At 56.7% G+C, this 115,343-nt stretch carries 98 protein-coding genes, 6 tRNA genes and 1 pseudogene (2 of these 105 cut by a window edge); 31 read left to right on the forward strand and 74 right to left on the reverse strand.

Annotated features, from left to right (window positions below; all coding sequences use genetic code 11):
* On the forward strand, nt 1–784 hold the 3' portion of the coding sequence (locus DIT71_RS10170) for a polysaccharide deacetylase family protein (protein ID WP_227538055.1). Its footprint begins 248 nt before the window's first position; the window shows 784 of its 1,032 coding nt (coding positions 249–1,032); the start codon falls outside the window, past its left edge; its stop codon occupies nt 782–784.
* A 27-nt stretch (nt 785–811) separates the two neighbouring features.
* Here the strand turns inward: DIT71_RS10170 and DIT71_RS10175 are convergent, their stop codons facing one another.
* Nucleotides 812–2,275, reverse strand: coding sequence for an SLC13 family permease (locus DIT71_RS10175; protein ID WP_114613110.1), 1,464 nt, complete (start codon nt 2,273–2,275; stop codon nt 812–814).
* Nucleotides 2,276–2,295: 20 nt separating this feature from the next.
* Complete coding sequence (locus DIT71_RS10180) at nt 2,296–2,616, reverse strand: TraR/DksA family transcriptional regulator (protein ID WP_114613111.1); 321 nt, start codon at nt 2,614–2,616, stop codon at nt 2,296–2,298.
* Nucleotides 2,617–2,887: 271 nt separating this feature from the next.
* On the opposite strand from DIT71_RS10180, the gene DIT71_RS10185 reads away from it, so the two are divergent.
* Complete coding sequence (locus DIT71_RS10185; RefSeq protein ID WP_114613112.1) at nt 2,888–4,252, forward strand: sodium:solute symporter family transporter; 1,365 nt, start codon at nt 2,888–2,890, stop codon at nt 4,250–4,252.
* 136 nt (nt 4,253–4,388) lie between these two features.
* Nucleotides 4,389–5,642 (forward strand): substrate-binding protein, encoded by a 1,254-nt coding sequence (locus DIT71_RS10190; RefSeq protein ID WP_114613113.1) that lies wholly within the window; start codon nt 4,389–4,391, stop codon nt 5,640–5,642.
* A 7-nt stretch (nt 5,643–5,649) separates the two neighbouring features.
* Here DIT71_RS10190 and tpiA read toward each other — a convergent pair whose 3' ends face one another.
* From tpiA to glpK, 9 genes are all read right to left on the reverse strand, one after another.
* On the reverse strand, nt 5,650–6,441 hold the full coding sequence (gene tpiA, locus DIT71_RS10195) for a triose-phosphate isomerase (RefSeq protein ID WP_114613114.1): 792 nt from the start codon (nt 6,439–6,441) through the stop codon (nt 5,650–5,652).
* A 33-nt stretch (nt 6,442–6,474) separates the two neighbouring features.
* Nucleotides 6,475–7,776 carry a phosphopyruvate hydratase gene (gene eno, locus DIT71_RS10200; protein ID WP_114613322.1) on the reverse strand — a complete coding sequence of 434 codons (1,302 nt, stop codon included), beginning with the start codon at nt 7,774–7,776 and terminating at the stop codon, nt 6,475–6,477.
* A gap of 356 nt (nt 7,777–8,132) precedes the next feature.
* On the reverse strand, nt 8,133–9,860 hold the full coding sequence (locus DIT71_RS10205) for an ABC transporter substrate-binding protein (RefSeq protein WP_114613115.1): 1,728 nt from the start codon (nt 9,858–9,860) through the stop codon (nt 8,133–8,135).
* 58 nt (nt 9,861–9,918) lie between these two features.
* Nucleotides 9,919–10,191 carry a DUF2160 domain-containing protein gene (locus tag DIT71_RS10210; RefSeq protein ID WP_114613116.1) on the reverse strand — a complete coding sequence of 91 codons (273 nt, stop codon included), beginning with the start codon at nt 10,189–10,191 and terminating at the stop codon, nt 9,919–9,921.
* 11 nt (nt 10,192–10,202) lie between these two features.
* Nucleotides 10,203–10,958: a carbohydrate ABC transporter permease gene (locus tag DIT71_RS10215; protein ID WP_114613323.1), complete on the reverse strand. Its 756-nt coding sequence runs from the start codon at nt 10,956–10,958 to the stop codon at nt 10,203–10,205.
* Nucleotides 10,959–11,013: 55 nt separating this feature from the next.
* Nucleotides 11,014–11,892 (reverse strand): carbohydrate ABC transporter permease, encoded by an 879-nt coding sequence (locus DIT71_RS10220; RefSeq protein ID WP_114613117.1) that lies wholly within the window; start codon nt 11,890–11,892, stop codon nt 11,014–11,016.
* Nucleotides 11,885–12,988: an ABC transporter ATP-binding protein gene (locus DIT71_RS10225; protein ID WP_114613118.1), complete on the reverse strand. Its 1,104-nt coding sequence runs from the start codon at nt 12,986–12,988 to the stop codon at nt 11,885–11,887. The genes DIT71_RS10220 and DIT71_RS10225 overlap by 8 nt, the downstream gene beginning before the upstream one ends.
* A gap of 1 nt (nt 12,989) precedes the next feature.
* Nucleotides 12,990–14,078, reverse strand: a complete 1,089-nt coding sequence (locus DIT71_RS10230) for an ABC transporter ATP-binding protein (protein WP_114613119.1) — start codon at nt 14,076–14,078, stop codon at nt 12,990–12,992.
* A gap of 404 nt (nt 14,079–14,482) precedes the next feature.
* Complete coding sequence (glpK, locus tag DIT71_RS10235) at nt 14,483–15,979, reverse strand: glycerol kinase GlpK (protein ID WP_114613120.1); 1,497 nt, start codon at nt 15,977–15,979, stop codon at nt 14,483–14,485.
* 206 nt (nt 15,980–16,185) lie between these two features.
* On the opposite strand from glpK, the gene DIT71_RS10240 reads away from it, so the two are divergent.
* Complete coding sequence (locus DIT71_RS10240; protein ID WP_114613121.1) at nt 16,186–16,944, forward strand: DeoR/GlpR family transcriptional regulator; 759 nt, start codon at nt 16,186–16,188, stop codon at nt 16,942–16,944.
* A 201-nt stretch (nt 16,945–17,145) separates the two neighbouring features.
* Nucleotides 17,146–18,675: a glycerol-3-phosphate dehydrogenase gene (glpD, locus tag DIT71_RS10245; RefSeq protein WP_114613122.1), complete on the forward strand. Its 1,530-nt coding sequence runs from the start codon at nt 17,146–17,148 to the stop codon at nt 18,673–18,675.
* A 161-nt stretch (nt 18,676–18,836) separates the two neighbouring features.
* On the opposite strand, the gene DIT71_RS10250 is transcribed toward glpD, so the two are convergent.
* Together DIT71_RS10250 and DIT71_RS10255 are read right to left on the reverse strand one after the other, a co-directional pair.
* A complete protein-coding gene (locus tag DIT71_RS10250) occupies nt 18,837–19,988 on the reverse strand; it encodes a porin (RefSeq protein ID WP_114613123.1) in 1,152 nt (383 codons plus the stop codon).
* 348 nt (nt 19,989–20,336) lie between these two features.
* Nucleotides 20,337–20,936, reverse strand: coding sequence for a uracil-DNA glycosylase family protein (locus DIT71_RS10255; protein WP_114613124.1), 600 nt, complete (start codon nt 20,934–20,936; stop codon nt 20,337–20,339).
* 146 nt (nt 20,937–21,082) lie between these two features.
* Here DIT71_RS10255 and DIT71_RS10260 point away from each other — a divergent pair, with 146 nt between their 5' ends.
* Nucleotides 21,083–21,817 (forward strand): nitroreductase family protein, encoded by a 735-nt coding sequence (locus DIT71_RS10260; protein WP_114613125.1) that lies wholly within the window; start codon nt 21,083–21,085, stop codon nt 21,815–21,817.
* Nucleotides 21,818–21,864: 47 nt separating this feature from the next.
* On the opposite strand, the gene DIT71_RS10265 is transcribed toward DIT71_RS10260, so the two are convergent.
* Both DIT71_RS10265 and edd read right to left on the reverse strand, forming a co-directional pair.
* Complete coding sequence (locus DIT71_RS10265) at nt 21,865–22,830, reverse strand: glucokinase (RefSeq protein ID WP_114613126.1); 966 nt, start codon at nt 22,828–22,830, stop codon at nt 21,865–21,867.
* Nucleotides 22,827–24,647: a phosphogluconate dehydratase gene (gene edd, locus DIT71_RS10270; RefSeq protein ID WP_114613127.1), complete on the reverse strand. Its 1,821-nt coding sequence runs from the start codon at nt 24,645–24,647 to the stop codon at nt 22,827–22,829. Before edd ends, DIT71_RS10265 begins: the two co-directional genes overlap by 4 nt.
* A 169-nt stretch (nt 24,648–24,816) precedes the next feature.
* Here edd and gap point away from each other — a divergent pair, with 169 nt between their 5' ends.
* Both gap and pyk read left to right on the forward strand, forming a co-directional pair.
* On the forward strand, nt 24,817–25,824 hold the full coding sequence (gene gap, locus DIT71_RS10275; protein ID WP_114613128.1) for a type I glyceraldehyde-3-phosphate dehydrogenase: 1,008 nt from the start codon (nt 24,817–24,819) through the stop codon (nt 25,822–25,824).
* 72 nt (nt 25,825–25,896) lie between these two features.
* Entirely contained in the window at nt 25,897–27,345 is a 1,449-nt protein-coding gene (gene pyk, locus DIT71_RS10280) for a pyruvate kinase (protein WP_114613129.1), read from the forward strand.
* Nucleotides 27,346–27,416: 71 nt separating this feature from the next.
* Here the strand turns inward: pyk and DIT71_RS10285 are convergent, their stop codons facing one another.
* Genes DIT71_RS10285 through zwf form a run of 3 tightly spaced genes read right to left on the reverse strand, consistent with a single transcriptional unit; the run spans nt 27,417 to nt 30,285 of the window.
* The gene (locus DIT71_RS10285; protein WP_114613130.1) at nt 27,417–28,064 is read right to left on the reverse strand and encodes a bifunctional 4-hydroxy-2-oxoglutarate aldolase/2-dehydro-3-deoxy-phosphogluconate aldolase; all 648 of its coding nucleotides are present in this window, start codon (nt 28,062–28,064) and stop codon (nt 27,417–27,419) included.
* A 39-nt stretch (nt 28,065–28,103) separates the two neighbouring features.
* Nucleotides 28,104–28,823 carry a 6-phosphogluconolactonase gene (pgl, locus tag DIT71_RS10290; RefSeq protein ID WP_227538056.1) on the reverse strand — a complete coding sequence of 240 codons (720 nt, stop codon included), beginning with the start codon at nt 28,821–28,823 and terminating at the stop codon, nt 28,104–28,106.
* Nucleotides 28,810–30,285, reverse strand: a complete 1,476-nt coding sequence (gene zwf / locus DIT71_RS10295) for a glucose-6-phosphate dehydrogenase (protein ID WP_114613131.1) — start codon at nt 30,283–30,285, stop codon at nt 28,810–28,812. The genes pgl and zwf overlap by 14 nt, the downstream gene beginning before the upstream one ends.
* A gap of 216 nt (nt 30,286–30,501) precedes the next feature.
* On the opposite strand from zwf, the gene DIT71_RS10300 reads away from it, so the two are divergent.
* Entirely contained in the window at nt 30,502–31,371 is an 870-nt protein-coding gene (locus DIT71_RS10300) for a MurR/RpiR family transcriptional regulator (RefSeq protein WP_114613132.1), read from the forward strand.
* Nucleotides 31,372–31,496: 125 nt separating this feature from the next.
* Here DIT71_RS10300 and DIT71_RS10305 read toward each other — a convergent pair whose 3' ends face one another.
* The 10 genes from DIT71_RS10305 to DIT71_RS10350 all read right to left on the reverse strand — a co-directional run bounded on the left by DIT71_RS10305 (nt 31,497) and on the right by DIT71_RS10350 (nt 40,833).
* Nucleotides 31,497–33,350, reverse strand: a complete 1,854-nt coding sequence (locus DIT71_RS10305; protein WP_114613133.1) for a SurA N-terminal domain-containing protein — start codon at nt 33,348–33,350, stop codon at nt 31,497–31,499.
* A 171-nt stretch (nt 33,351–33,521) separates the two neighbouring features.
* Entirely contained in the window at nt 33,522–33,794 is a 273-nt protein-coding gene (locus tag DIT71_RS10310; RefSeq protein WP_027832426.1) for an HU family DNA-binding protein, read from the reverse strand.
* 238 nt (nt 33,795–34,032) lie between these two features.
* Entirely contained in the window at nt 34,033–36,450 is a 2,418-nt protein-coding gene (lon, locus tag DIT71_RS10315) for an endopeptidase La (RefSeq protein ID WP_114613134.1), read from the reverse strand.
* Between the two features lie 157 nt (nt 36,451–36,607).
* On the reverse strand, nt 36,608–37,891 hold the full coding sequence (gene clpX, locus DIT71_RS10320; RefSeq protein ID WP_114613135.1) for an ATP-dependent Clp protease ATP-binding subunit ClpX: 1,284 nt from the start codon (nt 37,889–37,891) through the stop codon (nt 36,608–36,610).
* A gap of 77 nt (nt 37,892–37,968) precedes the next feature.
* Nucleotides 37,969–38,604 (reverse strand): ATP-dependent Clp endopeptidase proteolytic subunit ClpP, encoded by a 636-nt coding sequence (gene clpP, locus DIT71_RS10325; protein ID WP_114613136.1) that lies wholly within the window; start codon nt 38,602–38,604, stop codon nt 37,969–37,971.
* Nucleotides 38,605–38,787: 183 nt separating this feature from the next.
* Nucleotides 38,788–40,095 carry a trigger factor gene (gene tig, locus DIT71_RS10330; RefSeq protein ID WP_114613137.1) on the reverse strand — a complete coding sequence of 436 codons (1,308 nt, stop codon included), beginning with the start codon at nt 40,093–40,095 and terminating at the stop codon, nt 38,788–38,790.
* 213 nt (nt 40,096–40,308) lie between these two features.
* Nucleotides 40,309–40,393: transfer RNA gene (locus DIT71_RS10335), tRNA-Leu, on the reverse strand.
* A gap of 85 nt (nt 40,394–40,478) precedes the next feature.
* Nucleotides 40,479–40,554, reverse strand: a tRNA-His gene (locus tag DIT71_RS10340).
* Between the two features lie 92 nt (nt 40,555–40,646).
* Nucleotides 40,647–40,723 (reverse strand) — tRNA-Arg (locus DIT71_RS10345).
* Between the two features lie 33 nt (nt 40,724–40,756).
* Nucleotides 40,757–40,833, reverse strand: a tRNA-Pro gene (locus tag DIT71_RS10350).
* Between the two features lie 164 nt (nt 40,834–40,997).
* On the opposite strand from DIT71_RS10350, the gene folD reads away from it, so the two are divergent.
* The gene (folD, locus tag DIT71_RS10355) at nt 40,998–41,855 is read left to right on the forward strand and encodes a bifunctional methylenetetrahydrofolate dehydrogenase/methenyltetrahydrofolate cyclohydrolase FolD (protein ID WP_114613138.1); all 858 of its coding nucleotides are present in this window, start codon (nt 40,998–41,000) and stop codon (nt 41,853–41,855) included.
* Between the two features lie 113 nt (nt 41,856–41,968).
* Here folD and DIT71_RS10360 read toward each other — a convergent pair whose 3' ends face one another.
* The 3 genes from DIT71_RS10360 to DIT71_RS10370 all read right to left on the reverse strand — a co-directional run bounded on the left by DIT71_RS10360 (nt 41,969) and on the right by DIT71_RS10370 (nt 47,438).
* Nucleotides 41,969–44,149 (reverse strand): malate synthase G, encoded by a 2,181-nt coding sequence (locus DIT71_RS10360; RefSeq protein ID WP_114613139.1) that lies wholly within the window; start codon nt 44,147–44,149, stop codon nt 41,969–41,971.
* Between the two features lie 143 nt (nt 44,150–44,292).
* Nucleotides 44,293–45,675 carry a cysteine--tRNA ligase gene (cysS, locus tag DIT71_RS10365; RefSeq protein ID WP_114613325.1) on the reverse strand — a complete coding sequence of 461 codons (1,383 nt, stop codon included), beginning with the start codon at nt 45,673–45,675 and terminating at the stop codon, nt 44,293–44,295.
* 86 nt (nt 45,676–45,761) lie between these two features.
* On the reverse strand, nt 45,762–47,438 hold the full coding sequence (locus DIT71_RS10370) for a glutamine--tRNA ligase/YqeY domain fusion protein (protein ID WP_114613140.1): 1,677 nt from the start codon (nt 47,436–47,438) through the stop codon (nt 45,762–45,764).
* A 138-nt stretch (nt 47,439–47,576) separates the two neighbouring features.
* On the opposite strand from DIT71_RS10370, the gene DIT71_RS10375 reads away from it, so the two are divergent.
* Both DIT71_RS10375 and lpxH read left to right on the forward strand, forming a co-directional pair.
* Nucleotides 47,577–48,086 carry a peptidylprolyl isomerase gene (locus DIT71_RS10375; RefSeq protein WP_114613141.1) on the forward strand — a complete coding sequence of 170 codons (510 nt, stop codon included), beginning with the start codon at nt 47,577–47,579 and terminating at the stop codon, nt 48,084–48,086.
* A complete protein-coding gene (gene lpxH, locus DIT71_RS10380) occupies nt 48,083–48,808 on the forward strand; it encodes a UDP-2,3-diacylglucosamine diphosphatase (protein WP_114613142.1) in 726 nt (241 codons plus the stop codon). The genes DIT71_RS10375 and lpxH overlap by 4 nt, the downstream gene beginning before the upstream one ends.
* A 41-nt stretch (nt 48,809–48,849) precedes the next feature.
* On the opposite strand, the gene DIT71_RS10385 is transcribed toward lpxH, so the two are convergent.
* The 5 genes from DIT71_RS10385 to DIT71_RS10405 form a co-directional block, all read right to left on the reverse strand.
* Complete coding sequence (locus DIT71_RS10385; RefSeq protein ID WP_199490995.1) at nt 48,850–49,560, reverse strand: amino acid ABC transporter ATP-binding protein; 711 nt, start codon at nt 49,558–49,560, stop codon at nt 48,850–48,852.
* A 98-nt stretch (nt 49,561–49,658) separates the two neighbouring features.
* Nucleotides 49,659–50,744: an amino acid ABC transporter permease gene (locus DIT71_RS10390; RefSeq protein WP_114613143.1), complete on the reverse strand. Its 1,086-nt coding sequence runs from the start codon at nt 50,742–50,744 to the stop codon at nt 49,659–49,661.
* Nucleotides 50,744–51,931 (reverse strand): amino acid ABC transporter permease, encoded by a 1,188-nt coding sequence (locus DIT71_RS10395; RefSeq protein ID WP_114613144.1) that lies wholly within the window; start codon nt 51,929–51,931, stop codon nt 50,744–50,746. Before DIT71_RS10395 ends, DIT71_RS10390 begins: the two co-directional genes overlap by 1 nt.
* Nucleotides 51,932–52,023: 92 nt before the next feature.
* Nucleotides 52,024–53,049 (reverse strand): amino acid ABC transporter substrate-binding protein, encoded by a 1,026-nt coding sequence (locus DIT71_RS10400; RefSeq protein WP_114613145.1) that lies wholly within the window; start codon nt 53,047–53,049, stop codon nt 52,024–52,026.
* A 281-nt stretch (nt 53,050–53,330) separates the two neighbouring features.
* A complete protein-coding gene (locus DIT71_RS10405; RefSeq protein ID WP_114613146.1) occupies nt 53,331–54,176 on the reverse strand; it encodes a hypothetical protein in 846 nt (281 codons plus the stop codon).
* A 74-nt stretch (nt 54,177–54,250) separates the two neighbouring features.
* Here DIT71_RS10405 and DIT71_RS10410 point away from each other — a divergent pair, with 74 nt between their 5' ends.
* The gene (locus DIT71_RS10410) at nt 54,251–56,947 is read left to right on the forward strand and encodes a mechanosensitive ion channel domain-containing protein (RefSeq protein WP_227538057.1); all 2,697 of its coding nucleotides are present in this window, start codon (nt 54,251–54,253) and stop codon (nt 56,945–56,947) included.
* A gap of 12 nt (nt 56,948–56,959) precedes the next feature.
* On the opposite strand, the gene DIT71_RS10415 is transcribed toward DIT71_RS10410, so the two are convergent.
* Nucleotides 56,960–58,060, reverse strand: coding sequence for a hypothetical protein (locus tag DIT71_RS10415; protein WP_227538058.1), 1,101 nt, complete (start codon nt 58,058–58,060; stop codon nt 56,960–56,962).
* Between the two features lie 38 nt (nt 58,061–58,098).
* The gene (locus DIT71_RS10420; protein WP_114613147.1) at nt 58,099–58,869 is read right to left on the reverse strand and encodes a ferredoxin--NADP reductase; all 771 of its coding nucleotides are present in this window, start codon (nt 58,867–58,869) and stop codon (nt 58,099–58,101) included.
* Between the two features lie 118 nt (nt 58,870–58,987).
* Here DIT71_RS10420 and DIT71_RS10425 point away from each other — a divergent pair, with 118 nt between their 5' ends.
* Nucleotides 58,988–59,893, forward strand: a complete 906-nt coding sequence (locus DIT71_RS10425; protein ID WP_114613148.1) for a LysR family transcriptional regulator — start codon at nt 58,988–58,990, stop codon at nt 59,891–59,893.
* Between the two features lie 3 nt (nt 59,894–59,896).
* Here DIT71_RS10425 and miaE read toward each other — a convergent pair whose 3' ends face one another.
* On the reverse strand, nt 59,897–60,499 hold the full coding sequence (miaE, locus tag DIT71_RS10430; protein WP_114613149.1) for a tRNA-(ms[2]io[6]A)-hydroxylase: 603 nt from the start codon (nt 60,497–60,499) through the stop codon (nt 59,897–59,899).
* 194 nt (nt 60,500–60,693) lie between these two features.
* On the opposite strand from miaE, the gene DIT71_RS10435 reads away from it, so the two are divergent.
* Entirely contained in the window at nt 60,694–63,288 is a 2,595-nt protein-coding gene (locus tag DIT71_RS10435) for a bifunctional aconitate hydratase 2/2-methylisocitrate dehydratase (RefSeq protein ID WP_114613329.1), read from the forward strand.
* Nucleotides 63,289–63,574: 286 nt separating this feature from the next.
* On the opposite strand, the gene putP is transcribed toward DIT71_RS10435, so the two are convergent.
* The 13 genes from putP to DIT71_RS10500 form a co-directional block, all read right to left on the reverse strand.
* Entirely contained in the window at nt 63,575–65,065 is a 1,491-nt protein-coding gene (gene putP, locus DIT71_RS10440; protein WP_114613150.1) for a sodium/proline symporter PutP, read from the reverse strand.
* Nucleotides 65,066–65,276: 211 nt separating this feature from the next.
* Complete coding sequence (putA, locus tag DIT71_RS10445; RefSeq protein WP_114613151.1) at nt 65,277–68,453, reverse strand: bifunctional proline dehydrogenase/L-glutamate gamma-semialdehyde dehydrogenase PutA; 3,177 nt, start codon at nt 68,451–68,453, stop codon at nt 65,277–65,279.
* Nucleotides 68,454–68,656: 203 nt separating this feature from the next.
* Nucleotides 68,657–69,436, reverse strand: coding sequence for an AraC family transcriptional regulator (locus DIT71_RS10450; RefSeq protein WP_114613152.1), 780 nt, complete (start codon nt 69,434–69,436; stop codon nt 68,657–68,659).
* 67 nt (nt 69,437–69,503) lie between these two features.
* Complete coding sequence (gene tmk, locus DIT71_RS10455; RefSeq protein ID WP_114613153.1) at nt 69,504–70,136, reverse strand: dTMP kinase; 633 nt, start codon at nt 70,134–70,136, stop codon at nt 69,504–69,506.
* Nucleotides 70,133–71,218 carry an endolytic transglycosylase MltG gene (gene mltG, locus DIT71_RS10460; protein WP_114613154.1) on the reverse strand — a complete coding sequence of 362 codons (1,086 nt, stop codon included), beginning with the start codon at nt 71,216–71,218 and terminating at the stop codon, nt 70,133–70,135. The genes tmk and mltG overlap by 4 nt, the downstream gene beginning before the upstream one ends.
* A 5-nt stretch (nt 71,219–71,223) precedes the next feature.
* Nucleotides 71,224–72,042, reverse strand: a complete 819-nt coding sequence (gene pabC / locus DIT71_RS10465; protein ID WP_114613155.1) for an aminodeoxychorismate lyase — start codon at nt 72,040–72,042, stop codon at nt 71,224–71,226.
* An 8-nt stretch (nt 72,043–72,050) separates the two neighbouring features.
* The gene (gene fabF / locus DIT71_RS10470) at nt 72,051–73,298 is read right to left on the reverse strand and encodes a beta-ketoacyl-ACP synthase II (RefSeq protein WP_114613156.1); all 1,248 of its coding nucleotides are present in this window, start codon (nt 73,296–73,298) and stop codon (nt 72,051–72,053) included.
* 118 nt (nt 73,299–73,416) lie between these two features.
* Entirely contained in the window at nt 73,417–73,650 is a 234-nt protein-coding gene (gene acpP, locus DIT71_RS10475; protein WP_007154069.1) for an acyl carrier protein, read from the reverse strand.
* A gap of 134 nt (nt 73,651–73,784) precedes the next feature.
* Nucleotides 73,785–74,528: a 3-oxoacyl-ACP reductase FabG gene (gene fabG, locus DIT71_RS10480; RefSeq protein ID WP_114613157.1), complete on the reverse strand. Its 744-nt coding sequence runs from the start codon at nt 74,526–74,528 to the stop codon at nt 73,785–73,787.
* Nucleotides 74,529–74,537: 9 nt separating this feature from the next.
* On the reverse strand, nt 74,538–75,479 hold the full coding sequence (fabD, locus tag DIT71_RS10485; RefSeq protein ID WP_114613158.1) for an ACP S-malonyltransferase: 942 nt from the start codon (nt 75,477–75,479) through the stop codon (nt 74,538–74,540).
* A gap of 129 nt (nt 75,480–75,608) precedes the next feature.
* On the reverse strand, nt 75,609–76,610 hold the full coding sequence (plsX, locus tag DIT71_RS10490; protein WP_114613159.1) for a phosphate acyltransferase PlsX: 1,002 nt from the start codon (nt 76,608–76,610) through the stop codon (nt 75,609–75,611).
* Nucleotides 76,611–76,652: 42 nt separating this feature from the next.
* The gene (rpmF, locus tag DIT71_RS10495) at nt 76,653–76,832 is read right to left on the reverse strand and encodes a 50S ribosomal protein L32 (protein WP_041333767.1); all 180 of its coding nucleotides are present in this window, start codon (nt 76,830–76,832) and stop codon (nt 76,653–76,655) included.
* A gap of 73 nt (nt 76,833–76,905) precedes the next feature.
* Nucleotides 76,906–77,457 carry a YceD family protein gene (locus tag DIT71_RS10500; RefSeq protein ID WP_114613160.1) on the reverse strand — a complete coding sequence of 184 codons (552 nt, stop codon included), beginning with the start codon at nt 77,455–77,457 and terminating at the stop codon, nt 76,906–76,908.
* Nucleotides 77,458–77,610: 153 nt separating this feature from the next.
* Here DIT71_RS10500 and DIT71_RS10505 point away from each other — a divergent pair, with 153 nt between their 5' ends.
* Nucleotides 77,611–78,234, forward strand: coding sequence for a Maf family protein (locus DIT71_RS10505; protein ID WP_114613161.1), 624 nt, complete (start codon nt 77,611–77,613; stop codon nt 78,232–78,234).
* Here the strand turns inward: DIT71_RS10505 and DIT71_RS10510 are convergent.
* The 3 genes from DIT71_RS10510 to rluC are packed head-to-tail and all read right to left on the reverse strand — an operon-like array spanning nt 78,214 to nt 80,944.
* On the reverse strand, nt 78,214–79,266 hold the full coding sequence (locus DIT71_RS10510) for a S49 family peptidase (protein WP_114613162.1): 1,053 nt from the start codon (nt 79,264–79,266) through the stop codon (nt 78,214–78,216). The two genes, DIT71_RS10505 and DIT71_RS10510, sit on opposite strands and share 21 nt — an antisense overlap.
* A 25-nt stretch (nt 79,267–79,291) precedes the next feature.
* Nucleotides 79,292–79,939, reverse strand: coding sequence for an HAD family hydrolase (locus tag DIT71_RS10515; protein WP_114613163.1), 648 nt, complete (start codon nt 79,937–79,939; stop codon nt 79,292–79,294).
* A gap of 51 nt (nt 79,940–79,990) precedes the next feature.
* Nucleotides 79,991–80,944, reverse strand: coding sequence for a 23S rRNA pseudouridine(955/2504/2580) synthase RluC (rluC, locus tag DIT71_RS10520; protein ID WP_199490996.1), 954 nt, complete (start codon nt 80,942–80,944; stop codon nt 79,991–79,993).
* Between the two features lie 692 nt (nt 80,945–81,636).
* Between rluC and rne the strand changes: the two genes are divergently transcribed.
* Complete coding sequence (gene rne, locus DIT71_RS10525; RefSeq protein WP_114613165.1) at nt 81,637–84,906, forward strand: ribonuclease E; 3,270 nt, start codon at nt 81,637–81,639, stop codon at nt 84,904–84,906.
* Nucleotides 84,907–84,909: 3 nt separating this feature from the next.
* Nucleotides 84,910–85,449 (forward strand): YecA/YgfB family protein, encoded by a 540-nt coding sequence (locus DIT71_RS10530; protein WP_114613166.1) that lies wholly within the window; start codon nt 84,910–84,912, stop codon nt 85,447–85,449.
* On the opposite strand, the gene DIT71_RS10535 is transcribed toward DIT71_RS10530, so the two are convergent.
* The gene (locus tag DIT71_RS10535; RefSeq protein WP_114613167.1) at nt 85,446–86,324 is read right to left on the reverse strand and encodes a PHP domain-containing protein; all 879 of its coding nucleotides are present in this window, start codon (nt 86,322–86,324) and stop codon (nt 85,446–85,448) included. The genes DIT71_RS10530 and DIT71_RS10535 overlap by 4 nt on opposite strands.
* Before the next feature lie 85 nt (nt 86,325–86,409).
* Between DIT71_RS10535 and DIT71_RS10540 the strand changes: the two genes are divergently transcribed.
* From DIT71_RS10540 to DIT71_RS10550, 3 genes are all read left to right on the forward strand, one after another.
* Nucleotides 86,410–86,709 carry a YciI family protein gene (locus DIT71_RS10540; RefSeq protein WP_114613168.1) on the forward strand — a complete coding sequence of 100 codons (300 nt, stop codon included), beginning with the start codon at nt 86,410–86,412 and terminating at the stop codon, nt 86,707–86,709.
* A gap of 124 nt (nt 86,710–86,833) precedes the next feature.
* The gene (locus DIT71_RS10545) at nt 86,834–87,505 is read left to right on the forward strand and encodes a TIGR04211 family SH3 domain-containing protein (protein WP_114613169.1); all 672 of its coding nucleotides are present in this window, start codon (nt 86,834–86,836) and stop codon (nt 87,503–87,505) included.
* A 64-nt stretch (nt 87,506–87,569) separates the two neighbouring features.
* Nucleotides 87,570–87,860: a PilZ domain-containing protein gene (locus tag DIT71_RS10550; protein WP_114613330.1), complete on the forward strand. Its 291-nt coding sequence runs from the start codon at nt 87,570–87,572 to the stop codon at nt 87,858–87,860.
* A gap of 66 nt (nt 87,861–87,926) precedes the next feature.
* Here the strand turns inward: DIT71_RS10550 and rraA are convergent, their stop codons facing one another.
* Nucleotides 87,927–88,409, reverse strand: a complete 483-nt coding sequence (gene rraA / locus DIT71_RS10555) for a ribonuclease E activity regulator RraA (RefSeq protein WP_114613170.1) — start codon at nt 88,407–88,409, stop codon at nt 87,927–87,929.
* A gap of 27 nt (nt 88,410–88,436) precedes the next feature.
* Nucleotides 88,437–90,809, reverse strand: a complete 2,373-nt coding sequence (gene ppsA / locus DIT71_RS10560) for a phosphoenolpyruvate synthase (protein ID WP_114613171.1) — start codon at nt 90,807–90,809, stop codon at nt 88,437–88,439.
* A 184-nt stretch (nt 90,810–90,993) separates the two neighbouring features.
* On the opposite strand from ppsA, the gene ppsR reads away from it, so the two are divergent.
* Complete coding sequence (gene ppsR / locus DIT71_RS10565; protein ID WP_114613172.1) at nt 90,994–91,809, forward strand: posphoenolpyruvate synthetase regulatory kinase/phosphorylase PpsR; 816 nt, start codon at nt 90,994–90,996, stop codon at nt 91,807–91,809.
* A gap of 72 nt (nt 91,810–91,881) precedes the next feature.
* On the opposite strand, the gene DIT71_RS10570 is transcribed toward ppsR, so the two are convergent.
* Complete coding sequence (locus DIT71_RS10570) at nt 91,882–94,806, reverse strand: insulinase family protein (RefSeq protein ID WP_114613173.1); 2,925 nt, start codon at nt 94,804–94,806, stop codon at nt 91,882–91,884.
* Between the two features lie 98 nt (nt 94,807–94,904).
* Between DIT71_RS10570 and DIT71_RS10575 the strand changes: the two genes are divergently transcribed.
* Nucleotides 94,905–95,411, forward strand: coding sequence for a hypothetical protein (locus DIT71_RS10575; protein ID WP_227538059.1), 507 nt, complete (start codon nt 94,905–94,907; stop codon nt 95,409–95,411).
* A gap of 14 nt (nt 95,412–95,425) precedes the next feature.
* Here DIT71_RS10575 and DIT71_RS10580 read toward each other — a convergent pair whose 3' ends face one another.
* Nucleotides 95,426–96,040 (reverse strand): nucleotidyltransferase family protein, encoded by a 615-nt coding sequence (locus DIT71_RS10580; RefSeq protein ID WP_227538060.1) that lies wholly within the window; start codon nt 96,038–96,040, stop codon nt 95,426–95,428.
* Nucleotides 96,041–96,147: 107 nt separating this feature from the next.
* Between DIT71_RS10580 and DIT71_RS10585 the strand changes: the two genes are divergently transcribed.
* Nucleotides 96,148–96,999, forward strand: a complete 852-nt coding sequence (locus tag DIT71_RS10585) for a 6-pyruvoyl trahydropterin synthase family protein (RefSeq protein ID WP_114613174.1) — start codon at nt 96,148–96,150, stop codon at nt 96,997–96,999.
* Between the two features lie 80 nt (nt 97,000–97,079).
* Here the strand turns inward: DIT71_RS10585 and DIT71_RS10590 are convergent.
* The 3 genes from DIT71_RS10590 to gltX all read right to left on the reverse strand — a co-directional run bounded on the left by DIT71_RS10590 (nt 97,080) and on the right by gltX (nt 98,835).
* Nucleotides 97,080–97,155, reverse strand: a tRNA-Glu gene (locus tag DIT71_RS10590).
* A 7-nt stretch (nt 97,156–97,162) separates the two neighbouring features.
* Nucleotides 97,163–97,238: transfer RNA gene (locus DIT71_RS10595), tRNA-Ala, on the reverse strand.
* Between the two features lie 112 nt (nt 97,239–97,350).
* Complete coding sequence (gene gltX / locus DIT71_RS10600; RefSeq protein WP_114613175.1) at nt 97,351–98,835, reverse strand: glutamate--tRNA ligase; 1,485 nt, start codon at nt 98,833–98,835, stop codon at nt 97,351–97,353.
* A gap of 162 nt (nt 98,836–98,997) precedes the next feature.
* Between gltX and DIT71_RS10605 the strand changes: the two genes are divergently transcribed.
* On the forward strand, nt 98,998–99,951 hold the full coding sequence (locus tag DIT71_RS10605; protein WP_114613176.1) for a zinc ABC transporter substrate-binding protein: 954 nt from the start codon (nt 98,998–99,000) through the stop codon (nt 99,949–99,951).
* On the opposite strand, the gene DIT71_RS10610 is transcribed toward DIT71_RS10605, so the two are convergent.
* Entirely contained in the window at nt 99,934–100,848 is a 915-nt protein-coding gene (locus DIT71_RS10610; RefSeq protein ID WP_114613177.1) for an AEC family transporter, read from the reverse strand. The two genes, DIT71_RS10605 and DIT71_RS10610, sit on opposite strands and share 18 nt — an antisense overlap.
* A 6-nt stretch (nt 100,849–100,854) precedes the next feature.
* Nucleotides 100,855–101,670: an SDR family oxidoreductase gene (locus DIT71_RS10615; RefSeq protein ID WP_114613178.1), complete on the reverse strand. Its 816-nt coding sequence runs from the start codon at nt 101,668–101,670 to the stop codon at nt 100,855–100,857.
* Between the two features lie 166 nt (nt 101,671–101,836).
* Between DIT71_RS10615 and dusA the strand changes: the two genes are divergently transcribed.
* A complete protein-coding gene (gene dusA / locus DIT71_RS10620; protein WP_114613333.1) occupies nt 101,837–102,895 on the forward strand; it encodes a tRNA dihydrouridine(20/20a) synthase DusA in 1,059 nt (352 codons plus the stop codon).
* A gap of 147 nt (nt 102,896–103,042) precedes the next feature.
* Here dusA and DIT71_RS10625 read toward each other — a convergent pair.
* Nucleotides 103,043–103,967: pseudogene (locus tag DIT71_RS10625) on the reverse strand (IS1595 family transposase).
* A gap of 95 nt (nt 103,968–104,062) precedes the next feature.
* On the opposite strand from DIT71_RS10625, the gene DIT71_RS10630 reads away from it, so the two are divergent.
* The 5 genes from DIT71_RS10630 (at nt 104,063) to DIT71_RS10650 (ending at nt 108,642) form a co-directional block, all read left to right on the forward strand.
* Nucleotides 104,063–105,142 carry an RNA-guided endonuclease InsQ/TnpB family protein gene (locus DIT71_RS10630; RefSeq protein ID WP_114613179.1) on the forward strand — a complete coding sequence of 360 codons (1,080 nt, stop codon included), beginning with the start codon at nt 104,063–104,065 and terminating at the stop codon, nt 105,140–105,142.
* 109 nt (nt 105,143–105,251) lie between these two features.
* Nucleotides 105,252–106,217: a transaldolase gene (gene tal / locus DIT71_RS10635; RefSeq protein WP_114613180.1), complete on the forward strand. Its 966-nt coding sequence runs from the start codon at nt 105,252–105,254 to the stop codon at nt 106,215–106,217.
* A 33-nt stretch (nt 106,218–106,250) separates the two neighbouring features.
* Nucleotides 106,251–106,697, forward strand: a complete 447-nt coding sequence (locus DIT71_RS10640; protein ID WP_114613181.1) for a tellurite resistance TerB family protein — start codon at nt 106,251–106,253, stop codon at nt 106,695–106,697.
* 17 nt (nt 106,698–106,714) lie between these two features.
* The gene (locus tag DIT71_RS10645; protein ID WP_114613182.1) at nt 106,715–107,842 is read left to right on the forward strand and encodes a 3-deoxy-7-phosphoheptulonate synthase; all 1,128 of its coding nucleotides are present in this window, start codon (nt 106,715–106,717) and stop codon (nt 107,840–107,842) included.
* A complete protein-coding gene (locus DIT71_RS10650) occupies nt 107,839–108,642 on the forward strand; it encodes a glycerophosphodiester phosphodiesterase (RefSeq protein WP_114613183.1) in 804 nt (267 codons plus the stop codon). The genes DIT71_RS10645 and DIT71_RS10650 overlap by 4 nt, the downstream gene beginning before the upstream one ends.
* Here the strand turns inward: DIT71_RS10650 and sthA are convergent.
* The 8 genes from sthA to DIT71_RS10690 all read right to left on the reverse strand — a co-directional run.
* Entirely contained in the window at nt 108,616–110,007 is a 1,392-nt protein-coding gene (gene sthA / locus DIT71_RS10655) for a Si-specific NAD(P)(+) transhydrogenase (protein WP_114613184.1), read from the reverse strand. The genes DIT71_RS10650 and sthA overlap by 27 nt on opposite strands.
* A gap of 121 nt (nt 110,008–110,128) precedes the next feature.
* Entirely contained in the window at nt 110,129–110,377 is a 249-nt protein-coding gene (gene nqrM, locus DIT71_RS10660) for a (Na+)-NQR maturation NqrM (protein ID WP_114613185.1), read from the reverse strand.
* Between the two features lie 14 nt (nt 110,378–110,391).
* On the reverse strand, nt 110,392–111,429 hold the full coding sequence (locus DIT71_RS10665) for an FAD:protein FMN transferase (protein ID WP_227538061.1): 1,038 nt from the start codon (nt 111,427–111,429) through the stop codon (nt 110,392–110,394).
* A 21-nt stretch (nt 111,430–111,450) separates the two neighbouring features.
* The gene (gene nqrF / locus DIT71_RS10670; RefSeq protein WP_114613187.1) at nt 111,451–112,677 is read right to left on the reverse strand and encodes an NADH:ubiquinone reductase (Na(+)-transporting) subunit F; all 1,227 of its coding nucleotides are present in this window, start codon (nt 112,675–112,677) and stop codon (nt 111,451–111,453) included.
* 37 nt (nt 112,678–112,714) lie between these two features.
* Nucleotides 112,715–113,323 carry an NADH:ubiquinone reductase (Na(+)-transporting) subunit E gene (nqrE, locus tag DIT71_RS10675; RefSeq protein WP_114613188.1) on the reverse strand — a complete coding sequence of 203 codons (609 nt, stop codon included), beginning with the start codon at nt 113,321–113,323 and terminating at the stop codon, nt 112,715–112,717.
* Nucleotides 113,323–113,988 carry an NADH:ubiquinone reductase (Na(+)-transporting) subunit D gene (locus DIT71_RS10680; RefSeq protein WP_114613189.1) on the reverse strand — a complete coding sequence of 222 codons (666 nt, stop codon included), beginning with the start codon at nt 113,986–113,988 and terminating at the stop codon, nt 113,323–113,325. The genes nqrE and DIT71_RS10680 overlap by 1 nt, the downstream gene beginning before the upstream one ends.
* Nucleotides 113,989–113,990: 2 nt before the next feature.
* On the reverse strand, nt 113,991–114,794 hold the full coding sequence (locus tag DIT71_RS10685; RefSeq protein ID WP_114613190.1) for a Na(+)-translocating NADH-quinone reductase subunit C: 804 nt from the start codon (nt 114,792–114,794) through the stop codon (nt 113,991–113,993).
* Nucleotides 114,787–115,343: the final stretch of an NADH:ubiquinone reductase (Na(+)-transporting) subunit B gene (locus DIT71_RS10690; RefSeq protein ID WP_114613191.1), read on the reverse strand. Its footprint extends 649 nt past the window's final position; 557 of the gene's 1,206 nt are visible here — the last part of the coding sequence; its start codon lies off the right edge, out of view; it ends in the stop codon at nt 114,787–114,789. The genes DIT71_RS10685 and DIT71_RS10690 overlap by 8 nt, the downstream gene beginning before the upstream one ends.

Raw genomic sequence — 115,343 nt, forward strand, 5'->3', positions numbered from 1 at the left:
GATTGCCCTTACTTTTGACGACGCCTACGAATCTGTCTATTCCAATGCAGCGGCAGAACTGGAGAAGCGGGGCTACCCCTATACCATCTTCGTTAATACCGATGCCATTGGCAGCCAAGGCTATATGACCTGGGATCAGCTGGAGGAAGTGCTTGGCAGGAGCGGTGTTACGGTTGCCAACCACAGCCAGGATCACGGCCACCTGGCAAGGCGCCCCGACGAGAGCAGGAGTGACTGGGCACAACGGGTGGAAAGCAGTCTGGATCTGGCTCAGCAGGCCCTGGCAGACAGGCTTGGCACCGACGTCCCGATGTTTGCCTATCCCTATGGGGAATTTGACGAGGCGCTGGAGGGCAAGGTAGAGGCCCGTGGATGGCTGGGATATGGCCAGCAGTCAGGCGCAATTGGTGCCACTTCCGACTCGACTCGGCTGCCCCGCTTTCCCATGGCGAACGCCTACGGGCAACTCAACAGCCTGGAGAACAAACTACGCAGTAAAGCACTGCCGGTGGATGCCAGCAAACTGCCCGACGGCGTTATTGATGAGAATCCCCCGACACTGTCGTTCACTGTGCCCGATTCCATAAGCGTAGACCGCCTGTCCTGTTTTGCCTCCGGCCAGGGTCGTGTGGATTTCGAGGTTTCCGGCGACCAAGTCACTGTGAAAGCCCCTGACAGTTTCAGCAGCCGCCGTTTCCGCTACAACTGCACGCATCCGGCTCCCGACGGCAGCTATTACTGGCTTTCGCAACAGTGGTTGGACCTGAGCAGACCTGAAGACTAGTGCCCTGCCCGGCCAATTCGGCCCCGCTCAGATCGTGAACACGAAACCCAGCAGCAGATAGCTCAGCGCCGTGACCACAACGATACCGAGAAGATTCAGCGCGAAACCTGCGCTGATCATGTCCTGAATTCGCATGTGGCCGCTGGAGAAAACGATGGCGTTGGGTGGTGTCGCTACCGGCATCATGAAGGCACAACTTGCCGCAATGGCTGCAGGCACTGTCAGCAACAGCACTGACATCTCCTGGGACATGGCCAGCGCCCCCAGCAACGGCAGGAACGCCGCCGCGGTAGCGGTATTGCTGGTTACCTCCGTGAGGAAGATGATGACGCCCACTACCAGGGCAACCATCACCAGGACCGGCAGGTTGCCAGCGACCGACAAACTCTCGGCGATCCATTCCGCCAGGCCTGAACTACTGATTACGCCTGCCATGGCGAGGCCACCACCAAACAACAGCAAGACGCCCCAAGGAATGCCCTGTGCGGTCTCCCAGTCGAGCACGAACAGCCGCTCTTTCAGGTTGACAGGGATCAGGAACATGGCGATGGCCGCCGCAATGGCAATGCCGGTGTCGCTCAACCAGGGCATTGGCCCATCTGATAACAACGGCCTGAAAATCCAGGCGGCAGCAGTCACCACGAATACCAGTGCTACCAGCTTCTCCGCTTTCTGCAGAGGTCCAAGAGCCTTCAGCTCGTCCCGTATCAGGTCACCGCTGCCGGCCTGGTTGTCCAGTCCGAAATCCCTGCGCGTCAGCCACCACCAGGTCAATGCCAGCATGACCAGTGATACCGGCACTCCCAGCAGCATCCACTGGGCAAAACCAACCGATATACCCTGATTTTCACTGAGATAGGCTGCCAGTAATGCGTTGGGAGGGGTCCCGATCAGGGTAGCAATACCCCCGACGCTGGCCGAGTAGGCAATGGCCAGAAGCAACGCTGTAGCATAACGGCGGACGCCTTCCTTGTTGGAGGAGTCCATCATCGCAATGACCGACAGGCCAATGGGCAGCATCATGATCGAGGTGGCCGTATTACTGACCCACATGCTCAAGAACGCCGTGGCAATCATGAAGCCCGCGATCTGGCGGCGCGGCTTGTCACCCACGCCTCTGAGGGTCAACAGGGCGATACGGCGGTGCAGGTTCCATCGCTGCATCGCCAGCCCCAGTGTGAAGCCACCAAGAAACAGAAAGATGATGGGGTTGGCGTAAGGCGTTGTCGCATCCTTGATACCACCCAGCCCGAGTGCCGGTATCAGCACAATGGGAATCAGTGCCGTTGCGGGAATGGGGATCGCTTCTGTGGACCACCAGGTGGCCATCAACAGCATCAGCCCGAGTGCTGCCCAAGCCTCTGCCACCATCCCCTCCGGTGCCGGCAAAACCAGTGTCATGAGCAAAAACAGAGGCCCGAGAATCAGCCCGATGACCCTGCTTTTTGGTAGTCCCTCCGCTTTATTGTCGGAGCTGGTGCCTGCTGACATGGAATTTCCCTTCTAGCGGATCATTGTTCTGCGCATTCGACACACAAGGTGGTGTAGGGCAGCACCTGCAAGCGTCGCGGATCTATCTCATTCCCGCAGCGTTCGCATTCGCCCCCCCGGCCATTTGCCAGCCGTTCCAGGGCACGCTCTATCTGGGCGAGTTCACGACGGGTTTCGGTTTCCAGGGAATCCACTACTTCGTCGTTCTGGGTCTGGACTGCCTGCTCTTCAGAGTCCTTTTCCAGGGCTCCACCCTCCCGATGCTGATGGGCCTCGTACTTTGCCAACCGCGCCTTCAGATCAGCGCGCAGGGTTTCAAGTTCCGACTTGCGATTACTCATAACGACCTCCTGTGGGGGGATGTCCCCGGATTAATACTGCCTACAGTAAACCATAAGCCTGACAGGCATTTGACGCTTGTCAAAATTGCCTGATCTGAACCGGTCAAGAACAACCGCAAGGCCACGCTCCAAAAAAATCGGATACACAGCGTCAAAGCACCCCAGACGAACGTGACATTGTCCGCCATGCCTGACTCGACGCACCAGCTTATCGCGGCGTTGCCCGGAATATGTCAATATTCCCGACTCTACGAACGGCGGAGTTTCCATCATGCTTTACACCACCGTAGCCGCCCTGGCGGCTGCCCTGATCCTCTTTACCTGGCTCGGACTGCGCGCGCGGCTGGCCGATGGTGGGCTTGACGACTATGTGACCGCCCGGAACAGTCAGGGCGCCCGGGCTCTGGGACTGTCTTTCCTGGCCTCCGGCATGGGTGGCTGGATACTGTTTGCGCCCCCGGAAGTCGGCGCCCTGGTAGGGCCGGTCGCCCTGGCCGGTTATGCGCTGGGAGCGGCCCTGCCCTTTATCGTATTTGCTTTCTGTGGCCCTGCGATACGCCGCTACCTGCCCCAGGGGCGCAGTATCGGTGAGTTTGCCCAGGCCTGCTACGGGAACGCAGTTCGCCGCTACGTGTCGTTGATCTCCGTGCTTTACATGTTGTGTTTTGTGACAGCGGAGCTGACCGCCATCGGTGCCATCACCTCGATGCTTTCGGGAGTCAACGGCAATGTGGCGGTGTTGGGCGTGGCCATTGCCACGCTGATTTACACCGCCTGGGGTGGCCTGCGGGCCAGTATCGTCACCGACCAGTGGCAGGCCTTTCTGCTCATTGGCCTTTTGGGAATCGTCGGCTTTGTGGCCATGGAGCGGCTACCCGAACTGGACGCCGCCAATGCGCCGTCAGCACCGGTTGGTGGCGCCCTCGGCGTTGCCCTGACGCTGGTTATCGCGGTCACCGCGGCCAACCTGTTTCATCAGGGCTACTGGCAGCGACTATGGTCCGCACGGGACACCTCCGCATTGCGCCGGGGCGCGCTGTTCGGTGGGGTAATCACCATTGCCGTAGTTGCCGTGGTTGGTGCCCTGGGCATCGCCGCCGCCATGAGCGGGGCGGATCTGGGGTCACCACCCATTCCTTTCTTTGCCCTGCTTTCTGATGCTCCGGCCTGGCTGACCATTCCCGCCCTGGTGCTGGCGCTGACGCTGGTAGCCTCATCAGTGGACACGCTGCAAAATGCCCTGGCGTCCCTGGCGGTCACCGAAAAACAGGGACTGTCCATCGTTTCGGCACGATGGATCACGGTCATCCTGATGATCCCCGTGGTGATTGTCTCGTTGCAGGGTGTCTCGGTGCTGAGACTGTTCCTGATTGCCGACCTGCTCTGTGCAACGGCGGTGATACCGGTATTGATGGGCCTCTGGAAGCGAATGACCACGACCGCGGCGGTCCTCGGTGGCCTTGCTGGCCTGGCCGGCGCCATTATTCCCGGATGGGTTACCGGTGGCAGCCTGATGGCCGGATTGGAGGCCGCGAGTTTTCCGGGAGGTATCCCGACTCTGCTGCCGTTTGCAGGGGCGCTTATCGGCTCTACCACCGTCAGCCTGGTGCTTGCTCTGGCTGCCAGAGCCCGCTAACAAAACATTACACAACCTTCCACCTTAGTACGATTGTTGCTGCGGCAGACTCCCGCGACACTGCTTCTGCCTTTTTCAAAAAAATAATATCAGGGGCCCGTACTTCCGGCCCGGCGTGACCACGGAGCCTTCGCCGATGCACTGCAAGAAGCTTTTTGTCTCTCTCCTGTTAACCCTGCTGGCAATCGCTCCAGTGGCCGCGGAAACCCTCAAGATAGGGCTGAACTACCCACAGACCGGGCGCTACAAGGATCAGGGCCTGCAACAACGGCTGGGGGCGTTTCTCGCGGTTGATGAGATCAACAGTGCCGGCGGCATTCTGGGCCGCGATGTAGAACTGGTTATACGAAACACCTCAGGCGAGCCGGACAAAGGTGCCAGAAACACGGCTGAACTGATCGATCGCGAGGGTGTGCAGATGGTTTTCGGGGGCGTTTCCAGCGCTGTTGCCATCTCCTCCGGGCGAGCGGCAAGGGACCGGGACAGGATCTATTTCGGAACCCTGACCTACTCCAATGCCACCACCGGTGCGGCCGGCCACAACCACATGTTCCGGGAACCCTACAATGCCTGGATGACGGCCAAGGTACTGAGCCAGTATCTCAATACCCAACACTCCGATGACGAATATTTCTACATTACAGCCGACTACACCTGGGGCTGGTCAGTGGAGGAATCGGTCCGGAAGTTCACCAATACCAGTGACACGGATGCTCACCAGGGGGTCAAAACACCCTTCCCCCGCGCCCTGATTACTGATTTCCGTAAGGCCCTGGAGGAAGCGGAAAAAAGCGATGCCAAAGTGCTGATGATGGTGCTGTTCGGAGACGACATGGTGCGGGCGCTGAACGTCGCTTACGAAATGGGGCTGACCAAAAAAATGCAGGTTGTCATTCCCAACCTCACACTCGGCATGGCTCGCCAGGTGGGTCCTACGATTATGGGAGGGATTATCGGTGGGTCACCCTGGGTATGGAGTGTGCCCTACCAGTATGATTATCCACGAGGCAAGGCATTTGTTGAAGCCTTCTCCGGCCGCTATGAAATGCGTCCTTCCACGGCGGCAGCGTCCGCTTACAGCATTGTCTATCAGTACAAGGATGCCGTTGAGCGCGCAGGTACCACCAACACCAGTCAGGTTATCCGCGCCCTGGAAGGGCACAGATACAGCTTGCTGAAAGATGAGCAGTACTGGCGGGAGTTTGACCACCAGAACGTGCAGACCGTCTATGTAGTGCGGGTTAAACCAAGGAACAACGTCATGGCTGATGACTATTCGAGTGACTATTTCGAGATCATCGACTCCATGGCCGGAGACGAAGCCGCCCAGACGCGGGCGGAGTGGGAGGCCCGTCGAAAGGCGGCAGGCCAGCCACTCACCCTTCAGTGAGCGGCAGTCAAAGCACGCAGTCGCTGTCTGTCTCAGCGGTGGTGACTGCAAGCGCACTGGCAATGTCAGCAAACTCATCTGCCTGCAGAGAAGCTCCGCCAATAAGACCACCATCGACGTCCGGTAACTGGAAAAGTTCCGCCGCGTTGCCCGCTTTGACACTTCCGCCATAAACAATGCGCAGTGCCTCTCCCCCACCGGCCTCCTGGAACTCAAGGAACTGACGGACAGCACGGTGGGTTTCGGAAACCTGCGCGGGGCTCGCTGTCCTGCCGGTGCCAATGGCCCAGACCGGTTCGTAGGCAATGATGCCGTCCCGCAGGCCCGCCATTCCGTTTTCGTCGATGACCGTCTGCAGCTGCATCTCGATAGCCGCCATGGCCCGGCCCTGCTCCCGCTCCTCGAGGGTTTCCCCCACACACAGAATCGGCGTCATACCGGCAGAACGTACCTGCCTGAAACGCGCAGCCACGTCGTCACTGGATTCGTGATACATCGACCGGCGCTCGGAATGGCCAATCAGGACATAGCGGCAACCCATTTCCCGGAGCATGGTTGCGCTCACCTCGCCGGTGTGCGCACCGGAAGCCGCAGGGCTGGCGTTCTGGGCGCCGAGGGCCAGGCCGGTATAGCCCAGCAGGTCCCGGACCTGAAAGAGGTAGGGAAATGGCGGACAGACAGCCATATCCATGGCTTTGCGGTAGGGCCTGATTTTGGTCAGTAAGCGCACCAGCAACGCTTGGTTGGCGTGCAAGCTGCCGTTCATCTTCCAGTTCGCTATCAGAATCGGTTTTCTCATGGTCTGCCTCCGGTCATTCCATACGTTTTTCGCTCAGCTATCCAGGGCGCAGCGAATCGCCCCTACCCCCGGGTAGAAGGCACGGGCACCAAGATCCTGCTCAATGCGCAGCAACCGGTTGTATTTGGCAACCCGATCCGAACGACAGAGCGAGCCAGTCTTGATCTGGCCGGCCCTGGTCGCGACTGCCAGGTCAGCAATAAAGGTATCCTCGGTTTCGCCACTGCGATGGGAAATCACCGCGGTATAACCGGCATCCTGGGCCATGCCGATGGCGTCAAAGGTTTCCGAAAGGGTTCCGATCTGGTTGAACTTGATCAGCACCGAGTTGCCGATCTCCTGGCGGATGCCCTCGGAAATGAGAGCAGTGTTGGTAACAAAGAGATCGTCGCCCACAAGCTGCACCCGCTCACCCAGTTTTTCCGTCAGCAACTTCCATCCGCCCCAGTCATTTTCATCCATGCCATCCTCGATGGACGCGATGGGGTACTGGCTGGCAAGGGCTAACAGGTAATCAGCGAACCCGGCAGAATCATAACTGTCGCCGGCGCCGGACAGATGATACCGGCCGTCCCGGTAGAACTCGGAAGCGGCGCAGTCCAGCGCCAGCACGATATCGGTCCCGGGCCGATAGCCTGCCGTGACCACAGCTTCCAGAATGAGATCAAGAGCCTCTTCGCTCGAGCGTAGGTTGGGTGCAAAGCCGCCCTCATCACCAGTGGCGGTTGAGAAACCGTGCTTTTTCAGCAGTGACTTGAGCCCATGGAAGATTTCCACTCCCATGCGAAGCGCTTCGCTGTAACTGGGCGCTCCCACGGGCTGAATCATGAATTCCTGCAAATCCACGGTGTTGTCCGCATGGGCGCCGCCGTTAATGATGTTCATCATCGGAACCGGCAGAACGCAGGGGCCGGTACAGCCATAAAGTTCCGCCAGGTACCGGTAGAGGGGTTGCTGACGGTAATTTGCCGCGGCATTTGCAATGGCCAGGGAAACGGCAAGGATGCCGTTGGCACCGAAAGCGGCTTTGTTATCAGTGCCATCCATATTGCGCATCAGACGGTCAATCACCAGCTGGTCAAATACCGGCCGGCCCTCAAGAGCCGGTGCAATATGCCGGTTCACAGAATCAACCGCACCCAGAACACCCTTGCCGTCGAACCGGGCCGGATCGCCATCCCGTTTCTCCAAAGCCTCCCTGGACCCGGTAGATGCGCCCGAAGGAGACCGGCCGCAACCGACCACGCCGTTTTCCAGCGTCACATCCACTTCCACGGTAGGAAAACCGCGGGAGTCCAGAATTTCCCGGGCGAACACCGATTGAATATGCTCCATAATGATAAGCCTGCCTTTCTGCTTTTTTGTTTGCGCACTGTGTTTGTGCATTATCGAACAGATAATCGGATTGTAATATTCGTTTACGAACATTAACAAGCAAATTTCACTGTGAATTCAATACGATTTTGTTATATGAAAAATCAGGATATGATTTTTGCTTTGCCGCATGCGCTGGCGAATAGCGAAAAAAGGCCGGCAGGGTCCACCCGCTGGATGCGGGAAACACCTGAAATGCTATTAAGGGGGGATAGGAAAGCAACCGGCCAAGACCCACTGACACTGAGGTGTCAGGCCTGCCGCTGCCAGCCATCGGTACTGCAGGCTGACAGCGTCATTCAAGGGTTGGAGCGGCCTTATTCTGCCATCCACTCTTCCATCATTTGATCGTATGGCTTGGTTTCACCCTGGGGTTTTTCGTTATCCAGCTTCGGTTTTGGTGCACCGGGCTGATCCAGCCAGTATTGCGGGTCACGCGGCTCGTTAAGCACAGGCGCGTACTTGGCGAACACATCGGCACGAGCCAGACGGGACATGGTGCGATCCATAGCTTCGGCCAGATCGTCCAGCGCTGCTTTGGGGGTAACTTCACCGTTGACGGCTGGCGCCAGGTTCTGCCACCACAATGGTGCAAGACGCGGATAGTCCGGCACGTTGGTACCTGTCGGAGTCCACATGCTCTCATTTTCGCTGCGGTAGAACTCGACCAGACCACCCAGCTTGGGCGCCAGCTCGGTCATTTCCTCCGAGAAGATGTCAGAGCGGCGAATCGGCGTCAGGCCGGCAATGGTCTTTTCCAGGGACACGGTCTTGGAGACCGTGAACTGGGCAAACAGCCAGGCAGCGGTGCGACGGTCCTCAGGTGTGGAGTTGAAGAAAGTCCAGGAACCAACGTCCTGATAACCGACTTTCATACCCTCTTCCCAGTAGGGACCGGTAGGAGACGGCGCCATACGCCATTTCGGATTGCCCTCATCATCAGTGACCGGAAGGCTGGGGTCCGTCATATCGGCGGTGAATGCGGTATACCAGAAAATCTGCTGAGCAATCTGGCCCTGGGCGGGTACCGGCCCGGCTTCGCCAAAGGTCATGCCCCTTGCACTTTCTGGTGCGTAATCGCGCAGCCACTCAACCATCTTGGTGACAGCGTACACAGACGCCGGCGAGTTGGTTGCACCACCGCGGCTTACGCTGGCACCAACCGGGTTGCCGTCTTCGTTGACGCGGATACCCCAGTCATCCACCGGGTTACCGAAAGGTACGCCCTTGCTGCCCATGCCCGCCATGGAAAGCCAGGAGTCGTGGAAACGCCAGCCCAGGGACGGATCGCGACGGCCATAGTCCATGTGACCGTAAACCCGCTCGCCATCGATTTCCTTGACGTGAACACTGAAGAACTCGGCGATGTCCTCATAGGCTGACCAGTTCAGAGGAACGCCCAGGTCGTAACCATAACGCTCCCTGAACTGCTCCTGGAGATCTTCGCGATCAAACCAGTCAGCGCGGAACCAGTAGAGGTTGGCAAACTGCTGGGTCGGCAGCTGATAGATTTTGCCGTCCGGCCCCGTGGTGTACTGCAGACCGATGAAATCATCGAGATCCAGGTAGGGGTTGGTGTAATCCTTCCACTCGTTTTCCATGGCGTCGGAAATGGCAATCGTCTTACCGTAGCGCAAATGAGTGCCGATAGCGTCGGAGTCATTTACATAGCCGTCATATATGTTTCGATTCGATTGCATCTGCGTCTGCATGGTATCCACCACATCACCCTCCCCGATGATGTTGTGCTCTACCTCAATACCGGTAATATCTGTGAACACTTCTGCCAGCACTTCCGCCTCGTAGGTGTGGGTGGTCAGACCCTCCGCCACGGTTTTGATTTCCATACCGCGGAAGGGTTCGGCCGCCTTGATAAACCACTCCAGTTCCTTAAGCTGCTCTTCCCTGGAGAGGGTTGAGCGCTTGAAATGCTCATCCAGCGCCTTCTCGGCCGCCGCTCTGTAATCCTGTGCGTATACCTGTGATGACGCCAGGAGAGCCCCCGATATCATCAACGAAAGGTACTTCAACTTTTTGTTTTTCATACAGACCTCATCTAGCTTTGTTTGCATCCTTGCAAGAAGGTAAGTCCCTTTTTTTGGATTAACCCCAGCGCATCAGAATGACCATCCAGACAGCAGACACTGCGGTTGCCACCAAAACATGAAGTTCAGTCACACCTATGAAGGCAAGGTGAATGAACGCACTGGTCAGAAGACCAATAAAAAGCCGGTCACCACGGGTGGTGCTGATCGGCAGGAAGCCTTTCCGCTCAATACTGGGCGAAAAGTACTGCCATACGGTCATGCCCGTCAGAATCAGGGCAATCGAAATAAAAAATCCTGCCGTCGGGCCGGTCCAATGCATCCAGCTCATAACAAGCCTCCTCAGGTACGGCCCAGGGCGAAGCCCTTGGCAATGTGATTGCGAACGAAGTAGACCACGAGAATACCCGGCACGATGGTAAGCACACCGGCGGCTGCCAGGGTGCCCCAGTCAATTCCGGAGGCGCCCTGTGTTCGCGTCATAATGGCCTGAATCGGTTGAGCCTCGGTTGCCGTAAGAGTCCTGGCGAGCAATAACTCGATCCAGGAAAACATGAACAGGAAAAAAGCCGTCACGCCGATACCGGAACGGATCAACGGGATGTAGATCTTCAGGAAAAATTTCGGAAAGCTGTAGCCGTCGATATAGGCAGTCTCGTCGATTTCCTTGGGCACACCACTCATAAAGCCCTCCAGGATCCACACTGCCAGGGCGACGTTGAACAGCGTATGCGCCAGCGCCACGGCGATATGCGTATCAAACAGCCCCACCGAGGAATACAACTGGAAGAAAGGCAGTGCAAAGACCGCTGGCGGCGCCATCTTGTTGGTCAGCAGCCAGAAAAAGAGATGTTTGTCACCCACAAACTTGTAGCGACTGAACGCATAGGCGGCCGGCAGGGCAACCGTCAGGCTGATCGCCATGTTCATGAAGACATAGGTCATGGAGTTCACATACCCCATGTACCAGCTTTCGTCCGTCAGGATATTAAGGTAGTTATCAAAGGTCAGGTTCTTCGGCCAGAAGCTGAGTTCGCCGAGAATTTCCGAATTGGTCTGCAGTGACATATTAATCAGCCAATAAATTGGCATGATCATCACCACCAGGTAAACGATGAATGCGATGCGTGATTTCACGTCTGTCCCCTTGCTTTTATTGTTGGGCTGACTTGTCTTTCTGCAGCGTCATGATGGCGGTGTAGAACACCCAGCTGACGGCAAGAATGATCAGGAAGTAAATGATGGAGAAGGCAGCAGCCGGCCCCAGATCAAACTGCGCAACTGCCATGGTGGTCAGCGCCTGGCTCAGGAAAGTGGTGGAACTGCCCGGCCCGCCACCGGTGAGCACGAACGGCTCGGCATAGATCATGAACGAGTCCATGAACCGCAGCAGCACGCCGATCACCAGCACGTTGGTCAGCTTGGGCAGCTGGATGTAGCGGAACACCGCCCAGCGTGAGGCCCGGTCGATACGGGCGGCCTGGTAATAGGCATCCGGGATTGCCCGCAGCCCGCTGTAACTAAGCAGAGCGATCAGCGGCGTCCAGTGCCACACATCCATGAGAATGATAGTGAACCAGGCATCTACAGCGTTGGCATTAATGTTGTAGTCCACACCCGACTCGCTGAGAGCCCAGCCGAGCAGGCCAATGTCAGTCCTGGCCAGGATCTGCCAGATGGTTCCGACCACGTTAAGAGGTATCAGCAGCGGCATGGCGACCAGAACCAGAGCCGCCGATGCCGCCCAGCCTTTCTTGGGCATCAGCAACGCAATACCAATACCCAGAGGCACCTCAATGGCAAGGATCGCAAACGAAAACGCGAACTGCCGCAACAGCGCCGCCTGGAGATCCGGATTCCGCAGCATTTCCCGATACCACTCGGTGCCCGTCCAGAACGCAGAATTCACACCGAAAATATCCTGTACGGAATAGTTGACCACCGTCATCAACGGGATAACGGCGGAAAACGCCACCACCACGAAGACAGGGATGACGAAAAACCATGCTTTGTTGTTTTCTATCTTATTCATGATCAGCCTCCACTAGCCGCTCGTCGACGTACACTTTCAGCCAGGGGTCCGGAAAGCCAATACTGGCTGCCTCATGGGGAACCGGCTGGTCTTCCGGGATACGCACCTTGACGGTGACCGGGCCAAACTCCACATCCACCAACTGGTAGGTGCCCAGATCCTCGATGTCGGTGACGGTCACCTCGTAGCTTTGCTCACTGGTGTCCGCTCCCAACGTTACAAACTCCGGCCGGATACCCAGCTTGATATTGTCGGAGCCGCTGCGGCGTATCTTGTCGAGAATTTGTTCGCTGACCGGAATGTGCTTGCCATTGAAGATCAGCCCCTCGCCGGTCAGCCTGGGCTCAAAGAAGTTCATCCCCGGGCTGCCGATGAAATACCCGACAAAGGTGTGTGCGGGACTTTCGAAAAGCTCCTGGGGCGTTCCGAACTGTACAATCTGCCCTTCGTACATAAGAGCAATCTTGTCGGCGAAAGTTGAGGCCTCCAGCTGGTCGTGGGTCACGTAGACCATGGTGATATCAAAGCGCTCGTGGATCTGCTTGAGCTTGCGGCGAAGACGCCATTTGAGCTGCGGGTCAATAACCGTTAGCGGCTCATCAAACAGGATGGCAGTCACATCCTCACGGACCAGTCCCCGTCCCATGGACACTTTCTGTTTCTGGTCGGCGCTGAGATTCTTGGCCTTGCGCGTCAGTTCTCCGGAAAGTTCGAGAACGTCCGCCACCTCGTTCACCTTCTCCCGGATCTGGGCTTCCGAGAAGCCGCCCTGATTGCGAAGGGGGAAAGCGAGGTTGTCGTACACCGTCATGGTGTCGTAGATCACCGGGAACTGGAAAACCTGGGCGATGTTGCGCTTCTCCGGCGGCAATTCGTTCATGCGTTTGCCATCGAACAGCACATCCCCTTCAGAGGGGGTCACCAGCCCGGATATAATGTTCAGGAGCGTTGACTTACCGCAGCCCGACGGACCAAGCAACGCATAGGCGCCGCCCTGGGCCCAGACATGTTCCATCTTTCGGATCGCGTAATCTTCCGGGCCCGAGGGTTTTTTGCTGTAGGAGTGAGCCAGCGTTTTTAACGTTATTTCTGCCATATCAGAGACCCTCCGCCCGTTCGGGCACCAGAATTGTCTTGCCGTCGGGCGCGAACGCGTACAATTTGTGGGTGGGGAAAAACACCGTGATCTGTTCGTCGGGCTTGTACTGATAGATACCCTGCAGATGCAAAACCAGTTCGTAGGATTCGCTGTGCACGTGCAGAAAGGTTTCCGAACCACTGATTTCGGCCAGGTCCACCGTCACCGAGATTTCCAGATCATCCTCGGCGTGGGGTTTCAGGCCAATGTGGGAGGGACGGACTCCGAATTTGTACTGGCCTGGTTCGAGGGACGCCAGATCAGCGTTAAGCCGAAAGTGCACCTGCTCATCAAAGGTCACTTCATTCTCGGTGACGCGCCCCGGCACGATGTTGATGGGTGGCTCGGAGAATATTTCTGCAGTCTCGATATCCTGCGGTCGATGGTAGACCCTGGGGGTGGGCCCTTTCTGGAGCAGACGACCTTCGTGTAACACTGCAGTTTCACCACCCAGCGCCAGCGCTTCCTGTGCCTCGGTAGTGGCGTAGACCGCGATACAGTTGCGGGCCTGGAACAGATCTTTCAGTTCGCTGCGAAGGGCTTCCCGAAGCTTGTAATCCAGGTTGACCAGTGGCTCGTCGAAAAGTACCACATCAGCATCCTTTACCAACGCCCGGGCCATGGAAACCCGTTGCTGCTGGCCGCCTGAAAGCTCTAGCGGTAGGCGGTCTAGCAGATTGTCGATCTTCAGAAGTTCTGCAGTTTCCCGAACCCGCCTGTCAATCTCATTCCCACTTTTCTTGGCAAGCCTGAGCGGCGAAGCGATGTTTTCGAAAACGGTCATGGTGGGGTAATTGATGAATTGCTGGTACACCATGGAGATGTTGCGTTTCTGAACAGCAACGCCGGTCACGTCCACATCGTTCATCAGGATCTTGCCGCTTGTCGGCCTGTCCAGACCCGCCATGATGCGCATCAGAGTAGTCTTGCCGGCGAGTGTGCGACCAAGGAGGACGTTAAAAGATCCCGGCTCCAGCGTCATGGTGACGTCCGATATCCAGGTTTCTCCGTCCACAACGCGCGACACATTCTGCAGCGTTAGAGACATGCTTTTTCCTTTTCAGTTGTTGTTTTGACTTACACTCAGTCTACAAGAGCTATCACAAAACGAAAAGATACGAAAATTCTTTTTTTACACTGATAACATCAAGAAATTTTTAATTATCTATTTTTTTCAGTAGCTTGAAACATAATTTTTTAACCACCTGATTGCGTTTTTCGGAAAACGAACATTATAGGCGCCTCATTAAAGCAATAATGCTCCAAGTGTTCGAAAAAACATTTTTCGATAACATGTCAGTTCCTCGAGGATGAACACCCTGTAAAAACTCGGCGACTACCGAATGCCCGTAGCTGAACAGCTGCCACATGGCTTTGAGAATCGTCTGGTTTTCGCGACTTATCAAGGTAACGCGCATCACAAGAGGCCTCTGGGCCTGATCTGTCCGGGGATTACGTGGGATTCTCAGGACTGCTCTGCAGCTTTGACACCGCAGAACACCAGCCGGCGTAAAGCGTGTCTCTTTTCTCTTTGGACATTTGCGGCTCAAACCGTCGGTCACACTGCCAGGCGTCCTGAAGCGCCTCGAGGGACTTGTATACCCCGGCCTGAAGTCCTGCCAGGTATGCCGCACCCAGGGCAGTGGTTTCCACCATTCTGGGGCGATCTACGGTGGCACCAAGAACATCGGCCAGAAACTGTAACACCCAGTTATTGGCCACCATGCCGCCATCGACCCGCAGCGCAATAGGTCGCAAGCCGTCCTTCTGCATGGCACGCTGGAGGTCCTTGGTCTGGTAACACACCGATTGCAGCCCCGCCGTGACAATCTCTTTGATGCCGGTATCCCGGGTCAGTCCGAAAATTGCGCCGCGGGCATTGGGGTCCCAGTAGGGTGCGCCAAGTCCGGTAAATGCCGGCACCAGGTATACGCCATGATCGACCGGCGTGCCTTCTGCCAGAGGCTCGGATTCACAGGCACTCCTGATCAGCTGCAGACCATCCCGCAACCATTGAACGGCAGCGCCAGCGATGAAAATACTGCCCTCCAACGCGTAAACCGGTTTGCCATTGAGACGGTAGGCGATGGTGGTCAGCAACCGGTGCTCCGAGGTCAGGGCCTGATCGCCGGTATTCAGCATCAGAAAGCAACCGGTTCCGTATGTGCTTTTTGCCATACCGGTTTCAAAGCAGGTCTGCCCGAATAACGCAGCCTGCTGGTCACCAGCCATCCCCATGACAAAGGCACCATCAAGACGACCGTTGCCGACGATCTCGCCAAAGTCCGCTGCAGAATCCATAACCTCGGGCAACAGGGACTCCGGAATACCGAAAAGATCCAGCAGCTCCTGATCCCACTCCTGCTTATGAATATTGAACAGCATGGTGCGGCTGGCGTTGGTGGCATCAGTACGATGCTCCCTGCCGCCGGTAAGTCGCCAGAGCAGAAAACTGTCAATGGTGCCGAACGCCAGTTCACCGGCCTCAGCCCGCTGTCTGGCACCTGGCACATGATCGAGAATCCAGCGAATCTTTGTGGCTGAAAAATAGGGGTCTATCAACAGCCCCGTCTTGTTATTGACTGACGGCTCCAGGCTCTGTTTTTTCAGAACTTTGCACCACTCCGCGGTTCGGCGATCCTGCCAGACGATGGCCGGATACACGGCCTCGCCGGTGGCCCTGTCCCAGAGCACGGTCGTTTCTCTCTGGTTGGTTATTCCAACCGCCACCACCTCGTCGTTTTCGCCGCACCCCTTCTCCATGACTTCGTCACAGGTTTCCCGCACTGTGCGCCAAATATCCTCGGGCTCGTGCTCGACCCAGCCGCTGGCTGGAAAGTGCTGAGTAAGCTCCTGCTGGCTGGTGGCGTGGATGCTGCCATCCAGGTTGAAAAGAATGGCACGGGAACTGGTGGTTCCCTGGTCGATCGACAGAATGTACTGGGTCATGATGGTTTGCCTCTGGTGTTCTTATTTTTTCGTATTTTTACTTTTTTGAAAACAAAAGCCAACCCTTTTTACCGGCAAGAAAAGGAACGAGCGCCACAACTCCCTAAAAAGGCTGCATAAAGAGAAAAAACACTCTAAAATGAACTCGGGAACAGCAAGGCGATTCCGTTCGTAACTGAAAAACCGTGGGCTCCGGAGGCAATTGAATGGCACAGCGACGCAGGCAGGACTTGATCATGGAACTGATCCAGCAAAACGGCTTTGTGACCACAGAGCAGCTGGTGGACCAGTTCAAGGTCACTCCTCAAACCATCCGCCGGGACCTGAACGAGCTGGCCAGCCAGAAAAAACTCCGCCGCCATCACGGTGGTGCGGGTATCGATTCCAGCACGGTGAATACCGCTTACCAGGCCCGCAAAATCATGGATCTGGAGGCGAAAGAGCGTATCGCTGAAGCCCTGGTGGAGATGATTCCGGACAATTCCTCGATGTTCATCAATATCGGAACCACAACGGAGACCATCGCCAAGGCACTGCTGGAAAAAAACAACCTGCAGGTAGTCACCAACAATCTTCACGTAGCCTCGATTCTCTCCGCCAAGGAAGACTTTCATATCATTATTGCCGGCGGTGAAGTCCGCAACCGCGATGGCGGCATTGTCGGTGAGGCAACCCGGGACTTTATCAACCAGTTCAAGATGGATTTCGGGATTATTGGTATCAGTGGCATTCATACCGATGGCTCACTGCTTGATTTTGACTACCGCGAAGTCCGGGTTGCCCAGGCCATTATCGAAAATTCTGGCCAGGTCCTGCTGGCGGCAGACCACTCCAAGTTCGGCCGCAATGCCATGGTGCGCCTTGGCAGCATTTCCCAGGCTGACCACGTATTTACTGACGAGGCGCCTCCCCTGGAGATCCGCCAGCTGCTCCGTGAGAACAACGTGGAACTGCACCTGGTCTGACTTCCTCCTGCTGATCACGCGACTGGCTTGCCGGCCCGGGCCTGACTGGCCCGCTATTTATCCGCGCACACTTTTTCGTTTTTTTTCTGTATTTTCCTTTACGAATATATCTTGCTTTCGCATAATATAGGAATGCGTATCTGCAAAACCGGAAAGAGCGCCCGGAAGCGTCCTTTCACTGGCGTCAGGAGATGACACAAGATGACCGAGGAGAACAACAAATTTGACGTTGTCGTCGTAGGTGGCGGCGTAAACGGGACGGGCATTGCGATGGATGCGGCTGGACGGGGCCTCAAGGTGTTGCTGTGCGAAATGAATGACCTCGCCTCCGCGACGTCGTCAAGCAGCAGCAAGCTGATCCATGGTGGATTACGATACCTGGAGCATTACGAGTTCCGCCTGGTGCGGGAAGCGCTGGCAGAGAGGGAGTCGCTGCTGCGGAATTCCCCCCATATCATGTGGCCCATGCGATTTCGTCTGCCCCACCGCCCTCACCTTCGACCCGCTTGGATGATCAGGATGGGGTTATTCCTTTATGACCATCTGGCCAAGCGCGAAGTGCTGCCCGGTTCGCGATCAATCAGGTTCGATGAAAAAGATCCCCTCAAATCGGATATTACCAAGGGCTTTGAATACTCTGATGGCTGGGTGGACGATGCCCGTCTGGTGGTACTCACAGCCAAGAAAGCGCAGGAGTGCGGCGCCACTATTCTCACCAAGACCAAATGCGTTAATGCCGAGCGTGGCGAGAACTCGTGGAATGTATCGCTCCAGGACATGAACGATGACAGCATCCACCACGTGTCCGCAAAGGTGATTGTTAACGCTTCAGGGCCATGGGTAAGCCGGCTGTTCAGCGAAAGTCTTGCCATGAAGGCGCCCAAAAACATTCGCATGGTCAAGGGCAGCCATATCGTCGTTCCCCGACTGAACCGCGAGACCGAAGCTTACATCCTCCAGAACGAGGACGAGCGTATTGTTTTCGTGATCCCTTACGAGGATGAATTCTCCTTGGTCGGCACCACCGATGTGGATTACGAAGGTGACCCCAAGAAAGCAAAGATTTCACCGGAAGAGACCGAGTATCTGCTGGACATCGTCAACGCCCACTTCAAGCGCCAGCTTTCGGCAAGCGACGTGGTCTGGTCCTATTCCGGTGTTCGCCCACTGATGGATGACGAAGAAGGCGACGCCAAGAAAGCCTCCCGCGATTACTCCTTTGAAGTCAGCAAGGAGAAAGGCAAGGCCCCGGTTATTTCGGTGTTTGGCGGCAAGATCACGACTTATCGCAAGCTGGCGGAAGCCGCCACCGACAAACTGTCCCAGTTCTTCCCCCATGCCAAGGGGCCGTGGACCAAAACCGGCATTCTGCCGGGCGGCGACTTTGAAAACCATGACACCCTCGAGGCTCGCTTATCAGAGGATTATCCCTGGCTTCCAGAGGCAGTCTCAAGCCGTTATGTGCGCACTTACGGAACCAAAGCCTACGACTTTCTGAGCGACGCAAAATCCGTTCAGGATCTCGGTCACCGCTTCGCGGGAACGCTTTATGAGAGGGAAGTGGATTACCTGATCAAACACGAATGGGCGATGACGTCAGAGGACATTCTCTGGCGTCGCACCAAGCAGGGGCTTTACGCCACTGAAGACGATGTCCGCGAGCTGGACAGATACCTGTCCGCTCAGGCAGCCCCGCAACCGCAGACTGTTGCTCTCCACCACAGCGCCTGAATCACTCTCTCAGGCATTTGCTCCGGCCGGTTTACCGCCCGGAGTTTTTTTCTGGCTAAAACTAAATAAAAATCTTGTCACGATAACCCAAAAGAACCAGATGTCTTTCGACATCTGGTTCTTTTATAACCCGATCATGGGCTACACAGTGGTCATTTTCTTCAAAAGGTAAATTGAGAGCCGATAATAAAGGCGCTGTAATCACTGCTCTGAACGTCGTTTGTTGAGTAATCCTGCACTTCAGCCATCAGTGTCAGTGCATCAGTGGCCCTGTATCTTGCAAACACCATTGTTAAATCGGTTTCTTTTTCATCTCTAACAAGAGTATCCGCTCCATCTCTCACACCAATATCATCAGAACCCTCTCCGTAACTCGCCCCTACTGTGAATCGGTTGATGTCGTAAGTTGCCTCAACATACCATTGGTCGGCATCCTCTTCGTTTGGATCGAGCCGAGCAGCGAAAACACTATTACCTGTGCCTGAGGTCATGGAGTAGTTGCCACGCACATTCAGATCACCAACCGCTATCGAGCCACCAAAATCGATGCCAGACATGGTGTAATCGTCGAATGTACCTGCTTTGGAATCCACGTCTTGGGTAAAAGCGCTTGACCATAGAGAAAACATATCTGCTGAGTAAACAACGTTGCCTTCGATACGGGGAATGGAGTACTCGACATCATCATTATCATCATCAACCTTGGATGGACTGAAAAGACCTACCTTAAACTGCAGACCACCCAAATTGTTGGAGCTGTACATCACGCGTGGCGTGAAGTTGGCGTAAAAATAGCCATTACCTATACGGCCGGCCGTAGCCGCAGCTTCATCTGGACCCGTGATCAGACCAACACCCAGAGCGCTACCGTTATCACCAATGCCAGGAGTACCGAAAATACCGAAGCCCTTGCCAATGTTAACGGTACCGAAGTTCCCTGCAACTGCGATCTCGGAAACGCGACTACGGAAGTTTGCATCCGCATCGCCGGGTGCAATATCGGCGTTCATCTGAAAATGACCAGACACCTCAAGACCATTCTGAGTAGGGGCATGGATATTGGTCTGCAAGGTAGCCGGGTTAAAACCGGTGGTAATATTGAACGAATCTTCGTCCCGGGGATCATCGAAGTCGCTAAGCACAGCGAAGATCGGAATATGACCGTTGAATCCTGCCTTCCAGCCATTATCGGATTCAAAAGTTGCTGCGGCAGAAACCGGTGCAGAGAAGGCCCCGACAACTACTGCGACACTGGTGGCTAACGCAGACAGCTTGAACGATTTGATGTTCGAACATTTTTTGTTTTCGATCATGATAGCTTCCTATTATTGTTTGAGATTTTCGGCCCATCTTTTCTGTCATTCGCTGGCAGATGAATTGCGCTTTATTTCAATGCGTTAAAAAGCTCCTTCGGCTGGATGGACACTGTTATCCCGAACATTTTTAACGGCCGAATACCGCTTTTTGTTTTCGAGACAAAACAAAGTTAGCGTGGAAAAGAAAAAATGGAAAGTTTTAGAACATATTTTTTTCGATAATGTTACAGAAAATTTGCAATTGTTTTGACAGAAAACCTATATATTATTGTTTTTAAATCCTTTAATAGAATTATCGGAAAAATCAAGAATTTTCGTAGACGAACCAGATTGCGAACATTCAGCTCATTGCGCAAGAATATCCGCGACTCGTTTTCGCAACTGAGGAATAACTTCTTCCTCAAACCAGGGATTGCGGCGTAACCACAGGTTGTTTCGCGGGCTCGGATGCGGCAAAGGCAGGATGTCAGGCCACAGCTCCCGCCAGCGCCTGACCCTTTCGGTAACCGGTAGTTTTTTGCCCGGCAGGTGCCAGGCGTGGGCATACTGACCTATCGCCAGTGTCAGCTCGATATGCTCCAGCCGCTCAAGTAACAGCTCGCGCCAGGCCGGCGCGCATTCCGGTCGCGGTGGCAGGTCACCGGATTTCCCGGTTCCGGGATAGCAGAATCCCATGGGCAGGATCGCAAGCTGCTCTTCGTCGTAGAAGGTACCCCGGGTAATGCCCATCCAGTCTCTCAGCCGATCACCACTGGGATCATTGAATGGCAGGCCGGTTTCATGAACGCGACGTCCCGGCGCCTGCCCCACCACAAGAATGCGGGAGGCCCGGGAAATCTGGATCACGGGCCGCGGTTCCAGCGGAAGCTGCGATTCGCAAATTCGGCACTGGCGCACTTTCGCCACCAGTGCCTCAAACGGCAAGCGGGAATCGATACTGGTCATTTGTGCCAACCACTCCTGATGGAAAAGCCATTGCATAAACAGCGGGCTGCCGTAACCTTAAAGCCTGTTTCTATCAGTCACAATCAGCCGCTTCGAACCCGGCAAACGCTCACAGCCACGATTCCCAACAACAAGGACTGCCCTTCATGAATGCCAAGTCAGGGATTGCCCCGAATCTGACCCTGGACGAATTCCGCAAAGTGGTCTGCAGCCGCCGCTCAGTCCGCCGGTTCACTGAGGAGCCGGTACCGGACCATGTCCTGGACGACTGCCTTGAGTTGGCCATGCTGGCTCCCAACTCCAGCAATCTGCAACCCTGGGAGTTTTATGTGGTCAGGACCCCGGATCTGAAAGCAAAGCTTGCCGAAGCCTGCCTTGGCCAGAATGCTGCGAAAACCGCGCCGGTGCTGATTGCTGTCGTCGCCCGGACAGATACCTGGCGTAAACACTCGCGTATGGCACTGGAGCAATGGCCGGAAGAAAAGCTTCCGGGGATTGTGGAGAAATATTATTCGAAAATTGTCCCTATCCATTACAACCAGGGGCCTTTCGGTCTGTTCGGTGCCGCCAAGAAAGCCGCGGGACTGTTTGTGGGCCTGACACGACCGGTCCCCAGGGGGCCCTACTCTCCAAACGAGATGAAAATCTGGGCGACCAAGTCCACTGCTCTGGCTGCGGAGAATCTGATGCTGGCATTAAGGGCGCACGGCTACGACTCCTGCCCCATGGAAGGCTTCGATGAATGCCGGGTGCGACGCCTGCTGAAGCTTCTTAAAAAAGGGCAGGTAACCATGATACTGGCGGCAGGAAAACGCTCTGAGAAAGGGGTGTACAACCGCCAGTACCGCTTTGACAAGGACGACCTGGTTCATTACCTGTGACCATGACGGTCACAGGTCCCATGAGGATTCGCGACAGGGCCTGTTTGCTAGACTTCAGGATTGGTCAGCGCCTCAGCTGCACCTAAAAGGCCGGTGTAGCTTTCCATCACCACATACACCGGTGTTGATTCCAGCAGGGGTCGCATACGCCCCTTGTCCTCGAAGCCTCTCTGAAATGAACTCTTCAGGAAAAAGTCGATAAGTCGGGGGAGAATGCCGCCACACAGATAGACACCGCCGGTGCCCCCCAGAGTTAACACCCCGTTCCCTGCAACACGCCCGAGAATTTCACAGAAATGCCGGAGGGTCTGCCGCGCAAGCGCGTCGGAATTGTCGAGCGCAGCAGCGGTGATTTTCTCCGGCGCGTCCAGCGGCGCTGCTACGTGCTGTATCTCGGCGTGGGCCTGATACAGGTTCAGCAGACCCTGGCCACAGAGAATTCGCTCCACCGATACCCTGCCAAAGCGGGCTTTGAGAATCCGCAGAACGGCCATCTCTGTGTCGTCCGTCGGTGCAAAATCCACGTGCCCCCCCTCTGTCGTCAGGGGAATCCAGCCATTCTTTAACGGCACCAGCCCGGAAACCCCCAGCCCGGTTCCGGGCCCGATCACCAGCCGCGGCCGTCGGGCATCTCCCGGGCCGCCGCAAACGTGTACCAGATTTTCGGCGGCGACATGGGGAACCCCGAGAGCCATCGCCGTGAAATCATTGATAACCTTGAATGCCCCCCAACCGAACTGCCGGCGCACCTCTTCACTGTCAAAATGCCAGTGGTTGTTGGTCATTCTCACCCGTGTGCCAGACACCGGCGAAGCCACCGCCAGACAGACATCCTGCACTCCCCCAATTCCCGCGCGCTGCAGGTAATCGACGATCGCGGAATCAAGATTGTCATACTGGCTGCATGCCAGTATCTCAACAGCCTCTGGCACTATCTTGCCAGAACGCACCAGCGCAAACCGGGCGTTGGTGCCCCCGATATCTCCCACCAGCGAGTAGCGATCTGTTGTCATGCGTCATGGTTCCAGAAAAAGCTGGCGCCTTTTTCAGGGGTGCTGGCGGCTTTACGCATCCAGCCAAACAACTCCCGGCCCAGCCCATGATGATAACTGCTCAGATCTGCCTTTTCCGGTTGCCGCGCCGCAAATTCATCTGCAGGCACATCTACCTCCAGCTTACCGGCCACCGCGTCCAGGGTAATGACATCGCCAGCGTGTACCCGCGAAAGAGGGCCACCATTTGCGGCTTCGGGGTACACGTGAATAGCCGCCGGCACTTTACCGGACGCGCCCGACATACGCCCATCCGTGACCAGAGCTACCCTGTAACCCCGATCCTGAAGCACGCCAAGATAGGGAGTAAGCTTGTGAAGCTCGGGCATGCCATTGGCTTTCGGGCCCTGGAAACGGACAACGACAACACAGTCTTTGTCCAGATCACCGGCCTCGAACGCGGCTTTGAGCTCGTTCTGATCGTTAAAGACCACCGCCGGCGCCTTGACGATACGGTGCTCTTTCGCAACTGCCGACACCTTGATAACGCCTCGGCCCAGTTCGCCATCCAGAACACGGAGCCCTCCATCCGGCGCGAAGGGCTCTTTCGCCGTGCTCAGCACATCGGGTTTGGCACTCTTCTGTAGCGCAGGTTTCCAGACCAACGTGTCGCCCTCCATCTCGGGCATGCGGGCGTACTGCTTCAGCCCGTGGCCCATTACTGTCTCCACATCATCATGAAGGAAGCCGGCATCCAGCAGCTCCCGGATCAGGAATGGCGTACCGCCGGCCTCGTGGAAGGCGTTTATATCTTCCTGGCCGTTCGGGTAGATGCGGGTCATGGAAGGCACCACTGAGGAAAGCTCGGAATAGTCATCCCAGTCAATGATGATACCGGCAGCCCGCGCAATGGCGATCCAGTGAATGGTGTGGTTCGTCGAGCCGCCGGTGACCAGCAGCGCAACCAGGGCATTTACAATGCTTTTCTCGTCAATCATGTCGCCCAGGCCGAACTTGCCGCCATGGGGCTTTGAGAGACGGATGACCTGTTCGGTGGCCGCACGGGTCAATTCATCCCGCAACGGTGTACCGGGATTTACGAACGCCGCGCCGGGCAGGTGCAGCCCCATTACCTCTACCAGAAGCTGGTTGCTGTTGGCGGTGCCATAGAAAGTGCAGGTACCGGGACTGTGATAGGACCTGGACTCTGCCTCGAGCAACTCGTCCTTGCCGATCTTGCCTTCGGCATACAGTTGGCGAATACGCTGCTTCTCCTTGTTGGGCAGCCCGGAAGGCATCGGACCCGCCGGCACCAGTATGGTTGGCAGGTAGCCAAAACTGAGGGAGCCAATCAACAGGCCGGGCACGATCTTGTCACAGATTCCCAGCAACAGGGTGGCGTCAAACATGTTGTGACTGAGGGCAACCGAGGTGCTCATGGCGATGGTGTCGCGGGAGAAGAGACTGAGCTCCATACCCGGCTGCCCTTGTGTCACGCCGTCACACATCGCGGGCGTGCCGCCGGCAAACTGAGCGACCGAACCCATGCCGTGGGCCGCTTCGCGAATCACATCCGGAAAGTCCCTGTAAGGCTGATGGGCGGACAACATGTCGTTGTAGGCGGAGACGATGGCGACATTGGCTTTGTTCATGAGCTTTAACCTGTCTTTATCAGACTGGTTACAGGCCGCAAAACCGTGGGCCAGATTGCCGCAGGAAAGCGTGCCACGCTGTGGCGATTGCGCTTTAAGTTCTTCCATCCGGCCCAGGTAGTCCTGCCGGGTAGCGTGACTGCGCTCGATAATACGCCGGGTCACCGCGTCAACAGTCGGGTGCATAGTGGGTCTCCTGAAATGTCGTTATTCAATTGCCTCTTTAATTAACGTAATTTTACTGTCTTTTTTTGCCGAATTCACCCGATTACCATTCAGTTTTCCAACATTTGTTGTTATATTTACTACATCACCAACAAATACGAACAATAAACAACCAGATTTGGAGCCAACCATGACTATCCGCATCGCAATTAACGGCTTCGGACGCATTGGCCGCAATGTTCTCCGTGCACTTTATGAAAATGACTACCGCAACCAGATGCAGGTTGTTGCCATCAACGATCTGGGCGATGCCGAAACCAACGCCCACCTGCTAAAGTACGACAGCGTCCATGGCCGCTTCAGTGGTATTGTAAACCACGATTCCGAGTCTCTCTCTGTCAACGGTGACCGCATCGCTATTACCGCCATCCGCAATCCGGAAGAGCTGCCCTGGAAAGACTATCACGTGGATGTGGTGTTCGAGTGCACCGGCCTGTTCACCTCCCGCAGGAAAGCCGAAGGCCACCTCCGCGCGGGAGCTCGCAAGGTCATCATTTCAGCACCATCGCCCGATGCAGACGCCATGGTTGTTTATGGCGTCAACGACCATGTATTGACTGCAGAACATGACATCATCTCCAACGCTTCCTGCACCACCAACTGCCTGGCACCGGTGGTTGAAGCTCTGCATAACAGGATTGGCATCGAGAGCGGGCTGATGACGACCATCCACTCCTACACCAACGACCAGAAGCTCAGCGACGTTTATCATACCGACCTCTATCGCGCGCGCTCGGCTACCCAATCCATGATTCCCACCAAAACCGGCGCGGCCGCCGCCATTGGCAAGGTGATCCCGGAACTGGCCGGAAAGCTTGACGGGCTCGCCGTGCGAGTTCCTACTATCAACGTGTCGCTGGTGGATTTCAGCTTTATTGCCAGCCGCGATACCACGGTAGAAGAAATTAATGAAACCGTCAGGGCCGCCGCGGAAAGCAACCCGGTGCTGGGCTATAACGCGGAAAAGCTGGTCAGCATCGATTTTAACCACAATGCCCTGTCCAGCATTTTTGACGCAAATCACACCCGGGCCATTGACCGTCATGCAAAAGTCATGGCCTGGTACGATAATGAATGGGGCTTCTCGAACCGGATGCTCGATAATGCTGTTGTACTGATGAAGAAGGCGGACCAGTAACACTGGCCGCTTGCCGTAACGTCATCGGCAGCCACCGGAAAGATTACTGGAAAACAAAAGGAAACTAGAACCATGCTAAGGCGTACCAAGATCGTTGCCACCCTCGGCCCCGCCACCGACTCGCCGGAATCACTGTCGGCCATTATTGCCGCCGGCGTCGATGTTACCCGGCTGAACTTTTCCCATGGCAGCGCGGAAGATCACATGGAACGCGCCCGCAGGGTTCGTGAAAGTGCGGTCGCCAATGGACGCTTTGTGGCCCTGCTGGCAGACCTGCAGGGCCCAAAGCTGCGAATTGCCCGCTTTTCCGAAAACAAGGTCACCCTCAAAGCCGGGCAGTCGTTCATTCTCGACGCTGCCATGGACAAGGACGCCGGAAACGAAGAGCGCGTTGGCATTGATTACGAGCAGCTGATCGAAGACGTCAAGCCAGGTGACATTCTGGTACTCGATGATGGCCGCATCGAAATGGAAGTTGAAACCGTCGCTGACACCAGCATTTCCTCCCGGGTTCTCATCGGCGGCCCCCTGTCCAATAACAAGGGCCTGAATAAACGCGGTGGTGGCCTGTCTGCCGAAGCGCTTACAGAGAAGGACAAACAGGACATTAAAACCGCTGCCTGCCTGGGCGCAGACTATGTTGCCGTATCTTTCGTGCGTAACGCCGAGGACATGCACGTTGCCCGTCGCCTGCTGAAGGAGGCAGGCTCGGAAGCTCGCCTGGTTGCCAAAATCGAGCGCGCAGAACTGGCCCACGACAACGCCGCTCTGGATGCAGTCATTGAGGCTTCCGATGCTGTGATGGTGGCGCGGGGCGACCTGGCGGTGGAAATCGGCGATGCCGAATTGGTGGGTGTACAGAAACACATCATCAATCGTGCGCGGGCGCTCAACACAGTGGTGATTACCGCCACTCAGATGATGGAATCCATGATCGAGAACCCGATGCCCACCCGGGCAGAGGTGTCTGACGTGGCCAATGCGGTGATGGACTACACCGACGCGGTCATGCTGTCCGCGGAAACGGCGGTCGGTGACTACCCGGTAGAGGCCGTGGAGGCAATGGTGCGCATTTGCATCGGTGCCGAGAAGCAGCCTTCGATGCACCAGTCAAAGCACCGGATTCACGAAAGCATGGAACATGTAGACGAGGCCATTGCCCTGTCTGCCATGTATGCGGCCAATCATCTGGAAGGCGTGACGTCGATCATCTGTATGTCTGAAACCGGCGCCACTCCCCTGCTGATGTCCCGCATCAAATCGAGCCTGCCGATTTTTACTTTCTCACGCCATCATTCCACCCAGCATCGGGTGACGATGTTCCGTGGTGTGCAGACCGTGCCGTTTGATTCGGCAGCGATCCCGAATGAGCAGACGAACGCGCGAGCGGTCGCTGAACTGGTGAAGATGGGCGTCGTCAAGGAGGGCGATCTGGTGGTGATTACCAAGGGGGATTACGTCAATGCCCAGGGCGGCACCAACACCATGAAGATTGTTCGCGTTGGGACGGATATTCGCTGACCTCCTGTTAATCGGGAGGCTTACTGCCTTTCAGCCTGCTGGTTTGGTGTCTGGAGGCTGCCGGGCAGGGCTCACAAATCCAGGAGACTCCCGCGAACAGTCTCGGCAATCTGATCCCAGTCGCCGGAGGCAACGGCATCATCGGGGGTTAACCAAGTACCACCGACAGCCCTGACATTCTCGAGGGCCAGATAGTCTTTGGCCGTGTTGCGGCGAATACCGCCGGTCGGGCAAAAGGTGACGTCCGGGAAGGGGCCGGAGAAGGCTTTCAGGGCCGGGATGCCACCGGCAACTTCGGCGGGGAAGAACTTGAATTCGCGATAACCAAGGTTGTAACCAACCATCAGCTCGGAAACGGTCGCGATGCCCGGCAAGAGCGGTGCCTCCGACGTGACGCCGAATTCCAGGATGGCTTCGGTGACGCCCGGGGTTATCACAAACTGGGCGCCGGCTGCTTCGGCCTGGCGATACTGGGCAATGCTGGTTACCGTGCCGGCACCCACCCAGACTTCCGGGATGGCTTTTCTCACCTGCTCGATGGCTTTGATCCCATGGGGCGTGCGCAGGGTAATTTCCAGCACACGGATACCGCCGTCAACAAGCGCCTGGCACAACGACAACGCCTGATCGGGGTGATTGATGGTGATCACCGGAATGAGGGGCGATGCCTCCAGCACGGATCGGACCCGTTCGCGGTGAAAGTCGGACAATTGGCTCATAAGCTTCTCCGGTGGAACTGTTCAGGAAGGCCGAAGCCCTCAGGCACTCCAGAAAATCTGCAGCCCGGGCTTGAGAAAGGCGCGGACAGGCATTTCCCTCACCCGGCTGATATCACTGCAGGCGGCCTGCAACGTTTCCAGTTTGTCATCGCCTTTCAGATGCAGCGCTGTGAAGCCTGCACGGCTCAGGGCCCTCAGCGTCAGCGTGATACGTTTCTCAGACTGGGAAGGCGGTGTCATGGGCAACACAATCGCCGCCGCATCAGTATCCAGAGCTTTACCCAGCTCGGGCGCATCCGGGAACAGGGACGCGGTATGTCCGTCGTTGCCCATACCCAGAATCAGCACATCCAGCGGCAAATGAAGATCGGCGAGGGCTGCTTCCACCGCTGCCAGGCCATCGGCAGGTGTTTCGCCGGGCTGTTTGAGAGACAGATAATTCGCCTCCGACGCCGGCCCCTGAAGCAGGTTTTCTTTAACCAGTCGAGTATTACTGGCCTCATGGTTTTCCGGGACCCACCGCTCATCCGCCAGAAGTATGTCCACCCTCGACCAGTCCAGCGGTTTTTCCCGCAGTGCTTCAAAGAATGGCAAAGGCGTGGCGCCACCGGAAACCACGAGGCTGGCCCGGGGCGCTATCAATAACCGCTCGGCAATATGTTGGGCGACAGCATCTGCCAACGCTTTGGCGGCATCGTCAGGAGTATCAAAAAAATGTGCATTTACTGCATCCGGCAGATTCAGGTCATGCATCTTCATACCAGCTCCTCCCGTCCCGGGTAATCAAAGCGATAGAGGCCACCGGGCCCCAGGTGCCAGCCGCGTAACGCTTCGGCGGCTGACCACTGTCCTTCCAGTTGCCAATAATCTGGTCAACCCACTGCCAGGCGTGCTCCACTTCATCCCTGCGGACAAACAGGTACTGATTGCCTTTCATGACCTCCCAGAGCAAACGTTCATAAGCGTCAGGGATCCGATCCGTTTCGAAGGTTTCGGAGAAGCTCAGTTCCAGTGGCCCCTGGCGCAGGCGCATACCCTTGTCCAGACCCTGGTCCTTGGTGAGAATCTGCAGCGACATGCCTTCATCCGGCTGTAAACGGATGATCAGCTTGTTGTTGGCCAGGTGTTTCTGGTCTGGATCAAAGATGTAGTGTGGTGCTGGTTTGAAATGGATAATGATCTGGGAGAGCTTCTCCGGCAGACGCTTGCCTGTGCGAATATAGAACGGCACACCGGACCAGCGCCAGTTACCAATCTCGGCTTTCAATGCCACAAAGGTTTCGGTCTTGCTACCTTTTATGGCGCCCTCCTCTTCTAGATAACCTGGCACCGGCTTGCCGTTACTGGTACCTGCCGTGTACTGACCCCGCACCACGTGGGTTTCCATCAGATCCGGCGTGATCCGGCGCAGCGCTTTCAGCACTTTGACCTTCTCGTTACGGATGCTGTCGGCAGAAAGGTCCGCGGGCGGGTCCATGGCAATCAGACACAGTAGCTGAAGCAGATGGTTCTGGACCATGTCGCGAACCTGGCCGGCCTTATCGAAATAGCCCCATCGACCTTCGATACCAACGCTCTCCGCCACAGAAATTTCAACATGAGAGATATGATTCTGATCCCACTGGGACGCGAACAGATTGTTGGCGAAGCGCAAGGCAATCAGGTTCTGGACGGTTTCCTTACCCAGATAGTGATCGATACGGAACAACTGGTCCTCGTTAAAAACCTCGCCCAGCTCATCATTGATGACTTTGGAGGATTCCAGATCATGACCAATAGGCTTTTCCACGACCACCCTTGTATCCCTATCGCAACACTCATTGCTTCGCAGATTACGGGCGATAACCCCGTACATGGACGGCGTCGTCGCCATATAGACGATCAGGTTGCTGAAGTCCGCGCTGCGCCAGTCGTTAAGAGCCTCATAGCCATCGGGGTGGGTAAAATCGAGAAACTGATAATCGACACGCTGCAAGAACTGTTCTGCCAGGTCACCGTCGAATTCTTCCTGTTTAACATGCTCTTTCAGCTTGTCAAAAAGGATCTTGCGCACCTCCCCGACATCGGCATCTTTTCTGGCGATGGCAAGCATGCGGCTACCCTCGTGGAGCAGCCCGGCCGATTCCAGCTGGAAAAGCGCGGGAAACAGTTTGCGTTGCGCCAGGTCACCCAGCGCGCCAAACATCATCAGGTCACAGCGGGTATTGATCGGGTCAGCCATCGCTTCCTTCTCTCTATATTTTCGTGCGCAACTGCACAGCCAGCACGAATCGAAGCATAAATGTAGTATTTTTATGCAAATACTGACACCTTAATCGGAATTATCCAAGGAATAATTCCAATTTTTTGACATTTTTACTACACCAAATTGCGACAAAACGCGTTATAATCAGCGCGAATTCTGACAAGAAAGCCGATAAATCAGGGAGTATTCTTAATGGCTGCCAATCAGGCGCAACGCGACGACAATCTGCTCGAAGATATCCAGCTGAGGCTGGACACGCTTAACAAATCGGAGCGCAAGGTTGCCGAGGCAATTCTTCGCGACCCCAGCGCTGCGACCCGTTACAGCATTGCAGCCTTGGCCAGAGCTGCTGACGTCAGCGAACCTACCGTCAACCGGTTCTGCCGCGGGTTTTCCGCCACTGGTTTCCCTGATTTCAAGATCCGACTTGCCCAAAGTATAGCCACTGGCACCCCCTACATCGGGCAAAACGTTGAACCTGATGACACGGTGGCAGAATTTTCCGACAAAATCATGCTCAGCACCATTGCCAGTCTGGACAAGGCACGTCAGGCCCTCGATCCCAAGGCACTGTCCGCCGCTATCGACTACCTGATCCAGGCCAAGCAGATCAATTTCTTTGGCATGGGGGGATCTGCACCCGTGGCCATGGACGCCCAGCACAAGTTCTTCCGCTTCAACATTCCAGTGATGTCCTATGACGATGCGTTGATGCAACGCATGGTTGCCGCCGGCTGCAGCACCGGCGACGTCATCGTGCTTATCTCCTATACCGGCCGCACCCGCGAAACCGTAGAGATTGCGCAGCAGGCCAGGGCGAACAGCGCCACCGTTATCGGAATCACCATGCCTGGCTCACCGCTTGCTGAAACCTGCACGGTGGTTATAGAGGTCACGGCGCCGGAAGATACCGAAGTCTACATGCCCATGTCGTCGCGCATCATTCACCTGACCGTGATCGATATCCTTGCCACCGGGGTCACCCTGAAACGCGGCGCAGACTTCCTCGGCCATCTGAAAAAGATCAAGGAAAGCCTGAAACCGACACGTTTTCCTGTCTAGCTTCCTTTTCATCTGGTAGAGCCGGAGTTGTGGTTTCCTGCGCCCCAAAACAAAAGACCCGGGACATTTGCCCGGGTCTCTCGTTCAGAACATAAGCAGGGCACCCACCAGGAGTGCCTTTTTGATTATGGCCGCTCCACTTCTGCGTTGTCCCGCAGGTACTGCTGGTAGGCCCGATACTCCCGCTGACCTTCCAGCGAGGCCAGGAAACTGCGAAGTTGGCGGAACTCCTGACCATCACGATTGACTTCACCGTCGTTGACCTCATCCAGGGCCACAATGGCCATGCTGTCATCCCGCATCACCGAACCATAGACATTACCACCGTCATCGGGGCGCTGGAGTGAAAAAACCTCTGACATCACAGCACCACCAAGTGCGGAGTTGCTTCTGGACTGGTCCTCATAGGACTGCCACTCGCCAAGACCCAGCTCCTCCACGCTTGCCCCTGAAGCGAGGTCGGCGATAATCGAGTCAGCACGGTCCTCCAGTGCTTCACGGGTCTTCTGACGGGTCAGTGCGGCGCGGATCTCATCGGCCACTTCGTCCAGCGGCTGTTGCTGCGCCGCATGGTATTCGCCGACTCGCGCGACAACGGACATATTGTCGCCAACATCAATGAGCTCAGTGTTGAAGCCGTCGTTGAGTACGTCTTCAGAAAACAACTGGCGGACCAGTCCCGCGTGGTCAAAAGGTGCTTCGCCGCCGTCTCGGGTGATACCACTCTTTTCACGTACCTCAAGGCCCAGTTCCTCGGCAGGGCTCGCCAGGTCATCCGCCGCATAGGCCAGATCGGCGAGCTCGGAGCGCACCTCGGCAAACCGTTCGGTGGCCTCCCGCTGTGCCAGTTCGCGGCGGAGCTCGTCTTCCAGCTCGGCAAGAGATGGCGGCTCTGTTTTCTGGACTTCCTCGAGCTTGATCAGATGAATACCGAAACTGGTCGATACAGGCTCGGATACCTCGCCCTCTTCAAGAGCAAACAGGGCTTCCTCAAAGGCCGGGTCGTAAACCCCACGCTCTGCAAAACCCAGGTCGCCGCCCTGCTCTGCAGAGAAGGTATCGACGGAGAATTCTTCAGCGAGTTCAGCGAAGGATTCTCCTGCGGCCAGGCGCTCCTGAATGGTCGCCATGGTTTCATCGGCGTCTTCACCATCCTCGATCAGGATATGGGAGGCACGACGCTCCTCCCTGGCCAGCTCGGAAGAACGCTGGTCATAATATTCACGCAACTCGCCATCGCTGATGTCGACGTTTTCCGCAAGTGCTTCCAGGGACAGCACGATATACCGGGCGTCCACGCTCTCAGGCTGCTGGAAAGCCTCCTGATTGTCTTGATAATAGGCTTCAATATCCGCGTCCGTAACCTGTACCTGATCGCTCACAGAATCCGCCGGAATAGTGATAACACGGAAGTCCCGTGTCTGGTTCTGAATGCGCAGCAACTGTGCCACGTTTTCACCGGTTACCAGACCGCTCTGGGCGATACCGGCGCGAATCTGATTGACCACATACTGCTGGCGCATGGTTTCCCGGAATTCGCCAACGCCCATTCCCATGTTCCTGACTGCTGATACAAAACGGTCACGATTGAACGTACCATCGACCTGAAACTGGGGCATCTGGGTAATCAGGGAGTCGATGTCCGCATCGGAGAGCTGCAGCCCCTGTTCTGCGGCATCCTGGGTCATAACCTGTTGCTGGATCAGGGAGTCGAGAACGTCCTGGCGTATCTGGTCTTCGTTCAGAAGCGAAGGATCCGGAGTGTCCATCTCCGAAAGACGGCGTTGGCTTTCCAGTTGCACAACCCGGAGGAACTCCCGCTCGGTGATGTCTTCTCCGTTAACCGTTGCCACCTCTGGTTCGCCGGAAAACCCACCGACAATCGCGTCCATTCCCCAGATCGAAAGCGAAACGATCAGAAGGCCGATAATAACTTTGGCAATGGTGCCCTGGGCATTATCCCGAATATCTTGAAGCATGTTTCTCCCGGATCCCTGATCTATGTCTGTGAGGGTCTCATAACGTAAAAAGGCGCATTCATTCAGGAATGCGCCTTGAATTCATCGGAGCTGGCTGACTGCGGTATTGCCACCGGGCCAACCGCTCCAGCAACCCCCGTCATTCCGGGTGCTGCCAGATGAAAGCTGCCGTTACTTAACGGCGTCCTTCAGGGCCTTACCTGCCTTGAACCCAGGCACTTTGGAGGCCGGGATCTTGATCTCGGCACCGGTCTGCGGGTTACGGCCGGTGCGCGCAGCACGCTCCTTAACAGAGAAAGTACCAAAACCAATCAGCGTAACCTGATCGCCTTTTTTCAGAGCGCCGGTAATGGAGGTGGTCATGGCATCCAGAGCACGGCCAGCAGCGGCTTTGGAAATATCTGCAGATTCTGCAATTGCATCAATCAGTTCGGACTTATTCACACTAAACCCCTTCGATTTCAGGTTGAAGATGTTATAGGTTGGTTTGTTGTTTCCTGGAAGTTCCCGACTATCGCATAAGCAGTCAGAGAATTCCATTCTTCACTATTTTTATTCCTTGCGGCTACTAACCGGTGTCCGGAATAGGCATTAACAGCGCGGGAGCCCTTGATATTGGCTGCTTCACGGCGAAACAGTTATACCAATGGGCTCTCTCGCGTGTCAACAACGCTGCGTGTGTTTAATGTGTATTTATGCGCTCTGCAGCCTCACCATCATCATCCCGGGGCTTGCTGGCAGCCTTCTCAGATGATGAATCTTCGGTGAGCGGCTCCGGCGGATAGGCCAGTGCAATATCCAGAACCTCGTCAATCCACTTGACCGGACGAATCTCCAGAGACTCCTTGATGTTATCCGGTATCTCCCTGAGATCACGAACGTTTTCATCAGGAATGATGACTGTCTTGATGCCGCCGCGATGCGCCGCCAACAGCTTTTCCTTGAGCCCGCCGATCGGCAGTACACGACCCCGGAGGGTGATCTCACCGGTCATCGCTACATCCGCCCGGACCGGAATCTGGGTCAATGCAGAAACCAGTGCCGTACACATGCCAACACCGGCGCTGGGGCCGTCTTTTGGCGTGGCACCCTCGGGAACGTGAACGTGAAGATCGTGCTTTTCGTGGAAATCATCACTGATGCCCAGGCCAACCGCCCGGCTTCTGACCACTGTCAACGCCGCCTGAATTGACTCCTGCATGACGTCACCCAGGGAGCCGGTCTTGATGACCCGGCCCTTGCCCCTGGTCAGGGCGCATTCCAGCGTCAGCAATTCGCCGCCAACCTGAGTCCAGGCAAGTCCGGTAACCTGTCCGACCTGGTTCTTCTCCTCGGCCAGACCATACTTGAACTTCTTGACACCCGAGTAATCCTCAAGCATCTCCGGCGTCAGAGTGACAGAGGCCTTGTCACCGGTTTCCACGTGATCACGTACCACCTTACGGCAGAGCTTCGCAATCTCCCGCTCCAGCCCACGTACGCCCGCCTCACGGGTGTAGTAACGGATCAGGTCACGAAGTGTCTCTTTCGGTATCTCAAGCTCGTTCTTGCGCAGGCCATTAGCCTTTATCTGTTTTGGCAACAGATACTTGAGAGCAATGTTGACCTTCTCATCTTCGGTATAACCCGGGATACGGATAATTTCCATGCGGTCCAGCAACGCCGATGGAATGTCCATGGAGTTCGATGTACAAACGAACATCACATCCGACAGATCGTAGTCCACCTCCAGGTAATGATCGTTGAAGGTGTGGTTCTGTTCCGGATCCAGCACTTCGAGAAGCGCCGACGCGGGATCACCACGGTGGTCCATACCCATCTTGTCGATTTCATCAAACAGGAACAGCGGGTTTTTTACGCCTACCTTGGACAACTTCTGCAACAGCTTGCCCGGCAGTGCCCCAATGTAGGTTTTGCGATGGCCGCGAATCTCGGCCTCATCACGCACGCCGCCAAGTGCCATACGGGTGTACTTGCGATTGGTCGCGCGGGCAATGGATTGACCCAGAGAGGTCTTGCCCACGCCAGGGGGGCCTACCAGACACAAAACAGGACCCTTGACCTTCTTCACCCGGCTCTGGACCGCCAGATACTCCAGAATACGCTTCTTGACCTCATCGAGACCGTAGTGATCTTCATCAAGAATTTCACGGGCTTTTTCGATGTCATGGCGAACGCGACTGCGTTTTTTCCAGGGAATGGCCAGCATCCAGTCAATATAGCCACGCACGACCGTCGCTTCGGCGGACATGGGCGACATCATCTTGAGCTTGTTAAGCTCCGCCTCGGTTTTCTTGCGAGCCTCTTCCGGCAGGCTGGCTTCTTCCAGCTTCTGCTCGAGCTCTTCGAAGTCGTTATTACCTTCGCCGAGACTGCCCATCTCCTTCTGGATCGCTTTCATCTGCTCGTTGAGATAGTACTCCCGCTGGCTGCGTTCCATCTGCTTCTTGACGCGGCCGCGGATGCGCTTTTCAACCTCGATCAGGTCAATTTCCCCATCCAGCTTGCTCAGCAAAAGATCCACGCGCTGACGGATTTCCAGCGCTTCCAGCAGCTCCTGCTTCTCAGGAATTTTCAGCTCCAGATGAGCAGCCATAGTATCCGCCAGGCGCTCAAGTTCGGTAATGCCCGTGAGTGCATTGGACACTTCCGACGGGACTTTTCTGGAGAGTTTGACGTACTTTTCGAACTCGTCCATCAGGGTCTGGACCAGCACTTCCTCTTCCCGTGCCGGAAGGGAGTCCTCATCCATCAACATGGCCTTGCCGGCCAGGAATTCACCATCGTCAATATGAGTTATGGTCGCCCGGGCGTTGCCCTCAACCAGAACCTTGACCGTGCCGTCCGGCAGTCGAAGCATCTGCAATACCGTCGCAACGGTGCCCATGGCAAATACGTCATCCGGGCCGGGCTCATCGGTGGAAGCATCTCTCTGGGCAACCAGCAGGATTTCCTTGTTGCCCTCCATGGCGGATTCCAGCGCCTGTATGGACTTTTCGCGGCCCACGAATAGCGGCACCACCATGTGCGGGAATACCACCACGTCTCTCAGTGGTAACAGCGGGTATTCTTGCACAGATTCTTCAGGTATCAGGGTCATAGAAAATCCTCTGACGGTGTTTAATTCAGCATATCACCCTTCTTTGGGGCAACAGCAGAAATTGCAATCTTTTTACGGTTTGATGCAGCCTTTCCAGCGGCTTGCAGGCATAAAAAAAGGGCGTCGCCGCCCTTTTTCACAGTCGAAGCCCTGAGTCTCAGTCTTCGGGAACCGCTTTTGCGTGATCGCTGCTGTCGTAGATCTTGAAAGGCTCTGACTGGCCGTTGATCACGCTTTCATCAATGACGACCTTGGAAACATCATGCTCGGATGGAATCTGATACATGGTATCCAGCAACGTCGCCTCCATGATCGAACGCAAGCCCCGGGCGCCGGTTTTGCGGATCATGGCTTTCCGGGCAACGGCACGGAGTGCGTCGTCACGGAAGTCCAGTTCCACACCTTCCATATCAAACAGCTTCTGATACTGCTTGGTAAGGGCGTTTTTGGGTTCTGTAAGGATTTGGACAAGCGCGTCTTCATCCAGTTCCGTCAGTGTCGCGACCACAGGCAGACGACCAACAAACTCTGGAATCAGGCCATACTTCACCAGATCTTCTGTCTCGACATCCTTGATGATGTCACCGGTATTCTTGATGTCTTCCGGGCTTTTCACCGTAGCTGAAAATCCGATACTGCTGCGATCCGAGCGCTCCTGAATCACCTTGTCCAGGCCCGCAAAGGCACCACCGCAAATGAATAGCATGTTTCCGGTGTCCACCTGCAAAAATTCCTGCTGCGGATGCTTGCGGCCGCCCTGGGGCGGAACCGAAGCCACCGTACCTTCGATCAACTTGAGCAGGGCCTGCTGAACACCCTCGCCGGAAACGTCCCGCGTTATGGACGGATTGTCAGATTTGCGGGAGATCTTGTCGATTTCATCGATGTAGACAATACCGCGCTGGGCCTTGTCGACATCGTAATCGCACTTCTGAAGAAGCTTCTGAATAATGTTCTCGACGTCCTCACCCACGTAACCCGCTTCGGTCAGCGTGGTAGCGTCGGCAATCGTGAACGGCACGTTCAGCATACGGGCCAGGGTCTCGGCAAGCAGCGTTTTACCGCTACCGGTCGGGCCAATCAGCAGTATGTTGCTTTTGCCAAGCTCAACCTCGGCCTTGCCTTCGCCGTAGCGCAAGCGCTTGTAGTGGTTGTAGACCGCCACTGAGAGCACAACCTTTGCGCGGTCCTGGCCGATCACATACTCATTGAGTGTGTCGCGGATTTCGGCGGGTGTCGGAAGACGATCGCTGGCCTCTTCCTGGGCATTCTCCTGGATTTCCTCCCGGATAATGTCATTGCACAGGTCGACGCATTCGTCGCAGATGAACACCGAGGGCCCTGCAATGAGCTTACGGACTTCATGCTGGCTCTTTCCACAAAACGAGCAGTACAGCAACTTGCCGTTATCGTCGCCTCTGCCGTTTCTTTCATCTGCCATTGAAATACCTCTGAGCTTGGTTTACCGACGCAGTCACCTCAATACGCCGGCAGGGAATGTTGCGATTACCTTCAGTATTATTTATTCGGTACACGCTTATCAAGTATAGAATCAATCAGGCCATAGTCTTTCGCCTGCTGCGGATCCATAAAATTATCCCGATCCGTATCCTTGGCTATGGTCTCAAGTTTCTGCCCGGTATGGTGAGCAAGGATTGAATTCAGGGTATGACGGATCTTCAGAATTTCGCGGGTATGGATCTCGATATCCGTCGCCTGACCCTGATAACCGCCCAGAGGCTGATGGATCATGACCCGGGAATTCGGCAGACAGGCACGCTTGCCTTCGGCACCGCCCGCCAGCAGAAACGCACCCATGCTGGCCGCCTGGCCCACACACAAGGTCGCCACATCCGGCTTGATAAACTGCATGGTGTCGTAAATGGACATACCAGCAGTAACAGATCCGCCCGGGCTGTTGATATAAAGATGGATGTCCTTGTCGGGGTTTTCGGACTCCAGGAACAGCAACTGGGCCACGACCAGGTTGGCCATATGATCTTCAACCGGGCCTACCAGAAAGATTACCCGTTCCTTGAGCAGACGGGAAAAAATGTCAAAAGAACGCTCGCCCCGGGCGGTTTGCTCAATAACGATTGGCACCAGGCCGGAATTGGTAACCATTGAAGGGCCATCGATTGGTTTCTGCGTCATGATGCGCGTGAACTCCTTTCTGGACAATAAGGTGGCGCTGGGCTGCCACCGCGTTATAAATCAGCTGCGCTTCGCACTGACCGTTACTCTGCCAGCACTGAGGCTAGATGAAAACAGCCGGACATGCCGGCTGCTTCACTTAGTGCATGCCGGGGACACTCACTTCATTTGTCCCCGCGGCCATTAGCCCTGCTGCTGTTGACCGGCCTGAATAGCCTCTTCGTACTTGAGCTTCTTCTCGGTAACCTGGGCCTGTTCCAGAATCAGGTCAACAACCGCGTCTTCAAGCACAGACGACTCGATCTGCTGCTTCTGGTCCGGGCTGCTGTTGAAATGCGCAACAACTTCCTCTGGTTGTTCATACGTTGATGCGATTTCCTGGATCTTTTCATCCACTTTCGCCGGATCTGCTTTCAGGTCGTTCTGCTTGACAACTTCCTGGAACAACAGGCCGGTCTTCACACGACGGCGAGCCTGCTCCTCAAAGATTTCCTTGGGCAACTGCTGGGGATCAATCTGGCCACCGAAACGCTGCACTGCATCCTGGCGCAGGCGGTCAATCTCCTGGTCTACCAGGGACGTGGGTACTTCAAGCTCGGTGCTCTCAAGCAGACCCTCAACAACGTCGTTCTTGACCTTGTTGGAGACAGCCTGTTTAAGCTCGCGTTCCATATTCTTCTGGACTTCTTCACGGAACGTGGCCTCATCTTCCGCGTCGATACCGAATTTCTTGAAGAACTCGGCGTCTAGTTCCGGAAGCTGGGGTTCCTGAACGTCATTAATCTTGATCTCGAACTTCGCCGGCTTACCCGCCAGCTCTTCGTTCTGGTAATCCTCAGGGAAGGTCACTTCGATCTCGAACTCTTCACCTGCCTTGCCGCCCACGATGCCCTTCTCAAAACCGGGTATCATCTGGCCGGAACCCAGAGTCAGCTTGTGGTTCTCTGCGGCGCCACCTTCGAACTCCTCACCGTCCACAAAGCCTTTGAAGTCGATCAGCACCACGTCCTTGTTCTTGGACTTGCGCTTGACGGATTTCATGGTGGCCTGCTGGCGGCGCAGGTTGTCAATCATGTTGTCGACGTCTTTGTCGGTAATCTCGGCCTTAGGCTTTTCAACGGAGATCTTGCTGAAATCACCCAGCTCCACTTCCGGCAACACCTCAAAAACGGCCACGAATTCGAGGTCTTTACCCTCTTCCATGGTTTTCGGCTCAAACTTGGGCCAGCCCGCCGGATTGATGTCCTGCTCCTGTAGTGCCTTGATGTAGTTATCACGCATGACCTCGCCGACAATTTCCTGACGGACGCTGTCACCAAAACGACGCTTCACCACACTCATGGGCACCTTGCCCGGACGGAAACCGTTCATCTTGACTGTGCGTGCGGTTTCCTGCAGGCGCTTCTGGACCGCCTGGTCGATTTCCTGGGCGGGCACACCAATCGTCATCCGACGTTCGATGTTGGAGGTCGTTTCAACAGACACTTGCATGGAAGATCCTCAAATTACAGGTTCGGTATGTGAATGAAAGTAAAACCAAAAGTCCTGTTCAGGGCGAATTCCCGGAAAAGGACGTAAATTTAAAAGCAGCTAGTTTATCACGGTTTACCATGTCGAGAGAATCACCTGATAAAGGCTCTTTTGCGACAGAGGATGACAGACAGATCAGATCTGAAAAAAGGGGAAAGAACCAAGAGGATAAAATGGTGCGAGCGGAGAGACTCGAACTCTCACGGGTTGCCCCACTGGAACCTAAATCCAGCGCGTCTACCAGTTCCGCCACGCTCGCACAGGATGCGCGAATCCACAGGCTTGAACACAAGCGTAGAACTCCGCAACAGCGGAAATCAACCGTGAATCACAAGGGAAAAAATTGGGGTGGACGAAGGGGATCGAACCCTCGACCGCAGGAGTCACAATCCTGAGCTCTACCAACTGAGCTACGTCCACCACATCCAGACTATCGCCGGGCAAGCCCGACCAATACTCCACATAACTTTGCTGATTCGGTGTCTCCGGGACGGATCAGACCGTCTGCGGCATGGCGCGCCCGGCAGGACTCGAACCTGCGGCCACCGGCTTAGAAGGCCGATGCTCTATCCAGCTGAGCTACGGGCGCATGAACCGTTCGCCCACCTGAACATTCAGAAAGTGGTCGGGGTAGAGAGATTCGAACTCCCGACATCCTGCTCCCAAAGCAGGCGCGCTACCAGACTGCGCTATACCCCGTCTAAACTGAACAACAGAAACCTCAGCAAAGTTGGCGCGCATATTACCCGCGCCGAACCGATCCGTCAACACGCAATTGGGCTTTTCGCCCACCGATTGGCGGCAGCCCCCAAGCATGAGACAATGCGACGCCTTTATTTTCGCACAACCGACAAGACAATGACATGAGCGCCAAACTGATTAATGGAAAAGAAATCGCCGCCGCCGTGCGCCAGCAAGTCGCGGCGGGGACAGAAGCCCGTAAACAGCAGGGACTCCGTGCCCCGGGACTGGCGGTGGTGCTGGTCGGCAGCGACCCTGCCTCTCAGGTTTATGTGGGCAACAAGCGCAGGGCCTGCGATGAGGCAGGTATCATGTCGCTTTCTTACGACCTGCCGGAAGACACGTCCCAGGTGGCATTGGAAGCACTGGTGGACGAGCTCAATGCGAACCCTGACATAGACGGTATTCTGGTACAGCTTCCGCTGCCGGCACACATGGATGCAGACCCCATTCTGCTGAAGATACGCCCGGACAAGGATGTGGACGGGTTCCATCCCTACAACATCGGCCGCCTGGTGCAGCGCAAGCCCGCCCTGAGGCCCTGCACACCTGCCGGCGTCATCACCCTGCTGGACAGCATTGGCACCCCTTACAAAGGCCAGCACGCGGTTATAGTGGGGGCATCCAATATCGTTGGCCGCCCCATGACCATGGAACTGCTGCTAAAAGGCGCAACGGTGACGGTATGCCACCGTTTTACTGATAACCTGGAAAAATTCGTCAGTGAAGCCGACATACTGATCGCTGCAGTTGGCAGGCCAGGGCTGATCAAAGGCGAGTGGGTCAAGCCCGGGGCGACGGTGATTGATGTGGGCATCAACCGCATGGAAGACGGCAAGTTGCGAGGAGATGTGGATTTTGCGACCGCTTCAGAACGGGCAGCTTATATCACGCCGGTTCCAGGTGGCGTGGGGCCGATGACGATTGCCACGTTGCTGCAGAATACGCTTTATGCGGCGAATGAATTGCATAAGGATTGAGACCGGCTGTCGGATCAGGCGCGAGTGGTCGGTGACCAAAAAAATCGAACCACTGCAAAAAGCACCGGCCACAAAAAACCCCGCAATCGCGGGGTTTTTTTGTGGCCGGGCGATTACTGACCGTACTTCTCTTTCGCCTTCAGACGATACGCGTGCAGCAACGGCTCGGTATAACCATTCGGCTGCTCGCGACCCTTCAGCACCAGATCCATGGCTGCCTGGAACGCAATGCTACCGTCAAACTCCGGCGCCATGGCGCGGTAGGACGGATCGTTGGCATTCTGGCGATCGACCACGGCGGCCATGCGCTTCATGGTTTCGTGGATCTGCTCTTCACTGCAGATACCATGGTAGAGCCAGTTGGTCAGCAGCTGTGAGGCGATACGCAGTGTGGCACGGTCTTCCATCAGGCCTACATCATTGATGTCCGGCACTTTGGAGCAGCCGACACCGCTGTCGATCCAGCGCACCACGTACCCGAGGATACCCTGGGCATTGTTGTCCAGCTCCTGCTGGATTTCTTCGGCTGACAGGGACTTGGGATCGTCCATGACCGGAACGGTCAGGATGTCATCCAGGTTGGCACGGGGGCGGCTTTCCAGTTCTTTCTGGATATCGGCAACGCTGACCTGGTGATAATGGGTGGCGTGCAGTGTCGCTGCGGTCGGTGATGGCACCCAGGCGGTGTTTGCGCCGGCTTTCGGGTGGCCAATCTTGGCCTCCAGCATGCCCGCCATCAGGTCCGGCATGGCCCACATGCCTTTACCGATCTGGGCTACGCCACGGAAACCGGTTTCCAGGCCAATGTCCACGTTCCACTGTTCATAGGCCTGGATCCAGGTCGCCTGCTTCATTGCGCCCTTGCGCATGAACGGTCCCAGCTCCATGGAGGTGTGGATTTCGTCACCGGTGCGGTCCAGGAAGCCGGTGTTAATGAACACGGCGCGTTCCTTGGCGGCATGGATACAGGACTTGAGGTTAACGGTTGTGCGGCGCTCCTCGTCCATGATGCCAACTTTCAGGGTGAAAGCAGGCAGGCCGAGAGCATCTTCCACGCGCCCGAAAAACTCGTTGGTGAACGCCACTTCTTCCGGACCGTGCATTTTCGGCTTGACGATGTACACCGAACCGGCAGTGCTGTTCTGAAGCTTGCCGGTGCCTTTCAGGTCATGAATCGCAATCAGCGAGGTCAACAGGCCGTCCATCAGTCCTTCAGGCACTTCGCTACCGTCGTTCAACAGGATCGCCGGGTTCGTCATCAGGTGACCAACGTTGCGCACGAACATCAGGCTGCGGCCTTTCAGCACCAGCTCACCGCCGCCCGGTTTGGTGTAGGCCCGGTCTTCGTGCATCTTGCGGGTCATCTGCTGACCGCCTTTCTCGAAGGTCTCTTCCAGATTGCCCTTCATAAGGCCCAGCCAGTTGCGGCAAGCCAACGCCTTGTCGTCCGCATCAACGGCGGCAACGGAGTCTTCACAGTCCATAATGGTGGTCAGCGCGGACTCCATCAACACATCCTTGACGTGAGCACCGTCGTCCTTGCCGATCGGGTGGCTGGCGTCGATCTGAATCTCAAAGTGCATACCGTTCTTGACCAGCAGCACGCCGGTGGGCGCATCAGCAGCACCGGTGTAACCGACAAAACCGGCCTCGTCTTTCAGGCCAGTGGACTCGCCATTCTGCAGCTTGACCACCAGCTTGCCATCCGCAACAGCATAAAGGACCGCATCCTTGTGGGTGCCAGAGGCCAGCGGCGCGGAGCTGTCCAGCAGGTCGCGGGCGAACTCGATAACCTTGGCGCCACGTACCGGATTATAGCCACGGCCTTTCTCGGCACCGTCTTCCTCGGAAATGGCATCGGTGCCATAGAGCGCGTCATAAAGGCTGCCCCAGCGGGCATTGGCAGCGTTCAGCGCGAAACGGGCATTCATTACCGGAACCACCAGCTGGGGGCCGGCCATGGTAGCCACCTCAGGATCCACGTTCGAAGTAGAAATCGTGAAGTCGCCGGGCTCGTCTACCAGATAACCGATGTCTTTGAGGAAAGACCTGTACTCGGTCATGTCGAGTTTCTGGCCTTTGTGGTCGCGATTCCATGCATCCATTTTTTCCTGGATGGCATCGCGCTTGGCGAGCAGCTCTTTATTACGGGGTGCCAGGTCATGAACAATCTTGTCGAACTCGGACCAGAATTTGTCAGAATCAACACCGGTGCCCGGGATCGCCTCATTATTAACGAAATCGAACAGGTTCTTCGCGACCTGAAGGCCGCCGATTTGTACGCGTTCTGTCATCGTTGTTTGCCTCAGTGAGTTACTGTATTCCCCGCCCTTTCAACAGGTTTCTGTGCAAGGGCCGTTATAAATCGAGGGCAACATTGTACGGGATTTTCCCTACAAGGTCATTCCCGTGCCTTCAACCCGACTTTTGGTTAGACTTATCCCCGGCGCCAGCTGGTTCCCTCGCGGCTGTCGTCAAGAATAATGCCGTTATCCGCCAGTTGGTCACGGATACGGTCTGCTTCGGCAAAATCCTTCTGTTTCCGCGCGTCAGCCCGGGCCTGGATCATGGCTTCGATATCGTCTGCACTGAACTCACCGCCAATATCAGCCTGGAAGAATGCTTCCGGATCCTGCTGTAGCAGCCCAAGAATGCGCCCGAGCCGCACCAGCACCGCAGCGCCCTCAGCCGCCCTGTCATCATGACCGTCGCGGCGGTACTGATTGATCTCGTTAACAACGGCGTGAAGCACCGCGATGGCGCCTGCGGTATTGAAATCATCGTCCATGGCCTCGGCAAAGTGGCGGTCATGTTCGGTTTCCGCCACATCCTTGGCTGGCACAAGGCCCCGCAGGGCGTGGTAAAACCTGGCCAGGGTGTGTCCCGCTTCTGCCAGGTTCTCTTCCGAGTAATCCACCTGGCTGCGGTAATGGCTGGAAACCAGGAAATAACGCACCACTTCCGGCGCGTATTTTTCGAAGATTTCCCGGATGGTAAAGAAGTTGCCCAGGGACTTGGACATTTTTTCCTTGTTCACACGAATAGCACCGGCGTGCATCCAGGTGTTCACAAAGGTGTGGCCGTTGGCACACTCGGACTGGGCAATTTCGTTCTCATGGTGGGGGAACAGAAGGTCCGGCCCGCCACCGTGGATATCAAAGGTCTCTCCCAGGCATCGGTTGGACATCGCTGAGCACTCAATGTGCCACCCGGGCCTGCCGTCACCCCAGGGCGATGGCCAGCTCACCTCACCCGGCTTTGCGGCTTTCCAGAGCACAAAGTCGGCAGGGCTGCGCTTGGCCTCCTGGACATCCACCCGGGCACCGGCCACCAGATCCTCAAGCTTTTTCTTGCTGAGCTTTCCGTAGTCCGGGTATGACTCCACAGAAAAGTACACATCACCGTTATCCGCGGCATAGGCGTGACCGCTGGTGACCAGCTTGTGGATCATCGCCACAATGTCATTGATGTAGTCGGTTGCACAGGGCTCTTCTGTCGGCGACAGAACGCCCAGTTTGGCCTCATCCTCGTGCATGGCCTTGATCATGCGCCTGGTGAGATCGCTATAAACTTCACCGTTCTCATCAGCGCGACGGAGGATCTTGTCGTCTATGTCGGTGATGTTGCGCACGTAGTGAACATCGTATCCACTGTGACGAAGATACCGCGTGATTACATCAAAGGCCACCAACACCCTCGCATGCCCCAGATGGCAATAGTCGTACACCGTCATGCCACACACGTACATGCGAACCTTTCCTGGCTCGATCGGCTGGAACTCTTCCTTCTTCTGACTAAGGGTGTTGTAGATTCTAATCACTTGATGCTCGTTGTTTGTCCGATTTATTGAGTATTGGTGCAGGTCGCCGCCAGGCCGCTCCCCCGACTTTTTCATGCCTCTAGTTGCTATTTGCCCTTTCCCCAGGAATCGCGAAGAGTCACCGTTCGGTTGAATACCGGGCGGCCAGCTGCGCCGGTCAGTTCCTGGTCACAGAAGAAGTAGCCCTCGCGCTCAAACTGATACGGCAGGTCAGTACGGGGCTGGGCCAAGCTCTTCTCTACCCTGGCGCCCTTTAGGACCACCAGAGATTCCGGATTGATCGAGTCTACAAAATCGGTCTCTTTGTCACTGTCCGGCGACTCGTGGTTAAACAACCGGTCGTACTGGTTAATATCCGTCTCAACGCTATCTGTCGCTGACACCCAGTGAACGACGCCATTAGGTTTGTAGCCTTCGGGATTTACACCCAAAGTGCTCGGGTCGTACTCGCATTTAAGTTCAACGACCTCACCAGCCTCGTCACGAATGACCTCACGACAGGTCATCACATAACCGCCGCGCAGGCGAACCGCCTGGTCAGGAGCCAGACGCTTCCACTTCCGTGGTGGCTCTTCGGCGAAGTCTTCCAGATCGATGTAGAGGGTCTGGCTCCAGGTCACTTCCCGCTCGCCCATGTCCGGGTTCTGGGGATGTACCGGCAGTACCAGGGTTTCGGTCCTGTCTTCCGGGTAATTGGTCAGTGTCACTTTCAGCGGGCGCATTACGCACATGGCGCGGGGTGCGCGGGTGTTCAGGTCTTCGCGAATGGCGTGTTCCAGCATACCCATGTCGACCGTGCCACCGGCTTTGTTGACACCGATCATGTCGCAGAAGGTGCGAATGGATTCGGGAGTATAGCCGCGCCGGCGCAGGCCGGAAATAGTGGGCATGCGGGGGTCGTTCCAGCCGTCCACGAAACCCTCGTCCACCAGCCGCTTGAGTTTGCGCTTGCTGGTAATGGTGTAGTTCAGATTCAGCCGCGCGAATTCGATCTGGCGCGGCTGGCAGGGAGCGGAGATGTTTTCCAGAACCCAGTCGTAAAGCGGGCGATGATCCTCAAATTCCAGGGTGCACAGTGAGTGGGTAATCCCCTCCATGGCGTCGGAAATCGGGTGGGTGAAGTCGTACATCGGGTAGATGCACCACTTGTCACCGGTCTGGTGATGGTCAGCGTAGCGAATCCGGTAAAGGATCGGGTCACGTAGATTGATATTCGGAGACGCCATATCAATTTTGGCGCGCAGTACCACCTTGCCGTTCTGGTACTTGCCGTCGCGCATATCGCGGAACAGCTGCAGGTTTTCTTCCACCGGGCGTTCACGATAGGGGCTATTCTGTCCCGGCTCTTTCAGGGTGCCGCGATATTCAGCCATCTGGTCGGCCGTCAGCGCGCACACATAGGCCTTGCCACGCTCAATAAGCTCAACGGCGAAGTCGTATATGGCGTCAAAATAATCGGAGGCATAACGCACCTCACCGGCCCATTCATAGCCCAGCCAATGAACATCCTGCTTGATGGCGTCGATGTACTCCTGGGATTCCTTCTCCGGGTTGGTATCGTCAAACCGCAAAGTGCATACACCGTCAAACGTTTCGGCAATGCCGAAATTCAGGCAGATCGACTTGGCGTGACCGATGTGCAGGTAACCGTTGGGCTCCGGCGGAAACCGTGTCACCACCTTGCCTGTGTGCTCGCCTTTGGCAATGGCGTCCTCGATCAGGCTCTGGATGAAGTTATGGGCTTTCTTTGACTCGGCGCTCATACAATCTCAATCATAGGGTGTGGGTCTGAAACCGCGTATTATACTCACAAATCATTGCCTAACTCATGCACGCGTACAAACTCTTCAGTACAATAAGCCCAACGTTGCTTTTTATACCCATTTGAACAGGAAACCCTGATGATTCTGCTGAAAACATCCCACGGTGATATCAAACTGGAACTGGACTACGACAACGCCCCGGAGACTGCCAAAAACTTTGAGCAGTATGTTCGCGATGGCTTCTACGACGGTCTTATTTTTCACCGTGTGATTCCCAATTTCATGATCCAGGGCGGTGGTTTCGAGCCGGGAATGAATCCGCGTAAATCCGGCAAACCGATCCGCAACGAGGCCAATAACGGCCTTAGCAACATGCAGGGTACTGTGGCCATGGCCCGCACTATGGACCCACACTCCGCCACCGCGCAGTTCTTTATTAATGTCGAGAACAACGGCTTCCTCGATCATACCGCCGAAAACGCCGAAGGCTGGGGCTACTGTGTGTTCGGTAAGGTTGCCGAAGGCATGGATACCGTCAATGCCATTCGCTCCGTCCGCACCACCATGCGTTCCGGCCACCAGGACGTTCCCGCCGAAGACGTGGTGATTGAAAAAGCCGAGGTTGTAGAGGACGGAGGCGCGGCGTGACCACGCTGTTTATCTCGGATCTGCACCTGGAAGAGTCCCGACCGGATATCACCGACGCGTTCCTGGCTTTCCTGGACCAGAAGGCACTGGGTGCAGAAAAGCTCTACATTCTCGGAGACTTTTTCGAGGCGTGGATTGGTGACGATGAGCACACACCCTTACAGGAGCAGGTGGCCAAAGCCCTGCGGGCAGTCAGCGATAGCGGCACAGAACTGTTTCTGATGCACGGCAACCGGGATTTCCTGATTGGCGAAGACTACTGCAACCGTATCGGCGCCACCCTGCTGGACGACCCCACGGTGGTGGACCTGTATGGTACCCTCACCCTGCTCATGCACGGCGATAGCCTGTGCACTGCCGATGTGGAATACCAGAAATTCCGCGCCAATATGCGCAATCCGCAATGGCAGCGGATGATCCTTCAGCGCCCGCTGGCAGAGCGCCAGCAGATGGCCCGCCAGCTGCGGGAAATCAGCATGGCCAAGAACAAGGGCAAGGAAGAGTTCATCATGGATGTAACCCCGGATGAGGTGGTGAGGGAAATGGAGACTCACGGCGTCCGGCGCCTGATACATGGCCACACCCATCGCCCGGCCGTTCATCAGCTGGAGGTCGGCGGCGAGCCGGCAACGCGGATTGTACTTGGGGACTGGGGAGACAATGTCTGGTGGCTCGAAACCGGCCCCGACCAGGATCCGATCCTGAAAAAGCAGCCTCTGTGAGGCACCGGTCAGGCCGATCGGCTTGACCAGTATGTCCGCTGTCAGTGCTGGAGAATCTGTTCCAGAAACTTCTGGGTCCGGGGCTCTTGTGGATTGGTGAAAAATTCGTGAGGCGGCGCTTCTTCCACAATCTCACCACCATCCATGAAAATCACCCGGTCTGCCACGGTTTTGGCGAAGCCCATCTCATGGGTCACACAGATCATGGTCATGCCGCTGCCAGCAAGTTCGATCATCACGTCCAGCACTTCCTTGATCATTTCAGGATCCAGCGCCGATGTAGGCTCATCAAACAGCATGATTTTCGGCTTCATGCACAGTGCCCGGGCAATGGCAACACGCTGCTGCTGACCGCCGGAAAGCTGGCCGGGGAACTTGTTGGCCTGGTCCGGAATCTTGACCCGCTCAAGATATTCCATGGCCGCCTCCTCAGCCGCTTTTCTGGGAGTTTTGCGAACCCAGATCGGCGACAGGCAGCAGTTCTCCAGTACCGTCAGGTGCGGGAACAGGTTGAAGTGCTGGAACACCATGCCGACCTCACGACGTACCGTATCGATATTGCGGATATCATCCGTGAGTTCGATGTTATCGACGATGATCTTGCCCTGCTGATGCTCCTCCAGCCGGTTGATGCAACGGATGAACGTCGACTTCCCGGACCCGGATGGGCCACAGATGACGATCCGTTCGCCCTGCCGGACATTAAGGTTCAGATCCTTGAGTACGTGGAAGTCCCCGTACCATTTATTCATGCCCTCGACCCGGATGATGTCAGGCTTGTTTTCAGTCTGACTCGGGACCGGTTTTTTTGGATCAGTTGCCTGGGTTTGTTCTGTCATAATGGTGCCCATCAGGTCCTGTGACCGGTGTCTAGTTTGCGTTCAAGGTTCTGGCTGTAGCGGGAGATGCCGAAGCAGAAGACCCAGAAACAGAAAGCCACGAACACGTAACCTTCTATCGCAACGTTCTGCCAGGCGGGGTCCGTTATCGTCGACTGCACGGTACCGAGAATGTCGAACAGGCCGATGATAAGCACCAGCGTGGTGTCCTTGAAAAGCGATATGAAGGTGTTAACGATGCCCGGGATAACCATTTTCAGTGCCTGCGGCAGAATGATCAGCCCGGTTTTCTTCCAGTAGCCAAGCCCAAGTGCATCCGCCGCTTCATACTGCCCTCTGGGGATCGCCTGCAGGCCACCACGGATGACCTCCGCCATGTAGGCAGACTGCCAGAGCGTGATACCGATCAGCGCCCGCATCAGCTTTTCGAAATTCATGCCATCCGGCAGGAACAGCGGCAGCATGACCGACGCCATGAACAGTACCGTTATAAGCGGCACAGCCCTCCAGACTTCAATAAACACCACGCAGATGCCGCGGATAATCGGCATCTCCGACCGCCGGCCAAGCGCCAGCACTATGCCAATGGGCAGCGAGGCAAGAATGCCGATGTAGGCAAGGATCAGGGTCAACATCAGGCCGCCCCACTTGCTGCTTTCCACCACTTCCAGCCCGAAGTTGCCGCCAGGAACCAGAAAGTAGCCCACAACCGGCAGGCCGGTCAGGCCAAACAGACCAAACCACTTGCGACCGGGAAAACGCTCAATGAACTGCGGCACAAAGGACAGTGCCAGCAGACCGAACATCACATCTACCCGCCACTGCAGATCATCGGGGTAAAATCCGTAGATGAAGAAGTTCAGCCGTTCACTGATGAACAGCCAACAGGCACCTGTGCCGGTACAGTCACTCGGCCCGCTGCCAAGGAAAGTGGCGTCAAAAAACAGCCAGCTGAAAACGGGCCCCACGCCAATTACCAAAAGATAGCCGACAACCAGTGTCAGCAGGGTGTTGTACCAGCCTGAGAACAGATTCTGGCGCACCCAGGTTATGGGGCTGATTGCGCTTTTCGGTGGTTTTAACATTGGCTCAGCCATCATCGCTCCTTAATCGCCGCAGCCCTGTTATAGATGTTCATGAACAGGGAAATTGCCAGACTGATGGTGAGATACACCGCCATGGTGATGGCCACCACTTCCACCGCCTGGCCAGTCTGGTTCAGGGTTGTGCCCATGAACACCGCGACCAGGTCGGGATAGCCGATTGCAGTCGCCAGCGAGGAGTTCTTGGTCAGGTTCAGGTATTGACTCGTAAGCGGGGGGATAATCACCCGCATTGCCTGGGGGATCACCACCAGGCGCAGAGTCAGGCTGTTAGGTATCCCGAGGGCCTTGGCTGCCTCAGTCTGCCCTTTACTGACCGACAGAATGCCGGAACGTACGATCTCGGCAATAAAACTTGCGGTGTAAAGAGACAGCGCAATCCACAGGGCCGCCAGCTCAGGAATGATGGTGATGCCACCACCGAAGTTGAAGCCTTTAAGTGCGGGGAACTCCCACTCGAGGGGTGCGCCGGCGGCCAGGTAACCCACCGTGGGCAGAATCACCAGAATGGCGACGCCCACTTTGAAGGTGGGGAATATCTGGCCGGTTGCAAGCTGGCGTTTCTTTGCCCAGGCACGCAGACCGATTACCACGACTATGGCCGCAATGACAGCGCCCCAAACCAGGCCAAAACCTTCCTGCGGCATTGGCTCCGGTAGATAGAGCCCCCGATTGTTCAGGAAAAAGCTGTCAGCCACCTCTACGCTTTGCCGTGGCGAAGGCAAGCTGCCAAGAACAGCGAAATACCAGAAAAAGATCTGCAGGAGCAGTGGGATGTTGCGAATAACCTCGATGTATACCAGCGCGAGCTTGGCTACAAGCCAGTTGCTGGATAATCGTGCCACGCCAATAATAAAACCGAGAATCGTGGCCGCTACAATGCCCATTGCCGAAACCAGCAATGTATTCATGAGACCTACAAGAAAGGTCCGGCCATAGGTCATGGTGGCGTCATAAGGTACCAGAGACATGATGATGCCGAAGCCTGCGGTCTCATCCAGAAAGCCAAAGCCGGTACTGATGCCCCGGCTTTCCATATTCGAAAGGGTGTTATCGACCAGCGTCCAGCCGCCCCAGAAAACAAGGGCAATGGCGATAAACTGAAAAAAGATGGAACGTATTCGAGGATCGTACCAGGGCTTGGGCCCTGCCGGTCTTGAATCAACAGTCTGTTTTTTCATGGAGCTTCCCGGAAAGCTGAACCGCGATGAAACAAATCACGAAAACAGCGGGCAGGCGGAAAACCCGCACCGCCCGCTGTTCGCTTTCAGGTTTAGCGAAGTGGAGGCGCGTAAAGGATACCGCCTTCAGTCCACAACGCATTCAGGCCACGATCCAGCCCAAGCGGAGTGTCCGGACCAACGTTACGGTCATACATTTCGCCATAGTTACCAACCAGCTTGACGATCTGGTGACCGAAATCATCGCGCAGTCCCAGCTTGGCGCCCATGTCACCATCGGTGCCCAGCAAGCGCTGTACGTTAGGGTTGTCTGATTTCAGCATGTCTTCAACGTTGTCGCTGGTAATGCCCAGCTCTTCTGCGTTGATCTGGGCAAACAGCACCCACTTGACGATGTTGAACCACTGGTCGTCACCCTGACGCACTACAGGCCCCAGCGGCTCCTTGGAGATGGTGTTCGGCAGGATCTTGGCAGAACTCGGATCGCTCAGCTTGGAGCGCAGCGCTGCCAGCTGCGAACGGTCAGAGGTCAACACGTCACAGCGACCTGCGGCGAAGCCCTGGACCGTCTGCTCCGAGGTATCAAAAACAATGGGCTGGTATTCCATACCTTTGGACCTGAAGTAGTCCGACAGATTCAACTCGGTGGTGGTGCCCGCCTGTATACAGATGGTTGCTCCATTAAGCTGGGTAGCGTCATCAACGCCAATATCCTTGTTGATCAGGAAACCCTGGCCATCGTAGTAGTTGGTACCAGTGAAGTTCAGACCGAGAGACGCGTCACGGGTCAGCGTCCAGGTGGTGTTCCGGGACAGCATGTCGATCTCGCCGGACTGCAATGCGGTCAGACGCTCCTTTGCGGTCAGTGGAGTGAATTCAACGGCTTGGGCATCGCCAAAAATCGCAGCGGCAACCGCCCGACAGGTATCAACGTCGATACCGGTCCAGTTACCCTTGTCATCCGGCTGGGAAAAGCCCGGCAGGCCACTGGTCACACCGCACTGTAAATGACCATTTTCCTTGACGCTCTCGAGCGTCGTTGCCGCGGAGGCGGCCGAGACAGAAAACAAGCCGCACAGCATGACTGCGCCGATGGCAATCGACTTGGTATTCTTCATTGTGGTTCTCCGAAATTCCGTTGGTTAGAGGAGCAACTGACTTTTAGCAATTTGCGAGCCAGACTCGCTAACTCATTGATTTATAGTATTTGTTTTTTCTTGAGCATTCCTCGATAACACCAACAAGCCACTATGCGGTGCGGCCAACGCCTTGATTCAGTGCACTGGCGCCGCCAGCGGCTCAGGAGCCGGCATTTGTGAACGCTCATCTATAAAATAGAAGTAGTTCAGCAAATGAACCAGTTTTCAGGCAATTTTATGTACCCTGACCCGATACTCTCCTAGTCCGGCTCCCGATAAGTTTCGATCCTCGCCAGCCAGCCCGGTAGCCATTTTTCACGTTCTATGGCTTGTGGGGCATGCTCTGCACGACGTGTCAGTGTGTTTCTTGCCGATGCCCGAAAGCCCGCCAGAACCGGTCCGCCATTCTCGGGCATCGCAAGGAGCACCTGAAGCAGACCCCAGCCCTGCCCCCGGTAGGTTTCCTGAGCTGACAACCCTTCGCCCTTGAAGTTGACGTAATCAATGACCGCATAGGCTCCGCCGGGCGTTGCTATCAATTGCTCTAAATGCTCCCGGAGCGTCGCCCTGCTGGAGGCCGGGGCCGCTGCCAGGACTCGCTCAAGTGCGCTTCGTGCACGACGAACAATGAATTGCGCCTGTATCCCGCGAGTGGCCCACAAAAACTCCCTCAGCGAGGTCACCGTGGCATCACTCTCTTCACTGGTATCTTTGTCGCCATCCGCCGCCATAAAGGCATCACGGTCTGGCCATGGTGCATCAAACGGGTCCAGCTCATTCAACCATTCGGGAAGCGGAATGGATTGCTGCCTCATGAAGCGAATCAGCTCAGGGAAACTCTCCACGAAGCGTCCGTCCACACCCGTCGGATACCAGATAAAATGACCTATTCCCAGTGACGGGAAGGCCTCGCCCTGGTTCCAGTGAACCAGACAGCTTGTTCTGCCGGCACACTCGTTACGGAAGACCTGCTCACCGACCCAGGTCAGCTCGGCCGGTGTAAGCTCGATATCCAGAGCAGAGGTTTCACTGGTTTGCCGGCAACCGGACAAAATCAGAAAAAACACCAGACCGATTAACAGAGATTCATAATTAACACGTGACATTGCCAGCCTCCCGCCGGTGGGAATAGTCTAATCTTAAACCTGATTTCACTACCCGACGCAAGGAGCGCGACGTCATGATCTACCAGAGGCCACGCTCCCCCTGCGGGTTTCGGTTACTCGGCCTGATACTGGCAATTATCCTGTGCTTTGCCGCCATGCCGGCCCACCCCCAGCAGGATGACCCGGGAGGCGGTGAAAAAACCGGCGAAGAAAGTGTCGAAACGGCCACCGAAGAGAAAGAAGAGAAAGAAGAACCTGAAGAAGCCAAGCCTGCTGTCCAGCCCGAGCTGGAAGCGGGTACCGAAGGACCACCACAGATTGATCTGCCCGACACCGAGACGGCCGATATCCGCCAGCAGATCCAGGCGCTGAGAATCTCTCTGGACCAACGACTTATTGCCGTTGAGTCCACCCGCAATCGGCTCAGTTACGCGGAATCACTTCTCAACCGACTTGAAGACGAATACAGCAGCTTCGAGCTTCGCCTGGAAAAAGCCGGCCTGAATCTGACCGGTAGCTACGCGAACCTCCTGCAACAACGGCTTGAACGGCTACAACGGCAGGGCATTGCGGAGGACCTGATTGGTGACATTGAAAACCAGTTATCGACAGCGCGCGAGGAACAGCTTCGGCTGGAGGAGTTCGAGGCCGTTATCGACCCCGGCGATGATGCCCGCGAACAGCTGAGGAGCCAGAGAGCCAGCCTGATACGGCAACTGCACAAGGCGGTCACGGAACACATCCAGGCTCTGAACGAGTATTACAACACGGTATCTGCCCTGCAGGAGCAAGTAGAGGCGTACCAGACCCTACTGCAGCAGCGGCTTTTCTGGCTGCCCAGCGCCCCGGTTGTGGGCGCGGACACTCTCACAGAGCTTTTCGAGGCCGCCGGCTGGTTTTCCACGCAGTTGCGTCTTGAACCGCTCAAGGACGCGATTGGCAAATCGGTTGAAGAGCGCGGAGGACCCGTCGCCCTTCTCATGATCCTGCTGGCACTGCTGCTCATCAAGCGTCGCGCTTTCAGGCGTAATCTCATGGCCAACAGCCGGTACGTCGGGAATGTTGGCCGTGATCGCTTCGATTTTACTCTGTACGCACTCGCCAACAGCGTCTTGCTGGCACTGCCCGGTGTGCTGGTGTTCGCGATCGCCGCGCTTCTGCTGATGGAGGGCAACGACTTTTTTTCCGCTCTGTCCGGAGGACTGGCAACTGCCGCGCTGGTCACCCTTCTGCTGGCATTGATTCACAACGTGGCCCGTCAGGGTGGACTGGGGGACACTCATTTCAACTGGCATATCGATTCGCTGCGGGCCCTGCGTCGGGAGCTTCCGTTTCTTCTGGCGGTCATCATCCCGATCACCGTTATCATGCCTACCACCGCAACACCTGGCGGTTCCGAATTTGAGGATAGTCTCGGGCGGTTGCTGTTTGCCGCCGTATCTATCGCGCTTTCAACATTCGCGCATCGCATCATGAGTGCCGTCCGGTCCGACCGACCACAGAGCAGGCGGCTGTTATTCCTGCACATACTGGCGGTTGCCTCACCCCTGGTACTGATGGTGGCATCGCTCCTGGGATATCACTACACCGCCCTGGAACTGGAGCGAAACCTGTTCATCAGCATCTGCTGGATAGCATTCAATGCCATGCTGTTTTTCATCGGCCTGCGGGCGCTTTCAGTCAGGGAACGTCGCCTGACCCTGCAGCGCCTGCGGGAGCACCGCGAGGCGGAACGCAAGCTCGCCGAAACCAGGGAAGCCGCAGAATCCTCGGGCGAAGGGGTGCCACAAACGCTGGACATGCCTGAAATGGATCTCAAGGATATCAACCAGCAGAGCACCGCGCTCCTGCGCATTCTGGTTTCCGTCCTTGCCATTACCGGCCTCTGGCTGCTCTGGGCCAGCCTGATTCCAGCCCTGCAGCTGTTCGACAACATCTCGCTCTGGACCATCGCCACCGATCTTGAAGGCGGCGATCCGCTACCCATTACTCTGGGAGACCTGCTGCTGGCACTGTTTGTCGGTATTGGTACCGTACTTGCGGTCCGAAACCTGCCCGGCACCCTGGAGGTCATGGTCCTCAGCCGGATGAAGCTTGAGCCCGGAACCGGCTATGCCATTACCACACTTACCACCTACACCCTGGTATTTATCGGCGTGGTGGTTTTCCTTGGAGTAATCGGAGTGCAGTGGTCCAAGCTGCAGTGGCTGGTGGCAGCACTCGGTGTCGGTCTGGGTTTTGGCCTTCAGGAAATCGTGGCCAACTTTGTCTCCGGCATCATTCTGCTGTTCGAGCGCCCCATACGTGTGGGAGATACGGTTACCATCGGGGGTATTACCGGAACAGTCTCGCGTATCCGCATTCGTGCAACCACTCTGGTTGACTGGGATCGCAAGGAGCAGATCATTCCCAACAAAACCTTCGTGACCCAGGATCTGACCAACTGGACCCTCTCTGACTCCATCACGCGCGTTATCTTGCCAGTGGGTGTTGCCTACGGCTCCGATATGGATCAGGTGCAGGAGCTGCTGACGGAAGTGGCCCAGAACAACGAGCGGGTTGTGGATGATCCGGCACCGGCGGTGTTCTGCGTCGGCCTGGGTGATAGCCGTATTGATTTCGAACTGCGGGTGTTTGTGAACGATCCCCTGGATATCATGCCCCTGTCCCACGAGATCAACGCCGCTATTACCCGCGCCCTCCATGAGGCAGGTATTCAGATCCCCTTCCCCCAGCGGGATATTCACCTGCGGACAGTGGCGGAGTTCTGAACCCCAGAGAGCCTAATAGAGGTCCCAATAGCCGGGCCTGCGCCCGGAAAATCGGTACAGCGCCGCAAGCAATCCCTGCAGCACAGCAATTGCGGGCCATAACAGCCAGCTGAGGATGTACAGGACCGGAACAAGAATCAACAGCCAGCCGGCCAACTGCATCAGCACCGGAGAAACACCCAGCACATCCGCCACACCGGCAAAAAAATCATTGATCAGGCTGGGATGAGTAACCACCAGGTACCCTGCCCCCAGAATAACGGGCCATTTTGCATACCGGGCACTGCTCAGGACCAGGCGCCCACCACCGGTAATTCGGGCAGCCAGCGCCGCAGAGCGGGTTGAAAACCTGGCCCCCCGGGTAGCCTTTGCGGCTGTGCTCCCGGCACGGACCACCTTGACCGCGCTGGCAAACACCAGCACATCCACCGAAGCCCAGCCAATATCGCTGGCAGAGATATCCTCACCGGTGCGGAAATCCGCCTCCAGTTGCCTTACACCACTGGTGAAAAACTGGGCAATGCCCTCGGTAACCCTCTCGGTCTGGACCCACTGGGTCCGCCCGCTTGCGTCCACCACAAACTGGCCCAGAAAGTCATATCCCTCGTTACGGATGAAGTTTATAGCGTACCAGCCGCGCTCTTCGGGAGAGAGCGGCTCGGCATCGTCCAGACGGGCAGTCTCTTCCCCGCGCCACTCAGCAATGTAATTCCTGGCACGCTGGTATTGCCGCGCTGCCTGATTCATCCATTCAATAGAGCTGACGGGATTATGGATGAAGTAGTGAATGGGTGGTAAAGCGTTCTCACCGAACGTGCGCAGCACCTCCTGAAATTCTGGTTCAGCGGCGTATAGCGGCAGGACTGCGCGCGCCATCAAAGGATAGGCCAGCAGAGCGGCCTCGGCCTTCAGAAGTGTCAGGGGATCGTTGCCGAGGTCCAGAATGGCTGCCTGTACCTCAACGGGTTCGTCTTCGATGCCGTCAAAGCCTGGCAACGCCTCCCGGGCCTGAATCGAGATGAGCTTCTGCTCAATAGGCACAGGCTGATAGCCGGAACTGGCGAGTGCGGCAACGAGGAGCGCCACACCCAGAATCACCATGGCTTTTTTCAAACGTTCCACCTCTGGTTGGTGCGGGTGGAGCCGTTACCTCATTGCTCCACAAACGCCCTCTCGATCACATAATGACCAAGGTTACCATGGCGTGCTTCTTTGAAGCCCATATTGTTGAGAATGGCGCATGTGTCTTTCAGCATGCTCGGGCTACCACAGACCATGAAGCGATCATTCTCAAGATCGAACTCGGGCAGCCCCAGGTCTTCGGTGAGTTTGCCATTTTCCATGGCGTCCGTTAGGCGGCCGGTATTACGGAATTCCTCACGGGTGACCGTGGGATAATAGAGCAGCTTGCCCTCCACCATGTCACCGAAGAATTCGTTGTTGGGCAGTTCTTCAATCTCATCCTGATAAGCCAGCTCGGACTTGTAGCGAACCCCGTGAGTGACAATGACCTTGTCGAAGGCTTCATACACTTCCGGGTCCTTGATGATACTGATGAACGGAGCCAGGCCGGTTCCGGTGCTGATCAGCCAGAGATTTTTGCCCGGCAGCAGGTTATCCATGATCAGGGTGCCCGTCGGCTTGCGGCTCACCATGATTTCATCGCCAACCTGGATTTTCTGCAGACGCGACGTCAACGGGCCGTCCTGCACCTTGATCGAGAAGAACTCCAGCTCCTCTTCATAATTGGCACTGGCGATGCTGTAGGCGCGCATCAGCGGCTTGCCATCGGTTTCCAGACCAATCATGGTGAAATGGCCATTCTTGAACCGGAATCCGGGGTCACGGGTGGTTGTGAAGCTGAAGAGGGTGTCGTTCCAGTGACGAACACTTGTTACACGCTCTTTGTTAAGGTTGCTCATGGTATCGCCCGTTTTTAGCCGTTAGCGGATGAATGAAAAACATTGTGTGAATAATAACCCACAGGTAACCTATCGACAAAATGGGATATTTTCATAACCTTATTCGGGTTTATCGATTATGAAGTTCAGTTTCCGTCAGCTTGAAGTATTCCTGGCCGCAGCACACTTCCAGAACATTACCCGCGCCGCGGACTCTCTCGCCATGTCCCAGTCAGCCGCCAGCAGTGCCCTGAAGGAACTGGAGAGCCAGTTCAACATCCAGCTCTTCGATCGCGTCGGCAAGCGGTTACAGCTTAACGAACTGGGCCGGCTCTATCGACCGAAGGTAGAGGCCCTGCTTGCCCGCGCCGGCGAACTGGAACAGGCTTTCAGTAAACATACGGAAGTTGGTGCCCTCAAAGTCGGTGCCACCCTCACTATAGGTAACTATCTGGCCGTCGGCGTCATGGCCCAATACATGAATACCCCTACGCACCCGAAAGTCTCCCTTGAAGTGGCCAATACACGCACCATTGCCAAGCGGGTCAGTGACTTTGAACTGGACATCGGACTGATAGAGGGCGAACTACAGTCCTCCGAACTGGAGGTCATCCCCTGGCGAAGCGATGAGCTGGTGATCTTCTGTTCCCCCGAGCACCCGTTTGCCAACAAGGGCCCACTGTCAGATACAGACCTTCGCTCTGCGACCTGGGTGATGCGAGAGCAGGGCTCCGGCACAAGGCAGACCTTTGAGAGGGGAATGCATGGCCTGCTTCCAGACCTCGACATATTGCTGGAACTGGAGCACACGGAAGCCATCAAACGCGCCGTGGAAGCCAACCTCGGTATTGGCTGCCTGTCCAGGGTGTGCCTTGCGGATGCGTTCCGGCGGGGCAGCCTGGTGCCGCTTGAAGCTCCTGCGGAACGCCAATTTGATCGCACATTCTACTTCATCCTTCACAAGCAGAAATACCGGAGTGCCGGCATTGATCGCTGGATAGACTTGTGCAAACAGCTTCGGGAGCCGCCGATGCCGGATTGGTGATAATCAGACGGGGCCACTGTGAAACCGGAACTCCGTATCCGGCAACTCAATCAGCGGCTTTTCGACGGCCAGGAAAGTTGCAATGCGGTCATCAACGGGGCCCCCGGCGGCCTGCTCGGCCAGGTGCAGATAGTCCCGGTAATGGCGGGCTTCGGATTTCAGGAGCCCGTTATAGAAATCGGCCAGCTTTTGATCAAGGTGCGGCGCGAGAGCGGCAAAGCGTTCACAGGAGCGTGCCTCAATAATGGCTCCGACAATCAGCACATCCACCAGCCGCCCCGGATCTTCTGCCCTCACCTCTTTGCGAAGGCCAGCAGCATAACGGGCCGGGGTGAGGTGATCGTAGCGCACGCCGCGCTCCTTCATAATCGCCAGCACCTGTTCGAAATGGCGCAGCTCCTCACGGGCCAGCCGGGACATCTTGTTCAGCAGGTCGGTGTTATCCACGTAACGATACATCAGGCTCAATGCCGTGGAGGCTGCCTTTTTTTCGCAGTGGGCGTGATCGATCAGCATCAGGTCCTGGCTGGCCAGGGCGTTGTCGATCCATCGTTGTGGAGTCCGGCACGGCAGGAAGTCGTGAATCTCTTGCAGGGCGTCTTTCATGGCGTCATTACAGTGGTGATTTGCGACCGGGGAGTATAGCGCAGTTAACAGGTCTCTCCGACCTCTGTCCAACTTAACTTTATAAGGGCTTTCCTATAGAATGCAGCGCCAACTTAACGCCTTTTCGCCATAAAACTCCCGCCGGGCAAAGACACTGACGGCGCGGGACATTCCAACTGATGAGGGTCCATATCGTGTTAGAAGCCTACCGTGAACACGTTGCAGAACGCGAAGCTCTGGGTATTCCGCCCAAGCCTCTGAACGCCGAGCAGACCGCTGCACTGGTCGATCTCCTGAAAAATCCCCCGGCCGGTGAAGAAGAAACACTCGTTTACCTTCTGGAAAACCGCATCCCGCCAGGCGTTGACGAAGCCGCCTATGTGAAAGCCGCTTTCCTGTCCGCCATTGTCAAAGGTGAGGCGTCATCTCCTCTGATCGACAAGAAAAAGGCAGTCCAGCTTCTGGGCATGATGCAGGGTGGCTACAACATCGCCACTCTGGTTGACCTTCTGGATGACGGCGAACTGGCCGAGCTGGCTGGCGAAGAGCTCAAGCACACTCTGCTGATGTTTGACGCGTTCAACGATGTCAAAGAAAAAATGGACGCGGGCAACGCTGTCGCCAAGGCTGTGGTTGAATCCTGGGCCAACGCCGAGTGGTTCACCAACAAGAAGAAGGTTCCCGAGAGCACCAAAATGGTGGTGTTCAAGGTGACCGGCGAAACCAACACCGACGACCTGTCCCCTGCCCCGGATGCCTGGTCCCGCCCGGATATCCCGCTGCACGCCCGCGCTGCCTATAAAATGGAGCGTGACGGACTGAAGCCGGAAGAACCCGGCGTCACCGGCCCCATGAGCCAGATTGACGAAATCAAGTCCAAGGGCCTTCCCGTTGCCTTTGTGGGTGATGTTGTGGGTACCGGTTCTTCACGGAAGTCTGCCACCAACTCGGTTCTGTGGTTCTTCGGTGACGATATCCCGGGCGTACCCAACAAGCGCGCTGGCGGTGTCTGTATCGGTAACAAGGTTGCCCCGATCTTCTTCAACACCATGGAAGACGCCGGCGCCCTGGTTTTCGAAGCGCCGGTCGACGACATGAACATGGGCGACGTCATCGAAATTCGCCCCTACGAAGGCAAGATTCTCAACGAAGCCGGCGAGACCATCTCCGAGTTCGGGTTCAAATCCGACGTAATCCTGGATGAGGTGCAGGCTGGTGGCCGTATCCCGCTGATCATCGGCCGCGGCCTGACCAACAAGGCCCGCACAGCGCTGGGCATGGGCGCTACTGACATCTTCCGCCTGCCCAACGACCCCGAAGAAGGCACCAAGGGCTTCACCCTGGGCCAGAAGATGGTCGGCAAGGCCTGCGGCCTGGACGAAGGCAAGGGCGTTCGCCCCGGTACCTACTGCGAACCGCACATGACCACCGTCGGCTCCCAGGACACCACTGGCCCGATGACCCGCGACGAACTGAAAGACCTGGCGTGCCTGGGCTTCCAGGCGGATCTGGTCATGCAGTCCTTCTGTCACACTGCCGCTTATCCGAAGCCGGTTGACGTTGAAATGCAGCACACCATGCCGGACTTTATCCGTACCCGCGGCGGCGTTTCCCTACGTCCGGGCGACGGCATCATCCACTCCTGGCTGAACCGCATGCTGCTGCCGGACACCGTGGGCACCGGTGGTGACTCCCACACCCGTTTCCCCATGGGCATCTCCTTCCCCGCCGGTTCCGGTCTGGTTGCCTTCGCTGCTGCCACCGGCGTTATGCCGCTGGACATGCCGGAGTCGGTTCTGGTTCGCTTCAAGGGTGAGATGCAGCCGGGTATCACCCTGCGCGACCTGGTACACGCCATTCCGCTGTACGGCATCAAGCAAGGCATGCTGACCGTTGAAAAGAAAGGCAAGATCAACGAATTCTCCGGTCGTATCCTGGAAATCGAAGGCCTTGAGCACCTGACCGTTGAACAGGCGTTCGAGCTGTCTGACGCATCCGCTGAGCGCTCTGCAGCAGGTTGTACCATCAACCTGTCTGAAGAGTCCGTAGCCGAGTACCTGCGCTCAAACATCACCATGCTGCGGTGGATGATTGCCGAAGGCTATGGCGACCCGCGCACTCTGGAGCGCCGTGCCCAGCAAATGGAAGAGTGGATTGCCGATCCCAAGCTGATGCGTGCCGATAAGGATGCTGAGTACGCCCACGTGGTGGAAATTGATCTCGCCGAGATCAAAGAGCCTATCGTGTGCTGCCCGAACGATCCGGACGATGCCCGCACCCTGTCTGAAGTCGCCGGCGACAAGGTAGACGAGGTATTCATCGGTTCCTGCATGACCAACATCGGCCACTTCCGTGCCGCCGGTAAACTGCTGGCACAGAACAAGGAGCCCCTGAAAACCCGTCTGTGGATGTCACCTCCCACCAAGATGGACCAGGCCCAGCTGATGGAAGAAGGTTACTTCAACATCTACGGCACCGCCGGTGTACGCACCGAGATGCCGGGTTGCTCCCTGTGCATGGGTAACCAGGCACGGGTTGCCGCCAAGAGCACGGTGCTGTCCACCTCCACCCGTAACTTCCCCAACCGCCTTGGCGATGGTGCCAATGTGTACCTGACTTCCGCGGAACTGGCGGCAGTGGGTGCGGTACTGGGCAAACTCCCCTCCGCGGAGGAGTACATGGAGTATGCCAAGGACCTGAACAGCATGTCGAAAGAGATCTACAAGTATCTCAACTTCGACCAGATGGAGAAGTACACCAGCAAGGCGTCTGAAGCGAACGTTGCTTAAGCGCTGACCTTCTGGCCTACAAGGTAGAAAGGTAGCTCCATGAGAACGCCAGCCCTGAAGGCTGGCGTTTTTTGTTCGTGAAAGATAAACCTCTGTGGTTGGATCGGGGCCGGTGTGGGGTGCCTTTTCTGCCGGGAAAAAGGTGTCTGAGCGCAGCGAGTTCTTTTTACCAGAAGAAAAGGTGCCCCGCGGCGGGCCCAGCCCCTCAATCAGGCATGCCCTCCAACACAAAAGGGGTCCCCGAAGGGACCCCTTTCATTACTCAGAGCTTTGTAAACGCTCTTTTTTACCGGGTAATGTGCTGATACTCGCCGGCATCTTCTGTGGCAAGGCTCACCACCATGATGGCAATCCAGGCGACGATGAAGCCGGGAATGATCTCGTACACGCCAGGACCACCCATGAACTCACCGTTCCAGCCCAGCGAGATCCAGACGATAACCGTGGCTGCACCCGCAACCATGCCCGCGATAGCGCCGGCACCGTTGGTACGCGGCCACATCAGCGACAGCAGAATCAGCGGACCAAACGCGGAGCCAAAGCCGGCCCAGGCGTTACTGACCAGTGCCAGAACCTGGGAATTCGGGTCCGAAGCGATCACCGCGGCAACCAGACCAACCAGCACCACACAGATCCGACCAACGAATACACATTCCTTGTCGCCCGCTTCCTTGCGCAGGAACAGGCGGTAGAAGTCTTCCGTCAGTGACGATGAGGACACCAGCAGCTGGCTGGAGATGGTGCTCATGACCGCAGCCAGCAGAGCGGCATAGAGGAAGCCGGTGATCAGGGGATGGAACAGCAGGTCCGACAGAATGATAAAGATCGTTTCCGGATCTTCTATATCCATACCATTACGAATGGCATAGGCCCGGCCAAACACACCCAGCGAGACTGCACCAATCAGGGAGATGGTCATCCAGCCCATACCAATATTACGGGCAATAGGTACGTCTTTCAGTGTGCGGATCGCCATGAAGCGCACGATAATGTGCGGCTGGCCGAAATAGCCCAGACCCCAGGTAACCGCAGACAGCCAGCCTATCAAGGTCAGTCCCTCCGTCCACGACAGTAGCGTGGGATCGACTTCGTTCAATGTCTGTGACGCCTGGGCGTAACCGCCGCCCCCTTCGCCAAAGAGCACAACCGCCGGCATGATGATCAGTGCGAACATCATGATGCAGCCCTGGACAAAGTCCGTCATGCTCACGGCCAGGAAGCCGCCGACAACGGTATAGGCCAGAACCACACCGAGGGTGATGGTGATACCCACGGCATAATCGCTCAGGCCACCAAAATTGAAGATTCCGGCAAACGCGCTTTCAAACAGTTTGCCGCCTGCAACCAGACCGGACGCCGTGTAAACTGCAAAGAAAATGACGATTACGACGGCCGACACGGTACGCAGGGAAAGCGCCTGCGTTGGAAACCGGTTTGCCAGAAAGGCCGGAATCGTAATGGCGTTACCATAGTGAACCGTCTGTTCACGCAAGCGTGGCGCAACGAGTGTCCAGTTGAAGAACGCGCCCACAAGAAGGCCGATACCGATCCAGGCCGAACCCAGGCCCGATGCAAACAGCGCCCCGGGCAAGCCCAGAAGCAACCAGCCACTCATGTCCGAAGCGCCGGCCGAGAGGGCCGCTACTTTCGGACTGAGCGCTCGCCCACCCAACATGTAATCCTCGGATGAAGACGTAGCTCTGCGCATCGCATAAACGCCAATGGCGATCATGAGCGCAAAATAAAGAAATAGACTTATCCAAACACCAATAGCCATGAAACTCCTCCAGTTCAAATAGGACGGAACCAGCTCCGACCGTTTAGCGCGTTTACCATGCTGAATCCGGTAGTCGCACCCTTTGTTTTTTTAACTCCCTATCCTACTCACTCAATAAGGCGCCAATGCCTTTAACGCCGACCTCCCAACCTCAATACTTCCTCCTGTCGTTCAGTTTTCATTCCGCACTGCCTGATGAGCAAAGCGCCCCTTAAACCTTTTCGATCCCAAGTGACAACAAGGAAGCGTTACCACCCACCGCCGTCGTATTGACTGTGCGGGTTCTCTCGGTTGCGAACCGCAGCAGATAATGGGGGCCTCCGGCTTTTGGGCCAGTGCCTGACAGGCCACGGCCACCGAATGGCTGAACACCAACAACGGCACCAATCTGGTTACGGTTGACATAGGTATTGCCCACTTTCACCCGCCGCTCTATATACGCTGCTGTTGATTCACTGCGGCTGTGAATACCCAGGGTAAGTCCATACCCCGTCGCATTAATTTCATCAATCACCTCGTCCAGCTTCTCTGCAGTGTAGCGGACAATGTGCAGAACGGGGCCGAAATGCTCCGTTTTTAACTCTTTGATACTCGAAATGGCGTAGGCGCACGGGGCGACGAAGTGTCCCGAATGCGCCGAATTCCGCAGGGGCGTTTGCGAGATAAATTCGGCGTTTTCCGCCAACTCGGACAGGTGGGATTCAAGACTGTCCCGCGCATCCCCGTCAATCACCGGTCCCACATCCGTACAGTAAAGTTCCGGATTGCCCACGGACAGTTCCTGCATGGCACCCGCCAACAGTTGTTCCGTGCGCTCGGCCACCTCTTTCTGAATGTAGAGCACGCGCAGTGCCGAGCAACGCTGACCGGCACTGGCAAAGGCGGACTGGATAACATCTCTGACCACCTGCTCCGGTAACGCACTGCTGTCCACAATCATGGCATTCTGTCCGCCGGTCTCTGCGATCAATGGCACTATGGCTCCGTCGCGCCTTGCGAGGGTGCGATTGAGGATATGCGCTACCCGTGTAGAACCGGTGAAGGCCACGCCGGCAATTCTGGGGTCCGGGGTCAGCTTGCCGCCGAGTGTTGTGCCATCACCGGGTAAAAATTGAATCACATCGGACGGAAAGCCGGCTTCCAGCATCAGCTCAACGGCACGATAAGCAACCAGGCTGGCCTGCTCCGCCGGCTTGGCAATAACCGCGTTACCCGCCACCAGCGCCGCCATAATCTGGCCAGTAAAAATGGCCAGGGGGAAGTTCCAGGGACTGATACACAGGAACACTCCGCGTCCCTCCATGTAGAGCTCGTTGCTTTCCCCCGTGGGCCCCGGAAGAGCTATTGCGTCGGCAAAACGGGCTCGGCCCTGGAGAGCGTAATAGCGGCAGAAATCGACAGCTTCCCGTACCTCATCAATTCCATCCTGAAGGGTTTTCCCCGCCTCTCGACAGCAGATCGCCATCAGCTCTTCCATATTCGCTTCCAGCAGATCCGCGTAGCGATTCAGGCAACTTGCACGATCTTCAACCGGACGCTCCCGCCATAAGGCAAAGCCTTTGTCGGCAACATCCAGTGCGTCTGAAGCCTGGGATTCACTCGCCCAAAACACCTCACCCACCTTCTGTGAGCCGTCGTAAGGTGCATGAATTTCACGGCGCTCCGAGTCAGGACGTTTCTCACCATCAATGATTGGAGCCGCCTTCCAACGGGTTGCCGCCCATTGCCGGAGACTTTCCAGTAATGGTTTCCGATGTGCCGCGACCTGGATATTCATTCCCCGGGAGTTGCGCCGCTCGTTGCCATAGATATCGACGGGCAACGGAATTCGATCATTAGGCAGAGAGTCATATCCCTGCAATGCCTGTACCGGGTTCTGCACCAGGGCATCAATCGGCGTGGCTGCATCCACCAGCCTGTGCACAAAGGATGAGTTAGCGCCATTTTCCAGAAGGCGGCGGACCAGGTAAGGCAACAGATCCTTGTGGGCACCGACCGGGGCATAAATGCGCACCGGCAGGTCATTCTCCCCAAGAATGCTGTTATATAGTGCATCGCCCATTCCATGCAGCCGCTGAAACTCGATTTTGCGACCCTTGTTACGGGCCATGACCAATACCGTGGCGACTGTATGGGCGTTATGGCTGGCAAGCTGTGGGAAAAGCGCACCGTCGGTATAGTTGCTTAACAGGAAACGCAGGCACGCCAGATAAGAGGTATCCGTAGCCTCCTTGCGGGTAAATACGGGATAACTTTCAAGGCCCAACTGCTGACACTGTTTGATTTCAGAGTCCCAATAGGCTCCTTTGACCAGCCGCACTGGAATCTGGTCCCCCTGCTCTTTTGCAAGTTTGGTCAGCCAGCAAAGCACCGGCAGTGCCCTCTTCGAATACGCCTGGATGACCAGGCCAAAACCTCCCCAGCCCTTTGCGACCGGTGAGAGGAACACCTTTTCGAACAACTTCAAGGAAATTTCCAGCCGGTCCATTTCCTCAGCATCAATGGTAATAGAGACTTTCTTTTCCCGCGCAAATGTCAGCAGATCCGTCACTGTCGCACCCAGTTCTTCCAGGACGCGCGCCTCCTGCGACGCTTCGTATCGCGGATGCAGGGCCGACAGCTTGACGGAAATGGAAGGAGCGGCCTTGCTGCCCGGATAGACATCGCTGGCAACAGCCTCGATGGCCGCCATATAGTCCTTCAGATAGCGGCCAGCGTCGGCCTCGGTTATTGCGGCTTCGCCGAGCATATCGAAAGAGTAAGTGTAACCCCTGTCCCGATACTCGCGGGCGTTGCTCAGAGCCTCATCAATATCGCGGCCCAATACAAACTGCTTCCCCATGATGGACATGGCCCGGTGCATCGCGCTTCGGATGACAGGTTCACCACTGCGCTTGACCAGCCGCCTCCAGATACCGGACGGAGAACCGTCCACTCGCTTGTCCATCTTCACCACCCGGCCGGTCAACAGCAGCCCCCAGGTGGAAGCATTGACCAGTGTGGATTCACTGCGGTCCAGATGCCGGGCCCAGTCAGCATCCGACAGCTTGTCCTGAATCAGCGCATCAGCGGTGTATTTGTCGGGGATGCGCACCAGTGCCTCCGCGAGGCACATCAACAGGATACCTTCCTCGGTATCGAGCCTGTATTCCTGCAGTAAAGCATCAACCATGTGAACGGCATCGTCCTGATCACGCACCTTTTTGATCAGCCGGGTTGCGGTTTCAGTGACGGCAAGACGCTCTGACGTATCGCTCAGGGCCAGGGGGATCAATTCATTGAGATAGCGTGTTTCGTCGGCGGCGTAACTGGCAACAATAGCTTGCCAGAAAAAGGATCTTGGCTGTTCCTGGAACGCAGGCTCGAGAACCTTGCTTGCATGAAACATCTGAGCGCCTCGCCGACAGTGCCCGTCATTGGCCGGGTACCTCGAACTTATTGTTTTATATGAGCCAGACAACGCGCACTTCTGTGCCCAGAGTTGTGGCGTAATCAGCTACCCTCTTAAGTTAGTATTACTACGGACCACTGGCTTACAAAATCCTACGATTTTTTTGTAAATTCATCCGGAAGTGGGGGTTTTTTAGCAAATCAGGCAACGTTGCCATCCGTTCGCAATCTGGAGGGTGTGGTGCCCTTGTGTTTTCTGAGGGCATTGGTGAGCGCACTCTGGGAGGAAAATCCGGTGCGGTAACTGACTTCCGATACCGAAAGGGGGGTCATCGTCAGTAACTGCATCGCCTGGTCAAGCCGGGTTTGCAGCAGGAACTGATGAGGGGTGACGCCGACCACTTCCCGGAACATTTCATGGAAGCGGCTCACGCTGAGGCAGGCAACACCGGCAAGGTCGTTAACCGTGATCTTGCGCTGAATGTTTTCCATGATATAGCGCCGGATGGTGTCCGGGCTTATGGCGTGACGGTTCTGGCGGACTTCCCGGCCCTCATTCAGGCGCTCTGCCATACAGTGCAGGATGCTGGCGCCCATGTGGTGTTTCATGCCTTCGTTACCCGGCGAGCGATCGAATTCTCCCGCCACAAACTGCACCAGGCCCTGTAATCTGCTGTCCAGCACCAGCGTTCGGGGTTTCTCAAACAGAGGAGCAAGTGTTTCATACTCCCCGTGAGCGGGGCTGTTGAGGGCCGGCACGTAGGGATCAAGATTGATCACCAGAACGTGGTTCTGCAAGTCGCCACAGTAGTCATGCCTGGCTTCGGTGGGCACCAGGCATGCACGCCATGTATCAAGGTGGGAGCCGGTGCCGTCCACGCTGAGGTCCGCCTCGCCGCGAACGCCCACAACGATCTGGTGGTGTTCGTGCCGATGGTGATGAGAAGCCGTTGGAAGCTTGAGCAAACGTGCGTTCAACATACCCGTGATCCGGACATCAAGTGAGAATGTTACTCAATTAAAGCAGAACATCCCGCAACATGCACGATCAGGAGCGATGTACCAGTCCATCAATCAGGTTGACAACGTCCCGGCTGACCATCTCAAGAGATTGCCCTGCATCCACAATGTGGTATCGCACCGGGTCTGCCGTTGCCCGATCAAGATAGGTCTGACGGATGCGCCTGAAGAAGGCCACAGCTTCCCGCTCGAACCGGTCCAGCTCGCCCCTGTGACGGGCGCGCGTCATTCCGGTTTCCACGGGCGCATCCAGCAGAATGATGTGGTCGGGCCGAAAGCTGCCCTGGACCAGGCTTTCAAGCTGGGCGATACGCTCAGTGGGCACGCCGCGCCCTCCGCCCTGGTAGGCAAAGGTGGCGTCGGTAAAGCGGTCACACAACACCCAGCGTCCCGCTTCCAGTTCCGGCAGTATCCGGGTATGGAGATGCTGTGCGCGGGCAGCAAACATAAGTAGCAGTTCAGTCATGTCGTTGACTGGCTCGTCCCGGGGTGCCAGCAACAAATCCCGGATGGATTCTGCCATCGGCGTGCCGCCCGGCTCCCGTGTCACAATGTAGTCGACATCCAGCGTTTTCAGGGTATCCGCCGCATTGGCCAGCTGGGTAGACTTGCCAACGCCTTCGGTACCCTCAAAGGTAATAAACTGGCCGCGACTGGTCATTGCTCGTTGGCCTCGGAGGCCGGCCGGGAGTCTGAGCCGGGAGCAGGAACAGGAGCCGGCGAAGAGCGGTAATCGGAGCGGCGATTAAGCTGGAATTCCCTTACTGCTTTCTGGTGTTCCTGCAAAGTCCGGGAAAACTTGTGGGTGCCGTCCCCGCGTGCGACAAAATACAGAGCGTCGCCATCCGCTGGATTCAAAGCGGCGTGAATGGCTTCTTCCCCCGGCAATGCTATAGGCGTGGGTGGCAATCCGTCGATTCGATAGGTGTTATAGTCAGTGCGGGTTTGTAGATCCCGGCGAGTGATTCGGCCCTGGTACTTTTCCCCCATACCGTAAATCACGGTAGGGTCTGTCTGTAGCCTCATTCCCTTGTTGAGGCGGCGGACAAAAACACCCGCCACCTCTTCGCGCTCATGGGCAGCACCGGTTTCCCGCTCAACAATCGAGGCCATAATCAACGCTTCATATGGCGAATCATAGGGCAGCTTTTCGGCCCTGGATTCCCATTCAGCGGCAAGCACCTCTTCCATCTTTTCGAAGGCACGGCGTAAAAGATCCAGGTCGGATTCACTGCTGGTGAAAAGATAGGTATCCGGAAAGAACCGCCCTTCAGGGTGCTCCCCTTCAGCACCCATCGCTTTCATGATCTTCTCACCGGTCCAGTCCGTGGTGATTTTCTCGAGGCGATCGCTGGACGCCAGAGCCCGACGCATGTCGCGGAAAGTCCAGCCCTCAATGAACTGGATCTGCCAGTGTTTGGTAGCGCCGGCCACCATCATCGAAATCATGTCCAGCGTGCTCATTCCGGAGGTGAATTCGTACTCTCCGGCCTTCAAGCGGGTCTGTTCGGGAAAGAGCCTGCCATGGATCTTGAGCCAGACACTGTCCGGGGCAAGACCTTCCTCCTCAAGCTTGCGGGCAACCTGCCCGTAACCACTCCCGGACGGAACGCTGAAAAGAACCGGCTCACTCAGTGCGACCGGCTGCTCGAGGCTCTCGAGGCCCTGCCAAACCCAGAGACTACTGCCGGCAACTGCCAGAACGACGAGACAAAACAGACTGATTGATAACTTCTTGAACAAGCGCTTTATTCCAAAGTTTGCAGAGGGTCACAGATTGTCTCAAGCCCGCCCCCCACTGGCAAATCAACACCACCCAAACTGCGAACAGGCACAACACCTACAACACTGTTAACCAGATAAAGCACCGGCAAATCCGCCGACGAGAGAATGGAAGGCGGAATGGTTTGCTCGAGGATTTGGTGTCCTTTCTCGCGGAGGCAAGCAATCAGATACTTTCGCAACACCCCAGCAACTGCAAGGTTCCCGGCAGGCGGGGTAAGCCATTCCTCATCCCGCCGGAAAAACAGGTTTGTGCGCGTGCCCTCAACCAGGTTTCCCGCTGTATCCCGCATGATCAGCTCGAACTCCTGCCCTGTAAACTCACGGCTTGCCATAACCTGTTCCAGCCGGTTGAGGGACTTTATACCGGCCAGTTGCGGGTTTACGGTCAGGGGAAATTGCGAAAAGCCTGCCACAACCCCGGTACCAGCCGGAAGTGGCGGCATGGCTGAGACGGACACAATCAGACAGGGCTGGCAATTCTCCGGCAAGCGGTAGCCACGCCCCCCGCGGCCTCGGGTCAGAACCAGCTTTAGCACCCAGTCGCCGCCCTCAAAAGCAGCTTCATAATCAGTCCCGGCCCGGGTGATTGCAGCATCCAGCTCATCACGGTCACACGGTATACCTAGCCGGGCCGCGTCGGTCACCATCCTGTCCAGATGGAACGAGCGCAATACCGCTTGCCGTCCACGCATGCGGATGGTTTCAAACAGGCCATCACCATAGGCAATTCCCCGATCAGTGGCGGAAATGCCATCTTTGTCAGCCCTGATAACGTTGAGCACGCTTCCTCTCAGTCCTCGTACCGCTGGAAAATCAGGGTGCCGTTGGTACCACCAAATCCAAAGGAGTTAGACAGGACAACCCGAATGTCAGCCTTGCGGCACCTACCTGGAACAAAGTCGAGGTCGCAGCCTTCTGCCGGATCGTCCAGGTTAATGGTCGGGGGCAAGACACCATCGCGAATCGCAAGCACCGAAAATATGGCCTCGACCGCACCCGCCGCGCCAAGCAGGTGCCCGGTCATGGATTTTGTGCTGCTGACGGGCAGCTTGTATGCATGGTCCGCAAATACCGACTTTACGGCGGCTACCTCTGCAACATCACCCACCTGAGTGGACGTGCCGTGGGCATTAATATAGTCAATTGCATCGGGATCAAGCCCCGCATCACGAATCGCATTCTTCATCGAGCGGGCAGCGCCCTCACCGTCTGCCGGCGGAGATGTGATGTGGAAGGCATCATCACTCATGCCAAACCCGATGACCTCGCCGTGGATGGTCGCCCCCCTGCGCTTGGCGTGCTCAAGCTCCTCAAGTACCACAACCCCGGCGCCATCGCTGAGCACAAAACCATCCCTGCCAGTATCCCAGGGCCGGCTCGCTTTTTCGGGTTCTTCGTTACGGGTGGATAGCGCCCTGGCCGACGAAAAAGCGGCAATCGAACTGCGCGTGGTCGCCATTTCCGACCCCCCTGCCAGCATCACATCCGCGTCACCATAGGCAATGGTACGAGCGGCATAACCAATATTGTGGGTGCCCGTGGTGCAGGCCGTCACGATGGCAATGTTGGGGCCCTGGTAGCCAAAGCGAATGGCTACATTTCCAGAGATCATGTTAATAACGGACGCCGGCACAAAGAAGGGCGATACTTTCCTGGGGCCCGACTTTTCCATGGTGATCACATTCTTCTCGATGTATTCAAGACCGCCGATTCCCGAGCCGATCGCGACTCCGACCCTCTCCCTGTCAAGATCGCCATAGGCTTCCAGGCCACTGGCATCAACCGCCTGCTGGGCTGCAATGAGGCCATAATGAATGAACGCGTCCAGCTTTCTGGCGTCTTTGGTGGAGAGGTAGGGTTCAATATCCAGGTTTTTTATGCCGCCGCCGATCCGAGTGCTGTACCCCGTGGTATCAAAACGGTCAATTTCCGTGATGCCACTGCGACCGGCAAGGATGCCTTCCCAGGACGAATCCACATCGTTGCCCAACGGCGACAGCATTCCCATACCTGTTATCACAACACGTCGTTTAGCCATATCCTCATCACCTGAAGTCTTTGCCGGTACTGTTACAATATATACACGCCAATAAAAAAGCCGCCCAATGCAGTATCACATGGACGGCTTCTTGCCTTGCGTAAAAACGTGCTGAGTATCAGGTGTGCGCGACGATGTAGTCGATCGCGTCCTGGACACTAGCCAGCTTTTCCGCTTCTTCGTCCGGAATCTCGGTCTCGAACTCTTCCTCGAGTGCCATGACCAGCTCTACGGTGTCCAGTGAGTCAGCGCCCAGGTCCTCTACAAAAGAAGATGTGTTCTGAACCTCGGACTCTTTAACGCCCAACTGCTCACAAACGATCTTCTTAACGCGCTCTTCAACTGTACTCATAATGTCCTCACTTTTTGTGTCAACCAAGCAACTTGAGTGCTGCCAGTTTAGTTTAAACCATACCTGCAGACAAGCAGGGGTTCCCATTCAAACATGTTGTGCAACAAGGGTTTGCGCACATATCCCCGCAGGGACTATCCCATGTACATACCGCCATTGACGTGAATCGTTTCACCTGTCACGTAACCGGCGGCCTCCGAGGCCAGGAAGGCAACAACCGCTGCCACTTCTTCCGGCTCACCCAGACGACCGGCGGGTATGACTTCCATCATAGCCTCGCGTTGCTTATCGTCCAGTTTTCGGGTCATATCCGTGTCAATAAATCCCGGGGCAACACAGTTGGCTGTAATCCCACGGTTCGACATTTCTTTCGCCAGGCTGCGGGTAAAACCCTCCACGCCAGCCTTCGCAGCACAGTAGTTGACCTGCCCCGGATTGCCCATGCCGGCCACGACAGAGCTGATGTTGATCACCCGGCCCCAGCGAGCCTTCGCCATGCCACGCAACACAGCCTTGCTGGTGCGATAAACACTCGACAGGTTGGTTTCGATGACCGATGACCAGTCATCGTCCTTCAGGCGCATCAGCAGGTTATCACGGGTAATCCCCGCATTGTTGACGAGAATCACCGGCACACCGGCTTTTTCGTTCACTTCCTTGAGCCCGGCATCGATGCTGTCTGGGTCTGCAACGTTCATTACGATACCGAAACCCTTTGCCCCCACCGCCTTCAGGTCGGCCGAGATAGACTCCGCACCCGCAGCACTTGTTGCCGTGCCCACGACCGTTGCGCCCTGCTCAGCCAGCGCCTTGGCGACAGCTTTACCAATACCACGGGTTGCACCGGTTACCAGTGCAGTTTTGCCTTCAAGAGACATGTAACGCTCCTATGCTTTCTGTCCCAGTGCCTCAGCCGCTTTGTTCAGGGCATCCGGCTCGTCAATTCCGTAGACCGACAGGTCACGATCGATCCGCTTTGCCAGGCCAGCAAGCACCTTGCCGGGGCCGCACTCTACAGCGATCCGCACATCACTGGCCACCAGTTTCCGGACCGTATCGGTCCACAACACAGGGGAGTATAGCTGCTTAACCAGATTTGCCTTGAGGGTGTCGCTGTCCTGGGCGACGGACGCGGTCACATTCTGTACCACCGGGATGACAGCGTCGTTAAAATCAACGTTGTCCAATGCCGTCGCCAGCTCTTCGGACGCCCCTTTCATCAGGGCACAATGAGAAGGCACGCTCACCGGCAGTGGCATGGCTTTTCGCGCACCACGGGACTTGCACGCCTCTATGGCGCGATCCACTGCCGCGGCGGAACCTGCGATTACCACCTGCCCCGGAGCATTGAAGTTGACGGCGGCAACGACATCGCCGTTTGCAGCCTCGGCACAAGCGGCGATCACGTCCTCGTCCTCTAGGCCCAGGATAGCCGCCATCTTGCCTTCACCGGCCGGAACGGCCGACTGCATAAGCTCACCCCGCAGCTGCACCAGCTTGATGGCATCGGAGAAATTCAGACTCTCTGCCGCTACCAGCGCACTGTACTCGCCCAGGCTGTGGCCAGCGACATAGTCGGGGGCCTGGCCTCCCGCTACAAACCATTGTCGCCAGAGCGCAATGCTTGCCGTCAGAAGTGCGGGTTGAGTGACAGTGGTCTGGTTCAGATCCTCTGCAGGACCGTGCTGGCAAAGATGCCACAGGTCATAGCCGAGTACGTCCGAGGCCTCAGAGAAGGTTTTTGCTACGATCGGCCAGCTATCGACTGCTGTATCCAGCATACCGACAGACTGGGATCCTTGTCCGGGAAATATAAAAGCTGATTTCATAGGGCGAATCTTACCGTTTATGACGGGTTACGGGAGATTAGCCAATAGTACAATCTGAGTGCCGTTTCGGCCAATTCAGCAATAATGCGGAGAGACTTTAGTCTCGATAGAATGGCGAGTTGTCTACGGTCAGATCATGAGATCGTCGAGACGCTCGTTTATGCGACTGGGCACATCAAGTTCGACTTCAAGGAACGCCTGGCGAATGGCCGCCAGCATCGCCCGCTCGTTGGCATTACCATGGCTTTTGATCACCACCCCCTGTAGCCCGAGAAGGCTGGCGCCGTTATGGCGCGAAGGGTCCATCAATCGGAGCAGGCGCCCGATCATGGGCCGGGCCAGCAGCCCCACGAACTTCCCGTAGAGCGTTCTGGTAAACGCCTGCTCCAGCAGCTCGATCAACAGTCCGGCAACGCCCTCGCCGGTTTTCAGGGCGATATTGCCAACGAAACCGTCACAGACCACTACGTCGGCCACATCCCTGAAAAGATCGCTGCCCTCGACGTAGCCGATGTAATTGATGGTATCGCACTGGGCAAGCATATGAGAGGCAAGCCGCACCTGCTCGTTACCCTTGATCTCTTCCTCGCCGACATTCAGCAGCGCCACTCGCGGTTCCGGCTGGTTACAGATGGCCGATGCCATCAGTGATCCCATCAGCGCATACTGATAAAGATTTTCAGCCGTGGAATCCACATTGGCACCCAGGTCCAGCACGTGGCAGCGGCCGCGCAGGGAAGGAATCAACTTGGCAATCGCAGGCCGTTCGATTCCCGGATACATACGGATAACGGACCGCCCGAACGCCATCAGAGCACCTGTATTACCAGCACTCACGCAGCCCTGAGCGACTCCATCACGAACCAGCCCGAGGGCAACGGCCATGGAGGAATTGCGTTTGTGCCGCAGCGCATGGGACGGCCGCTCGTTCATGCGGACAACATCAGCCGCTTCGACGATACGGATTCGAGGATGCCCATCACGCAGCAAAGCCTCAAGCTCGCTCCGGATTCCCACCAGAACAAGACTCAAGGCTTCGTTTTCCTTCACCGCATCCAGAGCAGCAGAGACAACTACGGCGGCTCCGCGATCACCACTCATGGCGTCAATCGCGATGGTGACCGGTTTCACCGCTTCCCCATCTGGCACTGGCGGGTGGATGCTGGCGACGATTTACTCGTCGCTAGCCTCAATAACCTGCTTGCCACGGTAAAAACCGTCTGGCGACACGTGGTGGCGGCGATGCACTTCACCGGTGGTGGTGTCAGTGGACAGCGCTGCGGTGCTCAGGGCATCGTGTGAACGACGCATACCGCGCTTTGAGCGGGTCTTTCGGTTCTTCTGTACAGCCATGATTATGCTCCTGACCTGATAAACGTGTGTTCGTTAAATTTGCACCGCTTTTTTCGTAAAAAACGGCGCCTGATCAATGCTTCTTCTTGAGATCCGCCAGCACGCTGAACGGATTGTCTTCAGATTTTTTCGCCGGCTCGTCACCGGAATCATCCGGCTCGAAGGCTTCCAGTGCCTCCCTGGCGGGACACTCATCACGCTCATGAAGCGGGAACGGAGGCAAAACCAGCAGCAGCTCATCTTCGGTCATGGACCACAAATCCGCGCTGAAATCGTCCGCCAGAAACGGTTCAAGTTCCTTGGGCAACTGTTGCGCCTGCTCATCGCTGGTTACCAGACCCAGCGTAAAGCTGGACACCAGTGTTTTGTGCATGGGACCCATGCAACGCTGACATTCCAGGGTTACCGGCGCTTCCAGCTCACCCTGCACCATGCGCCGCCGCTCACTGTCCATGGAGAATGACAGCTGCACACGGCACACCGCGTCCTCCTCAAATCCGTAAACGGAATCACCAAAGCGAGACAATGCCTTCAGAGGGATCTCTCCCTCCAACACAATGTTTTGCTCTGCCAAACGGTAAGGATCGACAGTTCTGGGCAGCTCGGCACTTGAGGCTTTTGACATAGGCGCGCAATTTTAGGGACCCGGCACGCTGCTGTCAAAGACTTCATGAGGTTTTGGCCAGGAGTTACACCCGGGATAGGTGTATTCTACGATAATACCGCTGCGACCGGGCCGCCCGGCCCTTACACTCCCTTCCTTACTCAGAGGACAACCATGGACCCGCGCCCTGTTTTACTCGCATCCTCCTCGCCCTACCGCAGACAGTTGCTGGCAAGGCTCGGCCTGACGTTTGAGGCGGCGTCGCCGGAGATCGATGAATCGCCCTTTAACCACGAAACGGCGGAGCAGCTGGCCACACGCCTGGCCCGGAGCAAAGCTGAAGCGCTTGCCAATGAATGGCCCTGCCACTGGATTATCGGCTCGGACCAGGTCGCCTGCCTGGAGGATAAAACCCTGTTGAACAAGCCTGGAGACCATCAGCGTGCAGTGCAGCAACTTGCCCGGAGTAGCGGCCAACGGGTTTCCTTCATGACCGGCCTGGCGCTGCTGGATGCCGATTCAGGAAACATACAGACCCACTGCGAGTACTTTCACGCCCACTTCCGGCAGCTCAGCCTGCCGGAAATAGAGAACTACCTGCAGGCGGAGCGGCCCTACGACTGTGCCGGCAGCTTCAAAATGGAGGGCCTGGGGATCGCATTATTCAGTCGGTTGGAAGGCAGAGACCCTAACAGTCTGGTGGGTCTGCCATTGATCGCACTGACTGACATGTTGCGAAACTGGGGGCTGAACCCACTCCTCCAGCCCCTCGACGCTTCAGCGAAGCTCGAACCGTGACTCGGTCACATAGCGGGCAATACCGCTGCCCACCGACACCCCGAACTGGTCCACGATGTCCTGGAGTGGCGACCTGCGGCGACTGTAATCCACAACATCTTCCTGGCCAATCACCTGCCTGGCCACGTGGGACGAGCTGCCCAGACCATCGATCAGACCCAGTTCCAGCGCCTGCTCACCACTCCAGATAAGCCCGGAAAACAGTCGCTCGTCATCGGCAAGGCGGTCGCCACGCCCCTTACGCACGCTTTCAATGAACTGGCTGTGGGTGGTTTCCAGAACACCTTCCCAGAACTGGACCTCCTCCTCTTCCTCAGGCGAGAAGGGATCGAGAAACGCCTTGTTCTCGCCAGCGGTGTAAAGACGGCGGTCAACACCAAGCTTTTCCATAATGCCGGTAAATCCGAAGCCACCGGCAACCACGCCGATAGAACCAACCAGGCTGGCCTTGTCTGCGTAGATTTCGTCAGCGGCGGCCGCGATGTAGTAGGCGCCGGACGCCCCTATGTCGGATATCACGGCGTACAGTTTTTTATCCGGGTATTCGTCCCGCAGCCGAACGATTTCGTCATAGATGTACCCCGACTGCACCGGGCTACCGCCGGGGCTGTTGATCCGCAGGATCACAGCAACCGAGCTCTCGGCCTCGAACGCGTTGCGCAGCGCACCCACAATATTGTCTGCACTGGCCACCTCATCTGCAGAGATAGTGCCCTCCACTTCCACAAGCGCCGTGTGTTCGCCCTTGGCGGCAGACTCCAGCGCCCCACCAAAAGGAAACTGAATCATGAATAACAGCGCAAAAAGGTACCCAAAGGTCAGCAGCTTGAAAAAGATGCCCCAACGGCGACTCTTTCTCTGCTCCGACTGAAGGGACATCACCAGCTTTTCAATCAACTTCCAGTCGCGGGCCGATTCCGGAGGTATTGCCGGGTTCTTGCGACTGCCCGAGGATTTGGCTGCTGACTTCTCCGCCCCGCTCTCAGGCTCACTGCCCCAGCCCGGATTCTTCTCTGACTCCCAATCGCTCATTGATGCACCCTGTTGGTGTTACGGTTCAAAGACCCAGTACGTCCCGCAGATCTTTTACGGAATCGACGATCGCATGGGGAGAATAGTGCCCCAGCACATCGCGCTTGTGGACGCCCCATTCCACACCTATAGACGGCATGCCGATGCGCTGCGCCATATCAAGGTCGTAGCGGGTATCGCCGATCATTACCGCCTCGGAGGGCTCAATGCCATAAAAACGGATAATCTCGCCCAGCATGGCCGGGTCGGGCTTGGACCGGGTCTCATCGGCGCAGCGGGTGATGTCGAAGTGCGAACCCAGGCCACTCGAGACCAGCGCACCCTCAAGCCCGCGACGGCTCTTGCCGGTAGCAACGGAACAGCGGCGACCACCACCCCGGAGGTCAGCCAACACATCCGCCATGCCCGCAAAGACATTTTGCGGCGTCGTGACCTTGGAAAAGAAATAACGACCGTAGCCTTCGCGGATGGTGTTCATTTCATCGCGACTGATACCCGGATACAGCTTTTCCAGCGCCTCAATCATGCCCAGGCCGATAATGTCGCGATAAGCTTCGCGCTCCAGTTCCGGGTAACCCAACTCGGTGGCCGCCTGGTGAAGGCTGTCGGCAATGTGATCGACGGAATCCACGAGTGTTCCGTCCCAGTCAAAAATTACGACCTTTACATCCATTCTTACTTACCTGCTTTTGGCCATACTGCACGCACGTTGTAGCACGACCGGTTATTCGGATGCCTCGCGGCGAGCTGTCAGTCTGGCGATAGTCTCTGCAAACGCCTCGTCATAGGGCGCTTCAAGATGAACAGCTTCACCGGTTGAAGGCAATGTAAAGTCCAGCGCCCGGGCGTGCAGCATCAGGCGCTGGCCCCCAGCGGAACGGAAAGCCCGAAGACTGACATCATCCATGTACTTGTCATCCCCGGCAATCGGATGACCTGCCCAGACACTGTGAACACGGATCTGATGCGTCCGCCCGGTTACCGGAGAGGCCTCCACCAGACTGTAGCCACTGAAGGATTCCAGGCACCGGAACAGCGTGAGAGACTCCTTTCCCGCACTGTCCACCCGCACTCTTCTCTCACCGGACCCCAGCTCGAACCGTAACAGCGGCTCGCTGACCCGCTTGAGCGACTGCGGCCAATCTCCGGCAACCAAAGCATGATAACGCTTACGAATGCGTTTGTGGCGGAGCTCATCCTGCAGGTACCGCAGTGCCGAGCGTTTTTTCGCCACCATTATCAGGCCGGAGGTATCCCGGTCCAGGCGATGCACCAGCTCCAGGAATTTTGAACCAGGCCTTGCCGCCCTCAACACTTCGATCAGCCCAAAATCCAGACCACTGCCTCCATGTACGGCAATTCCGGATGGTTTGTTCACCACCAGCATTTCATCGTTCTCGAAAACGACGGCATCCTGCATCACTCCCTGAACACGGGAGCCGGGCACAACCTGTTCCGGTTTTTCCTTGCGGATTACCGGAGGAATTCGCACTTCATCACCCGTATTGAGACGGGTATCAGGCTTGACGCGGCCCTTGTTCACCCGAACCTCACCCTTGCGGATAATGCGATAGATAATGCTGCGCGGCACATCCCGGATTTGAGCCATCAGGTAATTGTCCACGCGCTGCCCGGCGTTGTCCTCATCCACCAGCACTTTTCGCACCCCCTGCTTCACCTCTGGATTCCGGGTGCCGGGCTTCTGAGTGCTCCGATCCTCCCTGCCCGACCGGGGCGGGGAGGGTGAGCGTTTCTGCCTGGAGGATCTGGACATGGTTGCCTTACCGCTGAAAAGTCTGCGGGATTGAAGGGTGGGGCGAATACTGTTATATTCCGGCGTGCTTCACCGTTTGTCTACGGCCTGGCCAGTATGTCAGAAGCCGGAGCGGCAGAAGTATACCGACACTATTTGAGAGTTTGAACGCCGAAAGCCCAATCATTACCGGGAACGGCGACCGAATCCTCCCGGGTTGCAACGGAAGACGCCGAGATCGGCGCCTGACCGGACACCGGGAGAACAAGAGACCGCACGGAAAACCGTCGGGCGACATCGCGAAGAATCTTTACCAGCACGCAGGGCCGGGCCGTCCAGCTTACGAATACGACGTGAGACCCAGGCACCCGCGTGAACCTGAAAACGGATAACATGCGTCAACAGACATTAACCCTACACGACACCTCCCTGCCCCCGGGCAGGCGATCTGTCGGCGGTGGCCTCGGAACCCCGGGAAGACTTCCCGCAGGGATCTGATACGTCTGGCCGCCGGCTTGCCCCCGAACGACGGGGCCCGCGGCACGCAGGTTCTGCTTCGCTGATGCCATTCCCCCCGGTTTTCTGTCCAAACCAAACGACAGGAACCATTTCTTTCCATGAAAAGAATGCTGATCAATGCAACTCATCCCGAAGAGTTGCGCGTAGCACTGGTCGACGGCCAGCGTCTGTTCGATCTGGACATTGAATCCAGCTCCCGTGAGCAGAAGAAAGCCAACATCTACAAGGGTCGCATTACCCGGGTAGAGCCCAGTCTGGAAGCCGCCTTCGTGGACTTCGGCGCTGACCGTCACGGATTCCTCCCTCTTAAGGAAATCTCCAAGGAGTATTTCAAGAAATCACCGGGTCAGATTGAAGGCAAGATCAACATCAAGGATGTTGTTGCCGAAGGCCAGGAAGTGATCATACAGGTTGACAAGGAAGAGCGTGGCAACAAGGGCGCGGCCCTGACCACCTTCATTTCCCTCGCCGGCCGCTACCTGGTACTGATGCCCAACAACCCCCGTGCCGGCGGCATTTCCCGCCGCATCGAGGGTGATGAACGGGCGCAGCTGAAAGATGCCATGAGCGATGTCCAGGTACCCAAGTCCATGGGCATCATCGTACGCACCGCCGGTATCGGCCGCACCACTGAAGAGCTCCAGTGGGATCTCGACTACCTGGTCCAGTTCTGGGAAGCCATTACCCAGGCCGCCGGCGAGCGCAAGGCCCCATTCCTGATCCACCAGGAAAGCAACGTCATCATCCGCGCCGTGCGAGACTACCTGCGCCAGGACATCGGCGAGGTATTGATTGACGCCAGCACGGTTTACGAGGACGTGCTGAACTTTGTCCGCGCCGTGATGCCCTCGTTCGAGAACAAGATCAAGCTGTACAAGGACGAAATCCCTCTGTTCAGCCGTTACCAGATCGAAGGCCAGATCGAGACCGCCTTCCAGCGGGAAGTGAAGCTGCCTTCCGGTGGCTCCATCGTTATCGATCCTACCGAGGCACTGGTATCCATTGATATCAACTCGTCACGCGCCACCAAAGGGCACGACATCGAGGAAACCGCGTTTCAGACCAACCTGGAAGCGGCAGAAGAGATTGCCCGTCAACTGCGGCTGCGGGACATGGGCGGCCTGATCGTCATCGACTTTATCGACATGACCCCGGCCAAACACCAGCGGGAAGTCGAACAGAAAATGCGCGAGGCTCTGGAAATCGACCGCGCCAGGGTTCAGGTGGGCAAGATTTCCCGCTTCGGCCTTCTGGAGATGTCGAGGCAACGCCTGCGCCCTTCCCTGGGCGAAACCCGCAGTGAGGTCTGTCCGCGCTGTGAGGGCCAGGGCACCATCCGGGGTATCGAGTCCCTGGCCCTGAGCATCATGCGCCTGATCTTCGAGGAGTCTTCCAAGGAGAAGACCGGCCAGGTACGAGCCGTTGTACCGGTTGCTGTTGCCACTTTCCTGCTGAACGAAAAGCGCAAGCAGCTGGCCGATATTGAGGCCCGCCAGGAAGTGGAAGTTGTCGTGGTCCCGGCACCGCATATGGAAACACCGCACTTTGAAATCCTGCGTATGCGGGATGATGAGGCCGGTGTGGAGCAAGTATCCAGTTACCAGGTAGCCCAGGAATACAGCGAGAGAGAAGAAGAGATATTCGAGGCCCCTGCAGCCCAGCCTCCGGCTCGCGAACAAGCCGCCGTAAAAGCCATACGTCCGGTCGCTCCAGCGCCGACGCCTGCCCAGGCCCCTGCCCCTTCCCCTGAGAAAGCAGAGGAGTCACCCTCCGCCGAGCAAACTGAAAGTCTGTTCCGCAAACTCGGCCGCAAGATTGCTGATTTCTTCAGCGGTGAAGAAGTCATTGGTGAGTTGCCGGCGAATCGCGAAGAACCCGGCCGCACCGACCGTGACGAACGCCGCACCCAGGACCGCCAGGACCGGCGCAAGTCAAGGGTAGCCAGGGACGATAGCCACGCTGGTAATCGCAGCGGGGGCGACCGTCGCCAGCCAAGTGGTAATCGCGGGGACAGTGCTCGCACCGATGACAACCGTAGCCGCAATCGCAGTGCCAACCGCACTCGGGGCGAAGAACCGGCTCGAGGCAGTCAGGCAGCGCAGGGCAGCGCGGACAAGCCAGCGGATGGCCGCAAGGATAGCAGCCGCAAGGACGGCCAGTCCCAGAACCGGGGCCAGGGACGCAATAAGCCACAGGGCCGCGACCAGAAGGATGCCCGGGAACAGAAAGATACCCGTGCGCAGACAGACAAGCACGCGGATAAGTCCGAGCCGCAGGAAAGCCCCTCTCCGAAGGCGCCTGCCGCTGACAAATCCGGCGCTGACGAGAAGCGTCGCAAACCACGGCGCAATCGCAACCGCGACGGCTCGTCCGCTGAAACACCGGCCTCCACGCCGGCGGATCGCAAGACTGCCCGCAGTGAGAAACACCAGGCAGACACCCAGCCGGAAGATCAGCCGCAAAAACAACCGGCAGCGCAACCTGCCGAAAAACCGGACATGGCAGCCGCCAACGCGGCGGGTTCTGAACCAACCGGGAAACCTGCTGAAAAGCCGGCGGAAAGTCATAGTGACGCAGTGGCTGAACCTGCGGCAGCGCCAGAGACAACTCCGGAGACGACAGCCGCGCAGCCCGAGGCGGAGCCAGCCAGCAACCCCGTGAAAACGGAGCAGGCGGAAGCCCCTGTCGAGTCACCGGTAGCGGAACAAGCGGCCAGAGACGACAAGCCGGCAGATAGTGCAGCTGAAACCGCACAGGCCGCTGCGCCAGATGTCAAAGACGTCGAGGCCGAGGATACCCAGGGCGAGGAAAAACCGAAGCGTCCCACCCGCCCTCGCAGATCCTCCGGTAGAAAACCGGCTGGCAAGAAAGCAGAGACTGCCACAGATACGGCCTCCGAGACGGCGACCGGACCATCGCAGGACCAGGCCACTGGGGAGCCGGCAGCTGCCCCCGGAAAACCGGGATCTGAGACTGACGTAAAATCCGAGCCGCAGACTGGAGCAAAATCCGATGATGCCTCGGAGGTGCCAGCGGCGACTCCGGAACCTGAAAAAGCCACGCCGCCTGCCAGGCAGACGTCTGCGCCGGCGCCCGCCGCTAAGGATGACACCAGTAAGCCGGAAGACACCGGCAAACCAGAGCAGAAGTCAGAGGCTGCCGCACAGCCTGCTGCCGCGCCGGAAGCCGAAACCGCCAAAGACGATGAAAAGGCCTCTGAAAAGGCCCAGGAGCCGGCCGCAGAACCAGAAAAGCCAACCGACCAGGTGGATGTGCCGGTTACCCCGGGCCGAGCCTACAACGATCCGAGGGAAGTCCGTAAACGTCAGCGGGCAGCCGAAGAGGCCAAACAGGCCGGGAGTAACTGACGAATGCTATCAGATTCGGATATCGAAGCGCTGGAAGACATCCTCTTCGCAGAACCCTGGGGCGACGAAGCCCTGGATTTCTTCGGCTTGCACGGGGTTGTCTGCGCCAGCGTGGTAGGCCCGGCATCACTAAGCCCTGAAGACATGTTCAGGTTGGCCACCGGCGCTGATGAGGCGCCCGGAGGCCAGGTCCCGGACACGTTCCGCAATGCCGTTGAAAAACTCGCCAGGGACATGGCCCAGGCACTGGACATGGGCCAGCCACTGGAACTGCCGGAGCCGGAAGATGGTGACCCGATGAACGCACTGGAAAACTGGTGCGCGGGCTTTGTGGACACCTTCCTGGAAAATGAGGATGCCTGGCTGGAAGCCGGGGAAGAGGAAACCGCAGACCTGCTGGTGCCCATGATGACACTCTCTGGCCTGTTTGAGGACGAGGATTTCCAGAACGTTCGCAACAACCCGAAGCTGTCGAGGGACATGGCTGACGCCATTCCGGACTCACTGACGGATCTGTACCTGCTGTTCCACGCCCCGGATTAGACCGCGGCGGTTACTCCAACCGGATTTCTGAAATGATGCCAGACGGGTTCAAGCCCGTCTGGCATTTTCATGATGGACCCCAGCTCACACCAGGGAGCCCCGGGAAAGTGAAAATCGCTGCCCTGGGAAGCCAACAGGTTCTCGCGGCGGCAAAGCTCCGCGAGAAAGCCGAGATCGCCACTGGACTGGCCTGATGTCGATACCTCGATAGCCCGACCACCGGCCTGTCGAAAATCCCCGGTCAATGCCCGCAATTTGGTGGCAGTCAGTTTGTATTTTCTTGGGTGCGCCAGCACGGCTATCCCGCCTGCGCCGGTAATCCAGCATACGACTTCTTCAAGAGAAGGCCAGAACCCCTTCACATCACCCGCCTTACCGGCACCCAAGTAACGCTTGAACGCCTGTGCGGCGTCCTTGACCACACCTTCCTCCACCAGCACCCTGGCAAAATGTGGGCGGCCCGGCACATCACCACCGGCCTTGGCGGTCGCCTTCTCCACCAGGTCTTCAATTTTCAGCTTGGCAAGTTTCTCGGCAATCGTGCGAGCGCGGCGCCAACGGTTGTCATTCTGACGCGCAAGAGCAGCATTCAGCTCAGGTTCTGAGGTATCAAAATCCAGCCCGACAACATGTATGGTGTGGCTTTTCCATAGACAGGAAAGCTCGGTACCCGCGATCAGTGAAATACCAAGGGCCTGTGCCGCAGTCTGCGCATCACCCAGGCCGGAAATGGTGTCGTGATCCGTCAGCGCGAGGTGGGTTACGCCTTTATCCCCTGCCCTTGCGATCAGTTCTTGCGGTGACAGGGCACCGTCTGAGGCGGTGCTGTGGCAGTGCAGATCAATGCAGAATTCAGCTTCTTGCGTTATAGTCACATCATTTCCGATTTCAGAATTTATTCAGTAGGGGCAGTGTATCAGCCACACACTGCCCCGTGTCAGCAAATATCCGGAGAGCGCCATGTATTACGCCATTATCAGCCAGGACGTTGAAGACAGCCTGTCATTGAGAGCCTCAGCACGCCCGGCCCATCTCGCGCGGCTCAACGCGTTGAAAGATGAAGGCCGACTGTTGGTTGCAGGCCCCCACCCCGCACTCGATACCCCGGAACCCGGTGACGCCGGATTTACCGGCAGTCTGGTGATCGCCGAGTTCGATTCCCTTGAACTGGCCCAGGCCTGGGCTGATGCGGATCCGTACGTAGAAGCCGGTGTGTACCAGCACGTCATCGTCAAACCCTTCAAGGCGGTACTCCCGTGACCCCTCCCCCGGTACCGGTACCGGTATCGCTCTGTATGAGTTTTTTGTAATGAACGCTATCTTGTATGACCCGGCATCTGTGACAAAATTGCGGCTCAAATCGCTGCATCAGGGAATAACACCAGTGACGCCTTTACGACTGTTTATCTGCTTTATTGTGCTGATGGTTGCCGCCGCCTCCGCGCACGCAAAAACTGTCTACGTCGACGATACGCTTTTCGCTCCCATCCGCAGCGGACAAGGAACCCAATACCGTATTCTCCACTCCGGGGTTCGAAGTGGAACTGCCCTGGAGCTCCTGGAAACGTCGGAATCCGGCTACAGCCGCGTACGCACACCCGACGGCATCGAAGGCTGGATAGTCAGCCGGTACATTACCGAGACTCCGATTGCCAGGCAGCGCCTTGAACAGACCAATCGGCAGCTGGAACAGGCGCGTAACGAGCTGGGCGAACTCAAAACGCAGTTGCAGGAAGTCACCAGCGAACGGAACGAGTTGAGGAGCTCCGAGGAAACCCTTCAGGCCCGCGCCGGGCGTCTCAGCGAAGAGCTCAGTGACATCAAGGAAGTGGCTGCAGATTCAATCAATCTTGACCGTCGCAATGTCGAACTTCGCGAAGAAAACCAGAAACTCCGTAATGAGCTGGAAGTGCTGACCGCGGAAAAAGAACGACTGGAAGCCAAGAAAGAGTCGGACTTCATGTTGCTTGGCGCGGCTCTGGTGTTACTGGGCGTGATTCTCGCGCTGGTAATCCCTCTTCTGAAGCCAAGCCGGAAAAACGACAACTGGGCATAATCGCAACCGGCTGACTATGATTAGAGCAGGCTAGCAATCGTGGGGTTCCGGTATGTCGGAGTTTATGAAGAACTACTCAGAAAAGCGCGATTTCCATCGAATGACGATGAATTCGGAAATCGAACTCACCGACAGCCACGGCGTGGCCTTTCCAGGCGTCTGCAGGGACCTCAGCGGTACTGGCATGCAACTCTTTGTCGAGAGGGCATTTTCTGAAGGGGACGAGATTCATACTCTGTTACCATCCACCAGCGAACAGTTTCCGCCGTTCGAGACAGTTTGTCGGGTGATGCGCTGCGAACCCGAAGGCGAAGGATTTCTGCTGGGGATGGAGATCGTGGAGGTTAAACGCTGATCGGGGGCGTCATGCTGGCAGGGCCAGGAGCCGCAGAGGGCAACCGGCCCTGCCAGCATCGACGCTTCAATCAGTCTTGAGCGGCTTCTCGGATACGATAATACCGTTGTTGTCAGCATAGACATAATGGCCAGGGTGAAAGGTCACGCCACCAAATGTCACGGCCACGTTCAGATCACCAACGCCCCGTTTTTCGGTTTTACGCGGATGCGTGCCCAGAGCCTGGACGCCCAGCGAGGTTTTGGCGATCACATCCACATCTCTTATGCAGCCGTAGATGACCAGACCGGCCCATCCGTTGTCAGCCGCTTTTTCCGCCAGCATGTCGCCCAATAGCGCCGCTCTTTTGGAACCACCGCCATCAACGACCATCACCCGGCCATTTCCGGGCAGAGCAACCTGCTCCTTGACGATGGAGTTATCCTCGAAACACTTGACCGTCACAATCTCGCCACCGAATGCATCCACAGCACCAAAGTTGCGAAATCCCGGCTCTACCACAAGCACTTCCGGATAATCATCACATAGATCAGGGGTTACGATAGGCACGCTTGCGCTCTCCTTTTCTCGAAATGGTCAGTCAATCTTCTCGTCAGCAAGGAAAAACCAGGTATCCAGAACCGAATCCGGGTTCAGAGAAACAGAATCGATACCCTGATCCATCAGCCACTTGGCAAGGTCCGGATGATCCGACGGCCCCTGTCCACAGATACCAATGTATTTATTGGCCTTTCTGCAGGCCTGGATCGCACTTGCAAGCAGCGCCTTGACGGCGTCGTTACGTTCATCAAAAAGGTGCGCGATGATACCCGAGTCCCTGTCCAGCCCCAGTGTCAGCTGGGTAAGATCGTTCGAACCGATGGAGAAGCCGTCAAAATGCTCGAGGAACTGATCCGCCAGCAGGGCGTTGGCCGGGAGCTCACACATCATGATGACCCTTAGCCCATTCTCCCCGCGCTTCAGGCCGTTCTCGGCAAGCAGATTGACAACCTGCTCTGCCTCACCCACGGTCCGTACGAAAGGCACCATCACTTCCACATTGGTGAATCCCATCTCATTACGAACTTTCTTCAGGGCACGACATTCAAGCTCGAAGCAATCACGGAAGGTTTCCGAGATATAGCGGGAGGCGCCACGGAAACCCAGCATCGGGTTTTCCTCGTCCGGCTCGTACAGGGTGCCACCGATCAGGTTGGCGTATTCGTTGGATTTGAAGTCCGAGAGACGAACAATCACTTTTTTAGGAGCGAAAGCCGCTGCCAGGGTGGAAATGCCTTCCACCAGCTTGTCGACATAGAAGTCAACCGGAGAGCTGTATCCTGAAATCCGTTTTTCCACTGTCTGGCGGATATCCCGCGGCAGGCCGTCGAAATTCAGCAGTGCCTTGGGATGCACGCCAATCATACGGTTGATGATAAACTCGAGGCGCGCCAGGCCAACGCCCTCATTGGGCAGTGACTGGAAGTCGAACGCCCGGTCCGGATTACCCACGTTCATCATGATCTTGAACGGAATATTGGGCATGGAATCGACGGTGTTCTCTTTCAGCTCAAAGTCGAGGCTACCTTCATAGATCAAGCCGGTGTCGCCTTCTGCGCAGGACACCGTCACTTCCTGACCGTCGTTCAGTACTTCCGTGGCATCACCACAACCAACCACTGCCGGTATGCCCAGTTCACGGGCAATGATGGCTGCGTGGCAGGTGCGCCCGCCACGATCAGTGACGATCGCGGAGGCCCGCTTCATCACCGGCTCCCAGTCGGGGTCAGTCATGTCGGTTACCAGCACATCGCCTGCCTGTACCCGGTCCATCTCCTTGATACTGGTGATGATCTTGACCGGGCCGCTGCCAATCTTATGGCCGATGCTGCGGCCTTCCACCAGAACCGTGCCGGTCTCATTCAGCAGATAGCGCTCCATCACATTGGCGGAAGCACGGCTCTTGACTGTTTCCGGGCGGGCCTGGACGATGTAGATCAGGCCGTCATCACCGTCTTTTGCCCACTCGATGTCCATCGGGCGCTGGTAGTGCTTTTCAATGATCATCGCCTGCTTGGCCAGCTCTTCCACCTCCGCATCGGTAATACAGAAGCGGTTGCGATCATCCTGCTCCACCTTGACGGTTTCCACATACTGCCCGGCCGATGGATCAGTATGGTGGACCATCTTGATGGCCTTGCTACCCAGGTTACGACGCAGAACCGCTGGCCGTCCGGCCTCAAGAGTAGGCTTGTGAACATAAAACTCATCGGGGTTCACAGCACCCTGAACCACGGTTTCGCCGAGGCCATAGGAGCCGGTAATAAACACCACATCCCGAAAACCGGATTCGGTATCGAGGGTAAACATCACGCCACTGGCCGCCGTTTCGCTGCGGACCATCTTCTGGATCCCCGCGGACAGGGCAACCTGCTTGTGATCAAAGCCGTGATGAACACGGTAGGAAATGGCACGGTCATTGAACAGCGAGGCGAAGACCTCCTTCACCGAAGTCCGGATCTGCTCCAGGCCCACCACGTTAAGGAACGTCTCCTGCTGGCCGGCAAATGAGGCGTCTGGAAGATCTTCGGCTGTTGCGGAGGAGCGCACCGCTACTGCCATCTTGTCATTACCCCCACGCAACTGGGCGTAGGCCTCTTCCAGTGGTTTCTCCAATGCCTCGGGAAAGGGTGTATCGAGAATCCACTGACGGATCCGCGATCCCACCCGTGCAAGCTCGTTGACGTCGTTGATGTCCAGAGCGTCGAGCGCATCATCGATCTTTTCCCGCAGGCCGTCTTTGGCGAGAAACTCACGATACGCATGAGCGGTGGTGGCAAAGCCGCCGGGCACGGTAACACCTGCATTGGCGAGATTACTGATCATTTCCCCGAGGGAGGCATTCTTTCCCCCGACCCTGTCAACGTCTGACATTCCCAGGTGATCAAACCAGATAATGTAATCTTCCAAAGCGTGTCTCCCTTGATTCGTTGAAGCAAAGAGCGAAACCGGAACGGTAGAGGCCTCCACACGTGACCCTGACCCTGCAATTCCTGCATTCTCCGCTGCGGGCTCTCGAACTCGGCGTGTATGATACTGTAACCTGTGGGAATTACCTAGGGAACCCGCCAAATACGGAGCCGGAAAAAACACCATGAAACGAACTGCTTTCTTTCTATCCGACGGCACCGGGCTGACCGCCGAGGCTCTGGGGCACAGCCTGCTGGCACAGTTCGAGAAAATCGATTTCGAGCGCATTACCGTGCCATATATTGATGACGCTGACAAAGCGCGGGAAATGGTAAAGCGCATCAATAAGGCAGCAGAGGTGGACGGGACACGTCCGCTGGTCTTTGACACCATCGTAGACCGTGATATCCGGGATCTCATATCCGGTGCCGACGGCTTCATGGTGGATATCTTCGGCACCTTTCTGAGCCCTCTTGAGCAGGAGCTGCAGTCATCGTCGTCGTATACGGTTGGCAAATCCCACGCTATCAACAACGAGGGCAGTTACGAACGGCGCATCCACGCCGTCAACTTCGCACTGGATAACGACGACGGCGCTCGCACCCGTCACTATAACGAGGCCGACCTGATTCTGGTGGGCGCTTCCCGCAGCGGCAAAACGCCAACCTGTCTGTACCTGGCACTTCAGTATGGCGTCAAGGCGGCCAACTACCCCATTACCGAAGAAGACCTGGATGATCAGAAAATGCCGGCTGCCCTGCGCAGCCATAAGGAAAAAATCTTTGGGCTGACCATTGATCCCGAGCGACTGGCGACGATTCGCAATGAGCGCAAACCGAATTCACGGTACTCATCGCTAAAACAATGCATGCATGAAATTGAAGAGATTGAGTTGATGTATCGCCGGGAACGCATTCCCTTCCTCAACACCACCGCTTACTCAGTGGAAGAAATTTCGACACGCATCATGGTGACCACCGGGCTCAAGCGCAACCGTTAACCCTGATAGCAAAAAAAGGCCGGCGCGCCCTCTTACTTCGGGGCATGCCGGCCTTCTGTCATGCCATGAGAATTACAGCTCCTGAATGTCCAGCCCCAGCTTCTTCACCGTGTCGCGGTTTTCGAAACTGGTGACCACCGCAACGCTGGCGTTTTCCGGCTTCAGCCACTCTTTCGCAACCCGCTTCATGTCTTCCAGCGTCACCGCCAGAACGCGCTCCCGGAAGCGCGCACGCTGCTCCGGTGTACGGCCGAAGAGGCGGTTATGGAAAGCATGACGGGCAGCACCAGCCGGAGACCGAGGACGGTCCAGCTGACCGATGACCCCAAGGATGGATTCCTCCAGCTCCTGGGGGTCATGCTGCTCTTCCTGCAACCATTCCAGGGCCTTGTCGAAATCTGCAAGGGTCTCGCCCAGGCGCGGATCACGGTAGGAGAAGAAACGGAAGCTGCCATTGACGCTGTCCTGCCCGGCACCACCACCGTAGGCCCCACCCTTTTCACGAATGGCCCTGTGGAGGTAGCCGTTGCGCAGGAAACCGCCCAGTACCGTCAGTGGGGCAGCATCCGGGTGATCAATGGCAACCGTACCGTAGGCCTTGGCGCAGAAGTTCACCTGGGTTGAGGTAAGCCAGGCTTCACGGGCCTGGTAGCTCACTGGCGCCAGCTGCCAGGACTCACCGCCTTCGGCGTTGGCATCGCCCCACACCGATTTGAGTTCCGTGAGCATGGGATCGAGCTGCTCCTCTTCACCAATCAGCAGAAATTCACGGGCCTGCTGCCGGATCCGCTGGTGTAATGCGGCCAGGCGCTCACAAAGCCTTTCCAGCTCGGCCGGGTTGTCAATGGACTTGTCCAGAGCCTTGACCCCACGAACGGCTTCGAGACCACCAAGCCGGAATGACAGCCAGGCACCGGGGCTGAGGCCCTGGGAGGCCGCACCCATTGCCAGGGCATGACCACTTCCGGTCACGCCCTGCTCTCTGCGAGAGCGGATCTGCGCCACAAGCTCACGAACCCGCCCGGTCTCATCGAAACGGGCGCCGTCGAACACATCCTTTAGCAGGCGGGTCAGGGCTTCGCGGTTTCTCGCCAGCGCCTTGCCGGCAAAGACAAGATAGCCGGACAGATCGTGAACATCGTCTATGCGTCCCTTCGCGGAAAAGGAAGCGCTGATACCCCCGGATTCAGCGGAAATGCGATCCTGCATCTGCAGATAATCCAGCTCGCCGCAGCCCACTTCCGGGATCAGGGCGGTGTAATATGGCAGTAACAGCAGCTCGTCTTCAGTCAGGTTCGGTACCGGTACGATGACCTGCTCATACACCAGACCGTTTGTTCCCCGGGCATAGATGGTCGCGGCCATGTCCCCGGCAAACCTCGCTTCGGGTTCCGGCAACTGCAAAGGCACGTCGGACAGGTCCACCTTCGGCAGGATGGAATCATCATCTTTGCGGGTCTGGCGTTCTTCCAGGGCCCGGGCGCGGTCAACAATCTGGCGAACTTCCTCCTCTGTCAACGACGCCTTGCGGCGCGCCAGGGCGTCGCGGATCGCGGCCTGACGCCGGCTTTCCAGCTTATCGTCCGGGCGCAGTGTCAGGGTTACCCGATGCGGGTTTTCCAGCAGTTTGCGACGAATCAGGCCGGGCACGTACTGCGGGTCGCGAATCTTCTCGCGCATGTCCGCCAGCACCGGCTCCAGATCCAGTAGCTCCACCGGATCACCGCCGTGAACCATCGGAGAAATGGCGGTCATGATCAATTGCAGGCCATAGGGGAAACTGTCACCGGCAATCTCGCGCTGATGAAGTTCGAGCTGGTGGAGGATGGCCTCCAGCCGATCCTGGCTGACCCCCTCATCCACTACCTTCGCCAGGGTCTGCTCAATCAACTGTTCCAGATCTTCCTGTTTGTCCGGCTCACTGCCTTCGATGCCGCAGACGAATGTCATCTCGCGATTGGAATCCTCGAGGCCGCACATGGGCGACGGGGAATGTCCGAGATCGGTGGTTTCCAGAGCCCGCATCAGCGGTGAGGCGCTGTTTTCCAGTAGTACGCTGGCCAGCAGCTGGCCTTCAAGATTTTCCTGCAGGTCAAAACTGTGCCCCAGCAGCCAGCCCATCACAATATGGGTCTTGTGACTGGTTTCCTCGCCCTCGCTGATGGCGTAACTCTGATCGACACGAACAGGAGAAAACATTCGTTTCTCATCCCGTACCGGAAGCTCCACATCGAGGTGGTCAAAGCGCTTGAGGGCAAGCTCTTCAAAGCGCTCATGGTGCTCATGGGCCGGGATATCGCCGTAAGTCGCAAAAATCGCATTGCTGGGATGGTAATGGTGACGGTAGAAACGCAGCAGGTCGTCGTAGCTGAGATCCACAATGTGGTCTGGCTCGCCGCCACTGTTGTAGTGATAGGTCGTGGTCGGAAACAGGTGACTGGAGAGGTTCTGCCATAACTGGGATGTGGGGGCACTCATGGCGCCTTTCATCTCGTTGTACACCACCCCACGGTATACCAGGTCCGTGGAGGGATCTTCCGGTGTCTCGAACTCAAGGCGGTGACCTTCCTGGGCAAAATCCAGCGGATCAAGGGATGAGAAAAACACCGAGTCGAGATAGACCGTCAGCAGGTTATCGAAATCCTTGCGGTTCATGCTGGCAAAGGGGTAAGCCGTCCAGTCGCTGCTGGTGAACGCATTCATGAAGGTGTTCAGGGAGCGGTGGATCATCATGAAAAACGGATCCCTGACCGGGAAACGCTCGCTACCGCAAAGCGCTGTGTGCTCCAGAATATGGGCCACCCCGGTGGAATCCATGGGGAAGGTCCGCAGGGCCACAAAAAACACATTTTCGTCGTTATCCGCCGCCAGATGCAGGTGGCGGGCGCCGGTTTTACGGTGACGGTATTCCTCAACGGTCACGTTCAGCGTGCTGATCTGATGACTGCGAAGCATTTCAAACGCCGGATGGACTGTGTTCTCGATCACTGCCGCCATTAAAACTATCCTGTCTTTAACCAAAAGGTGATTGTAGGGTAACACGTACTTTCTACTATCATGCACTAACCCGAAGCCATAAGGCAGTACCTGACTCCATGACCACTGACACCCAGGGTAACCAGACTTTGGAGGCCCCAGAGCACGCTTCCGCCACCGGCAAAAGCCACAGGTTGCACGCTCCGGAAGTCGCTGCGTATTGGGACGAGCGCCGCCGTTACCTGGAGCGCATACGCCGCGTCCCCGAAATCAGGCACCGTTACTGGCGAGCTATCGGCATATACCTGCTACGCCGGCTATTGTGGTCTTTCGGTTTCTTTCCGGTATTCCTGGCCTTCTGGATACCGTTCGTACTTTCGAGCTTTAATCCTGTGGTCATGGCATCAGACCTAATCCCGCTGCTGGAAGGTTTTGTCAGCGCAAACCCAGAAGTCCAGGCCACTACCATAAGTACGCTGGCCATCGCCTGGGGATCTGTCGGATTTTTCTTTCTGGTGTTTGATTTTGTGCTGACACCCTTCAAGTCCCCCTATCAGTACGAGGCCGATGTGTACATGCGTTCCTGGGAACAGCTTAATCACGATCAGCTCCCGGTAAACCGCTAAGTCCATCCTGATTGTCAGGATTTTTCAGCCAACTGATGGCTGATGCGGCGCCAGTCTGCCGGCGTGTCCACATCCGATTCGGCGCCGGCCATGGCAATTCTGCGGGCGCCATTTCTGGCGAGTATGGCGGCCGCCCCACGGTCTCCTTCCAGCATCATGATATGCGGCCATAGTTGCCTCGGAATGTAGGCAGGGGCACCGGGCTTGCCCTGCATGTCGGCAGCAACGGGTCGCGACGGGTTGCTTCTGGCTGCCTCTGCCAGCTCCCCCAACGAAGCTGGGCTGACCAGGGGCTGGTCCAGCAACACAATAAACGCGCCTCGGGCGGAGGGCCCAAGGCTGGCCAGACCGGCCTTCAGCGACTCTGACATGCCAGCACGCCAACCCCGGGCATGGACCCAGGCTGAAGGTTGCACGCGGCAGCGATACCGGACAATTGGGGACCGGCAACCCGTTACCACGGTAACCGGAGTGCCCAGTTGCTTCGCCTGACCGATGGCATGATCCAGCAGCGTGCCTCCGTTCAACCGCAACAGGGCCTTGGCCCTGCCCATCCGTCGGGACGACCCGCCGGCCAATACCAGTACCGGGAAGGCCCCATGGCCATCTGAGCCGGTCTCCGCCATCATTGTGTGCTCCGTGGTTTTTGCCACGCAGCCTACGCAAAGCTGCGAGCGATGGCAGATTTTTGCTAGAATCCGGCCATCAATCAACCTCATCTTTTCAGGCTGCTCCGATGAACCATCTTTTCGTAGACAATCTCACGGTTATCGACTTCGCCTACCTGGACGCCTCCCGCGGGCTCGTTGGCGAAAGCTGGATTGTGGATGTGGTTCTCGGTGGCGAACTGGATGACCAGGGCATGGTGTTTGATTTCAGCAACGTCAAACGCACCATCAAAAGGGTAATCGATGAACGTGTGGATCACCGTCTGGTGATTCCCCGTGGCTACAGCGGGCTCGAATGGACCGAGGATGAGCCTGACCGCTTCCGGTGGCACCTGAACGATGGCACATACCTGCTTCACCAGTCGCCGGATGAGGCTGTCGTCTGGCTGTCCGCTGACAGGGTCGTGCCGTCCGCGGTTGCCACGCTCCTGGAGCAGGAGTTGCGGGCGGTGTTGCCGGCCAACGTGACAGACGTGGAGATTTCACTGCGGGAAGATGTGATTGAGGGCGCTTACTACCATTATGTTCATGGCCTGAAAAAACACCTGGGTAACTGCCAGCGGATTGCCCACGGCCATCGGTCCCCCATCCGTATCGACCGCAACGGCCACCGTGACCGGGACCTTGAGAACCGCTGGGCGAAGCTTTGGGAGGACATCTATGTGGGATCCGAGGAGGATGTCACGCAGCGCTGGGTGGACGACAACGGTATCCCGTACGTGACCTTTGAGTATGAGGCCAACCAGGGAGAGTTTGCGCTGACGCTACCGGAGCGCCGGGTCTATATGCTGGATTCCGATACCACGGTTGAGCTGATTGCTGCGCACATTGCCGAGCGGCTCCATGGCGAGTTCCCCAGCGATGTTATCCGGGTCAAGGCTTACGAGGGGGTTGGCAAGGGGGCCATCGCTTCTCGCTGAGTTATCTTCAGACACAAAAAAACCGCCAGAAGGCGGTTTTTTTGATGGCTTACCGGGGGACTAATCCGGTGAAGCCGTATTGGCGTCCCCTACCGGGTTCGAACCGGTGTTGCCGCCGTGAAAGGGCGGAGTCCTAGGCCACTAGACGAAGGGGACTAGAAATTGGTGGAGCCAAGCGGGATCGAACCGCTGACCTCAACACTGCCAGTGTTGCGCTCTCCCAGCTGAGCTATGGCCCCTCAACGGCTGCGTATATTAAGGATCGCCCCCTGGGGCGTCAACCTTTTTTCCAACGTTTTTTCAGTTTCGTGAACATCCCTGCCCAAACCGCTCACTAATTCACCAATCTGGTTACTCAGCCAGCAACGACGCGTATTCCTTCTCCACACGCTTGGTTTCCTTCTTCGAGAAACCACCCGTGACCTCAAGAGCATGACGCAGACGGGAACGGGTCATGTCCGGACCGAGGATGGCCATGGAGTCCATAACCGACCAGGAGTTGGGAGTGCCGGCAACGGCCACGAAGATGGCGAACATGAAGTCGCCCATTTTCAGGCCCATGGCCTTGGCCAGGGTTTTGATGTCAGCGAAGATGTTGTCCTTGCTCCAGTGGCGCTGGGCTTCCAGCTTCCAGAGGGTGAACTGCAGTACGCGTTTTACCTGGGCCTCCTCCAGCTTGTTGTGACTGAAGTCTTCCGGCTTGAGATCGAGCATACCGGAGAACATGAATGAGGCCATGGGGGCGACATCACTGAAGACCTCTGCCCTGCCCTTGACGTGGGGCACCAGGTCCCGCAGAGCCTGTTCGTTGAACCACCAGTGACGCATACGTTCGATAAACTGGTCTTCGCTGAGTTCGTCACGGATCCACTGGCCGTTGAGCCAGCGCAGCTTCTCCACATCGAAAACCGGACCGCCGAGGGAAACCCGCTGGATGTCGAACTGCTCGATCATTTCCTCCAGGGTGAATTTTTCCCGCTCGTCCGGCATCGACCAGCCCATGCGGCCAAGATAGTTGGTCACTGCCTCGGGCAGAAAGCCCATACGCTCGTAGAAGTTGATGCTGGTCGGGTTCTTGCGCTTGGACAGCTTGCTCTTGTCCGGGTTGCGCAGTAACGGCAGATGGCACAGCACCGGCATGTCCCAGCCAAAATACTGGTACAGCAATTTGTGCTTGGGAGCGGAGTTGATCCACTCTTCACCGCGAAGCACGTGAGTGATCTCCATCAGGTGATCGTCCACCACGTTGGCCAGGTGGTAAGTGGGCATACCGTCGGATTTAAGCAGAATCTGGCTGTCGACCTGGGACCAGTCGATCTCGATGGTGCCACGGAGCATATCCTCGATCTCGCAGATGCCGCTTTCCGGTACTTTCATGCGGATCACATAGGGATCACCCGCGTCCAGGCGGCGCTTGACCTCTTCTTCCGAAAGCTCCAGGTCACCTTTGATGCCGGGGTTCAGACCCTCTGCCTTGCGCGCCTCACGGATGGCATCCAGCTCTACCGGTGTGCGGAAACAGTAGAAGGCATGCCCCCGGGTGACCAGATCCAGCGCGTACTGGCGATAGGAGTCTTTACGCTCTGACTGCCGGTAGGGACCGTGGGGTCCACCCACATCCGGACCTTCGTCCCATTCCAGCCCGAGCCAACGCAGGGCATTGAGGATGTCCTGCTCCGATTCATCGGTACTGCGGACCTGATCCGTATCCTCGATCCGCAGAATGAACTGGCCGCCATGTTGCCGCGCAAAGCACAGGTTAAACAGTGCCACAAAAGCGGTACCAACGTGGGGATCACCGGTGGGAGACGGTGCGATTCGGGTACGTACGGTCATTAAAGCATCCTGAAGGTTACTGCCTGATGAAGGCTGTGCGTTGAAAGCCACGCATTATACCGGGCGCGGCCGGATTTCGCATGGACCAGAACCAATCCTCTTCATCTGCGACCATTATTGTTATATTATAACGTATCATTAACTTTCGAGGTCTCATCCACTATGATCGCCAGACGCTTTGCAGCTGCCACCGCACTGGGAATCGCCACTTTTCTCGGCTCGGCCGGCACCCTCGCAGCCACCGAGATAGTCGTGTCGCTTAAACCCATCGAGCTGCTGGTGAAAGCCGTGGCTACCGATGAGGTCGAGGTCACCACACTGGTCCAACCCGGCGCCAGCCCCCACAGTTACAGCATGAAACCCTCCCAGCGACGGGCCCTGGAAAGTGCCGAGGCCATTTTCTGGGTGGGCCCGGAGCTGGAGACTTTCCTCATGCGCCTGCTCGGTGGCAACGAGTTCAGGGATCGCACCTATTCGCTGATGCACGGCGAGGACGTGCCGGAGATCGCTACCACCGACGACCATCACGGCCATGACGACCACGGTCATGACGAGGGCAAAAAAACAGGGCATGATGGCCACGATCACGGCGACGGAGAAGACCCCCATATCTGGCTGGACCCGGCACTGGCACTGGGCATGGCAAAGGACATATACGGTGTACTGTCACAACTTGAGGGCGCCGATGTGGAAGCCCTTGACGCCAACCTGGAACGATTCGAGCGCGAACTATCCGCCGCCGAAACTGCCATCACTGCCCGACTGGAGCCGGTAGCAGACATCGACCTTTTCACCTACCACAATGCGTTCACGCGATTCGTGGAGCACTACGGCCTGCATCTGGAAGGTATCCTGACGCTGAACCCGGAGCTGTCTCCCGGTGCCAGGCACATTGCCGAGGTCCAGCAGAAACTGCGCAAGGCCAACCAGCCCTGCCTGTTGACGGAACCCCAGTTCAACCGCCAGTGGTGGCGTTCGATCACTGAAGGCCTGGATATCACGTTCAGCACCTGGGACCCGCTTGCTACGGACATTGAGGCGGACCGCGACGGATATATCTCTTTCCAGCACGGCCTGGCTGACGCCGTCCTCAAGTGTTTACCAGAGAAGGCCTAATACCAGCGGAATGGTCACCATGGCCAGCAATGTCTGGCCACTGATGATCGCCGCCATTAATGGCGCGTCGCCCCCCAATTGACGCGCCAGAATGTAGGACGAAGTAGCTGTTGGCAGAGCGGCCAGCAGAACCACCACCTGAACCATCAAACCCTCCATATCCAGCAGCAGTGCCAGGGCCGACGTCAGCAATGGAAAGCCCGCCAGTTTGGCCGTGGCCGCCACCAGGAAAGGCATGGACGCACCACGCAGTGCCTTCAGCTGAAGGCCGGCGCCAACGGTCATCAGGCCAAGTGGCAGAGCCAGGTCACTCAAGGGTTCAAGAATACCCGCCACCAGGGGATGGAATCCGATCTGGAAATAACTCCAGACCATTCCTGCCACTGAGCCGATAATCAAGGGATTGGAAACGATAGCTCTGAGGACGGGTTTCAGCTGAACCTTGCCGTCTCCTGCCACCAATGAAAACATGAGAATGCACAACAGGTTGAGCAATGGAACTTTCACCGCAACCGCAATGGCAATCAGTGACAGCCCTTCATCCCCGAGCAGCATACCCGCCGCGGCCAGGGCAACGTAGGAGTTAAAGCGGATGCCACCCTGGAATACCGAGGAAAACACCGGACCCGGCCAACGCCATACCCACTGAACGGCGACCAGTATCAACGACATCGCCACCAGCATGGCAACGATCAGGACGATAATATCGCCATAGGCAGAGGCCGGCACCCTCGCCTGGCCAAGCTTGAATATCAGCATCGCCGGGAAAAGCACGTAATAGGTGAAGCGCTCAGCCTGGATCCAGAAATCATCCCCCGGGAAATGCCAACGCCGGAACAGGTAGCCCAGCAGGATCAACGCAAACACAGGCGTAAGGGCCTGTACCATTACCGGCATTGCAACTTACCCTTTCTTGCGGTTGTCCGACGACTCGCCAACCTGCTTTTGATCTTTCCCCCAGAGCCGCTTCATAACCGCTCGGGTAACAGCAATTGGCGCAGTACGAGTAATGGGCCAGAGCGCCCGGAACTGCATTGAAACAGGGCGGTGCAACCGCGGCTTGCGCACCTGCTCCCAGACCTCGGCGGCAACGGTTTCAGCATCCAGGTTGATACCCATGCTGTCGAATAAAGCTGACCGTCCCTCGTTGGACTGGACCATACCGGTATTTACAAACGGGGGCATCAGGTCCCCCACCGTTATATCGTATTGTTCCCACTCAATATCCAGCGCTTCGGTCATTGCACGCACCGCGTGTTTGCTGGCGGAATAGGATGCAAAATCAGGGATGCCATAGGATGCCGACGCCGAACTCATGTTAATCACCTGCGCCCCGGGCGTTGCCCTGAGATAGGGAAAGGCCGCATGGAGAACATTCATCAGGCCGATGACATTCACCTCCACGACATTGCGATGGAGGTCAGGACTGATGTCCTCAAAGGGACCCACCTCCAGAATACCGGCATTGTTATGCAGCACTCTCAGTCTGCCGCCTGTCAGCTCCGAGAACTGCGCCAGCGCCTGCGTCAGTGACAGGGAGTCGGTTACGTCTGCGATGTGGGTGCTGCAATTGTCCGCGCCGAGCTCATCGCGCAGGGCTTCCAGAGCCTCCGCATTCCTGTCCGCCGCGCCGATAAACCACCCTTGTGCCGCAAAAAGCCTGGCCGTGGCCCGGCCGATTCCTGCGCCGACGCCGGTTATGAAAATGCATTCATTCATGGAGCGTCCTCGCGTCACGCCTCACTGATTTCGCCAAAGCCCTACGGCCAAGTGCGGTGTTTTCCTGATAGAATAACAGCTCTTTACATTTGATTCGTTGACCTCAGCGACAGGTAACAGACAGATTCAGATTGGGCAGTTAATGATCACGAGCAGCACCGCAGAAATGCCGGAACAGGCACAGGAAAAACAGGCAAACGTGAGATCTGAACCATCCCGGCGCTTTTGCGTGGCCCCGATGATGGACTGGACCACTACCCACTACCGCTATCTGGCCCGGCAGCTCAGCCGGAATACCCTGCTGTACACAGAGATGGTGACCACTGGCGCGCTTATCCACGGTGATACGGCGCGGTTCCTGCGGCACGATCCGGCAGAATACCCGCTGGCACTGCAACTGGGTGGCAGCAACCCACAGGAGCTGGCCCACTGCGCCGCACTGGCCGAGCAATACGGTTTCGATGAAGTCAATCTGAACGTAGGCTGCCCCAGCGACCGGGTACAGAACAACATGATCGGTGCCTGCCTGATGGCTTACCCGGACAAGGTAGCCGAGGGCGTGCGGGCGATGATTAACGCCACCCGTCTTCCCGTCACCGTCAAGCACCGGATCGGGATTGATGGCCGCGAGTCCTGGGACGAGCTCTGTGAATTTATAGAGAAGGTGTCGGAAGCGGGCTGCCGCACCTTTATCGTCCATGCCCGTATTGCCGTGCTGGAAGGGCTGAGTCCCAAGGAAAACCGGGATATCCCACCGCTGAAATACGACTGGGTCTATCGGTTGAAAGCCCGCTACCCGCACCTGGAAATCATTATCAACGGCGGCATCAAGACCTTTGACGAATGCCGGCAGCACCTTGAGCACACCGACGGTGTCATGCTCGGGCGCGAGGCCTACCATAATCCCTGGCTGCTGGCTGGCGTGGACACCGAGTTCTTTGGTCAGGCGGGCCCGGCGCAATCCCGCCATGAGGCGTTGCGGGCGGTATTACCATTCCTTCAGGATGAGTTGGACCGGGGCGTTTTCCTCAGTCACATGTCCCGTCACCTGATGGGCCTTTTTCATGGCCAGCCCGGCGGCCGTCAGTTCCGGCGTTACATCAGTGAAAACGCCCACAAGCCGGGTTCCGGCGTTGAGGTTATCGAGCAGGCCATGGCCAGAGTTCCAGAACCAGAAAATGCCTCGATATTACCAGCAACAGCGCCATCGAAAACGCCTGCCTGAATGCTCTGAGACCTTTTACCGAAATGCGCGGAAAGCCCCGTCGTTCAGGTACGTATAGCGCGGAAGGCGTCGCCTTCCCAGCATGGCGCCATAGCTGTTACGATATTGCTAAGTTGACATTGGATGTTGGTTTGCGCCTATCGCAATTCAGAGCCAGCCCTCTTTGGAAGGTTGAGCGCGCTCAAATAGCCGCCGCCATGCCAGATAGCTCGGTAGATATGCCGTCCCAACCCCATGAAACCGCGCCATCCAGCCCTTCAATCGACTCATATGACCGTTGACGTTCTGTATGTGGTATTCCTTGCCGATCACCCGTTGATTATCGAGTGTGACGAGTCGGTGGTGGGCAATGCCATGTTCGCTGGAAAAGGTTTTATACCAGCTGTGGCCATCTGAACACAGGATCGAGTCACGATTGATAATCGGCCTCAGAAAAGCATGAACCGTCGGTTTCTTTAATGCAGGACCCACCAGATCACTGATGTTACCGTTGCGGCCCCGCGCAATAAGTACAGGGATTTTATCCGCTTTATGCTTCCTGTTACTTTGCCCGCCACGCTTCCTGGAGCTGCGGTGCGTGATGTTGCGCTTGCCTTTGCAGGACTCGGCAAAGAAGGTTTCATCCACTTCGGCAATGCCGGAAAGGGCATTCGCGTTGGCGTTTGCACTGGCATTTAGAAAACGGCGCCACCACCGGAAAGCCGTCTTTAAATCAATACCGACTCAAAATGCCGATACCCGCAGAGTTAGGCTGTCTCGCATGCATCTCAGATAATCAAACCACTGATATGCGGTGATGCAACCTGGCCAGTGATGTTCCTGTAACGGCATTAAAGGTCTTGTGACAGGTCAGGCTATGGCACCGATATCGCCGTAATTCACCAGAATGACCCCATTTGACGACGTGCTCATGACCACAATGAGGACATGGGTGGTGAGATCTGGCCGTTTCAAGCAAGGTGTGAGCCTGAGCATTGATTTGCCCAAGAAGCTGATTGGCAAGGTGTTGCTTGAGATCAACCGGGAGATGGGTCAAGGCCTTTTCGAGGGCACTAAGGTCAGCTTTTTTCATGTTGCACTCCACCGAAGAACTGTTTATACAGTAATATATACAGTACTATTGTGGCGTACCAACAGCGGAAGCAAACATAGCCTCAAATATACAGTATGACCAATCACACAACCGCCACCAAAACGCTGAAAGTCCGAGTCCGTGACAAGCACGCGAAAGCGTTGCGACGTCAGGCCGCGGCGGTGAATCTCGTGTGGAACTACGTGAACGAATTGAGTCGTCGGTACATTCGGGAGCGTCATCAATTCCTATCGGCCTACGATCTCCAGAAATACACGAACGGGGCTGGCAAGCTTCTGGGGCTGCACAGCCAGACGGTTCAGCGCGTATCGGCCGAATATGTCACTCGCCGCAAGCAGTTTCGGAAGCAGCGACTGGCCTGGCGCAAAACTCATGGCGTTCGCCGATCGCTCGGCTGGGTGCCGGTCAATACCGGCGCAGCCACCTGGCTCAGCGGTCAGGTTCGATTTAACGGCCAGCACTTCAAGGTGTGGGACAGCCACGGGTTGTCACAGTATCGCTTCCGATCCGGCTGTTTCGTTGAGGACGCCCGAGGCCGGTGGTACTTCTGCGTCGCCGTGACGGTGAAGTCTGAACAGCGCTGTGGCACCGGCAGTGTTGGAGTCGATCTGGGGCTTAAAACCACGGCCACACTGTCTGACGGCGAGCCGCTGGAAGCGGGTCGATTCTATCGGGATATGGAAAAGAAGCTTGCCATTGCCCAGCGAGCCCGGAAACAAAACCGGGTTCAAGCGATACACGCCAAGATCCGGAACCGGCGGCACGATGCGCTGCACAAATACAGCCGCGAGTTGGTCAATAAAAACGGCCTGATCGTTGTTGGTAACGTCTCCAGCTCCGGTCTGGTCAAAAACAACCAGGCCAAGTCGGTTCTCGACGCCGGCTGGTCCACATTGAGAATGCTGCTGGTCTATAAGTGCGAGCACGCAGGCAGCGTTTTCCTGGAAGTCGATGAACGATACACCACCCAGACCTGCTCGTGTTGCGGATCCCTGAGCCCCAACAGTCCGAAAGGTAGAGCGGGCCTCGGAATAAGAGCATGGACCTGTGAGTGCGGTGTGACTCACGACCGCGATATCAACGCGGCCAGAAACATTCTCGCGCTGGGGCATCAGCGTCTCGCAGGAGGAATCACCGTCTCTTTAGGGCGGTGAGGATGTCAATGTCTTGTTCCCGTCAGAACAGCCCGTTATTGTAGGTACAAGACCTTCAGCGCCCGCGATACGGGCGATCAATAACAAACCTATCAGGACGACAGGACGAATGACCAGCAAGCTTGAACAACTCAAAGCCATGACCACCGTGGTCGCCGATACCGGGGATCTGGATGCCATCGCCCAGTGGAAACCGGAAGATGCCACCACCAACCCGTCGCTTCTTCTCAAGGCGGCGGCTTCCGAAGCCTATCGCCCGATGCTCAATGAAGCTGTGGTGGCCGCCCGCAAACAGGGCGGTTCGGACGCGGAGCAATTGACCTACGCCACCGACATGCTCGCCGTACTGGCAGGCAAGGAAATTCTGGGCCTTATCCCGGGCGTGGTTTCAACCGAAGTGGATGCCCGGCTGTCCTTCGACACTGGCGCTACCCTCACCCGGGCCCGCCGCCTGGTAGAGCTTTATGACCACCTTGGCATGGACACCAGCCGGGTACTGATCAAGATTGCATCCACCTGGGAGGGCATTCGGGCCGCCGAGCAACTGGAAAAGGAAGGCATCCGCTGTAACCTGACCCTTTTGTTCTCCTTTATCCAGGCCGCCGCCTGCGCCGATGCCGGAGCCTTCCTGGTGTCGCCGTTTGTGGGTCGCATCCTGGACTGGCACCTGGCCGCTACCGGCCGCGATGCCTTCCCGGCGGAAGAGGATCCCGGTGTGCAGTCAGTTAGCCGCATCTACAATTACTACAAGGCCAACGGCTTTGAAACCGTGGTCATGGGGGCCAGTTTCCGCAATACCGGTGAAATCGAGATGCTGGCTGGCTGTGACCGCCTGACGATCAGCCCGGCCCTGTTGCAGGAGCTCGATGCCGATGCCGGCTCCCTGCCTCGCCAGCTATCCCCTGAAGACGCAAAAAGCTCCGACAGGCCGGGTAATATTGACGAGCGCCTGTTCCGCTGGGAATCCAACGAAGACGCCATGGCGACAGAAAAGCTGGCCGATGGTATCCGTCGCTTCACCAACGACCAGATCGAACTGGAAAACCGCGTTCGCCGGCTGTCCCAGGCCGCCTGACGCTGAACGTACCGGGAGGAGAATCGCAAGACCATGATTGAGCGCCTGAAGAGCCTGTTCGGCTCACCCCAAGACGAACCCACACAGCCCGACAAGCATCAGCTTGCCATTGCTGCTACTGCACTGATGGTTCAGTTGTCCCGTATCGACAACGAACAGGACGAGGAAGAGCTCAAAACCATCGTCGACTGCGCGGTCAAGGCCCACCAGGTTACCCGCGAAGAAGCGGAGGAGATCCTCCAGGATGCGCTCAGTCATGCTGACGACGCCACCTCCCTGTACGAGTTTACCGGCCAGATCAATGAGCAGCTGAATCAGGACGAGAAACAGGTCCTGCTCGAGAGTATCTGGCGTGTCGCTTTCGCCGACGGTCGTATCGACAAGTACGAGGAACACCTGATTCGCCGCATGGCGGACCTCATGCACCTGAACCATCGCGAATTCATGCAGGCCCGCCATCGCGCCGAAGGCACTGAGTGAACCTTTAAGGAGCAAGTATGTTAGCCATTCTCCACCCGGACATCGCACTGGAAAGCGAAGCCTATCGCCAGACCATGCACTTTCTCGAGAATCTGCCCGGCGTCTCGGTCAGAGTCCATCAGGTCCAGGGTGCCCAGCAGCGCCTGACCGAGGTTTACCTGCTGGGAGAAACCAAGTCCCTCAACAAAGAAGATATCGAGGCCCTTCCTGCGGTAGAGAGGGCCATCCGAATTTCCGATGATTACCGGATACTGGGGCGCCATAAAGACGACCGTCGCCAGAGTGGCTTCACCTACAATGGCGTTACCTTCGACCAGTCCAACCTCAACATCTTTGCAGGGCTGTGTGCAGTCGATGTGCCGGAGCATGTGGAGCAGATGATGCAGGTGCTGGAGGATAACGGCCAGGTCTGTACCCGCATGGGGGCCTACAAGCCAAGGACCAACCCCTACTCGTTTCAGGGGCACGGCAAGGGATGTCTGCCCTGGGTTTTTGAAAAGGCCGGGAAGCATGGCATCAAGGTGGTGGCCATGGAAATCACCCACGAAAGCCATATCGAGGAAATTGATCACTGCCTGGAACAGCTTGGCCGGCCCACTGGTGTCATGCTGCAGGTGGGCACACGCAACACCCAGAATTTCGAACTGCTCAAGGCTATTGGCCGCCAGACCACCTACCCGGTGCTGCTGAAGCGCGGCTTCGGCATCACCCTGAATGAATCCCTGAATGCGGCGGAATACCTCGCCAGCGAAGGTAATGCCAATGTCATTTTCTGTCTGCGCGGCATGAAGACAGAAGCCGGCCAACCGCACCGTAACATGGTGGACTTCGCCCACGTACCGGCCGTAAAACGGCTTACCCGTATGCCCGTGTGTGTGGACCCGTCCCACTCGGTGGGCAGTCGCGAGCGGGCCCCAGACGGCATTCTGGATGTGATGCATGCAACCGCCCAGGGAGTGATTGCCGGCGCCAACATGGTGCTGGTGGACTTTCACCCCAAACCTGAAAAAGCGCTGGTGGATGGCCCGCAGGCCCTGTTGATGAAGGAGTTGCCAGCCTACCTGGAAGATATCCAGCTCTGCCACGACACCTGGAAAAAGCGCCAGCAAATCTATAACCGCCTGAAGGAATCCGCCGCAGAATGATTGTCTATGGGCACAGGGGCGCAAAGGGAGAGGCTCCGGAAAATACCCTCGCCGGTTTTACGCATGCCTACCGCCATGGCGTGCGGCACTTTGAGCTGGACCTGTTACTGTCAAAAGACGGGAAGCCGGTGATCGTTCACGATCTTACGGTTGACCGCACCACCGGCCTAGAAGGCAATGTCAGCAGTTTCACTGCGGACGAGCTGGCAGCAATGGACGCCCGGCGCAATGGGAAGCCCTGGCCACGGCCAGTGGGTATTCCGTCGCTGGAAGCCTTGCTGAACGAATATCCGGATTTTGAGCATCTGCAACTGGAAGTGAAGAAAGACAGTCGCCAACGCCTGAATATCCTTTGTAACCGTCTGACCGAGGTGATTCAGCGCCGCGACCTTTACAACCGGGTGGCAATCACTTCCTCTGACCAGTGGTTCCTGCGGCAGGCCCGCCGCAGGGACAAGAAGGTGCGCATTGGCTTGGTGTCTGACAGGAAATTCCCGAAGCCGGTCAACGCAGCAGCCAGACTGCACTGCGACTTTTTGTGCATTGGCTGGCGCATCTGCACCCAGGCTATCGTGGAGGACGCCCACCGGCGGGGTATGCATGTGTCCACCTGGACCGTTAATCGCATCCACGACATGCTCCAACTGGAAGCGAAAGGGGTCGACAGCATTATCACCGATTATCCGACCAGCACACGTATGTACTTCGACAACCGCGCAAATGCTGCCCTGCATCTACCCGCCGGACAGCAATACAAGACCGATGCCAGCGAATCAGAAAATCCGGTTCAGGCCGTTTAGTGCGGCTACTCGATAGGCCTCGGCCATAGTCGGATAGTTAAAGGTGGTATTAATGAAATAGTTCAGGGAGTTAGCTTCGCCCTCCTGATTCATGATCGCCTGGCCGATATGAACGATTTCTGCTGCCTGATCCCCAAAGCAGTGGATACCCAGAAGCTGGCGGGTTTCACGATGAAACAGCAGCTTCAGCATGCCAACCGGGTCCCCGGTAATCTGGGCCCGCGCCAGGTCCTTGAAGAATGCCTGCCCTACTTCGTAGGGGACCTTGGCTTCGGTCAGCTCTCGCTCGGTTTTGCCAACGGAACTGATTTCCGGAAGGGTATAGATGCCCGTCGGAACATCAGTGACACGACGGAAGTAGTCGTCTTTGACAATGTCGGAAGACGCCGAACGGCCCTGATCATAAGCAGCACTGGCTAGACTTGGCCAACCAATAACGTCGCCGGCGGCGTAGATATGCCCCACCTCGGTCCGGTAGTGGTCATCCACCGCCAGCTGGCCGCGACCATTGGGGGTGAGCCCGATATTTTCCAGCCCCAGATTTTCCGTGTTACCACTGCGGCCGTTGCACCACAGGAAGGCGTCCGCCCGAATCTTCTTGCCGGATTTTAGCGACAGCACGATACCGTGGTCATCGCCATCGACAGACTCGTACTCTTCGTTATGGCGGACCAGAACACCGTTATTACGGAGGTGATAACTCAGGGCGTCTGATATCTCGTCGTCCAGGAAGGTGAGCAGACGACTGCCCGGGTTGATCAGATCCACTTTTACACCCAGCCCGGCGAAAATGGACGCATATTCAGAGCCGATAACACCCGCCCCATAGATGATGAGCGTGCGGGGGGTATGAGAAAGATTGAGAATCGTGTCCGAGTTGTAGATCCGGTGATGGCGGAAGTCTACGTCAGGCGGAAGATAGGGGCGTGAGCCCGTGGCGATGATGGCCTGTTTGAAACGGACTGTTTCGTGGGACTTGTTACCACGAATTTCCAGACGATTGGCATCCACAAAGCGGGCCCGGCCGTTGATCAGATCGACGCGGTTACGCGCGTAAAACTGGGTTCTCAGCTTGACCTGCTTACCGATGACTTTCTGTGCGTTCTGCAGAACCCGTGGAAACGAAAACCAGCGCGGCTCACCGATGTCCCGGAACATCTGATTGGTGTTAAAGGTAATGATCTGTTTGACCGAATGCCGCAGTGCCTTGGAGGGAATAGTGCCCCAGTGAGTGCAGTTACCGCCTACGGTAGGTTTATCCTCAATGATCGCGACGCGTTTACCATGTTTCGTCGCATTCATCGCCGCGCCTTCGCCCGAAGGGCCTGCGCCGATAACGACGACGTCGTAATGATGTTCTGCCATTCTGCAGTGACTCCTTATCTACGTCGTGAGAGAGCCTCTGAAAAACCCTGCCGGCGCGCGCTTACAGGGCAGGCGCTTTTCAGAGGCTCCCGAATTTTGAAAGTGTTACAGATACGCCGGATCAGCGGGTCTTTTTGCTGGTGGCCTCGTAGGTGAGTGCCTCCACTGATTTGCCGTCGTTGGCAAGGCGATCATTTTCTTCTTCGCATTTCTGGGTATTGCCACCGCAGATATCGCAGGATTTGCTGATGCCCATGGCACCAATACCCCCGCAGGTGCCACTGATAGGTTTGCGACCAAATATAACGCCGACCGACATGCCGGCAACCAGCAGTACCACAATTGTCAGAACAAGCAGAAAAGTACCCATAGTAGGTCTCTCCGTTAATGTGTCAGGAACGAGGAGAAGGCCGGCGTGTAGTCTGTTTCAAACCCGTCTTCACCCCGAACTATAAAATAAGCGGCAATATTTTCGCGAGTGGCAAGTTCCTTTGCCTGCTCGACCCCCATGACATTGAAAGCGGTCGCCAGTGCGTCTGCCGTCATGCAGTCGCTCGCTATCACCGTGACCGAGGCCAGATTGTGGCGAATCGGTTTGCCACTGTTAGGGTCTATTGTATGCGAAAACCGCTCCCCTTCCGATTCGTAATAGTTACGATAGTCTCCGGACGTTGCCATCGCCTGGCTGTCCAGGGCAACCACCCGGTTGATTTCCCGTTGCTGCGACACCGGCTCTTCAATCGCCAGACGCCAGGCCGACCCATCCGGTTTGCGCCCGGAAACACGAACTTCGCCGCCAATTTCCACCAGAAACGCGGATAATCCCTCTGATTCGAGAAACCGCGTAACCGCGTCCACCCCAAACCCCTTCGCAATTGCGGAAAGATCCACGTACTGGTTGGGGCTGGCTCTCAGCGCGAACGGCTCATCTTTCAGCTCCAGCTTGTCATAGCCGATTTTCTCGAGCAGGGCAGAGAGTTCACGATCATCGGGAACCTGTTCCGGCCGGGCATCCGGCCCGAACCCCCACAGGTTAACCACCGGACCGATGGTCACGTCGAAGGCTCCGCCAGTGAGCTCGGATACTTCCCTGGCCGTTGTCAGTACCTCATGAAGCGGCCCGGAGATCCCTGTCCACTGGCTCTGATCTTCCAGGCGGTTGAACCGGGAGAGCTCCGAATCGTCCCGCCAGGTGGACATGGAGGCATCCACGTCCTCGAGCACCTCTTCGATACCATCCGCCAGATTTTCCAGCCGCTCCTGGTCTTCCCGCAATACCACATTAATATGATATTGCGTGCCAAACACCGGCCCGGATATCTCCCAGACTTTTTGCTCTTCTTCAAACGAACAACCCGCCAGCGCGGCAATAGCCAGCACCAAAAAGGCGCCGGCCACAACCACCCTGACGGGTCGTAGCATACTGGATGTCATGTGAGCTGATTAACCCCCGAAATCATCCAGCATGATATTCTCATCTTCCACGCCAAGGTCTTTCAGCATCTTGATGCAGGAAGCGTTCATGATGGGGGGCCCACACATATAGTACTCGCAGTCTTCAGGAGCCGGATGCTCCTTCAGGTACTTGTCGTAGAGCACATTGTGGATAAAGCCGGTAGGCCCTTCCCAGTTATCGTTCGGCTGCGGATCCGACAGCGCGACATGCCATTCGAAGTTTTCGTTCTCCTCCGCCAGCATGTCGAAATCTTCCACATAGAACATTTCCCGGACACTTCGGGCACCGTACCAGAAGCTGATCTTGCGACTGGAGTTCAGGCGCTTCAACTGGTCAAAGATGTGTGAGCGCATCGGTGCCATACCCGCACCACCGCCAATAAACACCATCTCGGCATCCGTCTTTTTGGCGAAGAATTCGCCGAACGGCCCCATAACAGTGATCTTGTCTCCGGGCTTGAGATTGAACACATAGCTCGACATGATGCCCGGTGGATGATCCGTACCCGGGGGCGGTGTGGCGATGCGAATGTTAAACTTGAGAACACCCTTCTCTTCCGGGTAATTCGCCATGGAATAGGCGCGGATGGTCTCTTCCTTGTTTATGGCCTTGTACCGCCATATGTCGTGCTTGTCCCAGTCTTCGTGAAACTCCTCCTCGATGTCGAAATCCTTGAAACTGATCTCGTACGGGGGACACTCAAGCTGAACGTAACCGCCGGCACGGAAATCCACTTCCTCGCCTTCCGGAAGCTTCAGTACCAGTTCCTTGATGAACGTTGCCACGTTGTGGTTGGAAACCACTTCGCATTCCCACTTCTGGACGCCAAAGAACTCCTCCGGCACCTCAACCTTCATGTCCTGTTTTACCGGCACCTGGCACGACAGACGCCAGCCTTCCTTCTCTTCACGGTTGGTGAAGTGGGTTTTCTCCGTTGGCAGCATGGCACCGCCACCTTCCAGGACCTTGCACTTGCATTGGGCGCAGGTACCACCACCACCGCAGGCGGAGGACAGGAAAATGCCATTGCTGGCCAGAGTGCCCAGAAGCTTGCTGCCCGCTTCCGTTTTGAGTGTGTGTTCTGGATCATCGTTAATTTCGATGGTCACATCACCGGTACTTACCAGCCTGGACCGTGCCGCGAGTATGACCGCGACAAGAGCCAGAACGATAACGGTGAACATGACCACGCCGAGAATAATTTCTGTATTCATGGTCTCGCCTTTTCGTTAAACCGAATCACCGGGTTGGTTACAGTGAGATACCTGAGAACGACATGAAGCCCAGGGACATCAGACCGACCGTAATGAAGGTGATACCCAAGCCACGCAGGCCCTCCGGGACGTCACTGTACTTGAGCTTTTCACGGATTCCAGCCAGGGCAATAATCGCCAGCGCCCAGCCGACACCCGCACCAAACCCATATACCACGCTTTCACCAAAGGTATAGTCACGCTCTACCATGAACAGTGAGGCGCCCAGAATCGCGCAGTTCACTGTGATCAACGGCAAAAACACACCAAGCGCCGCATACAGCGCCGGAATGTACTTGTCCATGACCATTTCCATGATCTGGATAAGCGCGGCTATGACTCCAATATACGTAAGCAGGCCCAAAAAGCTCAGGTCAACATTGGGCAGCCCCGCCCACTCCAGCGCACCTTCCCGGAGAATTGTGTTATAGAGCAGGTTGTTCACCGGAACGGTTATCGTCAACACCACGATAACGGCAACGCCAAGGCCGGCGGCTGCCTCGATCTTCTTGGAGATCGCCAGGAAGGTACACATCCCCAGGAAGAAGGCCAGCGCCATGTTCTCAACGAAAATAGCCTTCAGAATAAGACTGATATAATGTTCCATCAGAAGGCCTCCTTAACCGTATGACGGGACATTTTGAAGTCGGGCTCTTCTACCTGTTCCGGCTTCCAGACCCGCAGACCCCAGATGGCCAGACCAATGATAAAGAACGCACTCGGCGGCAGCAGCAACAGACCGTTGGGAATGTACCAGCCACCTTCGTTGACGACCGGCATCAGGGACACGCCAAACAGCGAGCCGGCACCCAGCAGTTCACGGAAGAAAGCTACAAAGATAAGTAATACTGAGTAGCCCAGACCGTTACCAATGCCATCCAGGAAACTCAGCCAGGGGCCATTCTTCATGGCGAAGCCTTCAGCACGCCCCATAACGATACAGTTTGTGATAATCAGACCAACGAATACCGAGAGCTGCTTGCTGATTTCGTAGGCATAGGCCTTCAGAAGCTGATCAACCACGATAACCAGGGAGGCGATGATAGTCATCTGCACGATAATCCGGATACTGCCCGGAATCTGCGTGCGGACCAGCGATACCGCCAGGTTGGAGAACGCCGTTACCGCGATAACCGCCGCACACATGACCAGGGTCACGTTCATGCTCGTGGTTACCGCCAGCGCCGAGCAGATACCCAGTATCTGCAGCGCAATCGGGTTGTTACTGAAAATCGGTTCGAACAGAACCTGTTTGGCTGACGAGTCTGCCATGATCAGACCTCCCCTTGACGAAGTTTTTGCAGATAGGGTTCAAAGCCCTGGTCACCCATCCAGTAGTTGACCAGGTTTTCCACACCGCGACTGGTCAGGGTCGCACCGGATAGCGCGTCAACCTTGTGCTCCTTGTTGGCTGCGTCCGAGCTGACACCACCTTTGACAAGACGGATCTGAGGCTCCTCAAACTCATCGTCGTAGACTTGCTTGCCCACCCACTGACGCTTCCAGCGCGGATTGTCGACTTCCCCACCAAGGCCCGGTGTTTCGGCGTGGTCATAAAACCCCAGCCCTTCGATGGTATTGGCATCGCCTTCCAGCGAGACAAATCCGTAAAGCGTTGACCACAGACCGTAGCCATGAATCGGCAGCACCACACGAACCAGTTCGCCGTCTTCCTCCAGGGTGAACACCTTGGCGACGTTCGGGCGGCGCTTGATGCCTGCCTTGTCGGCTGCCGACAGGATGTTGGTTGACATCTCCGGATCAGATGACGCTTTGTACATGTCGTACTTCATGGGGTCTTCGACACCAACTGCTGACGGCTCCACGTACTCGCCGGTATCAAGATCCACCAGGCGTACCGTGAAACGGGAAAATTCCTCCTCAATCTCATCGGCACTGGCACCGGACTCCAACATACCGGCTGCCGCAAGCATGTTCGAGCGCAGGTCCAGATTCTGGTTTTTGACCTGCGCCGGGCGGAGCATTACTGCAGCAGTGGAAACCACGACAGAGAAGGCAATACTCAGCACCAGCGCGACCATCAGCGTTCTGGAGACAGTTTCTTTAGCTTTAGCCACGTGCGAGCCTCCGTTTGATATTGGCCTGAACCACATAGTGATCCATCAGCGGTGCAAAGAGGTTGGCAAACAGGATCGCCAGCATGATGCCTTCCGGGAACGCCGGGTTGATCACCCGGATCAGCACGGTCATAACACCTACCAGGATGCCGAAGCACCAGCGGCCGGTATCGGTCATGGCAGCCGACACAGGATCCGTCGCCATGAACATCATACCGAAGGCAAATCCGCCCATGACAAGATGCCAGTGTGCCGGCACCGCGAACATGGGATTGGTTTCCGAACCGATCACGTTAAGCAGCAGCGACATACCAATCATGCCGATCAACACACCCCCGACAATGCGGTAGGAGGCAATCTTCATAACCAGCAGAATGATACCGCCTGCCAGCACCGCCAGCGTTGACGTCTCGCCCATGGAGCCCTGGATGGAGCCCATGAATGCAGACATCCAGCCGATCTGTGTTTCCAGGGCCTCCAGGCCACCGCTGGCTGCCCAGCTCAATGCGGTTGCACCGCTGAAACCATCAACGGCCGTCCACACCGTGT

The organism is Marinobacter vulgaris (assembly GCF_003344045.1).
GTDB lineage: Bacteria > Pseudomonadota > Gammaproteobacteria > Pseudomonadales > Oleiphilaceae > Marinobacter > Marinobacter vulgaris.

What these genes read in the sequence shown, in the direction of transcription:
- fabF (WP_114613156.1), bottom strand. Translation starts at nt 73,298, where the DNA reads ATGGCTAAACGACGTGTTGTGATAACAGGTATGGGAATGCTGTCGCCG.
- DIT71_RS10615 (WP_114613178.1), bottom strand. Translation starts at nt 101,670, where the DNA reads ATGAATGAATGCATTTTCATAACCGGCGTCGGCGCAGGAATCGGCCGG.
- ppsR (WP_114613172.1), top strand. Translation starts at nt 90,994, where the DNA reads ATGAAACGAACTGCTTTCTTTCTATCCGACGGCACCGGGCTGACCGCC.
- DIT71_RS10650 (WP_114613183.1), top strand. Translation starts at nt 107,839, where the DNA reads ATGATTGTCTATGGGCACAGGGGCGCAAAGGGAGAGGCTCCGGAAAAT.
- clpX (WP_114613135.1), bottom strand. Translation starts at nt 37,891, where the DNA reads ATGGCAGATGAAAGAAACGGCAGAGGCGACGATAACGGCAAGTTGCTG.
- pgl (WP_227538056.1), bottom strand. Translation starts at nt 28,823, where the DNA reads ATGAAGATGCATGACCTGAATCTGCCGGATGCAGTAAATGCACATTTT.
- sthA (WP_114613184.1), bottom strand. Translation starts at nt 110,007, where the DNA reads ATGGCAGAACATCATTACGACGTCGTCGTTATCGGCGCAGGCCCTTCG.
- DIT71_RS10370 (WP_114613140.1), bottom strand. Translation starts at nt 47,438, where the DNA reads ATGAGCGCCGAGTCAAAGAAAGCCCATAACTTCATCCAGAGCCTGATC.
- nqrM (WP_114613185.1), bottom strand. Translation starts at nt 110,377, where the DNA reads ATGGGTACTTTTCTGCTTGTTCTGACAATTGTGGTACTGCTGGTTGCC.
- DIT71_RS10550 (WP_114613330.1), top strand. Translation starts at nt 87,570, where the DNA reads ATGAAGAACTACTCAGAAAAGCGCGATTTCCATCGAATGACGATGAAT.
- zwf (WP_114613131.1), bottom strand. Translation starts at nt 30,285, where the DNA reads ATGGCTGACCCGATCAATACCCGCTGTGACCTGATGATGTTTGGCGCG.
- eno (WP_114613322.1), bottom strand. Translation starts at nt 7,776, where the DNA reads ATGGAGCATATTCAATCGGTGTTCGCCCGGGAAATTCTGGACTCCCGC.
- rne (WP_114613165.1), top strand. Translation starts at nt 81,637, where the DNA reads ATGAAAAGAATGCTGATCAATGCAACTCATCCCGAAGAGTTGCGCGTA.
- acpP (WP_007154069.1), bottom strand. Translation starts at nt 73,650, where the DNA reads ATGAGTACAGTTGAAGAGCGCGTTAAGAAGATCGTTTGTGAGCAGTTG.
- lon (WP_114613134.1), bottom strand. Translation starts at nt 36,450, where the DNA reads ATGACCCTGATACCTGAAGAATCTGTGCAAGAATACCCGCTGTTACCA.
- DIT71_RS10375 (WP_114613141.1), top strand. Translation starts at nt 47,577, where the DNA reads ATGATTCTGCTGAAAACATCCCACGGTGATATCAAACTGGAACTGGAC.
- DIT71_RS10220 (WP_114613117.1), bottom strand. Translation starts at nt 11,892, where the DNA reads ATGAATAAGATAGAAAACAACAAAGCATGGTTTTTCGTCATCCCTGTC.
- DIT71_RS10530 (WP_114613166.1), top strand. Translation starts at nt 84,910, where the DNA reads ATGCTATCAGATTCGGATATCGAAGCGCTGGAAGACATCCTCTTCGCA.
- DIT71_RS10585 (WP_114613174.1), top strand. Translation starts at nt 96,148, where the DNA reads ATGAACCATCTTTTCGTAGACAATCTCACGGTTATCGACTTCGCCTAC.
- DIT71_RS10205 (WP_114613115.1), bottom strand. Translation starts at nt 9,860, where the DNA reads ATGAAAAACAAAAAGTTGAAGTACCTTTCGTTGATGATATCGGGGGCT.
- DIT71_RS10575 (WP_227538059.1), top strand. Translation starts at nt 94,905, where the DNA reads ATGACCACTGACACCCAGGGTAACCAGACTTTGGAGGCCCCAGAGCAC.
- tpiA (WP_114613114.1), bottom strand. Translation starts at nt 6,441, where the DNA reads ATGAGAAAACCGATTCTGATAGCGAACTGGAAGATGAACGGCAGCTTG.
- DIT71_RS10645 (WP_114613182.1), top strand. Translation starts at nt 106,715, where the DNA reads ATGTTAGCCATTCTCCACCCGGACATCGCACTGGAAAGCGAAGCCTAT.
- putA (WP_114613151.1), bottom strand. Translation starts at nt 68,453, where the DNA reads ATGTTTCATGCAAGCAAGGTTCTCGAGCCTGCGTTCCAGGAACAGCCA.
- DIT71_RS10260 (WP_114613125.1), top strand. Translation starts at nt 21,083, where the DNA reads ATGAATGCCAAGTCAGGGATTGCCCCGAATCTGACCCTGGACGAATTC.
- DIT71_RS10395 (WP_114613144.1), bottom strand. Translation starts at nt 51,931, where the DNA reads ATGAAAAAACAGACTGTTGATTCAAGACCGGCAGGGCCCAAGCCCTGG.
- DIT71_RS10665 (WP_227538061.1), bottom strand. Translation starts at nt 111,429, where the DNA reads ATGCTACGACCCGTCAGGGTGGTTGTGGCCGGCGCCTTTTTGGTGCTG.
- pyk (WP_114613129.1), top strand. Translation starts at nt 25,897, where the DNA reads ATGCTAAGGCGTACCAAGATCGTTGCCACCCTCGGCCCCGCCACCGAC.
- DIT71_RS10190 (WP_114613113.1), top strand. Translation starts at nt 4,389, where the DNA reads ATGCACTGCAAGAAGCTTTTTGTCTCTCTCCTGTTAACCCTGCTGGCA.
- DIT71_RS10255 (WP_114613124.1), bottom strand. Translation starts at nt 20,936, where the DNA reads ATGACCAGTATCGATTCCCGCTTGCCGTTTGAGGCACTGGTGGCGAAA.
- DIT71_RS10450 (WP_114613152.1), bottom strand. Translation starts at nt 69,436, where the DNA reads ATGTTGAACGCACGTTTGCTCAAGCTTCCAACGGCTTCTCATCACCAT.
- DIT71_RS10385 (WP_199490995.1), bottom strand. Translation starts at nt 49,560, where the DNA reads ATGAATAAATGGTACGGGGACTTCCACGTACTCAAGGATCTGAACCTT.
- DIT71_RS10250 (WP_114613123.1), bottom strand. Translation starts at nt 19,988, where the DNA reads ATGATCGAAAACAAAAAATGTTCGAACATCAAATCGTTCAAGCTGTCT.
- dusA (WP_114613333.1), top strand. Translation starts at nt 101,837, where the DNA reads ATGCCGGAACAGGCACAGGAAAAACAGGCAAACGTGAGATCTGAACCA.
- DIT71_RS10420 (WP_114613147.1), bottom strand. Translation starts at nt 58,869, where the DNA reads ATGAGCAACCTTAACAAAGAGCGTGTAACAAGTGTTCGTCACTGGAAC.
- miaE (WP_114613149.1), bottom strand. Translation starts at nt 60,499, where the DNA reads ATGAAAGACGCCCTGCAAGAGATTCACGACTTCCTGCCGTGCCGGACT.
- DIT71_RS10305 (WP_114613133.1), bottom strand. Translation starts at nt 33,350, where the DNA reads ATGCTTCAAGATATTCGGGATAATGCCCAGGGCACCATTGCCAAAGTT.
- DIT71_RS10285 (WP_114613130.1), bottom strand. Translation starts at nt 28,064, where the DNA reads ATGAGCCAATTGTCCGACTTTCACCGCGAACGGGTCCGATCCGTGCTG.
- clpP (WP_114613136.1), bottom strand. Translation starts at nt 38,604, where the DNA reads ATGACGCAGAAACCAATCGATGGCCCTTCAATGGTTACCAATTCCGGC.
- DIT71_RS10215 (WP_114613323.1), bottom strand. Translation starts at nt 10,958, where the DNA reads ATGATCATGCCAATTTATTGGCTGATTAATATGTCACTGCAGACCAAT.
- DIT71_RS10510 (WP_114613162.1), bottom strand. Translation starts at nt 79,266, where the DNA reads ATGAGCGATTGGGAGTCAGAGAAGAATCCGGGCTGGGGCAGTGAGCCT.
- DIT71_RS10410 (WP_227538057.1), top strand. Translation starts at nt 54,251, where the DNA reads ATGATCTACCAGAGGCCACGCTCCCCCTGCGGGTTTCGGTTACTCGGC.
- DIT71_RS10405 (WP_114613146.1), bottom strand. Translation starts at nt 54,176, where the DNA reads ATGTCACGTGTTAATTATGAATCTCTGTTAATCGGTCTGGTGTTTTTT.
- DIT71_RS10265 (WP_114613126.1), bottom strand. Translation starts at nt 22,830, where the DNA reads ATGACAACAGATCGCTACTCGCTGGTGGGAGATATCGGGGGCACCAAC.
- edd (WP_114613127.1), bottom strand. Translation starts at nt 24,647, where the DNA reads ATGCACCCGACTGTTGACGCGGTGACCCGGCGTATTATCGAGCGCAGT.
- folD (WP_114613138.1), top strand. Translation starts at nt 40,998, where the DNA reads ATGAGCGCCAAACTGATTAATGGAAAAGAAATCGCCGCCGCCGTGCGC.
- tmk (WP_114613153.1), bottom strand. Translation starts at nt 70,136, where the DNA reads ATGACCAGTCGCGGCCAGTTTATTACCTTTGAGGGTACCGAAGGCGTT.
- gltX (WP_114613175.1), bottom strand. Translation starts at nt 98,835, where the DNA reads ATGACCGTACGTACCCGAATCGCACCGTCTCCCACCGGTGATCCCCAC.
- DIT71_RS10390 (WP_114613143.1), bottom strand. Translation starts at nt 50,744, where the DNA reads ATGGCTGAGCCAATGTTAAAACCACCGAAAAGCGCAATCAGCCCCATA.
- DIT71_RS10680 (WP_114613189.1), bottom strand. Translation starts at nt 113,988, where the DNA reads ATGGCAGACTCGTCAGCCAAACAGGTTCTGTTCGAACCGATTTTCAGT.
- DIT71_RS10225 (WP_114613118.1), bottom strand. Translation starts at nt 12,988, where the DNA reads ATGGCAGAAATAACGTTAAAAACGCTGGCTCACTCCTACAGCAAAAAA.
- putP (WP_114613150.1), bottom strand. Translation starts at nt 65,065, where the DNA reads ATGGCTATTGGTGTTTGGATAAGTCTATTTCTTTATTTTGCGCTCATG.
- DIT71_RS10610 (WP_114613177.1), bottom strand. Translation starts at nt 100,848, where the DNA reads ATGCCGGTAATGGTACAGGCCCTTACGCCTGTGTTTGCGTTGATCCTG.
- DIT71_RS10300 (WP_114613132.1), top strand. Translation starts at nt 30,502, where the DNA reads ATGGCTGCCAATCAGGCGCAACGCGACGACAATCTGCTCGAAGATATC.
- DIT71_RS10580 (WP_227538060.1), bottom strand. Translation starts at nt 96,040, where the DNA reads ATGATGGCGGAGACCGGCTCAGATGGCCATGGGGCCTTCCCGGTACTG.
- DIT71_RS10630 (WP_114613179.1), top strand. Translation starts at nt 104,063, where the DNA reads ATGACCAATCACACAACCGCCACCAAAACGCTGAAAGTCCGAGTCCGT.
- tal (WP_114613180.1), top strand. Translation starts at nt 105,252, where the DNA reads ATGACCAGCAAGCTTGAACAACTCAAAGCCATGACCACCGTGGTCGCC.
- DIT71_RS10500 (WP_114613160.1), bottom strand. Translation starts at nt 77,457, where the DNA reads ATGTCAAAAGCCTCAAGTGCCGAGCTGCCCAGAACTGTCGATCCTTAC.
- DIT71_RS10185 (WP_114613112.1), top strand. Translation starts at nt 2,888, where the DNA reads ATGCTTTACACCACCGTAGCCGCCCTGGCGGCTGCCCTGATCCTCTTT.
- fabG (WP_114613157.1), bottom strand. Translation starts at nt 74,528, where the DNA reads ATGTCTCTTGAAGGCAAAACTGCACTGGTAACCGGTGCAACCCGTGGT.
- DIT71_RS10230 (WP_114613119.1), bottom strand. Translation starts at nt 14,078, where the DNA reads ATGTCTCTAACGCTGCAGAATGTGTCGCGCGTTGTGGACGGAGAAACC.
- tig (WP_114613137.1), bottom strand. Translation starts at nt 40,095, where the DNA reads ATGCAAGTGTCTGTTGAAACGACCTCCAACATCGAACGTCGGATGACG.
- fabD (WP_114613158.1), bottom strand. Translation starts at nt 75,479, where the DNA reads ATGAAATCAGCTTTTATATTTCCCGGACAAGGATCCCAGTCTGTCGGT.
- nqrF (WP_114613187.1), bottom strand. Translation starts at nt 112,677, where the DNA reads ATGAATACAGAAATTATTCTCGGCGTGGTCATGTTCACCGTTATCGTT.
- DIT71_RS10540 (WP_114613168.1), top strand. Translation starts at nt 86,410, where the DNA reads ATGTATTACGCCATTATCAGCCAGGACGTTGAAGACAGCCTGTCATTG.
- DIT71_RS10605 (WP_114613176.1), top strand. Translation starts at nt 98,998, where the DNA reads ATGATCGCCAGACGCTTTGCAGCTGCCACCGCACTGGGAATCGCCACT.
- DIT71_RS10570 (WP_114613173.1), bottom strand. Translation starts at nt 94,806, where the DNA reads ATGGCGGCAGTGATCGAGAACACAGTCCATCCGGCGTTTGAAATGCTT.
- DIT71_RS10175 (WP_114613110.1), bottom strand. Translation starts at nt 2,275, where the DNA reads ATGTCAGCAGGCACCAGCTCCGACAATAAAGCGGAGGGACTACCAAAA.
- rpmF (WP_041333767.1), bottom strand. Translation starts at nt 76,832, where the DNA reads ATGGCTGTACAGAAGAACCGAAAGACCCGCTCAAAGCGCGGTATGCGT.
- glpD (WP_114613122.1), top strand. Translation starts at nt 17,146, where the DNA reads ATGACCGAGGAGAACAACAAATTTGACGTTGTCGTCGTAGGTGGCGGC.
- gap (WP_114613128.1), top strand. Translation starts at nt 24,817, where the DNA reads ATGACTATCCGCATCGCAATTAACGGCTTCGGACGCATTGGCCGCAAT.
- DIT71_RS10180 (WP_114613111.1), bottom strand. Translation starts at nt 2,616, where the DNA reads ATGAGTAATCGCAAGTCGGAACTTGAAACCCTGCGCGCTGATCTGAAG.
- DIT71_RS10425 (WP_114613148.1), top strand. Translation starts at nt 58,988, where the DNA reads ATGAAGTTCAGTTTCCGTCAGCTTGAAGTATTCCTGGCCGCAGCACAC.
- glpK (WP_114613120.1), bottom strand. Translation starts at nt 15,979, where the DNA reads ATGACCCAGTACATTCTGTCGATCGACCAGGGAACCACCAGTTCCCGT.
- DIT71_RS10640 (WP_114613181.1), top strand. Translation starts at nt 106,251, where the DNA reads ATGATTGAGCGCCTGAAGAGCCTGTTCGGCTCACCCCAAGACGAACCC.
- DIT71_RS10400 (WP_114613145.1), bottom strand. Translation starts at nt 53,049, where the DNA reads ATGAAGAATACCAAGTCGATTGCCATCGGCGCAGTCATGCTGTGCGGC.
- DIT71_RS10240 (WP_114613121.1), top strand. Translation starts at nt 16,186, where the DNA reads ATGGCACAGCGACGCAGGCAGGACTTGATCATGGAACTGATCCAGCAA.
- DIT71_RS10505 (WP_114613161.1), top strand. Translation starts at nt 77,611, where the DNA reads ATGGACCCGCGCCCTGTTTTACTCGCATCCTCCTCGCCCTACCGCAGA.
- DIT71_RS10515 (WP_114613163.1), bottom strand. Translation starts at nt 79,939, where the DNA reads ATGGATGTAAAGGTCGTAATTTTTGACTGGGACGGAACACTCGTGGAT.
- DIT71_RS10210 (WP_114613116.1), bottom strand. Translation starts at nt 10,191, where the DNA reads ATGAGCTGGATGCATTGGACCGGCCCGACGGCAGGATTTTTTATTTCG.
- DIT71_RS10360 (WP_114613139.1), bottom strand. Translation starts at nt 44,149, where the DNA reads ATGACAGAACGCGTACAAATCGGCGGCCTTCAGGTCGCGAAGAACCTG.
- nqrE (WP_114613188.1), bottom strand. Translation starts at nt 113,323, where the DNA reads ATGGAACATTATATCAGTCTTATTCTGAAGGCTATTTTCGTTGAGAAC.